Source organism: Micromonospora sp. DT46 (assembly GCF_049841735.1).
Classification (GTDB): Bacteria; Actinomycetota; Actinomycetes; order Mycobacteriales; family Micromonosporaceae; genus Micromonospora; species Micromonospora reichwaldensis.
In genome coordinates, this window is record NZ_JBNCKW010000006.1 from 1 (window position 1) to 115343 (window position 115343).

103 protein-coding genes, 1 pseudogene and 1 riboswitch (1 of these 105 running past the window's edge) are annotated in these 115343 nt (G+C 72.1%); of the genes and pseudogenes, 45 read left to right on the plus strand and 59 right to left on the minus strand.

The window, feature by feature from the left end; translation table 11 throughout:
* The coding region (locus tag ACLQ20_RS17100) for a hypothetical protein (protein ID WP_425856451.1) at positions 1–432 on the plus strand (432 nt) is incomplete at its 5' end.
* Between the two features lie 120 nt (positions 433–552).
* On the opposite strand, the gene ACLQ20_RS17105 is transcribed toward ACLQ20_RS17100, so the two are convergent.
* Positions 553–963: a hypothetical protein gene (locus ACLQ20_RS17105; RefSeq protein ID WP_425856454.1), complete on the minus strand. Its 411-nt coding sequence runs from the start codon at positions 961–963 to the stop codon at positions 553–555.
* Between the two features lie 346 nt (positions 964–1309).
* On the opposite strand from ACLQ20_RS17105, the gene ACLQ20_RS17110 reads away from it, so the two are divergent.
* On the plus strand, positions 1310–1561 hold the full coding sequence (locus ACLQ20_RS17110) for a DUF7660 family protein (RefSeq protein WP_425856456.1): 252 nt from the start codon (positions 1310–1312) through the stop codon (positions 1559–1561).
* A gap of 143 nt (positions 1562–1704) precedes the next feature.
* Here the strand turns inward: ACLQ20_RS17110 and ACLQ20_RS17115 are convergent, their stop codons facing one another.
* The 4 genes from ACLQ20_RS17115 to ACLQ20_RS17130 form a co-directional block, all read right to left on the minus strand.
* On the minus strand, positions 1705–4194 hold the full coding sequence (locus tag ACLQ20_RS17115) for a DEAD/DEAH box helicase (RefSeq protein WP_425856459.1): 2490 nt from the start codon (positions 4192–4194) through the stop codon (positions 1705–1707).
* A 1-nt stretch (position 4195) separates the two neighbouring features.
* Positions 4196–5932, minus strand: a complete 1737-nt coding sequence (locus ACLQ20_RS17120) for a site-specific DNA-methyltransferase (RefSeq protein WP_425856462.1) — start codon at positions 5930–5932, stop codon at positions 4196–4198.
* Positions 5933–6687: 755 nt separating this feature from the next.
* Entirely contained in the window at positions 6688–7155 is a 468-nt protein-coding gene (locus tag ACLQ20_RS17125; RefSeq protein ID WP_425856464.1) for an NUDIX domain-containing protein, read from the minus strand.
* Between the two features lie 24 nt (positions 7156–7179).
* Complete coding sequence (locus ACLQ20_RS17130; protein WP_425856466.1) at positions 7180–8394, minus strand: helix-turn-helix domain-containing protein; 1215 nt, start codon at positions 8392–8394, stop codon at positions 7180–7182.
* 392 nt (positions 8395–8786) lie between these two features.
* On the opposite strand from ACLQ20_RS17130, the gene ACLQ20_RS17135 reads away from it, so the two are divergent.
* The 3 genes from ACLQ20_RS17135 (at position 8787) to ACLQ20_RS17145 (ending at position 10353) form a co-directional block, all read left to right on the plus strand.
* Entirely contained in the window at positions 8787–9044 is a 258-nt protein-coding gene (locus ACLQ20_RS17135; protein WP_425856468.1) for a hypothetical protein, read from the plus strand.
* Positions 9037–9279 (plus strand): hypothetical protein, encoded by a 243-nt coding sequence (locus ACLQ20_RS17140; protein WP_425856471.1) that lies wholly within the window; start codon positions 9037–9039, stop codon positions 9277–9279. The genes ACLQ20_RS17135 and ACLQ20_RS17140 overlap by 8 nt, the downstream gene beginning before the upstream one ends.
* A 348-nt stretch (positions 9280–9627) precedes the next feature.
* On the plus strand, positions 9628–10353 hold the full coding sequence (locus ACLQ20_RS17145) for a GntR family transcriptional regulator (RefSeq protein ID WP_425856473.1): 726 nt from the start codon (positions 9628–9630) through the stop codon (positions 10351–10353).
* Between the two features lie 27 nt (positions 10354–10380).
* Here ACLQ20_RS17145 and ACLQ20_RS17150 read toward each other — a convergent pair whose 3' ends face one another.
* Positions 10381–10566, minus strand: coding sequence for a hypothetical protein (locus tag ACLQ20_RS17150; protein WP_425856475.1), 186 nt, complete (start codon positions 10564–10566; stop codon positions 10381–10383).
* Between the two features lie 166 nt (positions 10567–10732).
* On the opposite strand from ACLQ20_RS17150, the gene ACLQ20_RS17155 reads away from it, so the two are divergent.
* The 8 genes from ACLQ20_RS17155 to ACLQ20_RS17190 all read left to right on the plus strand — a co-directional run bounded on the left by ACLQ20_RS17155 (position 10733) and on the right by ACLQ20_RS17190 (position 18177).
* Positions 10733–11161 (plus strand): hypothetical protein, encoded by a 429-nt coding sequence (locus ACLQ20_RS17155; RefSeq protein ID WP_425856477.1) that lies wholly within the window; start codon positions 10733–10735, stop codon positions 11159–11161.
* 164 nt (positions 11162–11325) lie between these two features.
* Positions 11326–11553 (plus strand): hypothetical protein, encoded by a 228-nt coding sequence (locus ACLQ20_RS17160; RefSeq protein ID WP_425856480.1) that lies wholly within the window; start codon positions 11326–11328, stop codon positions 11551–11553.
* A complete protein-coding gene (locus tag ACLQ20_RS17165; RefSeq protein ID WP_425856483.1) occupies positions 11544–12977 on the plus strand; it encodes an FtsK/SpoIIIE domain-containing protein in 1434 nt (477 codons plus the stop codon). Before ACLQ20_RS17160 ends, ACLQ20_RS17165 begins: the two co-directional genes overlap by 10 nt.
* Positions 12974–13678: a DUF2637 domain-containing protein gene (locus ACLQ20_RS17170; RefSeq protein WP_425856485.1), complete on the plus strand. Its 705-nt coding sequence runs from the start codon at positions 12974–12976 to the stop codon at positions 13676–13678. Before ACLQ20_RS17165 ends, ACLQ20_RS17170 begins: the two co-directional genes overlap by 4 nt.
* Entirely contained in the window at positions 13675–15456 is a 1782-nt protein-coding gene (locus ACLQ20_RS17175) for a replication initiator (protein ID WP_425856488.1), read from the plus strand. Before ACLQ20_RS17170 ends, ACLQ20_RS17175 begins: the two co-directional genes overlap by 4 nt.
* A 17-nt stretch (positions 15457–15473) precedes the next feature.
* Positions 15474–15767, plus strand: a complete 294-nt coding sequence (locus ACLQ20_RS17180; RefSeq protein WP_425856491.1) for a helix-turn-helix domain-containing protein — start codon at positions 15474–15476, stop codon at positions 15765–15767.
* 11 nt (positions 15768–15778) lie between these two features.
* Entirely contained in the window at positions 15779–17197 is a 1419-nt protein-coding gene (locus ACLQ20_RS17185; RefSeq protein WP_425856494.1) for a tyrosine-type recombinase/integrase, read from the plus strand.
* Positions 17198–17370: 173 nt separating this feature from the next.
* Positions 17371–18177, plus strand: coding sequence for an HAD family hydrolase (locus ACLQ20_RS17190; RefSeq protein WP_151454927.1), 807 nt, complete (start codon positions 17371–17373; stop codon positions 18175–18177).
* Between the two features lie 116 nt (positions 18178–18293).
* Here the strand turns inward: ACLQ20_RS17190 and ACLQ20_RS17195 are convergent, their stop codons facing one another.
* A complete protein-coding gene (locus ACLQ20_RS17195; RefSeq protein WP_327030285.1) occupies positions 18294–19040 on the minus strand; it encodes an oxidoreductase in 747 nt (248 codons plus the stop codon).
* Between the two features lie 254 nt (positions 19041–19294).
* Here ACLQ20_RS17195 and acs point away from each other — a divergent pair, with 254 nt between their 5' ends.
* The 4 genes from acs to ACLQ20_RS17215 all read left to right on the plus strand — a co-directional run bounded on the left by acs (position 19295) and on the right by ACLQ20_RS17215 (position 28275).
* A complete protein-coding gene (acs, locus tag ACLQ20_RS17200) occupies positions 19295–21259 on the plus strand; it encodes an acetate--CoA ligase (protein ID WP_425856497.1) in 1965 nt (654 codons plus the stop codon).
* Positions 21260–21525: 266 nt separating this feature from the next.
* The gene (locus tag ACLQ20_RS17205) at positions 21526–24315 is read left to right on the plus strand and encodes an immune inhibitor A domain-containing protein (RefSeq protein WP_425856500.1); all 2790 of its coding nucleotides are present in this window, start codon (positions 21526–21528) and stop codon (positions 24313–24315) included.
* Positions 24316–24738: 423 nt separating this feature from the next.
* A complete protein-coding gene (locus ACLQ20_RS17210) occupies positions 24739–27135 on the plus strand; it encodes an immune inhibitor A domain-containing protein (RefSeq protein WP_425857202.1) in 2397 nt (798 codons plus the stop codon).
* A gap of 207 nt (positions 27136–27342) precedes the next feature.
* Entirely contained in the window at positions 27343–28275 is a 933-nt protein-coding gene (locus ACLQ20_RS17215) for an alpha/beta fold hydrolase (RefSeq protein ID WP_132232074.1), read from the plus strand.
* Between the two features lies 1 nt (position 28276).
* Here the strand turns inward: ACLQ20_RS17215 and ACLQ20_RS17220 are convergent, their stop codons facing one another.
* Together ACLQ20_RS17220 and ACLQ20_RS17225 are read right to left on the minus strand one after the other, a co-directional pair.
* Positions 28277–28642 carry a hypothetical protein gene (locus tag ACLQ20_RS17220; RefSeq protein WP_101413782.1) on the minus strand — a complete coding sequence of 122 codons (366 nt, stop codon included), beginning with the start codon at positions 28640–28642 and terminating at the stop codon, positions 28277–28279.
* A complete protein-coding gene (locus ACLQ20_RS17225) occupies positions 28639–31959 on the minus strand; it encodes an SseB family protein (protein ID WP_425856504.1) in 3321 nt (1106 codons plus the stop codon). Before ACLQ20_RS17225 ends, ACLQ20_RS17220 begins: the two co-directional genes overlap by 4 nt.
* 152 nt (positions 31960–32111) lie before the next feature.
* Here ACLQ20_RS17225 and mycP point away from each other — a divergent pair, with 152 nt between their 5' ends.
* On the plus strand, positions 32112–33389 hold the full coding sequence (gene mycP, locus ACLQ20_RS17230) for a type VII secretion-associated serine protease mycosin (protein WP_425856507.1): 1278 nt from the start codon (positions 32112–32114) through the stop codon (positions 33387–33389).
* Positions 33390–33543: 154 nt separating this feature from the next.
* On the opposite strand, the gene ACLQ20_RS17235 is transcribed toward mycP, so the two are convergent.
* Both ACLQ20_RS17235 and ACLQ20_RS17240 read right to left on the minus strand, forming a co-directional pair.
* Positions 33544–33834 (minus strand): WXG100 family type VII secretion target, encoded by a 291-nt coding sequence (locus ACLQ20_RS17235; protein WP_132232078.1) that lies wholly within the window; start codon positions 33832–33834, stop codon positions 33544–33546.
* Between the two features lie 26 nt (positions 33835–33860).
* A complete protein-coding gene (locus tag ACLQ20_RS17240) occupies positions 33861–34181 on the minus strand; it encodes a WXG100 family type VII secretion target (protein WP_132232452.1) in 321 nt (106 codons plus the stop codon).
* A gap of 369 nt (positions 34182–34550) precedes the next feature.
* Here ACLQ20_RS17240 and eccE point away from each other — a divergent pair, with 369 nt between their 5' ends.
* From eccE to rarD, 4 genes are all read left to right on the plus strand, one after another.
* Positions 34551–36467: a type VII secretion protein EccE gene (gene eccE, locus ACLQ20_RS17245; protein ID WP_425857204.1), complete on the plus strand. Its 1917-nt coding sequence runs from the start codon at positions 34551–34553 to the stop codon at positions 36465–36467.
* A 54-nt stretch (positions 36468–36521) separates the two neighbouring features.
* Positions 36522–36908, plus strand: coding sequence for a phage holin family protein (locus tag ACLQ20_RS17250; protein ID WP_151457240.1), 387 nt, complete (start codon positions 36522–36524; stop codon positions 36906–36908).
* 85 nt (positions 36909–36993) lie between these two features.
* Entirely contained in the window at positions 36994–37494 is a 501-nt protein-coding gene (locus tag ACLQ20_RS17255) for a GNAT family N-acetyltransferase (protein WP_425856512.1), read from the plus strand.
* Entirely contained in the window at positions 37491–38420 is a 930-nt protein-coding gene (rarD, locus tag ACLQ20_RS17260; RefSeq protein ID WP_425856515.1) for an EamA family transporter RarD, read from the plus strand. Before ACLQ20_RS17255 ends, rarD begins: the two co-directional genes overlap by 4 nt.
* 10 nt (positions 38421–38430) lie before the next feature.
* On the opposite strand, the gene ACLQ20_RS17265 is transcribed toward rarD, so the two are convergent.
* Both ACLQ20_RS17265 and ACLQ20_RS17270 read right to left on the minus strand, forming a co-directional pair.
* Positions 38431–39123, minus strand: a complete 693-nt coding sequence (locus ACLQ20_RS17265) for a zf-HC2 domain-containing protein (RefSeq protein ID WP_327030277.1) — start codon at positions 39121–39123, stop codon at positions 38431–38433.
* Positions 39120–39614, minus strand: a complete 495-nt coding sequence (locus tag ACLQ20_RS17270) for a sigma-70 family RNA polymerase sigma factor (RefSeq protein ID WP_255474788.1) — start codon at positions 39612–39614, stop codon at positions 39120–39122. Before ACLQ20_RS17270 ends, ACLQ20_RS17265 begins: the two co-directional genes overlap by 4 nt.
* Positions 39615–39864: 250 nt before the next feature.
* Between ACLQ20_RS17270 and ACLQ20_RS17275 the strand changes: the two genes are divergently transcribed.
* Positions 39865–41976 carry a PhoX family protein gene (locus ACLQ20_RS17275; RefSeq protein WP_425856518.1) on the plus strand — a complete coding sequence of 704 codons (2112 nt, stop codon included), beginning with the start codon at positions 39865–39867 and terminating at the stop codon, positions 41974–41976.
* Positions 41977–42104: 128 nt separating this feature from the next.
* Here the strand turns inward: ACLQ20_RS17275 and ACLQ20_RS17280 are convergent, their stop codons facing one another.
* Positions 42105–42887 (minus strand): IclR family transcriptional regulator, encoded by a 783-nt coding sequence (locus ACLQ20_RS17280; protein WP_151454895.1) that lies wholly within the window; start codon positions 42885–42887, stop codon positions 42105–42107.
* Between the two features lie 154 nt (positions 42888–43041).
* Between ACLQ20_RS17280 and ACLQ20_RS17285 the strand changes: the two genes are divergently transcribed.
* Positions 43042–44223, plus strand: coding sequence for an MFS transporter (locus ACLQ20_RS17285; protein ID WP_358114531.1), 1182 nt, complete (start codon positions 43042–43044; stop codon positions 44221–44223).
* 11 nt (positions 44224–44234) lie between these two features.
* On the opposite strand, the gene ACLQ20_RS17290 is transcribed toward ACLQ20_RS17285, so the two are convergent.
* From ACLQ20_RS17290 to ACLQ20_RS17395, 22 genes are all read right to left on the minus strand, one after another.
* Positions 44235–45320, minus strand: a complete 1086-nt coding sequence (locus ACLQ20_RS17290) for a polyprenyl synthetase family protein (RefSeq protein WP_132232098.1) — start codon at positions 45318–45320, stop codon at positions 44235–44237.
* A gap of 90 nt (positions 45321–45410) precedes the next feature.
* On the minus strand, positions 45411–46964 hold the full coding sequence (gene nuoN / locus ACLQ20_RS17295; protein ID WP_151454893.1) for an NADH-quinone oxidoreductase subunit NuoN: 1554 nt from the start codon (positions 46962–46964) through the stop codon (positions 45411–45413).
* 118 nt (positions 46965–47082) lie between these two features.
* Positions 47083–48618 (minus strand): NADH-quinone oxidoreductase subunit M, encoded by a 1536-nt coding sequence (locus ACLQ20_RS17300; protein WP_132232102.1) that lies wholly within the window; start codon positions 48616–48618, stop codon positions 47083–47085.
* Between the two features lie 64 nt (positions 48619–48682).
* A complete protein-coding gene (gene nuoL / locus ACLQ20_RS17305; protein WP_192581415.1) occupies positions 48683–50641 on the minus strand; it encodes an NADH-quinone oxidoreductase subunit L in 1959 nt (652 codons plus the stop codon).
* An 11-nt stretch (positions 50642–50652) separates the two neighbouring features.
* Positions 50653–50952, minus strand: coding sequence for an NADH-quinone oxidoreductase subunit NuoK (gene nuoK, locus ACLQ20_RS17310; RefSeq protein ID WP_132232104.1), 300 nt, complete (start codon positions 50950–50952; stop codon positions 50653–50655).
* Complete coding sequence (locus ACLQ20_RS17315; protein ID WP_151454892.1) at positions 50949–51719, minus strand: NADH-quinone oxidoreductase subunit J; 771 nt, start codon at positions 51717–51719, stop codon at positions 50949–50951. Before ACLQ20_RS17315 ends, nuoK begins: the two co-directional genes overlap by 4 nt.
* A complete protein-coding gene (nuoI, locus tag ACLQ20_RS17320; protein WP_089002426.1) occupies positions 51716–52357 on the minus strand; it encodes an NADH-quinone oxidoreductase subunit NuoI in 642 nt (213 codons plus the stop codon). Before nuoI ends, ACLQ20_RS17315 begins: the two co-directional genes overlap by 4 nt.
* A 1-nt stretch (position 52358) precedes the next feature.
* Positions 52359–53714: an NADH-quinone oxidoreductase subunit NuoH gene (nuoH, locus tag ACLQ20_RS17325; protein ID WP_132232110.1), complete on the minus strand. Its 1356-nt coding sequence runs from the start codon at positions 53712–53714 to the stop codon at positions 52359–52361.
* Positions 53711–56227 (minus strand): NADH-quinone oxidoreductase subunit G, encoded by a 2517-nt coding sequence (locus ACLQ20_RS17330; protein WP_425856527.1) that lies wholly within the window; start codon positions 56225–56227, stop codon positions 53711–53713. Before ACLQ20_RS17330 ends, nuoH begins: the two co-directional genes overlap by 4 nt.
* On the minus strand, positions 56227–57543 hold the full coding sequence (nuoF, locus tag ACLQ20_RS17335) for an NADH-quinone oxidoreductase subunit NuoF (RefSeq protein ID WP_132232114.1): 1317 nt from the start codon (positions 57541–57543) through the stop codon (positions 56227–56229). The genes ACLQ20_RS17330 and nuoF overlap by 1 nt, the downstream gene beginning before the upstream one ends.
* On the minus strand, positions 57540–58697 hold the full coding sequence (gene nuoE, locus ACLQ20_RS17340; protein WP_425856531.1) for an NADH-quinone oxidoreductase subunit NuoE: 1158 nt from the start codon (positions 58695–58697) through the stop codon (positions 57540–57542). Before nuoE ends, nuoF begins: the two co-directional genes overlap by 4 nt.
* Positions 58694–60019, minus strand: a complete 1326-nt coding sequence (locus ACLQ20_RS17345; RefSeq protein ID WP_151454890.1) for an NADH-quinone oxidoreductase subunit D — start codon at positions 60017–60019, stop codon at positions 58694–58696. The genes nuoE and ACLQ20_RS17345 overlap by 4 nt, the downstream gene beginning before the upstream one ends.
* 52 nt (positions 60020–60071) lie before the next feature.
* Entirely contained in the window at positions 60072–60809 is a 738-nt protein-coding gene (locus ACLQ20_RS17350) for an NADH-quinone oxidoreductase subunit C (protein ID WP_151454889.1), read from the minus strand.
* Positions 60806–61483 (minus strand): NuoB/complex I 20 kDa subunit family protein, encoded by a 678-nt coding sequence (locus ACLQ20_RS17355; RefSeq protein WP_132232122.1) that lies wholly within the window; start codon positions 61481–61483, stop codon positions 60806–60808. The genes ACLQ20_RS17350 and ACLQ20_RS17355 overlap by 4 nt, the downstream gene beginning before the upstream one ends.
* Positions 61484–61497: 14 nt before the next feature.
* Positions 61498–61863 (minus strand): NADH-quinone oxidoreductase subunit A, encoded by a 366-nt coding sequence (locus tag ACLQ20_RS17360; protein ID WP_111134310.1) that lies wholly within the window; start codon positions 61861–61863, stop codon positions 61498–61500.
* Positions 61864–62055: 192 nt separating this feature from the next.
* A complete protein-coding gene (locus tag ACLQ20_RS17365; protein ID WP_132232124.1) occupies positions 62056–63333 on the minus strand; it encodes a geranylgeranyl reductase family protein in 1278 nt (425 codons plus the stop codon).
* Between the two features lie 148 nt (positions 63334–63481).
* A complete protein-coding gene (locus tag ACLQ20_RS17370) occupies positions 63482–63712 on the minus strand; it encodes a hypothetical protein (protein WP_121397089.1) in 231 nt (76 codons plus the stop codon).
* Between the two features lie 65 nt (positions 63713–63777).
* The gene (locus tag ACLQ20_RS17375; RefSeq protein WP_151454888.1) at positions 63778–64488 is read right to left on the minus strand and encodes a demethylmenaquinone methyltransferase; all 711 of its coding nucleotides are present in this window, start codon (positions 64486–64488) and stop codon (positions 63778–63780) included.
* A 115-nt stretch (positions 64489–64603) separates the two neighbouring features.
* On the minus strand, positions 64604–65857 hold the full coding sequence (locus ACLQ20_RS17380) for a cell wall anchor protein (protein ID WP_425856537.1): 1254 nt from the start codon (positions 65855–65857) through the stop codon (positions 64604–64606).
* Between the two features lie 223 nt (positions 65858–66080).
* Complete coding sequence (locus ACLQ20_RS17385; RefSeq protein ID WP_358114509.1) at positions 66081–67286, minus strand: LPXTG cell wall anchor domain-containing protein; 1206 nt, start codon at positions 67284–67286, stop codon at positions 66081–66083.
* A gap of 351 nt (positions 67287–67637) precedes the next feature.
* Positions 67638–68828 carry a cyclic dehypoxanthinyl futalosine synthase gene (gene mqnC, locus ACLQ20_RS17390; RefSeq protein ID WP_327030269.1) on the minus strand — a complete coding sequence of 397 codons (1191 nt, stop codon included), beginning with the start codon at positions 68826–68828 and terminating at the stop codon, positions 67638–67640.
* Positions 68829–68972: 144 nt separating this feature from the next.
* Positions 68973–70820 (minus strand): FG-GAP-like repeat-containing protein, encoded by a 1848-nt coding sequence (locus ACLQ20_RS17395; protein WP_358114506.1) that lies wholly within the window; start codon positions 70818–70820, stop codon positions 68973–68975.
* Positions 70821–71097: 277 nt separating this feature from the next.
* Between ACLQ20_RS17395 and ACLQ20_RS17400 the strand changes: the two genes are divergently transcribed.
* Positions 71098–71862, plus strand: a complete 765-nt coding sequence (locus ACLQ20_RS17400; RefSeq protein WP_327030267.1) for a peptidoglycan recognition protein family protein — start codon at positions 71098–71100, stop codon at positions 71860–71862.
* 86 nt (positions 71863–71948) lie between these two features.
* On the opposite strand, the gene paaE is transcribed toward ACLQ20_RS17400, so the two are convergent.
* The 5 genes from paaE to paaA all read right to left on the minus strand — a co-directional run bounded on the left by paaE (position 71949) and on the right by paaA (position 75761).
* Positions 71949–73058, minus strand: coding sequence for a 1,2-phenylacetyl-CoA epoxidase subunit PaaE (gene paaE, locus ACLQ20_RS17405; protein ID WP_425856540.1), 1110 nt, complete (start codon positions 73056–73058; stop codon positions 71949–71951).
* On the minus strand, positions 73055–73531 hold the full coding sequence (paaD, locus tag ACLQ20_RS17410; protein ID WP_425857206.1) for a 1,2-phenylacetyl-CoA epoxidase subunit PaaD: 477 nt from the start codon (positions 73529–73531) through the stop codon (positions 73055–73057). Before paaD ends, paaE begins: the two co-directional genes overlap by 4 nt.
* Positions 73532–73583: 52 nt before the next feature.
* Positions 73584–74309 (minus strand): 1,2-phenylacetyl-CoA epoxidase subunit PaaC, encoded by a 726-nt coding sequence (gene paaC, locus ACLQ20_RS17415; RefSeq protein ID WP_425856542.1) that lies wholly within the window; start codon positions 74307–74309, stop codon positions 73584–73586.
* Positions 74310–74376: 67 nt separating this feature from the next.
* Complete coding sequence (paaB, locus tag ACLQ20_RS17420) at positions 74377–74697, minus strand: 1,2-phenylacetyl-CoA epoxidase subunit PaaB (RefSeq protein ID WP_425856544.1); 321 nt, start codon at positions 74695–74697, stop codon at positions 74377–74379.
* A complete protein-coding gene (gene paaA / locus ACLQ20_RS17425) occupies positions 74694–75761 on the minus strand; it encodes a 1,2-phenylacetyl-CoA epoxidase subunit PaaA (protein ID WP_425856546.1) in 1068 nt (355 codons plus the stop codon). Before paaA ends, paaB begins: the two co-directional genes overlap by 4 nt.
* Positions 75762–76121: 360 nt before the next feature.
* Here paaA and ACLQ20_RS17430 point away from each other — a divergent pair, with 360 nt between their 5' ends.
* Together ACLQ20_RS17430 and ACLQ20_RS17435 are read left to right on the plus strand one after the other, a co-directional pair.
* Complete coding sequence (locus ACLQ20_RS17430; protein ID WP_327030265.1) at positions 76122–77078, plus strand: hypothetical protein; 957 nt, start codon at positions 76122–76124, stop codon at positions 77076–77078.
* Positions 77078–78025, plus strand: a complete 948-nt coding sequence (locus ACLQ20_RS17435) for a hypothetical protein (protein ID WP_327030264.1) — start codon at positions 77078–77080, stop codon at positions 78023–78025. Before ACLQ20_RS17430 ends, ACLQ20_RS17435 begins: the two co-directional genes overlap by 1 nt.
* A gap of 31 nt (positions 78026–78056) precedes the next feature.
* Here ACLQ20_RS17435 and ACLQ20_RS17440 read toward each other — a convergent pair whose 3' ends face one another.
* The 3 genes from ACLQ20_RS17440 to ACLQ20_RS17450 are packed head-to-tail and all read right to left on the minus strand — an operon-like array spanning position 78057 to position 80896.
* Positions 78057–78908, minus strand: a complete 852-nt coding sequence (locus tag ACLQ20_RS17440) for a menaquinone biosynthetic enzyme MqnA/MqnD family protein (RefSeq protein WP_425856548.1) — start codon at positions 78906–78908, stop codon at positions 78057–78059.
* 33 nt (positions 78909–78941) lie between these two features.
* Positions 78942–80270: an MFS transporter gene (locus tag ACLQ20_RS17445; RefSeq protein ID WP_425856550.1), complete on the minus strand. Its 1329-nt coding sequence runs from the start codon at positions 80268–80270 to the stop codon at positions 78942–78944.
* Positions 80271–80311: 41 nt separating this feature from the next.
* A complete protein-coding gene (locus ACLQ20_RS17450; protein ID WP_327030262.1) occupies positions 80312–80896 on the minus strand; it encodes a helix-turn-helix domain-containing protein in 585 nt (194 codons plus the stop codon).
* A gap of 232 nt (positions 80897–81128) precedes the next feature.
* On the opposite strand from ACLQ20_RS17450, the gene ACLQ20_RS17455 reads away from it, so the two are divergent.
* From ACLQ20_RS17455 to ACLQ20_RS17470, 4 genes are all read left to right on the plus strand, one after another.
* Positions 81129–83375 carry a HelD family protein gene (locus ACLQ20_RS17455; RefSeq protein ID WP_425856553.1) on the plus strand — a complete coding sequence of 749 codons (2247 nt, stop codon included), beginning with the start codon at positions 81129–81131 and terminating at the stop codon, positions 83373–83375.
* Between the two features lie 116 nt (positions 83376–83491).
* Positions 83492–84409: an ABC transporter ATP-binding protein gene (locus ACLQ20_RS17460; protein ID WP_358114485.1), complete on the plus strand. Its 918-nt coding sequence runs from the start codon at positions 83492–83494 to the stop codon at positions 84407–84409.
* 15 nt (positions 84410–84424) lie between these two features.
* Complete coding sequence (locus tag ACLQ20_RS17465) at positions 84425–85162, plus strand: ABC transporter permease (protein ID WP_132232160.1); 738 nt, start codon at positions 84425–84427, stop codon at positions 85160–85162.
* Between the two features lie 97 nt (positions 85163–85259).
* Positions 85260–86021, plus strand: a complete 762-nt coding sequence (locus ACLQ20_RS17470) for a VOC family protein (protein ID WP_327030259.1) — start codon at positions 85260–85262, stop codon at positions 86019–86021.
* Between the two features lie 74 nt (positions 86022–86095).
* On the opposite strand, the gene ACLQ20_RS17475 is transcribed toward ACLQ20_RS17470, so the two are convergent.
* The 4 genes from ACLQ20_RS17475 to ACLQ20_RS17490 all read right to left on the minus strand — a co-directional run bounded on the left by ACLQ20_RS17475 (position 86096) and on the right by ACLQ20_RS17490 (position 91247).
* Positions 86096–86911: an ABC transporter ATP-binding protein gene (locus tag ACLQ20_RS17475; RefSeq protein ID WP_425856556.1), complete on the minus strand. Its 816-nt coding sequence runs from the start codon at positions 86909–86911 to the stop codon at positions 86096–86098.
* A gap of 44 nt (positions 86912–86955) precedes the next feature.
* Positions 86956–88059: a FecCD family ABC transporter permease gene (locus tag ACLQ20_RS17480; RefSeq protein WP_425856557.1), complete on the minus strand. Its 1104-nt coding sequence runs from the start codon at positions 88057–88059 to the stop codon at positions 86956–86958.
* Between the two features lie 13 nt (positions 88060–88072).
* Complete coding sequence (locus tag ACLQ20_RS17485) at positions 88073–89011, minus strand: ABC transporter substrate-binding protein (RefSeq protein WP_425856559.1); 939 nt, start codon at positions 89009–89011, stop codon at positions 88073–88075.
* A 111-nt stretch (positions 89012–89122) separates the two neighbouring features.
* Positions 89123–89202, minus strand: a riboswitch (cobalamin riboswitch).
* Positions 89203–89369: 167 nt separating this feature from the next.
* Positions 89370–91247: a M14 family zinc carboxypeptidase gene (locus ACLQ20_RS17490; protein ID WP_425856562.1), complete on the minus strand. Its 1878-nt coding sequence runs from the start codon at positions 91245–91247 to the stop codon at positions 89370–89372.
* 212 nt (positions 91248–91459) lie between these two features.
* On the opposite strand from ACLQ20_RS17490, the gene ACLQ20_RS17495 reads away from it, so the two are divergent.
* The 4 genes from ACLQ20_RS17495 to ACLQ20_RS17510 all read left to right on the plus strand — a co-directional run bounded on the left by ACLQ20_RS17495 (position 91460) and on the right by ACLQ20_RS17510 (position 95572).
* Positions 91460–92818 carry a C39 family peptidase gene (locus tag ACLQ20_RS17495; RefSeq protein ID WP_327030254.1) on the plus strand — a complete coding sequence of 453 codons (1359 nt, stop codon included), beginning with the start codon at positions 91460–91462 and terminating at the stop codon, positions 92816–92818.
* A 143-nt stretch (positions 92819–92961) separates the two neighbouring features.
* Positions 92962–93468 carry a SigE family RNA polymerase sigma factor gene (locus ACLQ20_RS17500; protein WP_327030253.1) on the plus strand — a complete coding sequence of 169 codons (507 nt, stop codon included), beginning with the start codon at positions 92962–92964 and terminating at the stop codon, positions 93466–93468.
* Positions 93468–94502 (plus strand): hypothetical protein, encoded by a 1035-nt coding sequence (locus ACLQ20_RS17505; RefSeq protein ID WP_425856566.1) that lies wholly within the window; start codon positions 93468–93470, stop codon positions 94500–94502. The genes ACLQ20_RS17500 and ACLQ20_RS17505 overlap by 1 nt, the downstream gene beginning before the upstream one ends.
* A gap of 551 nt (positions 94503–95053) precedes the next feature.
* Entirely contained in the window at positions 95054–95572 is a 519-nt protein-coding gene (locus ACLQ20_RS17510) for a hypothetical protein (protein ID WP_425856569.1), read from the plus strand.
* A gap of 2 nt (positions 95573–95574) precedes the next feature.
* Here the strand turns inward: ACLQ20_RS17510 and ACLQ20_RS17515 are convergent.
* From ACLQ20_RS17515 to mqnE, 4 genes and pseudogenes are all read right to left on the minus strand, one after another.
* A pseudogene (locus ACLQ20_RS17515) lies at positions 95575–95670 on the minus strand (IS5/IS1182 family transposase); the annotation flags it as partial.
* Positions 95671–95753: 83 nt separating this feature from the next.
* Positions 95754–96023 (minus strand): DUF4229 domain-containing protein, encoded by a 270-nt coding sequence (locus ACLQ20_RS17520; protein WP_425856572.1) that lies wholly within the window; start codon positions 96021–96023, stop codon positions 95754–95756.
* 43 nt (positions 96024–96066) lie between these two features.
* Positions 96067–96489: a hypothetical protein gene (locus tag ACLQ20_RS17525; RefSeq protein ID WP_121397114.1), complete on the minus strand. Its 423-nt coding sequence runs from the start codon at positions 96487–96489 to the stop codon at positions 96067–96069.
* Positions 96490–96512: 23 nt separating this feature from the next.
* The gene (mqnE, locus tag ACLQ20_RS17530) at positions 96513–97682 is read right to left on the minus strand and encodes an aminofutalosine synthase MqnE (RefSeq protein WP_132232180.1); all 1170 of its coding nucleotides are present in this window, start codon (positions 97680–97682) and stop codon (positions 96513–96515) included.
* Positions 97683–97923: 241 nt separating this feature from the next.
* Between mqnE and ACLQ20_RS17535 the strand changes: the two genes are divergently transcribed.
* The 4 genes from ACLQ20_RS17535 to ACLQ20_RS17550 all read left to right on the plus strand — a co-directional run bounded on the left by ACLQ20_RS17535 (position 97924) and on the right by ACLQ20_RS17550 (position 103949).
* Complete coding sequence (locus ACLQ20_RS17535; RefSeq protein ID WP_425856575.1) at positions 97924–99519, plus strand: C40 family peptidase; 1596 nt, start codon at positions 97924–97926, stop codon at positions 99517–99519.
* Between the two features lie 1197 nt (positions 99520–100716).
* The gene (locus tag ACLQ20_RS17540; RefSeq protein ID WP_425856577.1) at positions 100717–101208 is read left to right on the plus strand and encodes a hypothetical protein; all 492 of its coding nucleotides are present in this window, start codon (positions 100717–100719) and stop codon (positions 101206–101208) included.
* Positions 101209–101404: 196 nt separating this feature from the next.
* Entirely contained in the window at positions 101405–103219 is a 1815-nt protein-coding gene (locus ACLQ20_RS17545; RefSeq protein WP_425856580.1) for a DEAD/DEAH box helicase, read from the plus strand.
* Between the two features lie 109 nt (positions 103220–103328).
* Positions 103329–103949, plus strand: a complete 621-nt coding sequence (locus ACLQ20_RS17550) for a putative glycolipid-binding domain-containing protein (protein ID WP_425857207.1) — start codon at positions 103329–103331, stop codon at positions 103947–103949.
* A 98-nt stretch (positions 103950–104047) separates the two neighbouring features.
* Here the strand turns inward: ACLQ20_RS17550 and ACLQ20_RS17555 are convergent, their stop codons facing one another.
* The 3 genes from ACLQ20_RS17555 to ACLQ20_RS17565 form a co-directional block, all read right to left on the minus strand.
* Complete coding sequence (locus tag ACLQ20_RS17555) at positions 104048–105139, minus strand: PLP-dependent cysteine synthase family protein (protein ID WP_151457415.1); 1092 nt, start codon at positions 105137–105139, stop codon at positions 104048–104050.
* A 22-nt stretch (positions 105140–105161) separates the two neighbouring features.
* Positions 105162–105989, minus strand: coding sequence for an SDR family NAD(P)-dependent oxidoreductase (locus ACLQ20_RS17560; RefSeq protein WP_151457416.1), 828 nt, complete (start codon positions 105987–105989; stop codon positions 105162–105164).
* Between the two features lie 114 nt (positions 105990–106103).
* Entirely contained in the window at positions 106104–106562 is a 459-nt protein-coding gene (locus ACLQ20_RS17565; protein WP_358114451.1) for an Lrp/AsnC family transcriptional regulator, read from the minus strand.
* A 268-nt stretch (positions 106563–106830) separates the two neighbouring features.
* On the opposite strand from ACLQ20_RS17565, the gene ACLQ20_RS17570 reads away from it, so the two are divergent.
* Entirely contained in the window at positions 106831–107097 is a 267-nt protein-coding gene (locus ACLQ20_RS17570; RefSeq protein ID WP_132232190.1) for a BldC family transcriptional regulator, read from the plus strand.
* A 66-nt stretch (positions 107098–107163) separates the two neighbouring features.
* Here ACLQ20_RS17570 and ACLQ20_RS17575 read toward each other — a convergent pair whose 3' ends face one another.
* Positions 107164–107793: a UbiX family flavin prenyltransferase gene (locus ACLQ20_RS17575; protein WP_151454998.1), complete on the minus strand. Its 630-nt coding sequence runs from the start codon at positions 107791–107793 to the stop codon at positions 107164–107166.
* A 195-nt stretch (positions 107794–107988) separates the two neighbouring features.
* On the opposite strand from ACLQ20_RS17575, the gene ACLQ20_RS17580 reads away from it, so the two are divergent.
* Entirely contained in the window at positions 107989–108993 is a 1005-nt protein-coding gene (locus ACLQ20_RS17580) for a terpene synthase family protein (protein WP_425856585.1), read from the plus strand.
* Between the two features lie 4 nt (positions 108994–108997).
* On the opposite strand, the gene mqnP is transcribed toward ACLQ20_RS17580, so the two are convergent.
* Together mqnP and ACLQ20_RS17590 are read right to left on the minus strand one after the other, a co-directional pair.
* Complete coding sequence (mqnP, locus tag ACLQ20_RS17585; protein ID WP_151455000.1) at positions 108998–109909, minus strand: menaquinone biosynthesis prenyltransferase MqnP; 912 nt, start codon at positions 109907–109909, stop codon at positions 108998–109000.
* Positions 109909–111369 (minus strand): menaquinone biosynthesis decarboxylase, encoded by a 1461-nt coding sequence (locus tag ACLQ20_RS17590; protein ID WP_327030241.1) that lies wholly within the window; start codon positions 111367–111369, stop codon positions 109909–109911. Before ACLQ20_RS17590 ends, mqnP begins: the two co-directional genes overlap by 1 nt.
* A 247-nt stretch (positions 111370–111616) precedes the next feature.
* Between ACLQ20_RS17590 and ACLQ20_RS17595 the strand changes: the two genes are divergently transcribed.
* Complete coding sequence (locus ACLQ20_RS17595) at positions 111617–112966, plus strand: hypothetical protein (RefSeq protein ID WP_425856588.1); 1350 nt, start codon at positions 111617–111619, stop codon at positions 112964–112966.
* Between the two features lie 85 nt (positions 112967–113051).
* Here the strand turns inward: ACLQ20_RS17595 and ACLQ20_RS17600 are convergent, their stop codons facing one another.
* The gene (locus tag ACLQ20_RS17600; RefSeq protein ID WP_425856591.1) at positions 113052–113609 is read right to left on the minus strand and encodes a carboxymuconolactone decarboxylase family protein; all 558 of its coding nucleotides are present in this window, start codon (positions 113607–113609) and stop codon (positions 113052–113054) included.
* A 115-nt stretch (positions 113610–113724) separates the two neighbouring features.
* On the opposite strand from ACLQ20_RS17600, the gene ACLQ20_RS17605 reads away from it, so the two are divergent.
* The 3 genes from ACLQ20_RS17605 to ACLQ20_RS17615 all read left to right on the plus strand — a co-directional run.
* Positions 113725–114201, plus strand: a complete 477-nt coding sequence (locus ACLQ20_RS17605) for a MarR family winged helix-turn-helix transcriptional regulator (protein WP_151455004.1) — start codon at positions 113725–113727, stop codon at positions 114199–114201.
* 441 nt (positions 114202–114642) lie between these two features.
* The gene (locus ACLQ20_RS17610; protein ID WP_425856594.1) at positions 114643–115014 is read left to right on the plus strand and encodes a hypothetical protein; all 372 of its coding nucleotides are present in this window, start codon (positions 114643–114645) and stop codon (positions 115012–115014) included.
* A protein-coding gene (locus ACLQ20_RS17615; protein ID WP_327030238.1) for a hypothetical protein crosses the window boundary here: on the plus strand, positions 115014–115343 show its start. The gene runs 999 nt beyond the window's last position; the window shows 330 of its 1329 coding nt (coding positions 1–330); it begins with the start codon at positions 115014–115016; the stop codon falls past the right edge of the window. The genes ACLQ20_RS17610 and ACLQ20_RS17615 overlap by 1 nt, the downstream gene beginning before the upstream one ends.

Here is a 115343-nt window from a genome sequence, read left to right on the forward strand (position 1 = left end):
AGCACCTCCCGATGCTTCCGGAAGGGGTCAAAATTCAGCCGGAACCACGGGGTCAGTTTTCAGGCGGAGCCGACAGCGCCCCCGATAGTGACGTTTGCGTGCGCTGCTGGGGTCGCCGCCGGCGTGTGGCGCGATGCTGACCTACCTGTGCCCGGCCAGGACATCAGCGTCGAGCTGGACATTCCCGATGCGCTGCACTGGGGCGAATCCGCTGCGCCCGCTACTGAAGCGGCCGACTTCGTTGGTGTCCGCGGTGACGCCGTAGTAATGCGCGGGTGGATCGAACCGCCGGCGGAAGGGGATGAGGTCGTAACGGTCAGGGTCAGCGGCGGCCTCTTGCTGGTGGAGATCGTCGGAGTGCCACCTGGTGCCGCCGGGTGCTGGGTTGAGCTTCGCAGCGTGAGATTAGAGCTGTACCCGACCCGCATCTGATCCCCTGGTGCTCCGAGCGCCCCGTAGGAATGTTGGGTAGCGCCTCTCGGCAAGCGGTTTAGGAAGGCGACTGCGTCGGGTTAGTGAGCATGTCCTTGACCTGGACGTCCGCGTCGGTCATCAGCCGGACGAGTCAAGATCGTTGCACGTACTCTGCACGGCCCCCGGTCCGGTGTCTTCGACTGCTGCGTCCGCCCGACGAGGTGCATCCGAGTCCGTGAGCCAGCGGTGGTCGTAGCCAAGATGATCCCAGCGAGAACGCATCCAGCGCTGCTTCCGGGCAGAGGAGGTACGCCACAGGTACCTCAAGTTGTCGCCCAGCAGATGCCGTCGCTCCGGGGCGACACAACCGGGTAGCCCATGGCAGAGGTCGGCGAGTTCGTTGATCTGCTTACGCCGCTTTGGCAAGGTCTCCAGCGACTGATCGTCGTCTACCGGAGCCGTGTAAAACCGGATCTCCAGGAAGGCCAAGTGCAGGAGCTGCAAGACGGCCTGCTCTGTAACTACCTGCGGCGGCTCGACGATCGTCACCGACGATTCTCTCCCGGGCCGCTGACCGGTCAACATGCGTGCATTCGTCTTTCGGCAGACCGTCTGGGACACCGGCTACTGGCTTGTAGCTGGCACGGCTGCATGGGCGCGTGGTCGTCCGGCGGCGTACGGCTCACCGCCCCCGGCCTTCGGGCCGGGGGCGGCTTGCCGTGTCGCCGGCTTTCCGCGCGCCTGGACCCGGGCACCCAGTGGCAAGCCGCGAAGCGGCGCGGCAGCGATCGCCCCACCCTCGGCGGTGCTCGGGGATCCGGCGATCGTCACGGCCTTGCGAGAGGGCCTTGGAGGGCCACTGCGGGCCCTTTGACAGGTAAGCGATCATCCGCTGATGGATCTCAACGACACTGGCGCGGTGAAGAGCCGCGAGGATCTGGCGGCCTACGTTCGGGCGCTCGCAGAGGCGTCGGCTACGCCTCCGGACTACTGGGAGAACGTCGACCTGCCCCGGTACCTCGAAGCCGCATCCCGCTGGATCGGCAGCATGGACAGCTGGGCACGTAACCAAGGCCGCGAGCTGCCTGAGCAGCCGACCTGGTCGCTGGTAGCAGACATCCTTCGGGCTGCCTGCGTCTACGAGTAGTCGAGTCCCGAGAACGACCTGTGCCGCAGCCGGCCGCGCTGGCCGATGCCGGCCGGAGGCCGCCAGCAGGCGGGCGCGGCCGGCTGCGGTGCGCCGCGCTTGCGCGGCGCCTTGATCCTAAAGAGACGGTTTCGGCAAAGCCGTCATTCTGGGTTCGTAGCAACGAGCAGCCCATTCCAAGATCCTGCTGCCCTTCTAATGTCAGCCTCCCTAGCAAACACATAGCGCCAGGTTCCGAACTCCCCGTCGTCTCGGACCGACCGTGTCCACTGCTCGGCGGCTTCCTTTTTCCGCAGCACATCGGGATCATTCGCGGTCTTGTCGGCCTTGCCCTCGATGAGCCAGTAGATGCCCCCCTTGTCGAGGGCGATGAAATCCGGAAAGTAGTTACCGTCGATTGTCGGGACGAAAGCAGGGCCCCCTACATAGACCCGCAACCACCAAAGAATTTCGTCGTCACGGTCTAGCAGAGTAGCCAACTCCCATTCGGTTGTGCCTGCGTCGAAGGACGCGATGGGCATGATGTTCCTCTGCCAGCCCGAAAACTGCGTGTGCTTGACGAACTTGTCGTTGTACGCGTCTTTGGGGCTCGGATCCATCATTACTGGTTCAACGGGAAGTGCCACGGGGACCAGTTGGTACCTCACCTCCGTCCGGCGCTTGGAGATCGCCGAGCGGATGAGGGTGCGCATGCCCTCCACGGCCTGCTCACGGCGCCTCTGCCCCCACTCCGCGGAGGCCTCCTCGGAAGTAACGCCGGCGCCCCGGAGAAACGCCCTTACGAGACGCCTGGCTGCACCCTTACTTGCCTTATCCTTAGGCACCTCGTCCTGGTTCAGGATGGCGCTCGTCAGCTCATCTCGCACCACATCAAGCCCAGCCAGCACCTGTTGCGCCTCCTGGTTCGCCTGAGGGATAACACTAATTGCGACGTCTTTGCCCCAGCGAGTGGCTTCAAGCGCATCCCGGTAGATGAAGGTTGGAACCTCCTTGATAAAGCGGGCACCGGCTGCCTGGGCATCGCCATCCGGTATATCCGAGAGGGAAAACGGCGCGTACACCAAGCGGGACTCGCGGCGCGGGAAGATGATCTGAGGCGCTCCCTCGACCCGCCCGCGCGGCTCGGGCTGCGGTGCATTGAGGCGATCGTCCGTATGGTCAAAGGCTAGAAGCCCGTCCGCAGCCTCTTCGTCTTGCCACGGCGAGTAGCCGTCGCCCAGCCCGCCAAAAAGGCCATCTTGGGAAGCAGATGGACCGGTCGGACCCTCGCTACCTACATCGCCATCGTTGGACCCGGTACGGGCCTCCTCGGACTCTGGCTCTTCGCGGGCTGGGGTTGCCGTTCTGGCTGCGCCCTGCTCGTCAACGTCCATTTCCGATGCCGGCAATTGCAGGCGCTCCCGCAGGACGTCCTTTTGCGCCAGCAGCTCCTTGTAAGAGTCATGTGCCACGAGATCGACTTGATCGACCGAAGGCGAGTCAGTCCGTCGGCCGAAGGGAAGCCGTAGGCCTCGACCGAGAATCTGTTCGGTCAGCGTCTGAGACGCTAACTTGCGTAGTGCAACGATGACTGCGATATTCTTGACATCCCAGCCCTCCCGCAGCATATTGACGCTCACGATGGCCCGGATTGGCGACTCTGGGCCCTCGACATCTGTCAACGCCTGGAGCGCCTCGTCTGATGACTGGGACGTAACCTCAAGCACTGCACCGGGATCGCCGATGAAACCGGGCTGAGCGAGCAATTGGCCGACCTGAGCGGAGTGTTCGATCGACTGGCAGACGACAAAAAGAACCGGCTTTACCGGCGGGACGTCCGGGGTCAGTGCTCGGTACTGGGCATATGCCCTCTCCTTATGCCCGAGCAGTTGGCATGCGTCGCGCAGCTGCGTACGTTCGTCCTTGGTGCCGTCCTTCCGATAGACGATCACCGGCACCTTGACGTGTCCATCCGCAATGGCCTCGCCAAGGGTGTACTGGAAGACCAACTTGCCGTAGTCGGCACGGTCCGGCGTGGCCGTCAAGCCCACGAGCGCAATGGGATTTAGCTCGCGGATTGCACTGGAGAAGGACCTCGCCCTCTCGTGGTAGATATGATGCTCGTCCGCAATAATGAACAGGTCACTGGCCTGCTTTAGGTAGGAGTAGAGGGCATTCCCAATATTCTCGTCTGGGTCCCGAACCTTACGGCTCGCTTTATCCGTGGGGCGGATCAGCTGCTGCACATTGAATACGAATACCTTTAGGCGATTCGGATCACGTAAAGCCGTACCGACGGAGGCCATCTGAAAGTTTTCCGGAGTGATGACCGCCGGAGCAATGTCGGCCCCGGGTACGTACTTTGAACTTGCTGCATCGAAGTTCGCTAAAGTCTTACGCTGAATCGTGCTCCCAGGCGTTACGACGAGGACGTGCCGGGCACCTTGTTGAGCAAGATACTCAATCAGGGCGGACATGAGGAAAGTCTTGCCGACTCCTGTCGCCAAGTCTGCGACCATTTCCGTCATCTTGCCGTTGGCCTTCGCAATGGCTTTAACGACCTTTTGCAGCGCAAAGCGATTCGGGTCGCGTAGGTCGAATCTCGCCGCGATCTCGAAGATCAGATCCTCGTCGTATGCGATCTCCACGCCCATCTCACTTCACCGTCGCCTTCGGAAATAGGTCATCGGGGGCCTTCTTTATCCGCGATCCTGGTGATAGGCGGCTAAGAAGTTCTTGGGCCTGGGGCAATACAGCCTTCGCCACAATAACCGCCCGCTCTTTGTCGCCCAGGTGCTCGACCACAGTACGGACGACGGTCTCGTCAACTACTCCATCGATCACGGCCAGGCGCTGCCGCTGTCGGCTCCCGCAAAACACCGGGTGGTCGGGAGCGAGTTTGAACCTCAGTTGCCCGGCCACCGCCTTAGACCAGGCACCGTTCGTCGCCGCCTCGGAAAGGTAGACCTCGCCATCCTCGTCGTCTACCTCGTACATCGAGGGGCCAACCCGGGCAATCGTGAAGCCACCACCGCCCTTCCATCGGACAGTGGTTTCGTCTCTGGTTCGAGTTGCCACACGTAGTGCTCTTAAGGTTTGCTCATCTAGTCCCTCGACCGACTTGGCGACCCTTCCTAACAGGGTCGTGAACTTCTGAGCCTCCTCGGGCGTCATTCCGTCTGGGAGTTCATCCACTGGGACTCGCTCCGTTGTTACGCTGATGCCGACAGAGTCAGTTCCCTCCACCACCCTAGTTAGGCGGGGCTTGATGAACGTCTCCACGTTCCGGTCCTGCAACTCCACGACAAGCCAGCGGCGCCCCATCTTGTGGGCTGCTGCGGCGGTAGTTCCGGAGCCGGCAAAACAGTCAAGCACTAAATCGCCAGGTGCAGTGGCGATGTGGATGATCCTCTCCAAGAGTCGTTCGGGCTTCGGAGTGTCGAAGACGCACTCCTCCCCAAACAACGCGGTACTTTCCCGCTTGGCCCCAGCGTTGTCGTCCACGTCTGAGGATAGCCAGAGTGTGAAGGGTACGAGACCGTCGTCCTTCGAGGAAAACTTCTTAAGCCGCGGCTTTCCGTTCCCGTTGCGAGGCCAGTAGATCAGGCCCTGCTTCCGGAACTCTTGGAAACGCGACTCGGTATATGTCCATGCGCGGTTCGGAGGCGGTGGATGCACGACACCAGTCGGCGTTCTGACGTTCCAGAACTGGGACGCAGTGGCACGGCCAGCCTGCACTGACATCGGCACACTTCTCCACGGCCCTCGCGGATCGTTGTCGGGATTCGAGAAACGCCCAAGGTCAGGCAGAAGATTTCTGGTTTGTTTCCACTTTTGAGGGCCGCTAGGCGCATAAACCAGGATGTAGTCCTGGCTGGGGCTGAAGGCGGCTCGATTATCGCGGGACGTGCGCTTCTGCCAAACGATTGCAGCAACGAAGCTGTCCGGACCAAACTCCTCATCGAGCAGCACTCGCATTCGGTGCATTTCCGCATCGTCGAGGTGTACCCAGATTGAGGCATCGTCGGCCAGGAGCGGTTTGATGTCCCTTATGCGGTCCCGCATCATCGTTAACCAGATGGAGTGCTCCAACTGGTCGGCGTAGTGTTCGAAGGTCTGCTCGGTGTTGAACGGTGGGTCGATGTAGACCAGCTTGACCTTGCCTGCATACCGCTCACGCAGCTCCGGGATGGCTGACAGAGAACGCAGAGCATCGCCGGAGTCGCCCGCGATCACCATGTTCTCCTGTGCCCCGGTCGGTCCCTCCATCTCTCCCAGTTGCTCTGTGACGTCAATGCTCTTGACCTCGCGAGCACGGGGGTCTGTCGGAGACACCCAGGCATAGTCGTACTTCCCGTGCTCTGACGGGATGAGGGCCAGCTCCTTGCCCATCCACGTCAGCTCGAGGCGTCCCTTGGGTGACTTCATTGACCTGCCTTGCTGCGACGTGGCGGCTTCATCCTGCAAGATTGTAGGGGTGGCTGAGGCTAGCCTGAAGCTGGCCGGAGCTAGCTGTGGGGAAGCCGGTGGAAGGCGCAGAAGCGGCGCCCAACCCCATAAGCGACGAATACCGATCAACCACAGTTCACGCAGCCCGGCACTCCCACCGAACAGGCAGCCAAATCCGTCCAGCCATCCCGTTCGCCGTCGACCCGCCCTCCGGGAGTCGGGCCGCCGCCCGGCCCGGCACGACGCACGGACCGTGACGGCTTGTGCGGACGCTGGTGGGCCGGGCGGTGGGCTGCTCGGCTCGCCCAGGCCGTCGGCGGGCGGGATGGCCTACCGCCTCCACCCACGGGCCGTGACCCGCCGACGGAGCCCCGGCCATCCTGGAGCCGGAGCGCCCCCGCCGGAGGCGCACTAACCGCAACCCCGCGACCGCCGCCAGCTCGCCGACGCGGCCGGCGTGCGCTCCCCTACGCCGCGCGGGCTCGTGGCCGCGCGGCCCGGCCGGCTGCCGGCCCACCCTTCTCCGATCAACGACCTGTCGTCCTGCGGTGGCCCTCCGGGCTTCCCCGCTGTCCGCGCCAGCCGCCGGGCATCCGGCGTGACGGCCGCAGAGCGACAGCGGCAGTGGCCAACGCGCGCCCAGGCGGCGGCACGTGCAGCCCGTTCAGGACCGCCTTGAACCCGTGTCGAACTTCGGTCTAGACGGCGTTGCCGTGCTCCGCATAAGCGGCATTGCCCCTGTTGCGCGCAGCGATCGCTGTGCGGAGTCTCCGCGTGAGTCGAGGCGGTCCGTGATTATCTAGGTCTTCTGCTGTCACGTAGCGCCATTCGGTGAGTTCACCGTCCGCGAAGTGGATGGCCTGCTCTTGCTCTGTAGTAAGAGAACCAGCATCAAAGATGAAGAGGAGCTTGTCTCCTTCATGCTCGGCTGGCGCCCAGTCGACGACGAGCATGGGGCCGACGGCGGTAATAAGACCGAGTTCTTCCTCGATCTCGCGCATACATGCCACACGCGGTGACTCCCCGGGTTCGACGTAGCCGCCGGGGATGTCCCAGTGCTTCTTGTAACCGGGGCGTACGAGCAGCACCCTGCCTTCGTTGTCGAAGAAGAGGGCGCCAGCGGCGACGCGTGGGGTTGCCATGGGTGGCATCTCGTTGGCCGTCACCAGGGCAGCCTAGATGGGCTGGGTTCAGTCGAGCACCTTGAGCCGCCGGGCCAGTCCGACCAGTTCGGCCGAAGGCTTGCCGCGCTGCCGGCGTACCCAGGTCAGGGCGAGTTGTCGGCTGAGGAAGTGGTGGCGGACCTGCTCGGGTGCCATCTGTTCGGTGTCCAGTAGGACGGCCTGGGCGTCGTCGACGCGGTTCCACGAGCTGTAGGCGCGGGCGACTTCGATGGCGTGTCGTACCCGACGCTCCATCGGTAGGCCGGCGGTGTCGACGCGCGGGCCGAGGTCGATGGCGACCTGGAGGTCGCCCAGCTCGGCGGCGGTGGCGACGCGGTGGATAGCGACGTTGGTCGGGCCGAATGCGGTCCAAAGGTGGTTGGCGTCGGCCCCGAGCTGGCCGGCGGCGTCGTCGGCGGCGGTGAGAAAGGCGCGGGTGGTGGCGGCGTCGTTGGATCGGGCGGCGGCCATCGAGCCGGACAGGAACAGGGTTCCGTAGACAGAGAGCAGCGCTGGCGTGGCGTGCTTGAGGTGTGGCTCAAGGTAGCCGGCGGCGTCCTCGGTGAGGCGTACTGCTTCGGCGTAGCGGCCGGTGGCGTGTAGAGCGTGGCCGACGGAGCGAAACAGTGAGCCGGTGATGAGCGGGTCGCCCGTGGGGCGGACAGCGGTCAAGCCTCGGTCGGCGGCGATCCAGGCGAGGTCGCTTTCCCCGAGCTTGGTGAGCTGGGTAGCTGCGAGCTGGTACGCCAGACCGAGCAGGCGGCGGGCCTGGTCCTGGTCGTCGCCGTTGTGGTGGTCGGCGGCGGCCTGGGCGCGGTGGAGCAGGTCGGGTAGGCGGCCGGTGACGTACCCGAACCGGGAGTCCTGGTAGGCGTCCCAGAGAGCGCCGACCTCCTTCCTGAGGACAGCGACGCTCGGCGGCTCCGCGTCCATGCCGCTATCGAACGGGCCGAGGGTGCGGTAGTTCATCAGGGCGGCGCGCAGCGTGGGGACGGTTTCGGTGCCGCTGTCGCCGGTCCAGTCGAGCAGCGAGGGTTCGCCGAGTAGGTCGCCGAGGGAGACGTCCAGGACTTCGGCCAGGGATTTGATGACGGAGAGCCGGTCCAGCTCGATCCGGTTGTTCTCGATCTTGCCCAGCCAGTCGGCGGTACGGCCGATGAGCCCGGCCAAGACTTCCTGGGACAGGCCGCGCCGTCGGCGGTACCAGGCGACGCGTTCGCCGATGGTCAAGGTGTTGATCATCCCGGGCACCGGTTCACTGTCTCCCCTCGGTCGGCTGAGACCCCGGAAGGATTTTCCGGGTTGCTGAGCGGTATGTGCCACAACCTGTCTGCATGACGGGGCTGAACGTATCGAGCAACTGCCAATCCTGCTCGGGCGCGGGCTGGAAGTACACCCTCGCCCGTACCTCCATTCGGGGGGTGGGACGCGGGTCGGAGCGGACTCGTTCCCTCGCCCGGCGGTCCTGCCTGGACTGCGCGGGCTCCGGTCGTACGGCGACCTGCTGAGGCTGGCCCGGGGTGGGTGCTGGCGTGGGACCGCGACCCGAACGACGGCCCGTAAATGGCCCGCCCACCCCGGCGCCACGCAAACCAGACCCGTGCCGGCAGGGCGTTCCCATACCGGGCGACCTGGTGCTGATCGACGGTCGGGCGTCGGTGCAGTTCGGCGGCGACCGGGCGCTGTGGTTTCGGGTGACCTCGGTGTGTGACAAGCCGACGTACCACGGCTGCGTGTGGCTCACCGGCTACTCAATCGACCTGGCCACCGGCAGAGCGCTGGCGCGGCGTGAGGTCTTCGTGCAGATCGCCGGCCTTCAGATCCAGCGACGCAAGACCGAGAGCGCGCCGCCTCGCAACGCGGTGCCGGCGAAAAGGAGGCGCGGTGTTTGACGTTCGGGTACGACTCGGCGCGGTGCTGGAGATCGATGCGGCCGATCGTCTTCTGCCGTCGGACGGGCCGATTTCGTTGTGGGTGACCGGGGTTCGGCTGGTAGCTCACCGGCCTTCGGACGATGAGTGGATCTGGGTCGAGGGCATCAGACTCGGTCCGTCCGGCCGTCACGGTCGGCAGGCGCAGATCCTGGTACGCGCGAGCAAGCTCCCGCCGGATGGGGCGGTCCGGTGAGCACCTACCTGTCCAGTGCGGTGCGCGACCAACTCCGGGCAGCACAGGCGCAGCTTGACCAGCACACCCCGTCGAGCGGGGACGGGCGCTGCGCTACCTGTGGCGAGGAGGGGCCGTGCCCGCAGCGTCAGGCAGCGTTGCGGGTGTTCGGCCGGTACGGGTGCCTGCCGCGTCGGTGGCCGGGTGCGACTCGTCCGGAATCGGTGGAAGCGTCATCGTCGTGGTCGGGGTGGCTGGCCAAAGCGGTCGGGCGTGTGACGCGGGACGGCTGAGCTGACTTGTTCTGTCATGCAAACAACTCATAAGCTGCTGATATTCATGCAGCGTTCCTAGGTGGGGTGGCCCGCAATGGCGTACGAGATTCCGACGCCGAAGTACCTGCGCGTGTTGAACACGCTGCGGAAGCGCATCGAGGATGGCGACTACGCCCCTGGTGCGGCACTGCCGTCGGAGAACCAGCTCTGTACGGAGTTCGGGGTGTCCCGCCCGACGGTCCTCAAGGCGCTGGGCATCCTCAAGCAGGACGGCTGGATCGAGTCGCAGCAGGGCAAGGGCAGCTTTGTACGCGGCCGGCCAGCCTCCGGGCGCACCTCTCCCGACTACGCCCGCGACGCGGTCGAGCTGGACGAGACCGGGGAGACGGAGATCCTGCACGTCGGCCCGGTACTCGCCTCACCGCGGATCGCGGCGGAGTTGAAGATCCCGGAGGGTACGCCGGTCTACGAACGGCGCCGCCGCACCGTCTTCGAGGCGGGGCCGGTGGACCTGGTCGCCACGTTCGTGCCGGTGGATATCGCGGCTGGTACTGACATCACCAAGCCGAACCCGATCCCGGGCGGCCTGCTCGACCTCATCGCCCGCCACAAGGGCCTACGACCCGACTACGCCACCGAGCGGATGACCGCCCGCCGGGTAACCGACGTCGAGGCTGAGGCGTTGAACGTTCCGGCCGACGAGTCGGTTATGAGCGTCGTCATCACCGTCCACCAGGCATCCGGCGACCCGATCATGACGTCGGTGCTGGTGATGCCCGGCAGCCGCCACGAGATCGAGGACACCTACGCCCTTTCCTGATCTGCGTGCGTCAACCTCGCCGGCGGCTCAGCGGCACATCTCGCCGGCAGTCCGCGTAGCTCGCCCGTCTCCCCGATCGACGCACAGTTCGCTTGTCGTACGGTCGATCCAGTAGGTCTGCCCGCGCTCGATGAACACTGGCTGATCCAGGTGGAACCATCGGTCAACGGTGTCCACCAGCGTCAGGCGCTCGACTGTTTCCCGCTGCGGCATCACGTTCTCCTCCGTGCTGGTCCTGGCGACCCGGGGCCGGCCCTCCACATTGTGCAATCCATTCACCTTCAACCTTGCTTGTGCTTACAAGCTGACGTAACTTGTTAGCTCAACCGGTTGTCATGAAGACGACTGGTGAGGCTAGGAGGCTGCCGAAGTGGTTCCGATGACGTTGAAGGTGCCGGTCCCGTCCGAGTACGTCTTCCCCGCCGGGGCTCTTTGCCTTGGTGTGTCGCCGCAGATCGATTTTGAGCGGCGGGGTGAGGCGGACAACCAGGCGCGGGACAAGGAGACCGGAGAGCGGGTCTGGGTGGTGCGGGTGATGGACCTGGACCCGGAGGCCGGGAAGTTCGGTCGGTCGACTGAGGTGAAGGTCAAGGTGGTGGCGGCGCAGCAGCCGGTGCCGCCGCCGTCGACGGTGCCGGGCTACCCGCCGGCGGTCGAATTCGAGGGCCTGACCCTGACCCCGTACGTGGATTCGCAGCGCTGCAAGCCGGGCCGCTCGTCGGGTGACTGCCGTTCCCGTATGGCGTACTCGCTGCGGGCTACCGCGATCCGGCCGGCGTCGAGCATGCCGGGTTCGGTGGCGGCCTGACTGGTCGTTGTTTGGCGCGCGGGGCGGGTCGTTTCCCCGCCAAGAGTCCCGGCCCGTCCCGCGCTCTCCCATCCCTCACGTGTGAAGGAGGGCGTGATGCCCACCGTAGTTCCCCCTGCCCTGAACCGCGCTGAGGGCCGCTGCTCGTCGGGGTGGTGGTCCTGATGTCCCGTACCCGCCTGGTCGGCCTGCGCCACGCCTACCGGGAGGTGGAGGCGGCCGTCCGGTCCGTGCTGCGGTTGCCGCCGGCCTCGGCGCGGGTGTGCGCGATCCGCTGCCCACGCTGCGAGGAGTGGGTGAAGCCGCGTCGGTTCGACCTGCGGCGCATGTCGTGCCGCTCGTGCATCGCCACCCTGGCTCGTCCTGGCAGGGGTGGTGACCTGTGCCTCTGATCAACATCATTCCGGGGGAGAAGATCCCGGTGGCGCCGATGAACGTGCGCCTTCCGGCGTGGCGGGTCCCGGGCTGGTTGCTGGTGTTTTGGTGGCTGGCCCGGGGCCTGTTCCGCCTCACCGTGCTGGCGGTGCGGTACTGGTGGCTCACCACCCCGACCGTCGCCGCTCTGTGGGTGCGAGTCGAGTACGGGGGCTTGGTCCTGGCCGGCGTCGTCCTGGCGGTCGCCGTCGCCTGTGCGGCCTGGTGGCGGTGGCACCCGTCGTCGTGGCTGCGCTTCGGCTGGTACCCGCTCGTCAGCCGCGTCCGCGCCCTGGTGGTCTACCGGCGGCGGTGGGCGTCGGTGATGGCGACGTGTGGGCTGGCTACGGCGTTCGCCGGTGAACGGTACGTGCCGCAACTGCTGCGGGTGCGCTGCGACCGGTACGGCGACGAGCTGACGGTCCGGATGCTGCCGGGGCAGATCCCTGACGACTGGGGGCAGGCCGCGGAACGCCTCGCCTACGCCTTTCGCCTGCGCACCGGCCAAGCCCGCTCGATGGCCCGCCCGGATCGGGTGGTGATCCGGTTCCTGCGCCGTGACCCCTTGGCCGGCACCGTGGCGCCCCTGCCAACAACCGAGGTGCCGGACCTGGACGCGCTTGCGCTCGGTGTGCGCGAGGACGGGCAGCCCTATCGGCTGCGCCTGACCGGCTCGCATGTGCTGATCGCGGGGGCAACGGGGTCGGGCAAGGGGTCGGTGTTGTGGTCGCTAATCCGGTCCCTGGCTGGCGGCGTGCGGTCGGGGTTGGTGGAGCTGTGGGCGTTCGACCCGAAGGGCGGGATGGAGTTGGCGGCCGGGGTGCCGCTGTTCGCCCGGTTCTCCTACGACGACCCGGACAGCATGGCCGGCGTCCTGGAGGAAGCCGTAAAGCGCATGCGGCTGCGGGCGGCCCGACTGCGCGGGATCGCCCGCCAGCACACGCCGACGCCGGATGAGCCGCTGATCGTCCTGGTGGTCGACGAGCTGGCGGCGTTGACGGCGTACATCACCGATCGGAAGGTCCGTGACCGGATCAAGGAAGCCCTCGGCCTCCTCCTCAGCCAGGGTCGAGCGGTCGGCGTGCACGTGGTCGCCGCGCTCCAAGACCCGCGCAAGGACGTGCTGCCGTTCCGGGACCTGTTCCCGACCCGCATCGGGCTGCGGCTGACCGAACCCGAGCAGGTGGACATGGTCCTCGGTGACAGTGCCCGTGACCGGGGAGCGCTGTGCGACCGCATCCCCGAATCCGCCCCCGGCGTCGGGTTCGTCGTCCTCGACGGCGTCCGCGAACCCGTCCGGGTCCGCTTCGCCTACCTCGACGACGACGACATCCGCGAACTCGGCCGCGACTACCGCCGACTCTGCGACGACACCAACGACGAGCAGGAGGTGACCAAGTGAAGACCAACGCGAACGCAGACCGGGTGGAGGGCGTCGTCCTGGTCCTCATCGTCCTGACCGTGGGCGGGCTGGCGGGGGCGGCGTCGTTCACCCACGTGCACGACTGGACCATGGCCAACTCCCCGGCCGGTACGGGGGACTGGTTCGGCTGGGCCAACGCCGCCATCTCCGAACTGCTGCCCTTGGCGGCGCTGCTGACGATCCGGCGGCGCCGCCGCACCGGCGGGTCGGTCGGGTACCCGATGTTCCTGCTCGTCTGCGCCGTCGCCCTGTCCCTGTCGGCACAGCTTGCCGTGGCCAAGCCGGGCGTGTCCGGGTGGCTGCTGTCAGCCGTGCCGGCGCTGGCGTTCCTCGGCCTGTCCAAGCTCGTCTTCTCCACCACCCCCGCCACCTCGGCGGCGTCCGTCGACAAGCAGGCAGACGCCGACGGCTGGGGCGACGTCCCGCCCGGCTACAACCCGGTCGACGACCGGCCGCCCTTCGACGTCGCCGACGAGGACCAGGCGGTGAACGTCGCCGTCGTCGACGAGGGCCAGGCGGTGAACGTCGCCGTGGAGGCCACCGATGAGCAGCCTCGCCCCGGGGCTCTCCGCTCGATTCCCGTGGTGCCAGTGGAGCGGCGGCCGGGACTGGTGCCCGTACCGGCGGCGGCGTTCGCGCCTCGCAACGGCAGCGTCTTCGGCGGGGAGCGTGACCGGTGAGCCAACTCGAACTCATCCCCACGGATACCCCCGAGCAGCCCCGGCCGGGATCGCGGGCGGACCGGATGCGCAAGCCCCTCGCCAAGGACGCGCTCAAGCAACTCGCCGAACAGAACGGCGTCTGCGTCCGCCCCCTCGCCCTGCGCCGCACCGACACCGCCACCGGCCTCACCGAGGTCGTCGAAGTGCCCTGCGGGGCGACCCTCGCCGTCAAGTGCAAGCCGTGCGCGGAGCGGGGCCGGCGACTGCGCATCCAACAGATCCGCGAGGGCTGGCACCTCGCCGACGAACCCGCCGTCCGCCCCGACAACCCTGGTGAAGACGCGCTCGCCCTCGTCCGGGTCCGGGCACACCTGGAGTTCGAACGCGAAGCCGTCCACTACCAGCCGATGACCTCGGACGAGCGGGCCGCCCAACTGGCCGAGATCGACACCGCCATCGCGGAGCTGGACGAAGCGCTCGCCGAAACCAGCCTGCGCGGCCACCTCACCCCGAAGGAACGCGACGAGCGACCCCGGCGCAAACGGTCGACCAGGCGGCGGCAGGACTCCCCAGACCTACCCCGGCTGCCGGTCGACCCGCGCACCGTCGGCCGCGCCTACTCCGGAAAGGCAGGCAAGACGCACCGGCCGTCGATGCTCATCACGCTGACGCTCGGCTCGCACGGGCCGGTGCACTCCCACCTGCGACGCGGCGCCTACGTCGCCCCCTGCGAGTGCGGCCAGCGGCACGGCCCGTATGACGACGTGCTCGGCACGCCCGTCGACCCGACCAGCTACGACTACCGGCGGGCCGCCCTGGATGCGATCCACTTCGCCCGGGTCCTCGACCGGTGGTGGCAGAACGTCCGCCGCGCCGCCGGCTGGAACGTCCAGTACGCGGGCGCGGTGGAGCTACAACGGCGCCTCGCCCCACACGCGCACTTCGCCATCCGCGGCACGCTCCCGCGTCGGCTGCTCAAGCAGATCGCGGCGGCCACCTATCACCAGGTTTGGTGGCCGGCGTTCGACGAGCTGGCCTACCCCGTCGACAAGCCGCCCGTCTGGGACGTCGACCAACAGGCGTACGTCGACCCCAAGACGCGCGAGCCGCTACCCACCTGGGGCGAAGCCCTCGACGCCCTGGAAGAACCCGACAGCCGCCCCGCCTACGTCGCCCGCCTCGGCCGCATCGACGCCCGCGGCATCGAGCAGGGCACCAAGGACGCCGAACGATCCATCCGCTACGTCACCAAGTACGTCACCAAAGACCTGACCGACCAAGCCAAGCCCCGCTCCGACGCGCAGAAGGCACACTTCGACCGCCTCCACGCCGAACTCGCTGTCCTGCCGTGCTCGCCGACGTGCGCCAACTGGCTGCTCTACGGCGTCCAGCCCGACGGGGTCAAGGCCGGCTTGACCCCCGGCCGCTGCACCGGGAAGGTCCACCAACGCTCCACCCTCGGCTTCACCGGCCGCCGCGTCCTCGTCTCCCGCCAGTGGTCCGGCAAGACCCTCGCCGACCACCGCGCCGACAACCGCTCCTGGGTCCGCGCCATCCTCGCCGGCGGCATAGCCGACACCGACGAGCACGACCAGGCCGCCGACGACGCGGACGGGCCGAAGCGGTACCGGTTCGAACTCGCCCGACCCGAAGACCCCGACGTGCCGCCCCTGGAACACCGACTCCTGCGCGCGATCTCCGCCCGCATCCGCTGGCGTGCAGACCTCGACACGGCCCGGCTACGAACAGCCGCCGCCGTTTCGGCAACCGATCAACCCGCCGCGCTCGCGGCCTGAACCCTGGGGAGGAAATCTTGTCCATCGTCGTGCCGTTCGCGCCTCGGCAGGCCGGGCCTCGTGCTGGTGACGTCGCCCCCGGCGACCACCCGCCGCAACCGGTCCGGGCCGTTTACACGGTCAAGGAAGTGGCCGCGCTGTTGTCCCTGTCGGTCAGCTCGGCCTATGCGCTGGTCCGGGCCGGGCAAATCCCGGCCGAGCGGCTGGGGCGGCGCTGGGTGGTGCCGCGTAGCCGCTTCCACGCTTGGCTGGATGGTGCCTCCGGTCAGCTCTCGGCAACGGGCACTGACGCGCCGCGCGGGGGCTGGTGATCGTGGGCTTCGTGAGCAAGACGCCGGCCGGTACGTACCGCGCGAACTGGCGGGACTCGGCCGACCGGCAGAAGGCGAAGACGTTCCGCACCAAGAAGGAGGCGAACGCCTTCCTGGCCGAGGTGGAGGGCGCGATCAACCGGGGCGCTTACGTCGACCCGCACGCGGGGCGGATGCGATTCGGCGAGTTCGTGAAGCGGTGGCTCGCCGGGCGGTCGGTGGAAGCGCGGACAGCCGAGCGGACGACTTCCATGCTGCGGGCTCACCTGCTACCGCAGTGGGCGGACTGGCCTTTGGCGAAGATCGACTACCTGGCGGTACAGGAGTGGGTGACTAACCTTGGCCGGGCCCTGGCGCCGTCGACGACGGCGAAGCACCTCGGGATGCTGTCGATGATCATGCAGACGGCGATCCGGGCGCGCCTGATCGCGGTGAACCCGTGCGAGGGAGTGCGGCTGCCGCGTAACCGGGCGCGGGAGGCTCGCGCCGGCACGATCAGCCGGGAGGCGTTCTTCGGCCGGCTGCTGCCCGCCGTGCCGGCCGAACACCGGGCGATCGTCTGCGTCGCCGCCGGGGCGGGACTGCGCTGGGGTGAGTGCGCGGGCCTGCCTTGGGAGGCGGTCGACCTCGATCGGGGGTTGCTGCACGTCGCCCAGGTGGCGGTGGAGACCCACGGCGGCATCGTGCTGCGGGCGTACCCGAAGACTCGGGCCGGCGTGCGGACGGTGCCGATGCCGCCGTTCCTCGTCGACGAGCTGCGTCGGCGGCGCGGAACCGCGGTGCCGGACGGGCGGGCGTTGGTCTTCGCCGATCGGGACGGCGGGCCGCAGCGGCGGTCGAACTTCCGGCGGCGGGTGTGGCTGCCGTCGCTGGTGCGGGCCGGGCTGCTCGGGCGGGTGGCCGAGGTGGCGCCGGGCCGGTGGGTGGCGTCGTGGCCGGACCGGGACGGCCGGGAGCAGCGGGCGGAGTTCGCCGACGAGTCGGCGGCGGTGGCGCACGTGGCGGCCTCGGCGTTCGGAGGGCTGCGGTTCCACGACCTGCGGCACTCGTACATCACGTGGCTGGTGACGGACGGGGTGCCGGTCAACGTGGTGCGGCGGGTCGTGGGGCACGAGAAGGCGTCAACGACGCTCAATCGTTATACGCACACCCCGGACGACTACGCCGATCGGGTCCGGCTGACGTTCGCTGACGATTCGCTGACTTTCCGCCCGGCGCCCCGCCCGACCGACCTCGGAGAAGTGCCTCTACCAGGTCGGGAGCGCTTCCGGGAAAGGGACGACCCCCGTCGGGGGGAGACGGGGGTCGTCGAAGGTTCGGCTCCGGGGGGGTCGAGCCGAACCCACTCGGCGGTCACGGGGGGTGCAACCGCCGAGGGTCTGCCTGTCGTACGAGACGTGAACACTCGTCGCATCAGCAAGTCTGCCTGAGCGAACCTGTATACGTCGAGTGGTGCCTCCTCCACTCCGTGCGAAATAATGTTCGCAGAGTGTGACCATCATCACGATGAGCGAGGGTGGCGGAGGGCCGGCCCGCAGGTCCGAGGGGTCGCCGGGCCCCGGGCACCCGCCGACCATAGACCATCCGGCTAGACTTTCGCGCCGTGGGCCGAAGTGCCGCTTTCTTCGATCTGGACAAGACCGTCATCGCCAAGTCGAGCGCCCTGGCGTTCGGTCGGCCGTTCTACCGGGACGGCCTGATCACCCGGCGTGACGTGGTCAAGTCGGCGTACGCCCAGCTGATGTTCCGGCTGGGCGGCACCGACGCGCAGACCATGGCCAGGACCAGGGACTACCTCGCCGCGCTCTGCAAGGGCTGGCAGGTGGAACAGGTCCGCCAGATCGTCGCGGAGACGCTGCACGAACTGATCAACCCTTACGTGTACGCCGAGGCCGCCGCCCTGATCGAGCAGCACCAGGCCGCCGGCCGGGACGTCGTCCTGGTCTCCGCCTCCGGCGAGGAGATGGTCCGCCCGATCGGCGTGCTGCTCGGGATCACCGACGTGATCGCCACCCGGATGGGCGTGGTCGACGGCCGCTACAGCGGCGAGGTCGAGTTCTACGCGGCCGGCTCGAGCAAGGTCGACGCGGTCGGCGAGCTGGCCGCCGAGCGCGGCTACGACCTGGCCGACTCGTACGCCTACTCCGACTCGTACAGCGATCGGCCGCTGCTGGAGTGCGTCGGCCATCCCTCGGTGGTCAACCCGGACCGGCAGCTGCGCCGGCTCGCGGTCGAGAACTCCTGGCCGGTGCTGGAGTTCCGGCACCCGATCCCGCTGGGGCGGCGGCTGCGCGAGCGCCCGGCCGTCCCGGTCGCTGCCGCGGCGCTGGGCGTGGGTGTGGGCGTGGCCATCGGCATCGCCTGGTACGGCCGGCACCGCCGCACCCGCACCGCCCCCGCACCCGCCTGAGCCCGCCCGGCCCGGCGACCGAGCACGACCACCTGAGCCCGTCCGCCGAGCCATGAGTCCGACACCCGCCCCGACCCGACGACCGCGCGCAACCCGCAAGGCATGGACGGGCCAGCTCAGGCCGCCGCGAGGACCTCGTCGCCGATGGTGGTGAGCTGGTCGGCGCCGACCTCCACCGCCGCCATGTAGTGGCGCAGCCAGGAGCGCAGTCCGTCCGGGGTGCCGGTGGCGAAGGCGCCGGCCGAGCCGACGTACTCCGGTTCGCGCTCGTGGTGACCGACGTCCACGGCGAGCAGGCCGCGTGGGTCCAGCCCGCTGGACAGCAGCACCAGGCGGGCGGCGCCCCGGGCCACCACGCCGGACGGCCCGGCGAAGGGGCGCAGGTTCAGCAGCTCGCCGTGCACGACGGCGGCCAGCACCAGCGGCGAGACCTTCGTGCCGCCAGCGACGAGCCCCGCCAGCCCGTCCAGCCGGGCGGCGACGACCGGGTCGGCCACCGGACGGCCAAGCTCGGCCTCGTCGACGACGTCGCGGGCGGCGAGCACGTGCAGCCTGGCCAGCGCCTGCCGGGGTGCCTTCGGCCAGAGCTCGGACAGCCCCGGCAGCGCCCCGGCGACCCGCAGCGCGCCCTGCACCACCGGCTCGGTCACCGTCCCGGCGCGGACCGCCTCGCGCTCGCGGGCGTACCCCTCCAGGGCGGCGCTGGCCACCGCGGACCGGAGGCTGACCTCGGCCGCGACCTGGCCGCCGTGCCGGCGCAGCGCGCGGTGCCCCAGGGCCTGGTCGAACCGCTCGCGGGCCCGCTCCACGGCGGGGGCGACGTCGGCGAGCGCGAGCAGCGGGGCGAGCGGGTCAGCGGTCACCCCGTCACGCTATCGACTGCCCGGCGCGACCCGCCGACGAGCCGCCCGGAAGCGACCGGTGCCACCCCGTGAGCGTCCGGCCGGCGAGCTGCCCGGACAAATGGCGTCGAGGCGGCGGCCCGCGTCGCCGTCCGGCGCGCGGTGGGGGCCGCTCGGCGCGTGTCGGCCGGACCGGCGGTCGCCCGTGCCGGCCGCCCCGACTAACCTCGTGCCCTAGAGAGACGCAGGTCACCCGAGCGACGAGGGAGTACGGCATGAGCGAGGCATTGGCCAATCTGCTGAACGAGACGCGCCAGTTCCCGCCGCCAGCCGAACTCGCCGCGCACGCCAACGTCACCGCCGACGCGTACGCGGACGCGGACGCCGACCGGTTGGCGTTCTGGGAGCGGCAGGCCGGGCGGCTGACCTGGGCGAAGCAGTGGGACCAGGTGCTCGACTGGTCGAAGCCGCCGTTCGCGAGGTGGTTCGTCGGCGGGCAGCTCAACGTGGCGTACAACTGCCTGGACCGGCACGTCGAGGCCGGGCTGGGCGACAAGGTCGCGATCCACTGGGAGGGCGAGCCGGGCGACACCCGGACCATCACGTACGCCGACCTGCACCGGCTGACCTGTCAGGCGGCGAACGCGCTCACCGAGCTGGGCGTCACCGCCGGCGACCGGGTGGCGATCTACCTGCCGATGGTGCCGGAGGCGGCGGTCGCGATGCTGGCCTGCGCGCGGATCGGCGCCACGCACAGCGTGGTCTTCGGCGGCTTCTCGGCCGACGCCCTGACCAACCGGATCCAGGACGCCAGCGCGAAGGTGGTGATCACCGCCGACGGCGGCTACCGCCGGGGCAAGCCGTCGGCGCTGAAGCCGACCGTGGACGAGGCGGTGGCGAACTGCCCGTCGGTCGAGCACGTGCTGGTGGTGCGCCGCACCGGCGAGGAGGTGGCCTGGTCGGGCAGGGACCGCTGGTGGCACGAGACGGTCGAGACCGCCCCGGCCGAGCACGCCGCGCAGCCGTTCGACGCCGAGCACCCGCTGTTCATCCTCTACACCAGCGGCACCACGGCCCGCCCGAAGGGCATCCTGCACACCACCGGCGGCTACCTGACCCAGACGTCGTACACGCAGCACGCGGTCTTCGACCTGAAGCCGGAGACCGACGTCTACTGGTGCACCGCCGACATCGGCTGGGTGACGGGGCACTCCTACATCGTCTACGGCCCGCTCTCCAACGGCGCCACCCAGGTCATGTACGAGGGCACCCCGGACACCCCGCACAAGGGCCGGTTCTGGGAGATCGTCGACAAGTACAAGGTCAGCATCCTCTACACCGCCCCGACGCTCATCCGCACGATGATGAAGTGGGGCGAGGACATCCCGGCCGGTTACGACCTGTCCTCGCTGCGGCTGCTGGGCAGCGTGGGTGAGCCGATCAACCCCGAGGCGTGGATGTGGTACCGGCAGCACGTCGGCGGGGGTGAGCTGCCCATCGTGGACACCTGGTGGCAGACCGAGACCGGGGCGATCATGATCTCGCCGCTGCCGGGCGTGACGGCGACCAAGCCCGGCTCCGCGATGACGCCGCTGCCCGGGATCGTCGCCGACGTGGTCGACGACCAGGGCCAGTCGGTGCCGAACGGCGGCGGTGGCTACCTGGTGCTGCGCGAGCCGTGGCCGTCGATGCTGCGCACCATCTGGGGCGACGACGACCGGTTCATCGAGACGTACTGGTCGCGGTTCGAGGGCATGTACTTCGCCGGGGACGGGGCGAAGAAGGACGACGACGGGCACATCTGGCTGCTGGGCCGCGTCGACGACGTGATGCTGGTGTCCGGGCACAACATCTCCACCACCGAGGTGGAGTCGGCGCTGGTCTCCCACCCGTCGGTGGCCGAGGCGGCGGTGGTCGGCGCGACCGACCCGACCACCGGGCAGGCCATCGTCGCGTTCGCCATCCCGCGCGGCACCACGGACATCGCTGGCGACGCTGGCGAGAAGCTGATCGCCGAGCTGCGCAACCACGTGGCGAAGACGCTCGGCCCGATCGCCAAGCCCCGGCAGATCATGCTGGTGCCGGAGCTGCCGAAGACCCGCTCGGGCAAGATCATGCGCCGGCTGCTGCGCGACGTGGCGGAGAACCGCTCGCTCGGCGACGTCACCACGCTCCAGGATTCGTCCGTGATGGACCTGATCTCGTCCGGCATGGGCGGCGGCAAGTCCGACGAGGACTGACGCAGGCGTACGCCCCGATGGGTGACGGTCCCACGCGGACCGTCACCCATCGTCGTTTCTTACGGGTGTGCGACCGACCGGATGCGTGCTGTCACATCGGTCGGTCGGGTGAGCCGGGTGAAGCTGAACGGCCACAGGGAGACGTCGACCCCTGTCGTTCCCCTGTTTTCTGTTCTAGGTTCACGCTCGTCGGGTCGGTTCGATGGACGTCGCATCGATGAAGGCCGACCGGCTCCCTCCTCCCCATGCCCGAGAAACGGAGCGGCATGAACAGAAATCCGCAATCCGGGTCGCGTCGACGCCTGCTCGTCGCGCTGCCCGCCATCGCCCTCGCCGCCTCGTCACTGACCGTGACCGGCGGCGCGGCGGCGGCGGAACCCGGCCCCGCCCGAGCCACGATCGGGGCGGACGAGCACTACATCAACTACGCCGAGCCCGCCGTCCAACCGGACAGCAGCGGCCGCGAGGTCAAGGGCAAGGGCGGCGTCTACGCCCCGGCGGTCGAGGACGCGCGCGCCTTCGACCGCAAGTACGCCCGCGGCAATCCGGTCGCCGCCGGGCAGCTCGCGAAGCACGAGGCCAAGTCGATCATGACGGGCAAGAGCCCGCGGCAGATCAAGAAGGCCCCGAGCACCCAGACCGCCAAGCTGCTGACCCTGCTGGTGGAGTTCAACGACCAGGCCAACGACGACTTCACCGGCGTCATGGTTCCCAGGACGGTCTTCGAGGACCGGACCTGCGTCCCCGGCACCGTGCAGAACGGGCCGAAGCACAACAAGATCCCGAACCCGGCGAACCTGCCGCACGAGGACAACAACTCGATGTGGGTGCCGGACTTCTCGCCCACCCACTACGACAAGATGCTCTATTCGAAGAAGGGCATCACCGAGCGGGTCCGCAAGGACCTGAAGGGCCCCGACGGCAGGCGGGGCGTCGACCTGACCGGCCGCACGATGCACAACATGTACCTGGAGATGTCCAAGGGCGCGTACACGGTCGACGGGCAGGCCAGCCCGTGGGTCACCGTGCCGCACTCCGAGGGCTGGTACGCGGCCTCGCGCTGCTTCCAGGACGAGAACGGCAACTGGGTCCCCGGCCGCCAGCAGTCGATGAACGGCCACCCGGACAACCCGCAGGGCGCGGGCCGGCTCGCCACCGACGCGATCGGCGCCCTCGCGCAGGCGGACCCGAACTTCCCGTGGGCCGACTACGACATCGAGGACCAGGGCGACCGCGACGGCGACGGCAACCTCTTCGAGCCGGACGGCGTGATCGACCACCTGGTGCTGGTGCACGCCGGGCAGGGCAAGTCCCGCGGCGGCGGCGCCGAGGGCACGTACGCCGTCTGGGCGCACTCGTCGACGGTCACCGGCGGCTACACCATCCCCGGCACCAACCTCCAGGTCTCGAACTACATCGTGCAGCCGGAGGACGCCGGCGTCGGCGTCTTCGCCCACGAGTTCGGCCACGACCTGGGCCTGCCGGACCTCTACGACACCTCCGGCAACGCCGACTCCGACGTCGACTTCTGGGACCTGATGGCCTCGGGCTCGCACTCGGGTGAGATCTTCCAGGCGCTGCCGACGCACATGGGCCTGTGGGACAAGTGGGTGCTCGGCTGGGCCGACCCGCTGACCTTCGCGCCCGGCTCGAAGCCGCGTGCCGTCCAGCTCGGCCAGACCTCGCGGACCCCGCGCGGCACCGAGGACGGCATCAAGGTCGACCTGCCGGACAAGGTGATCACGCTGGCGACGCCGCACAGCGGCGCGAACATGTGGTACTCGGGCGCCGACCAGGACTGGGCGGACGTCAAGATCACCCGTCAGGTGGCCGTGCCGGCGGCGGCCGACGCGAAGTTCTGGATGTGGAACAACTACGTCATCGAGGCCGACTGGGACTTCGGCTTCGTCGAGCTCTCCACCGACGGCGGCGCCACCTGGACCGAGCAGAAGGTCTACGACGCGGCCGGCAACCTCGTCACCACGAACGACGGCTACGCCGACCCGAACGGCCGGATGGTGGACTTCGGCAACAAGAAGTACGGCCTGACCGGTGACACGCACGGCTGGCGGCACGACTACGTCGACCTGTCGGCGTACGCCGGGCAGACCGTGCAGGTCCGGCTCCGCTACGCCACGGACGAGGCGTTCGCGGAGCGCGGCTGGTTCGCCGACGACTTCTCGGTGACCGGCGGCGGCGCCACCACGTGGAGCGACGACGTCGAGGGCGGGGCCAACGGCTGGACGGCGACCGGCGGCAGCTTCGTCGACACCACCGGCCAGGGCTGGCACATCGACACCGGCACCTCGACCCAGGCGCACTACTACCTGGCCGAGTGGCGCAACTTCGACGGCTTCGACAAGGGCCTCAAGTACACGTACGACACGATCTACTCGCGCGACGCGTGGAAGGTCGACCGGGTCTCCTACAACGCCCCGGGCATGCTGGTCTGGTACCGGGACACGGAGCGGGGCGACGTCAACCACACCACGGCGCAGATGACCGCGCTGCCCAGCTACGGCGCCAAGGGCGGTCTGCTGATCGTCGACTCGCACTTCGACCCGTACCGCCGCAAGGGCGAGGCGGCCGTGAAGGACCCGTCGGTGCTGGACAACCTGCCCAGCCGCCCGCAGTCCGCGAACGCGGCCTTCTCGCTGAAGCCCACGTACCCCTTTAAGGAGTGCCTGGAGGCGGCGGACGAGCCGTACAGCGAGTACTGCACCAGCTTCGGTCCGCAGGCGCCCGTGAAGGGCTTCACCGACGCGAAGACCTGGTACCCGGGCATCGAGATGCGTGACGGCTCGCCGTACGCGCGGGACAACGACGCCTCCGTGGTCATCCCGTCGAAGGGCAACGCGCCGTACACGACCCGGGTCACCAACCCGGACGGTACGCCGGCGACGTCCTACTACGGGGTCAGCCTGGGCAGCGGCATCGTGCTGGGCACCGGGAACCCCGGCGACCAGGGTGTGTCCTACGGCGTCACCATCACCATCAAGCGCGCCGCCCGGGACAACTCGTACGCCACGGTGTACGTCACCCCCGCGAGGAACTGACCCCAGGGTCGGCCGAACGGAAAACGGGCGGGGCCCGTCCGGAGAGCATCCGTGCTCGCCGGGCGGGCCCCGCCGCGTGTACACGTCGCCGACGGTCGTAAAGGCCCACCGGACCACCCGTGGGACGGCCGACGGGCACGTCGCCGCCCACTTTTCCGTTACGCGATCACGCTTATCGAAAACCGTCTCTTTGTCCCCAGGTGGGGCCGTTCGCGCTGCTCACCGTGTTGGTGAACGGCCGGGATGTGACGGTGAAAAGCATTCCCAACAAAACTTTGCAACAAATCGACGCACGCATCTTCCCACCGGTCACACGAGTGTCTATGTTCACCATTGGTCCCACTAGTGGGATCGGTAGCACCGGCCCGTACCCCCGTTGGGCCGGTTCCCTCAAACCGGAGGTACCACGTGCGCAAAGTCGCAGTGGGTCTGCTCGGGCTTTCGCTGACGGCGACGGGACTGGCGTTCGGTTCGTCCGCCACCGCCGCGCCGCAGCCGAAGTTGCCGACGGCCGCTCCGTCGGTCGCCGAGCCAGCCCATGTCGACCACGACCTGCCGAACCCGCTGGAGGACAAGCGTCGCGCCCTGCGCCAGGAGGGCCTGAGCGACGTCCTCTCCGGCCGGGCCAAGCCGCAGAAGGTCAACGGCAGCACGGTCGTCAAGGTCGGCAAGACCCAGGCCGAGGGGGCTTCCGCCCGCTCGACCCGGGCCAACGCCGCCACCCAGACCGAGGACCAGTACGTCGAGCTCTCCCGGGAGAAGACGGACCGGATCTTCGTCATCCTCGCCGAGTTCGGCAACGAGCGGCACCCGAGCTACCCGGACCAGGACACCGACCCGGACACCGCGGGTCCGACCCGGTTCGACGGGCCGCTGCACAACGAGATCCCCCAGCCCAACCGGGCGGTGGACAACTCCACGGTGTGGCAGGCGGACTACAACGCCGACTACTACCGCAAGCTCTACTTCGGCACCAACCCCGGTGACGAGTCGGTGAAGCAGTACTACGAGGCCCAGTCCTCGGGTCGCTACAGCGTCGACGGCACCGTCACCGACTGGGTGAAGGTGAAGTACAACGAGGCCCGGTACGGCCGCTCCGGCGGCTACCCGTGCGCCTCGAACGTCTGCACCAACACCTGGGCGCTGGTCCGCGACGCCGCCAACCAGTGGGTCGCCGACCAGAAGGCCGCCGGCCGCACCGACGCCCAGATCGCCGCCGACCTGTCGGCGATGGACCAGTGGGACCGGTACGACCACGACGGCGACGCCAACTTCAACGAGCCGGACGGCTACATCGACCACTTCCAGATCGTCCACTCCGGTGGCGACGAGGCCGACGGTGACCCGCACCAGGGCGAGGACGCCATCTGGAGCCACCGCTGGTACGCCTTCGCGTCCGACCAGGGCTCGACCGGCCCGTCCGGCAACCCGGCCGGCGGCACCCAGATCGGCAACACCGGCATCTGGATCGGCGACTACACCATCCAGCCGGAAAACGGTGGCCGGAGCGTCTTCTACCACGAGTACGCGCACGACCTCGGTCTGCCGGACGACTACAACGTCACCAGTGGTGGGGACAACAACAACGAGCACTGGACCCTGATGGCCCAGAGCCGGCTCGGCGCCAAGACCGACGCCGGCATCGGTGACCGTGGCGGCGACCTCGGCGCGTGGAACAAGCTCCAGCTCGGCTGGCTCGACTACGAGGTGGTCGTCGCGGGGCAGAAGCGGACCATGACCCTCGGCCCGCAGGAGTACAACAGCGACGAGGCGCAGGCCGTCGTCGTGGTGCTCCCGAAGCGTGACTACACGTTCGAGCACGGCGCGCCCTTCGAGGGCAGCAAGCAGTTCTTCTCCGGCAACGCGGACGACCTCAACAGCACGATGACCCGGACCCTGGACTTCACCGGGAAGTCGTCGGCCGCACTGTCGATGAAGGGCCGCTACAACATCGAGGCCGACTACGACTACCTGTTCTTCGAGGCGTCGCTGGACGGCGGCCAGTCCTGGGTGACCCTGCCCGGCACGGCCAACGGCCAGCCGCTCAAGGAGATCTCCGCCGGTCGCTACGCGCTGGACGGCAGCAGCGGCGGCGAGTGGGTCGACGTCAACATCCCCATGGACGTGGCGGCGGGCAAGGTCGCGCAGTTCCGGCTGCGCTACCAGACCGACGGCGGCGTCTCCGAGGGTGGCTTCTACGGTGACGCGATCACCGTGACGGCCGACGGTCAGACCGTCCTCTCCGACGGCGCCGAGACCGGTGCCGCGGGCTGGACGCTCGCTGGTGGCTTCGAGACCGCCGAGAAGAGCTACACCAAGGCGTACGACAACTACTACATCGCGGGCACCCGGCAGTACATCTCGTACGACAAGTACCTGAAGACCGGCCCGTACTTCTTCGGCTACTCGAACACCCGCCCGGACTACGTGGACCACTACGCGTACCAGGAGGGTCTGCTGATCTCCTACTGGAACACCCGCTGGGCGGACAACGACACGTTCGCGCACCCGGGTGAGGGTCGCAACCTGATCATCGACGCGCACCCGCGGCCGATCTACAACCTGACCGGCCAGCCCTGGCGGTCCCGCGTCCAGGTCTACGACGCGCCGTTCAGCCTGAAGAAGGCCGACTCGTTCACGCTGCACCTCAACAGCCAGCCGCAGTACATCCGTGGCCAGGCGGCGCAGCCGCTGTTCGACGACACCCAGCAGTACTGGTTCCCGGAGCTGCCGAACCACGGCGTCAAGCTCCCGGCCACCGGCACCAAGATCAAGGTCCTGGAAAAGGACGGCAACAACACCAAGATCCGCATCTCCTGATCGCTGATCCCGCACCACCAGCACCACGCGATGCCCGGGCAGGTCACCTGCCCGGGCATCGCCCTTTCCGCCACCCACCGACCCGACGGCCAGGCGGCACGGTGGCCCCAGCGCCGCCAGCCGGGGCGGGGAGTCCCGCGAGCGATCCCGACCACGACGTGGGTCGGCGTCGGGGGTGACCGGCACCGGGGTCCTAGGCTGTCTGCCATGACCGAGCAGCGCGGCGGGCCCGTCGACGAGTCCTGCGTCCTCACCGAGGGGCCGTGGACGCACCGGTTCGTCGGCGCCAACGGCAGTCGCTTCCACGTCGTGGAGGCCGGCACCGGCCCGATGGTGCTCTTCCTGCACGGCTTCCCCGAGCACTGGTGGGCCTGGCACGAGATGCTGCCGGCCGTCGCCGACGCCGGCTTCCGGGCCGTCGCGGTCGACCTGCGCGGCTACGGCGCCAGCGACAAGCCGCCCCGTGGGTACGACGGCTACACCCTCGCGGCCGACGTCGCCGGGCTGATCCGGGCCCTCGGCGAGCGCTCCGCCACCGTGGTGGGCACCGGCGTCGGCGGCATGATCGCGTGGACGGTGGCCTCGTTCCACCCGTCGTTGGTCCGCCGGCTGGTGGTGCTCGGCGCCCCCCACCCGCTGCGGCTGCGGGCCGCGATCTTCGCCGACCCGCGCGGGCAGTTCGCCGCCGCCACGCCCACCCTGAAGTTCCAGCTGCCCCGCTACGAGCACGTGCTGACCCGCGACGACGCGGCGGCCGTCGAGGAGATGCTGCGCCGCTGGGGCGGGCCGCGCTGGGTCGAGGGGCCGGGCTTCGAGGCGTACGCCCAGCGGTGCCGGGAGGCCATGCGCATCCCGCAGGCGGCGTTCTGCGCCCTGGAGGGCTACCGCTGGGCGTTCCGCTCGGTGCTCCGCCTGCACGGCTACCGCTTCGTCCGGCTGATGCAGAAGCCGCTGATCACGCCGACCCTCCAGCTGCACGGCGCGCTCGACGAGGCTTCCCTGCCGCGTACCGCCCAGGGCTCCGGCCGGTACGTGGTCGCGCCCTACGAGTGGCGGCTCCTGGACGACATCGGGCACTTCCCGCACGTGGAGGCCGGCGACCTGGTGCTGGGCGAGGTCCTGCGCTGGGCGAAGTCCTGAGTCAGACCCGCTGCTCGCGCAGGTCGGCGACCTCGGCGGCGGGCGCCCAGCCCTGGTAGACGCCGAAGTCGAAGACCTCCAGCCCCATCGCCCGGGCCACCGGCCAGCGTCCGCCCGTGTACTCCACCCGCAGCCAGCCGTCGTGCTCGCCGAGGACGATGAACGGCTGCCCCTGCCAGGTGCAGGTGGTCCGCACGTACGCCAGGTCGTCGAGCTCGGTGGCCGGCAGCACCCGGACGTAGCGGCCGGGGCGGATCTCCTCGAAGCCCTCGCCCGGCTCCGGCTGGTAGAGCCGGACGTCGTCGCCGTCCGGGCTCGCCTGGTACTCCCGGCCCTTCCAGCGGGCCACGTAGCCGTCGCGCGTCACTGCTCACCGACCTGTCGCCACCGCAGCGCGTCCGTGTCGAGGATGGCAACCACCCGTTCGGTGCCGTCCGCGCCGATCCGCCACAGCTGCGCGCCGTGCGGCAGCCGGGCGCTGTCCACCTTGAACTCGGCCACCACGTCGCTGCTCTCGCCCGGCGCGAACCCGTTGCCCCGGAACGGCGGGCGCTCGATGACCCAGCCCTCCATGGCCCGCATGGCGGCCTCGTTCTGCCCGCCGTACGGGATGCGGTAGAGGCTCGGCCGGTGCGCGGGCCAGCGCAGCACGTAGATCTCGCCGGCGTCGCGGGCGAAGGGGGAATCCGGGTAGCCCAGGCCGAGCGCGTCGTGCAACTGGGCCGGGGTGTTGAGGTGGGCCAGCTCGCCGGCCCGGTGCACGAAGCCGGAGACCCGGTCGTAGCCCCGCTCCAGGTAGTACGCGAGCTGGCTGGGCGCGACCGCCTTCTGCATCACGATCGGCCGCGCCGGGTCGGGCGCGGGCGGGGCGTAGCGGGGGCGGCTCACCGGTTCCTCGGCGGCGGGCGGCTCGGTCTCGATGTCGTCGCCGAGTCCCACCTCCGCCGCCCAGTTGGCCAGCCCGACGATCTGCTCACCGGGCAGCTTCGCCCCGACCGGGGTGCCCGGGTTGACCGCGAACGACCAGGACTCGTCCGGCCAGCGACGGATCAACTGGACGAACTTCACCTCGATGGTCTCGACGGTCGCGTCGGTGTGGTCGGCGAGCCGCTTCGGCGAGGTGTGCACCACCACGAACGTCTCGCCGTCGAGTTCCTCCGTACGCCAGACGAAGCCGGGCTCGCCGGGCCGGCTGCCCGGCGCGGAGTCTGCCGCCACCGGCAGCAGCACGCGGGCCAGCAGCAGGGTGGACAGGAAGGTGTCGGTACTGCCGGCGCCGGCGGCGTCGAGCAGGTTCTCCTCGACCTCGTTGGCCGGCTCGAAGACGACCGGCACGGGACCGGCACCCGACGACACGTCCGCGCTCCCGGTCAGGGGAGCGGTGACCGGCTCGTCGGCGACCGGCGGACCGGGGTCCTCCGCCGGCCCGGCGTCGGGAACGCCCTCGTCGGTCGCGTCCCCCTGTCGGGGGGCGCCGTCCGTCGCCGGTGCGGGCGCGGCGACGCTGGTCGGCACCGTCGGATCCCCGGACCACGCGTCGGCGGGCGGCCCGGATCCGAGGGAAACGGTCGGGTCTCCGGGCCACGCCGCGTCGGCAGGCGGCCCCGGATCGAGGGACACGGTCGGGTCCAGAGACACGGTCGCGTCGCCCGACGACACGACCGGCTGCGTCCGGTCCAGGGACACCGTCGGGTCCAGAGACACCGTGGCATCGCCCGACGACACGACCGGCTGCGTCCGATCGAGAGACACGGTCGGATCCAGGGACACGGTCGCGTCACCCGACGACACAACTGGCTGCGTCCGGTCCAGGGACACCGTCGGATCCAGGGGAACCGTCGCATCGCCCGACGACACGACCGGCTGCGTCCGATCCAGGGACACGGTCGGATCCAGGGAAACCGTCGCGTCGCCCGACGACACGACCGGCTGCGTCCGATCCAGGGACACGGTCGGATCCAAGGAAGCGGTGGCGTCGCCGGACCACGACGGGGCGGCGGACCGCACGGTGTCGGCGGGCGACGACGGGTGGGCGGGCGCGGGCGGTGCGGGGTCGGCGGTGGCGGCGGTCACCGGTTCCCGGCGGCGCCGGACCGGCTCGAACAGCGAGACGGTCTCCTCGGCGGGTGGGGCCGACTCGGGGGCAGGAGGTCCGGTGAGGTCCCGCGACTCGATGACGGTGCCCTCGATGACGATGGGCGTGAACCCGCGACGGGGGGCGGGTGGCCCGGAGACCGGTTCCGCGTCCGCCACCGGCTCCGGCCCGACCGGCTCGGGGGTGGTCTGCCGGCGCGGCAGCGCCTGGGTGAGGTCCTCGGCCGGCTGCGGTCGGTCTGCGCCGTACGCCGGTGATGGCGGGCCGGGATCCGAGGCGGGGGCCCGGAGGTCCCGGGTGGCGTCCTCGCCGGGCCCGCGCGGCGGCAGCACCTGCGTGGCCTCGCCTTCGGGCATCGCGAAGGCCCGGGTGGGCTCCCCGCCGGGCGCCGCGAAGGCGTGGGTCGGTTCCGCGGTCGGCGACGTGAAGGCGTGGGTCGGCTCACCGGCGGGCACCGTGAACGCGTGGGTCGGTTCCGCGGTCGGCACCGCGAAGGCGCGGGTCTCTTCCGCGGTCGGCCCAGTGAAGGCGTGGGTCGGCTCGCCGGCAGGCGTCGTGAAGGCGTGCGTCGGTTCCGCTCCGGCCGGGGCGCTCGGGATCGGGTGGGTCGCCTCCCCCGGTACCGGCTCCCCGAGCGGCCGGCGGCGGGGGAACGGCTGGCTGCCGGGTGCGAGGCGGGACGGCGGAACCGCCCGCTCGCCCGAGCGCAGCGCCTCCTGCCGGTGCGCGGCCGCGCGACCGGAGGCCGGCTCGAAGAACGACCGGTTCGGCCGCTCCGGGGCCTCCCCGGCCGGGCGACCGTTGGTCGACGGCGAGGGGTGGGCGTCGGGCGTCGGCAGGCCCCTCGGGCGCTCGGTGAGCGGCGCGGGGCGCGGCGGCGGGAGCCGGTCGGGGGCCGCCACGGCGTCGAACCGGGCGGGTCCGCCGGCCGTCGGGTCGCCGCGCCGCGCATCCAGGTGGTCCGCCGGGGGCGTGGGCGGGACGAGCGGGTGGGCCGGGCCGGGTCGGGCGGGTGCGGGGATCCGGCCGGTGGCCGACGCGGCCGTGGGCTCGGGCCGGAGCGTGCCGTCGGGCCGGGCCACACCGGTGGTCGGCCCGGTCGCCGGCCCGCCCGACGTGTCCTGACCGGTGGCCTGGGCCCGCGCCCGGGCGGCCGTCTCCACGCGTTCCAGCCGGGCCCGCGCACCCATGGTGCGGCCGGGCAGCCGGACGTCGCCCCGGGAGAGCTGGGCGACGAACCAGGCCGGCAGGTAACCCTCGATGGGCAGCCCGGGATTGACCGCCAGCCACCACTCGTGGTTGGGCCAGCTGTCGGACAGATCGGCGTACGAGATGCGCCGGACGGCACCGCCGTGCTCGCCGAGACAGGCGCGCACCGCCGCACCGGAGGTGAACGCCAGCACGTGGGTACGGCCACCTGTGCTCCAGGTGCCCCAGCCCACCGGTGCCGTCCCCGCGAGCGCCTCGGCGGAGACCGGCAGCAGCAGTTCGGTCCGGGCCAGGACGCGGAAGTAGAGCTGTTGGTCGTTGGCGCGTAGCGCGTCCCGCATCGCCGCTTCGGCGTCGGTGGCCGGCTCCCACTCGGTCACGGCCACCCCTCCTCCCGCGCACAGGCCATAGGTATCGCGTACAACCTACAAGGTAGAAGCAAGATCACAATCGCTGGCCGGCGGCGGTGCGCCCGGGGCCGCCACAAGCGCTAACATCCCGTTCCGGAGTCGACACGATACGGAGGCGGTCGATGTCCCGGTCCCCCTCACGCCCGCTCCTCGCCGCCCTCACGACGGCGTTGCTGACGGCCGTCCCGGCCGCCCCCACGATCGCCGGCCGCCCGGCCGGGCCCGCCCCCGGCCCGGTGCCGGCCGGCTGGTCCGCATCCGCGCCGACCGCCGCGCGTGCGGCCCCGGGCTGCGCCTCGCCCCTCGCCCCGGTTCGGCCGGTGTCCGCGCGCCCCTGGCCCCAGCAGCGGTACGCCCCGGAGCGGCTGGCACCGCTCGCCACCGGCACCGGGGTGACGGTGGCGGTGATCGACTCGGGGGTGGACCGGCGGCACCCGCAGCTGGCCGGCCGGGTGCTCGACGGCACCGACCTGCTCGACCCGGGCGGCGACGGCCGCCGGGACTGCGCCGGCCACGGCACCGGCGTGGCGAGCATCATCGCCGCCACCCCCCGCGACGGCACGGCGTTCCGGGGGCTGGCCCCGGGCGCCCGGATCCTGCCGGTACGGGTCAGCGAGCAGCAGGTGGTCGAGGGGCGGGAGTCGGGGCGCACGGTCAGCGCCAGGGACTTCGCCCGTGCCGTCCGCTGGGCGGTCGACCACGACGCCGACGTGCTCAATCTCTCCGTCGTCCTGTACGCGGACGACCCGGCGGTGCGGGCCGCGATCGGCTACGCGGTCGACCGGGACGTGGTCGTGGTGGCCGCCGCCGGGAACCTGCACGACGCCGGTGACCCCCGGCCCTACCCGGCCGCGTACGAGGGGGTGCTCGGGGTGGGCGCGATCGGGGCGGACGGGGCACGGGCACCGTTCTCCCAGACCGGCTCGTACGTCGACCTGGTCGCGCCGGGCAGCGACGTGCTGATGGCCGCCCCGGGCGAGGGCCACCACCGGGCCGAGGGCACCAGCTACGCGGCGCCCTTCGTGGCGGCCACCGCCGCGCTGCTGCGCCAGTACCGGCCGGAGCTGACCGCGGCGCAGGTGGCGCAGCGGATCGTGGCGACCGCCGATCCTGCCCCGGGCGACGGTCAGGGCGGCGGGTACGGCGCGGGGGTGCTGAACCCGTACCGGGCGGTCACCGAGACCGGGGGTACGTCGGAGCTGGCGCGCCAGGTCAGCGCGCTCGCGGACGACCGGGCCGAACCGGCGGTGCTGGCGCAGCGGGCCCGCCGGGCGGCGGCCCGGGACCGGGCGCTGCTGGTGGCGGGGGCCAGCGGGGCGGTGGTGGCACTGGCGGCGCTGCTGGCGCTCGTCGTGCCACGCGGGACCCGCCGCCGCTGGCGGCCGGCCGACCCCGCCTGACCCGGCCGGTGGTCTACGCCCGTCGCCCCGCCTGACCCGGCCTGCGGTCTACGGCCGTCGCGTCCGGGGTCGTCCACCGTCGGCGGTCGCGCTGCCCGGAACGGCCGATGGTGGCGTCGACCGGCTCACGATCGACGCCACCACCGGGCGGGGCCTACTGGAACAGGCCGACGTTCTTCTTCTCCGTGTCGAGGTAGTCGGCGGCGGAGTCGTCCACCGCGAGCTTGATGTCGCGCAGCATGACCTGGAGGTCCTGCGAGGCCGACCGCCAGCGGCGCTGCCGCTGCTCGTAGGCCTGGAGGGCCTCGCCGGACCAGCTCGCCACGAGCGGGGCGGCGTCCCGTTCGAGCTGCCCGAGCTGCGAGTCGAGCGCGTTCAGCGCCTTCTGGATGTCCGCGCTCGCCTGTTGCAGGGCGGCGAAGTTGACGACCAGTACACCGTCCATCGGATGTCTCCTCCCCCGGGACCGGGTCAGAGCGGCAGCTGGATGCCGCCGCGGTTGGTGGTGGACACCCGGCTGGCGGCCTCGGCGTCCGAGACGTCGTAGTGCCGGCCGGCCGTGCGGACGGCGCCGGCGGTCTCCCGCAGCGCCCGCTGAAGCGCCGCCTGGTCCTGTGCCCACTGCTGCTTGACCTGCTCGAACGAGCGCCCGCCGGCACCGCGCCAGGCCTGCTGCAACACCTCCAACTCGGCCATCAGGCTGCTCAGCATGGACTGCAGGGACTGGTCGACCTGCTCGAACTTCGCGGCGGTCTGCTGCATCACCGCTGCTTCTGCCTGGGTCTGGGACACCCGGGACGTCACCTCGTCTCCTCGGTCGTGGCTGGCCGTGAGCGCACCCGCCCACCGGGCGCGCCGCTCGCGCCGCCCGGACGTCGAGCGTGGCGGGCGCGGGGTCAGCGAAACTCGTCGCTGACGGTAGCGGTACCGTCGCGGTTCTGCTACCCCGTGGCCATCCCCTGTGGACGACTGCGGCCCCCATCCCGCCGGACGCTCCCCTTACGATGGGCGGCGTCGATGTCGCGGCGAGTGACCGGTCGAGGAGGCACGGTGACGGTGACCACCGGCCCGGGCCCGCACCGGCCGGCCCCGGGCCACGATCCCGCCCCGACCGCCGCGCCCCTCGTGCCGGCACCGCCCGGGTCGGCCGGTCCGCCCGGCCTGGCTGGCCCGGCTGGCCCGATCGGCCTGGCTGGCCCGGCCGGCCCGGCTGGCTCGGCCGGCCCGGCTGGCACGTCCGGCCCGGCTGGCCCGATCGGCTCGCCTGGCCCGTCCGGCACCGTGGCCGGCGCGCCGGCACCACCGGCCGCCCTGCCGCCGTCGCGGAACCCGGCCGGCCGGCGGAGGGGCGCCGGTGTCCGGGCCGGTCAGGTCGTCGCCACGCAGGTGGCGGTGGCCGCCGTGGTCGCGGCCGCCGGCCGGGGCGTGCTGGTGACGTTGGCCGCCGTGGGGGTGGCCGCGCTGCTGCTGCCCCTGGCCTGGGTGCGGCTGCGGGGGCGGTGGCTCTTCGAGTGGCTGGCCACGGGCCTGGGCTACGCCACCCGCCGCCGCGCCCTGCCGCCGGCCGCCGGCCCGGCGGCCCTGCTGGACCTCGTCGACCCGGGCGCGGTCGTGCGTCCCGCCGAGCTGGCCGGCACGCCGGCCGCCGTGCTGGACGACGCCGCCGGCATGGTGGCCGTGCTGGAGGTCGGCGATCCGGCCGACCTGCTCGGCGACGCTCCCCGCGCGCTGCCCGTCCCGGCGTCCCTGCTGCCGGCCGCCGCGCCGGACGGCCCCCCGGTGCGGCTCCAGCTCCTCCTGACGGGCTCTCCGGCGCCGACCGTCGGCGCGGGTGGCGGCGCGGTCGCCACCTCGTACCGGCAGCTCACCGACGGGCGGCTCACCGGCCGGGAACGGGCTGTGCTCGCCGTGCGGGTGCTGCGTGCCGAGGGCTGGACGGCAGAGGAGCTGCGGCGGGCGCTCGCCGGAACGGTGCGCCGCATCGCACGCCGGGTCGGGCCCGTCACCGCCCGCCCGCTGGGCGAGCACGCGACGCTGCGGGTGCTGGCGGAGCTGGCCCACCACGACGACCGTCCCGCGCAGGAGTCCTGGCAGGCGGTCCGGGCGGGCGACCTGCTCCAGACCACGTTCCGGCTGCGCCGCTGGCCCGACCCGCGTACCGACGCCGGCCGGCGGCTCGTGACCCGGCTGCTCGCGCTGCCCGCGACGGCGACGACCGTCTCGCTCGGCGTCGGGCCGTGGGCCGGCGCCGACCCCGCGTCGGCGCCGACCGAGCTGGCCGTACGGCTGGCTGCCGCCACCCCGGCGGATCTCTCGATCGCGGCGCAGGCGCTGCGCCGGCTGGTGGCCGAGGTGGGCGGCGAGGTGCACCGGCTCGACGGCGCGCAGCTCGCCGGGTTGGCCGGCACGCTGCCGCTCGCGGCGGCGGGCGCGGCGGGTCCGGGTCCGGCGCCCGACGGCCTGGAGCTGACCCTCGGCGAGGCGGGGCTGATGGTCGGCACGAACCGGCACGGCGGCGCGGTGACCGTCCGGCTGTTCCGGCCGGAGAGCACCCGGGTGATGCTGGTCGGCGGGATACGCGCGGCGCAGCTGGTGGCGGTGCGGGCCATGGCGCTCGGGGCCCGGGTGGTGGTGCAGACCGCCCGCCCGCGCGGGTGGGAGCCGTTCGTCCGGGGCGTCGGCACCCCCGGCGCGATGATCCCGGTGGTGCCGCCGGGCCGTCCGGTGGGCGAGCCGGGGTCGCCGCTGTGCCCGCTGCTGGTGGTGGTGGACGCCGGTCCCACGCCCGCCGAGCCGGAGCAGGGGTCCCCGTGGCGGACCACGCTGCTGGTGCGCGACGAGTTGACCCCCGCCGACGCCGACGCGTTGGGCCGCGCCGACCTGGCCGTGCTGCAACCGCTCGACCCGGCCGAGGCCGCCGTGGCGGGCGCCGCGCTGGGCCTCGGCGGGTCGGCGGAGTGGCTGACCCGGATCCGGGACGACATGGTCGCGGTGGTCAACCGGCGGGCGCTGCGCTGGGCGCTGCTCTCCCCCACCCCGATCGAGTCGCAGCTGATCGGCCGCCCGTCCCGCCGCTGAGCGGGACGACGGTCGCGGCTTCCGCAGCTTGTCCGTCCGTGGCACGATCCGGCCATGGGTTTCCTCAAAGGGCTGCTGATCCGGCTGGGCAGCACGGCGCTCGCCTTCTGGCTGGCCACGCTGCTCATCCCGGGCATCACGCTGGAGTCGGCGTCCGCCGGCGAGACGGTCGTCACGCTGGTCCTCGTCGCGGTGATCTTCGGCGTGGTCAACGCGGTGCTCCAGCCGATCATCAAGACCGTCGGCTGCGGCTTCTACCTGCTGACCCTCGGGTTGATCGCGCTGGTGGTCAACGGGCTGCTGTTCCTGCTCACGAGCTGGATCGCCGACCAGGCCGGGCTGCCCTTCCACGTCGACGGCTTCTGGCCGGAGGCGGTGCTCGGCGCGCTCTTCGTCGGCATCGTCACGTGGATCCTCGGGGCCGTCCTGGACCGGGACTGACCCGAACCGACCAGCGGGCGGGCCGCGACCAGAGGGCGGGAATTGGCCGCTGATCGGGCCGGGTGGCCGGGTTAGCGTCGCGGGCATGTTCACCCTGACCCGCGACGACGGCTACCTGCTCAGCACCGACCCGGCCCGGATCGACCTGGGCCTGGTGCACCACTGGCTCTGCACCGACGCGTACTGGGCGCTCGGGCGGGACCGCGAGACGGTGGCGCGGGCGTTCGCCGGGTCGGTGCCGTTCGGCGTCTACCGCCCGGGTGACGGCCGCCAGGTCGCGGTCGCCCGGGTGGTCACCGACCACACCACCTTCGCCTGGCTCTGCGACGTCTACGTCGACCCGGGCGAGCGCGGCCGGGGACTGGGCACCTGGCTGGCCGGGGCGGTCCGCGACCACCTCGCCGAGCTGGGCGTACGCCGGATCCTGCTGGCCACCGCCGACGCCCACGCGGTGTACGCCAAGGTCGGGTTCGCCCCGATGACCGATCCGCACCGCTGGATGCAGCTCGACCAGCGGAACCAGCCGGTGAGTCCGGTCACCGGAAAGGAACCGGGCGACCTCCCGGCCCTTACGGTGGAAACGTGACGCCACTCCGCCTCGGCTACCTCTACGGCTTCGTCGCGTACCTGCTCTGGGGGTTCTTCCCGCTCTACCTGCGGCTGATGCGCCCGGCGGGGCCACTGGAGATCCTGGCCCACCGCATCGTCTGGTCGGTGGTGTTCGTCGCCCTGCTGCTGGCGGCGATGCGCAACGTCGGTTTCCTGCGGGCACTGCTGCGCCGGCCCCGGGCGCTGGCCGGCATCGGCGTCGCCGCCGCGCTGATCGCGGTGAACTGGGGCACCTACATCTACGGCGTGACCTCCGAGCGGGTGGTGGAGACCGCCCTCGGCTACTTCATCAACCCGCTGGTGGTGGTGCTGCTGGGCGTCACCGTGCTGCGCGAGCGGATGCGGCCCACGCAGTGGGTGGCGCTCGGCATCGGCGGGCTGGCCGTGGCCGTGCTGACCGTCGACTACGGCCGGCTGCCGTACCTGGCGCTGGTGCTGGCGTTCAGCTTCGCCGGATACGGCCTGGCCAAGAAGCAGCTCGGGCTGCCCGCCGCCGAGGGGCTCTTCGTCGAGTCGGCGGTGCTGGCGCTGCCCGCGCTGGCGTACGTGGGTTGGCTCGCCGCCCGCGGCGAGGGCACCTTCGGGGAGGTGTCGGTCGGGCACACCCTGCTGCTGGTGTCGGCGGGGGCGGCGACCGCGATCCCGCTGCTGCTCTTCGCCGGGGCGGCGAACCGGCTCCCGTTGACCGGTCTCGGCATGATCCAGTACCTCGCCCCCATCCTCCAGCTCGGCTGCGGGGTGCTGATCTTCCACGAGCCGATGCCGCCGGCCCGGATCGCCGGCTTCGCCCTGGTCTGGGCCGCGCTGATCGTCTTCACCGTCGACGCCGTCCGCAACTCCCGCCGTACCCGCGCCGCCACCCTCGCCGCCCGCCGGGCCGAGGCCGTCGCCGCGCCCCGCTAACCGGCGCGGGTCAGCGGACGTCGTAGACGAGGACGGGGGTGCCGTCGGCGCGCAGCAGCTCCAGCCGGACCAGCTCCGCGTCGGTGAACCGGGTCGCGCCGGTGATCCGCAGGTCGTCGCCGGGAGCGGCGAGCCAGGAACCGATCTGCTCCGTCGCGCCGTCCGGGCCGTGCGCCACCAGCCGGAAGGTGTACGCCTTGGCGTAGCCGGCCTTCGCGTCGTACCCGCAGCGCATCCGCACCTCGGTGCCCCAGTCGGTGCCGTTGAGGGCGATCTCGGCGTGCACCGGCACCGCGCCGGCGACCGGCTGCATGGCGACCATCCGCACCTCGACCGGGGTCGGGCCGACGGCCTCCCGGGGCAGCAGGGCGGCGGTGCCGACGCCGACGACCAGGGCCGCCACGGCGGCCGCGAGCGTGGTGAGGGCGTACCGGCGGCGGGTGGCCGACCGATCGCGGCGGCGGCGCTCCCGCGCGGCGGCGAGCAGTTCGGGCACCCGGGGGTTCTCCGGTGGCGGCAGGAACTGTTCCAGCCCGGCCGGGTCGAGCCGGCCGAGCAGCCCGGGCAGGACGGCGATCTCGGCGACCGCCTCCCGGCAGGCGGCGCAGCCGGCGAGGTGCCGCTCGTAGGCCACCCGGTCGGCGGGAGCCAGCGCACCCAGCACGTACGCGCCGTCGTCGTGCGCGAACTCGCACCGGGTCATTCCGTCACCCCCATCTCGGCCAGGACCAACCGTAGTGAGCGCAGGGCGTAGTGGGTCCGCGACTTGACCGTGCCGGGCGGCACGCCCAGCCGGGAGGCCGCCTCCGCCACCGACCGCCCCTGGTAGAAGCACTCGACCAGCACCTCCCGGTGGGTGGGGCTGAGCCGGTTCAGCGCCTCGGCGACGGTCCACGCCTCCACCGCGCGTTCCGCCTCGTCCACGGCCTCGGGAGGCTCGGGCAGCTCGTCGGTGTAGACCTCGCCGACCCGGGCGGAGCGGCGCCGCCAGGCGTCGATGGCCAGGTTGCGGGCGGTGGTGAAGAGCCAGGACCGGATCGAGCCGCGCGTCGGGTCGAGCGCCTCCGGGTGCCGCCAGGCCCGCAGCAGCGTCTCCTGCACCAGGTCCTCGGCCCGCTGCCGGTCGCCGTTGACCAGCCGCAGGGCGTGCGCGTACAGCGCCTCCGCGTGCTCGTCGTGCAGCGCGCGGAGCAGTTGGGCGTCGTGGTCGCTGATGGCGGTCTCCTCGCTGTCGGCGCGAGTCCGGCGGTGGCGTTCGCACGGGAATACGTGCCGCCGCCCCGAACGGTTCAGCCGCAGGTCACCGTGGCACCCCCGGCCGAGGTGTTCACGCCCGGTTCATACCGTCGCCGACGGTCGCTCACCGCGCCCTCCTAGCGTCCGGCGGGTACGCACGCCAGCGGCTGATCCGGCGTGCACCGACCCCCATCAGGAGGCTCCTTCCATGAGCGACCGTCCCCGGCTGCTCCCGTTGCTGGGCGCCACCCGCCACGGCAGCCGCGACGCCATGACCTGTCTCTACCGGTGCGGCAACGCGTGCGACCACCCGGTGCCCAACACGTCCGACAACGCGTACTTCGGGGACGTGGTGAACGCGGAGGTGTCCCGGCGCGGCGTGGTCCGGGCCGGCGCGGTCGGCGCGCTGGTCCTGGGCTTCGGCGGCGCGGTGGCCGGCGCCGCCCCCGCCGCGGCGGCCCCCGCCACCCCCGTGGTCCCCGGTGCCGCCGGCTTCGACCGCCCCGCCGGCGGCGTCGGCAGCGGCGCGCTGACCTTCAAGCCCGTCCCGCCGAACACCCTCGACAGCCTCGTCGTGCCGAACGGGTACGACCACGCGGTCGTCCTGCGCTGGGGCGACCCGGTGGTGCCGGGCGCCCCCGAGTTCGACGTGCGCGCCCAGAGCGCCGCCGCCCAGGCCCGGCAGTTCGGCTACAACAACGACTTCGTCGGGGTGCTGCCGCTGGACGGGCGCCGCCGCGCGCTGCTCGTGGTCAACCACGAGTACACAAACGAGGACCTGATGTTCCCCGGCTTCACCAGCCAGGACGCGCTGAGCGTCGAGCAGCTGCGGATCGCGATGGCGGCGCACGGCATGTCGGTGGTGGAGCTGGAGCGGGTCGACGGCACCGGGCAGTGGCGGCCGGTCACCAAGGGCCGGCGGCCGTACAACCGGCGGATCACGGCGCTGGCCACGAAGTTCGAGCTGACCGGGCCGGCCGCCGGCTCGGTCCACCTGCGGACGGCTGCCGACCCGAAGGGCCGTACGGTCGTCGGCACGCTGAACAACTGCGCCGGCGGGGTGACCCCGTGGGGCACCGTGCTCTCCGGCGAGGAGAACTTCAACCAGTACTTCGTCGGCGGCGACGCGGTGGCCGAGGAGGTCAAGCCGAAGCTGACCCGGTACGGCATCACCACCACGACCCGCCACCCGAGCGGCAGCCGCAAGTGGGAGCGCGCCGACGAGCGGTTCGACCTGGCGAAGCACCCGAACGAGGCAAACCGGCACGGCTGGATCGTCGAGATCGACCCGTACGACCCGGAGAGCCGCCCGCGCAAGCACACCGCGCTGGGCCGGTTCAAGCACGAGGGCGCGAACGTCATCGTCGCCGGGAGCGGGCACGTGGTCGCGTACATGGGCGACGACGAACGGTTCGACTACCTGTACAAGTTCGTCTCCGACAAGAAGTTCATGAAGGGCAACTCCTGGGTGGCCCGCCGGCACAACCTGACCCTGCTGGAGTCGGGCACCCTCTACGTCGCCGAGCTGAAGCAGAGCAGCGCCGGCGAGATCGACGGTTCCGGCAAGCTCCCCTCCGACGGGGCGTTCGACGGCCGGGGCCGGTGGATCAAGCTGGTCAGCGGCAACCGCTCGTACGTCGACGGGATGACGGCCGCCGACGTGCTCACCTTCACCCGGCTGGCCGGCGACAAGGTCGGCGCGACCAAGATGGACCGCCCGGAGGACGTCGAGCCGAGCCTGCTCACCGGCAAGGTGTACGTGGCGCTGACCAACAACACCGACCGGGGCAGGGCCGGCAAGCCGACCGCCGACGAGGCGAACCCGCGCAACTCGAACAAGCACGGCCAGGTGCTGGAGCTGGTCGAGGACCGTGGCGACAACGCGGGCGAGACCTTCGCCTGGTCGCTGCCGATCGTCGCCGGTGACCCGGCGGACCCGTCGACCTTCTTCGCCGGGTACGACAAGACGAAGGTCTCCCCGATCTCCTGCCCGGACAACGTGGCGTTCGACGCCACCGGGAACCTCTGGATCTCCACGGACGGCAACGCGCTGGGCAGCAACGACGGCCTCTTCGCCACGGCCGTCGAGGGGCCGGAGCGGGGCCACCTGAAGCAGTTCCTCACCGTGCCGGTGGGCGCGGAGGCCTGCGGCCCGTTCATCACCGGGGACAACCGCTCGGTCTTCGTGGCGGTGCAGCACCCGGGCGAACTCAGCGGCGCCTCGGTCGAGAAGCCGGCCTCGAACTGGCCGGACGGCGACTACGCCAAGCCGGGCGTGGTGGTCGCCTGGCGCCTGGACGGCGGGCCGATCGGCAGCTGACCACCCGTCGGGCGGTCCGCCGCCGGACCGCCACCGTGGCCCTCTCCCAGCCGGGGAGAGGGCCACGGTCGTCGCGGCCCGCGCCCGGGCGGCAGGCGGGACACGCAAGCGTGCCCCGGACGGCCGGGTCAGCTGTCGGCGGCCAGGCCGTCGGCGATCGTCCGGGCGACGGTGAGCAGCTTCGCCCGGACCACGCGGGCGGAGGTCATCATCTCGCCGGCCGGCAGCGCGCAGGCCAGCACGACCCGGCGCTCCATGTCCTTGTCGGGGCTGACCAGCACCGCGGCGCAGGCCACGCCCTGCCGGAACTGCCCCAGCTCCAGCTGCATGCCCCGCCGGTCCCCGGCGGCCAGGTCGACCTCGAACGCCTCGGAGGTGGTCAGGGTGGCGGTGGTGAAGGGACGCATGCCGTAGTCGCGCAGGTAGCGGAAGCGCTGCTCGGCGGTCATCGTGGCGAGCAGCGCCTTGCCGAGGGCGGTCGCGTGCGCTCCCTCGTCGAACCCGGGCACCAGGTCCTCCAGGTACGGCGAGCGCGGGCCCTCGGCCACGGCCGTGACCGCCACCTGGCCGCCCACGAACCGGCCGAGGTAGTGGCTGTAGCCGGTGTCCATGGCGGCCCGGCGCAGGCTCTCCCCGACCGCGGGCGGCCCCCGGAACGCCGTCACCAGCTCGCGGTAGCGGTCGGCCACCTCCAGGCCCACGATGTACGTGCCGTCCTCGCGACGGATCACGTAGCCCTCGTAGGCCAGGGTGCGGACCAGGTGGTAGGTCGTCGCCACGGTCAGCTCGCAGCGCCGGGCGATCTGTTTGACGGTGAGCCCCTTCGGGGCGCGACCGACCGACTCGAGCACTCGTAGCGCGCGGGACACGCTCCGGATGAGATCCGAAGGTTCCGCCAAGGGGTCGCGCACAACCACCTCCGCCGCCGGGGACTTACACCATATGAAAAACAGGCCCGGATCGAAATGCCCGTTCGGGTGGAGGATGCCAGATCGTCATGAACGTCGCGTTGCTCGACAGGCACGTTCTGTGACGAAAACCCCGCTCGCGTAGGTTTGCCGGACCATGACCGACATCGCGCTCCAGCCCGCCCCGGGCGTCGCCCCGCCCCGGCCCGCGCGGGCCGTGACCGGGGCCGTCGCCGTCACCATCGCCTGCGTCCTGCCGGTCTTCCTGCTCGGCGGTCTCGCCGTGCAGATGGGCGAGGACCTCGGCTTCTCGCCGGCCGGGCTGGGCCTGGCCGTGTCGGTCTACTTCGGCGTGGGGGCGCTGGCCTCGGTGCCCTCCGGCGTCCTCGCCGAGCGGCACGGGCCGACCGTGGTGGCCCGGGCCGGCATCCTGCTCTCCGCCGCCTGCCTGCTGGCCGTGGCGGGGCTGGCCCGGTCGTACCCGGTCCTGCTCGGGCTGCTCGCGCTCGCCGGCACCGCCAACGCCCTCGGTCAGCTCGCCAGCAACGCCACGCTCGCCCGGCACGTGCCGACCCGCAGGCAGGGGTTGTCGTTCGGGGTGAAGCAGGCCGCCATCCCCGTCGCCACCCTGCTGGCCGGGGCGGCGGTGCCGACCGTGGCGCTGACAGCCGGCTGGCGCTGGGCGTTCGTCGCGGCCGCCGGCGCGGCCCTGGCGGCGCTGCCGGCCGTACCCGCGCGGGAGCCGCGCCCCGCCCGGGCGGCCACCCCGACCCGCGGCGGCCGCGCCACCGCGGCCCTGGTGGTGGTCGGGGCCGCCGGAACCTTCGCCGCGGCCGCCGCGAACGCGCTCGGCACCTTCGTCGTCGACTCCTCCGCCGACCGGGGGCTGTCACCCGGGCTGGCCGGGCTGACCCTGACGCTGGGCAGCGCGGTCTGCGTGGCGGCCCGGGTCGTCGTCGGCTGGCTCGCGGACCGCCGCGCCACCGGGCACGTCGCCCTCATCGCCGGCATGCTCGTGGTCGGCGCGGCCGGGCTCGGCCTGCTCGCGACGGCCGGGCCGGTGCCGCTGGTGGCCGGCGTGCTGCTCGGCTTCGGCCTGGGCTGGGCGTGGCCGGGCCTGATGACCTTCGCGGTGGTCCGGCTGCACCCGCAGGCCCCGGCCGCCGCCACCTCGGTCACCCAGACCGGGGTGTACGCGGGCGGCTGCCTCGGCCCGCTCGGCCTCGGTGCCGTGGCCGCACACGCCGGCTACCCGGTGATGTGGCTCGTGGCCGCCGGGTCGATGCTGCTGGCCGCCGCCCTGATGCTCGCCGGCAGTCGCCTGCTCGCCCGCCACTAGCGGACCGGGCGTCAGCTGGTGCGGTCGGCGATGTAGTCGCAGAGGGATTCGAGGGCGCGGCGGGCCGGGCCCTGCGGGAGCGGCGAGAGCTGCTCCCGGGCGTCCTCGGCGTAGCTGCGGACCGTCTCCCGGGCCCGCTTGAGCGCCGGGCTCTCGCGCAGCAGACCGAGCGCCTCGGCGTGCAGGTCGTCGTCGGTCAGCGGCCCGGTGGCCAGGATCTCCCGCAGCCGCACCGAGGCGGCGTCGGCGTCGTCCGAGCCGAGCGCGTAGAGCACCGGCAGGGTCGGTACGCCCTCGCGCAGGTCGGTGCCGGGCGTCTTGCCCGACTCCACCGACTCCGAGGCGATGTCGAGCAGGTCGTCGGAGAGCTGGAAGGCCACGCCGATGGTCTCGCCGTAGCCGGCCAGCGCCTCGGTGTGCTCCGGGGCGGCACCGCCGAACATGCCGCCGAAGCGGGCCGACGTGGCGATCAGCGAACCGGTCTTGCCCGCGATCACGTCGAGGTAGTGGGCCACCGGGTCGTCGCCGGGGCGGGGACCGACGGTCTCGGCGATCTGACCGTGCACCAGCCGCGCGAAGGTGCGCGCCTGGAGGCGTACGGCCTCGATGCCCAGGTCGGCGGCGATGTCGGCGGCGCGGGCGAAGAGGTAGTCGCCGACGAGGATGGCGACCGAGTTGGTCCACCGGGAGTTGGCGCTCGGCGCGCCCCGGCGCACGGCGGCCTCGTCCATCACGTCGTCGTGGTAGAGCGTCGCCAGGTGGGTGAGCTCCATCACCACGGCGGCCGGCACGACCTGTGGCCCTGTGGGATCGCCGAACTGGGCGCCCAGCGCCACCAGCAGCGGGCGGAACCGCTTGCCGCCGGCCTCCACGAGGTGCCGGGCGGCCTCCGTCACGAACGGGTCGGCGCTGGCCACGCTCGCCCGCAGCTCGGACTCGACGCCCTCCAACAGGCCCAGCACGGACGCCTCGACGCGGGGATCGGCGAGATAGAGGCCGAGCGCGCCGAACTGACTCGTGCTCACCCTGGTCCGACGGCCGCCGGACCCGGAGGCACCTGAACGCTCGCCAGCCGGATTCACCACGCCATCAACCATGCCACACCCCTCCGACCTGCCAGGGACGGGGGATACGGCGCGGGGGCCGGCACGCCGTGGCGTACCGGCCCCCGCGGGCGTGAGCGTCGGTCATCTGACAAATTCGGCGGCGCCGGTTGCCAGGTCGAGCAGCGGCGCGGGCGCCACACCGAGCACCAGCGTGGCGAGCACGCCGATCATCAGCGCGGCCGAGGTCAGCCCGCCGGGCACGGCGACGGTCGGCGTCGACTCGCCGGGCTCGGAGAGCCACATCATCACCACGACCCGCAGGTACGGGAAGGCCAGCACCATGCTGGTCAGCACGCCGGCGATCACCAGCCACGCCTGCCCGCCCTCGAGCGCCGGGCCGAAGACCGCGAACTTGCTCGTGAAGCCGCTGGTCAGCGGGATTCCGGCGAAGGCCAGCAGGATGAAGGTGAAGATCCCCGCGTAGAACGGCGAACGCCGTCCCAGCCCGGCCCAGCGGGACAGGTGGGTGGCCTCCCCGTCGGCGTCGCGCACCAGGGTCACCACGGCGAACGCGGCGAGCACCGAGAAGCCGTACGCGACCAGGTAGAACATCGTCCCGGAGATCCCGTCGGCGCCCGGCGCCAGCACGCCGACCAGCAGGTAACCGGCGTTGGCGATGGAGGAGTACGCCAGCAGCCGCTTGATGTCGGTCTGCGTGACGGCCAGCACCGCGCCGACCAGCATGGTCAGCACCGCCACGACGCCGAGGACGGGGGTGAAGTCCCACCGGGCCCCGTCGAACGCGACGTGGAACACCCGTAGCAGGGCGCCGAACGCGGCGACCTTCGTGCAGGCGGCCATGAGACCGGTGACCGGGGTCGGCGCGCCCTGGTAGACGTCCGGGGTCCAGACGTGGAAGGGGGCCGCCGCCGCCTTGAAGAGCAGCCCGATGGCGAGCAGCGCCATGCCGGCGAAGAGCAGCACCGGGCTGGCCGGGGAGTTCTCGACCGCGGCGTCGATGGTGGCGAAGTCGACACCCGCCTGCCGACCCGGGATGCCCGCCGTGAAGCCGTAGATCAGGGCCACGCCGAACAGGAAGAAGGCCGAGGCGTACGCGCCGAGCATGAAGTACTTCAGCGCGGCCTCCTGGCTCAGCAGCCGCCGGCGGCGGGCCAGCGCGCAGAGCAGGTAGAGCGGCAGCGAGAAGACCTCGAGCGCGATGAACATGGTCAGCAGGTCGTTCGCCGCCACGAAGATCAGCATGCCGCCGATCGCGAACGTCGTCAGCGGGTAGACCTCGGTGAGTCCGTTCTTGCCCTCGGCCTGCCGCCGGTCGTCGGCCGACTCGGCGGTGACGGCGGCCTGGGCGACGAACGCCCCGCCCCGCTCCACCGAACGCTCGCCGATGAGCAGCAGCGCCATCGCGGCGAGGACCAGGATCGCGCCCTGGAGGAAGAGCGTCGGCCCGTCCACCGCGATCGCCCCGCCGATCGTGATCTTCCGCTCGTCGGCCGCCAGCACCACCATGGTCAGCGCGGCGAGCACCGCCAGCAGGGCCATCGACAGCTGGACCACGTGCCGGAGCCGGCGGGGCACGAACGCCTCGACCAGCACGCCCAGCAGAGCGGCGCCCAGCATGATCAGGGTCGGAGCGAGCGCCGCGTAGTCGATCGACGGCAACTTGAGCTCGGTCACTGCGCAAACCTTTCGTTCGCGACTGCGGGGCTCACTCGCTCCGCTCGTTCACTCCTCGCGCTCACCGCTGCAAACCTTTCGTTCGCGACTGCGGGGCTCGCAAGCTCGCTCCTCGCGCTCACTTTGCCGCCTCCTGGACGGTTCCGCCCGACGTCGGGGCGGGGTCGGTCCGGCCGACGTCCTGCATGGTCGCCTGCACGGCCGGGTTGATCACATCGGTGACCGGCTTCGGGTAGAAGCCGAGCAGCACGATCAGCGCGATCAGCGGCGCGACCACGAACTTCTCGCGCAGGTTCAGGTCACGCTTCATGCCGTCGATCTGGGTGAGCGCCGGGTTGAGCGTGCCCTGGGTGGTGCGCTGCACCATCCACAGCACGTACGCGGCGGCCAGGATGATGCCGAGCGTCGCGATCACCGCGACCGGCTTGTTCACCGTGAACGTGCCGATCAGCACCAGGAACTCGGAGACGAACGGGGCGGTGCCGGGCAGCGCGAGCGAGGCCAGACCGGCGAAGAAGAGCACCCCGGCCAGGATCGGCACCAGCTTGCCGGCGCCGCCGAAGTCGCTGATCAGCGCCGAGCCCCGCCGGGCGATGAGCATGCCCACCACCAGGAAGAGCAGGCCGGTGGCGAGCCCGTGGTTGACCATGTAGAGCACCGCGCCGGTGCCGGCCTGCGTGGTGAAGGCGAAGATGCCCACCCCGATGAAGCCGAAGTGCGCGATCGAGGTGTACGACACGAGCCGCTTCAGGTCGTTCTGGCCGACCGCCAGCAGCGCGGCGTAGATGATGCCGATCACGCCGAGCGCCAGCGCCCACGGGGCGAACCACTTGGCCGCGTCCGGGAACAGCGGCAGGCAGTAGCGCAGGATGCCGAACGTGCCGACCTTGTCGAGCACGCCGACGAGCAGCGCCGCCGCACCCGCCGGGGCCGCGCCACCGGCGTCCGGCAGCCAGGTGTGGAACGGGAAGAACGGCGCCTTGATCGCGAACGCGAGGAAGAAGCCGAGGAACAGCCAGCGCTCCGTGCCGGTGGAGATGTCCACCTGGGACAGCGCCTGCCAGTCGAAGGTCTTCCCGCCGACGACCCAGAGGCCGATCACCGCGGCGAGCATGAACAGACCGCCGACCAGCGAGTAGAGGAAGAACTTCACGGCCGCGTACTGCCGCTGGTGGCCGCCGTAGCTGCCGATGAGGAAGTACATCGGCACCAGCATGACCTCGAAGAACACGTAGAACAGGAACACGTCGGCGGCGGCGAAGACGCCGATCATCGTGCACTCGAGGACGAGCAGCAGGGCGAAGTAGACCGGCACCGACCGCTTGGACGACTCGGCGTCGTGCCAGGACGCCAGGATCACCAGCGGTACGAGCACCGCGATCAGCATCAGCATCACCAGCGCGATGCCGTCGGCGGCGAAGGTGAAGCTGACGCCCCAGTTCGGAATCCAGGTGTAGGACTCACGGAACTGGAAGCGGTCGCCACCAACCTCGAAGGTCACCCACATGACCACCGACAGCACCAGCACCAGCAGCGACCAGCCGAGCGCCACCTGCTTGGCCAACTCCGGCCGGCTGCGCGGCAGGAAGGCCACCACCAGGGCGCCGACCAGCGGTGCCACGGTGAGCACCGAGAGGAACGGGAAGTCGGACATTATGCGGCCTTACCTCCGTCGTCACTGCGCGGTCCGCCGGAGACGGCCGCCTGGAAGAGGTCGATCACGCCAGCCACCCCGCCTCGACGGCCAGGAACGCCGCCAGGACCAGCAGCGCGCCGGTCAGGATCGAGGTGGCGTACGACCGGACGAAGCCCGTCTGGAGCCGCCGGAGTCGACCCGAGCCGCCACCGATCCCCGCCGCGAGGCCGTTGACCAGCCCGTCGACGCCCCGGTTGTCGAGGTAGACCAGTGCCCGGGTGAGGAAGATGCCCGGCTTCTCGAAGATCGCCTCGTTGACCGCGTCCGTGTAGAGGTTGCGGCGGGCGGCGGTGACCAGCACCCCGGCCGGCTGCGGCGCGGTGGCCGTGCCGCTCCGGAACAGGAACCAGGCCAGCCCGGCACCGAGCACGGTGACCAGGATCGACAGGATCGTGATCACGGTGTGCGAGAGCACCGGGTGGTGCTCCCCCTCTGCCGCACCGAGTCCGGCCGTGGCGGTGAGCCAGTCCGGCACCGAGGTGGAGAGCAGCCAGCCCGCCCCCACCGAGCCGACCGCCAGCAGGATCAGCGGGATGGTCATCAGCTTCGGCGACTCGTGCGGCTGCCCGATGTCCTCGGTCCAGCGCTTCGGCCCGTGGAAGGTGAGCACGAAGAGCCGGGTCATGTAGAACGCGGTGAGCCCGGCACCGAGCAGGGCCGCGCCGCCGAAGAGCCAGGCGGTCCAGTCCTCCCGCTCGAACGCCGCCACGATGATCGGCTCCTTGGAGAAGAAGCCGGACAGCGGCGGGATGCCGATGATCGCGAGCCAGCCCGTCATGAAGGTGATCCAGGTGACCTTCATGTACTTCGACAGCCCACCGAACCGGCGGATGTCGACCTGGTCGTTCATGCCGTGCATGACCGAGCCGGCGCCGAGGAACATGTTGGCCTTGAAGAAGCCGTGCGCCAGCAGGTGCACGATCGCCAGCGCGTAGGCGCCACCGCCGAGGCCGACGCCGAGGAACATGTAGCCGATCTGGCTCACGGTCGACCAGGCCAGCACGCGCTTGATGTCGTCCTTGGCCGCGCCGATGATGCAGCCGATCAGCAGCGTCAGTGCGCCGACGCTCACCACCACCAGCTGGAGGGTGGAGTTGGCCGAGAAGATCGGGTTGGACCGGGCGATCAGGTAGACGCCGGCGGTGACCATGGTCGCGGCGTGGATGAGCGCCGACACGGGGGTCGGGCCCTCCATCGCGTCCGGCAGCCACGCCTGGAGCGGGAACTGGCCGGACTTGCCGGTCGCGCCGAGCAGCAGCAGCAGGCCGAGCACCAGCACCGTGGTCGCGGTCAGCGAGCCGACCCCGTTGAAGACCTCGTCGTACTGGGTGGTGCCGAGGCTGGCGAACATGATGAAGATGCCGATCGCCAGGCCGGCGTCGCCGACCCGGTTCATCAGGAACGCCTTCTTGCCGGCGGTGGCGGCGCTGGGCCGCTCGTACCAGAAGGAGATCAGCAGGTACGACGCCAGACCGACGCCCTCCCAGCCGAAGTAGAGCATCACGTAGTTGTTGCCGAGCACCAGCAGCAGCATGGCGGCGACGAACAGGTTGAAGTAGGCGAAGAACCGCCTACGCCCCGCGTCGTGCGACATGTACTCGACCGCGTAGAGGTGGATCAGGAAGCCCACCCCGGTGATCAGCAGCACGAAGACGGCGGCCAGCGGGTCGAAGAGCAGACCGAAGTCCACCCGCAGGTCGCCGACCGTGATGAAGTCCCACAGGCTCAGCTCGACCGACTTGTTCTCCAGGCCACGCAACTGGAGGAAGTAGGTCAGGCCCAGCACGAACGCGGCGCCGATGGCGGCCACCCCGAGCCAGTGCCCCCAGCGGTCCGCCCGCCGGCCGAGCAGCAGCAGGACCGCCGCGCTGAGCAGCGGAATCGCCACCAGCAGCCAGACGCTGCCCAGCAGCCCGTCCGCCGTCGCGTAGGCGACGGTGCCCACCGGCTCAGCCGGGGCGTTCGTCAGAATCGTTCCCACCGCAGGACCCCTCAGTACTTCAGCAGGTTGGCGTCGTCGACACTCGCGGAGCGTCGGGTCCGGAAGATCGCCATGATGATCGCGAGCCCGACCACGACCTCGGCCGCCGCCACCACCATCACGAAGAACGCCATGATCTGGCCGTTGAGGTCACCGTTGATCCGGCTGAAGGTGACCAGCGTCAGGTTGGCCGCGTTGAGCATCAGCTCGATGCACATGAAGAGCACGATCGCGTTGCGCCGGATGAGCACACCGACCGCGCCGATGGTGAAGAGCACCGCGGCCAGCACCAGGTAGTAGTCCGGCGTCACTTTTCCGTCCCCTTCAGGGTCGTCTCCCGGTCGTCCAGCTCGCGCACCGGCAGGATCTCCGGGGTGCTCCGCTCGGTCAGCCGGCCGTCCGGCAGACGGGCCGGGGTGGCCACGGAGGAGGAGGTCGCGTAGACGCCCGGGCCGGGCTTCGGGCCCGGGTAGTTGCCCGGGGCGAAGCGCGCCCGCATCGTCTTCGGCTGGTCCAGCCTGTCCTCCTTGCGCCGCTCGATGTGGGCCAGGACCATCGCGCCGATGGCGGCCGTGATGAGCAGCGCCGAGGTGAGCTCGAACGCGAAGACGTACTTGGTGAAGAGCAGCCGGGCGATGCCCTGCACGTTGCCCTCGGCGTTGGCCTGCTCCAGGCCGACCGCCGTGGTGCCCTCCAGCGCGCGCCACAGCCCGCCGCCGGCCAGGCCGGCGAAGCCGAGCCCGAGCACCACCGCCGCGACCCGTTGGCCGCGCAGCGTCTCGATCAACGAGTCCGAGGCGTCGCGACCCACCAGCATCAGCACGAACAGGAAGAGCATCATGATCGCGCCGGTGTAGACGATGATCTGCACCATGCCGATGAACGGCCCGGCCTGCAGGACGTAGAAGACGCCCAGGCAGAGCATCGTCAGCACCAGCCAGAGGGCCGAGTGCACGGCGTTGCGCGCCGCGACCATCCCGATCGCGCCGATCAGCGCCAGCGGAGCCAGGATGTAGAAGGTCACCTGCTCCCCGCTGGAGACCTCGCCCGCCGCGGCGAGCACCGTCTGCGTGGTCATGCTCCGTCTCCCTTGGCGGCTGCCGCCCGCTGGGCGTGCTGCTCGGCGCCCGGGAAGGTCACACCGGGGTGCTCCTCCACCTGGTACCGGCCCGGGTTGTTGGCCGAGTGCTCCGCGCCGGCCGAGGTGCCCGGGTTGGTCAGCGCGCCGACGTAGTAGTCCTTCTCGCTGTCGCCGAGTCGCATCGGGTGCGGCGGCTGCTCCATGCCCGGCAGCAGCGGCGCGAGCAGCTGCTCCTTCGTGAAGATCAGATCCTGCCGGTTGTCCCGGGCCAGCTCGTACTCGTTGCTCATGGTGAGCGAGCGGGTCGGGCAGGCCTCGATGCAGAGCCCGCAGAAGATGCAGCGGGCGTAGTTGATCTGGTAGATGCTGGCGTACCGCTCACCCGGCGAGAAGCGCTGCTCGTCGGTGTTGTCGCCGCCCTCGACGTAGATCGCGTCCGCCGGGCAGGCCCAGGCGCACAGCTCGCAGCCGATGCACTTCTCCAGCCCGTCCGGGTGCCGGTTGAGGATGTGCCGCCCGTGGTAGCGCGGCGCCGACACCGGCGGCTTGAACGGGTAGTCGGTGGTGATGACCTTCTTGAACATGTGCGAGAAGGTGACACCGAATCCCTTGAACGTTCCGGTGATCGCGCCCACGTCACACCTCCCTGGAGTCCGGGCCGGCGGCGATGTTGGCCGGTTCCCGCTCGGCGACCACGCGCCTCGTGCGCGGGCTCGGTGGTACCTGCAGGTCCATCGGGGGCAGCGGGAAGCTGCCGTGCGGCCGGTCGTTGACCTGCTCCTGGACCGTCGGCTTCGGCTGCTGCTTCCGGCTCGGCCAGAGCAGCGTGGCGAGCAGCAGGATGCCGGCGGGGATGCCGACGGCGATCAGCTTGCTGCGCGAGTCCCAGTCCTCGATCGAGCGCAGGCCGGCCAGGACCAGGATCCAGACCAGGTTGATCGGGAGCAGGACCTTCCAGCCGAAGCGCATGAACTGGTCGTAGCGCAGCCGGGGCAGGGTGCCCCGCAGCCAGACGAAGACGAACACCAGCATGACGACCTTGCCGAAGAACCACAGCATCGGCCACCAGCCGGAGTTGGCGCCCGCCCAGATGCTGGTGATCGGCCACGGCGCGTGCCAGCCGCCGAGGAAGAGCGTCACGGTGAAGGCCGACATGGTCACCATCGCGACGTACTCGCTGAGCATGAAGAGCGCGAACTTCAGGGAGCTGTACTCCGTCTGGAAGCCCGCCACCAGCTCCGACTCCGCCTCGGGCAGGTCGAACGGCGCCCGGTTCGTCTCACCGACGATGGCGATGAAGAACATGATGAAGCTGGGGAGCAGCAGGAGCGCGTACCAGCCGGGGGCCGGGATCTCGAAGCCCCCGATGCTCAGCCGGGTGCCGTCGCCCTGGGCGGCGACGATCCCGCTGGTCGACATGGTGCCGGCGGTCATGAAGACCGCGACGACGCTCAGGCCCATCGTGACCTCGTACGAGACCAGCTGGGCGGCGGAGCGCAGGCCGCCGAGCAGCGGGTACGTGGAGCCGCTGGCCCAGCCGCCGAGCACGATGCCGTAGACGGCCAGCGAGGAGAGTGCCAGCACCACCAGCACCGCCACCGGCACGTCGGTGACCTGTAGCGGCGTCCGGTGCCCGAAGATGCTGACCATCGGCCCGAACGGGATCACCGACAGCGCGGTGATCGCGCAGACCACCGAGATCACCGGGGCGAAGAAGAAGACGACCTTGTCGGCGGTCCGCGGGAGGAGGTCCTCCTTGAAGGCGAGCTTCAGGCCGTCGGCGAGGGTCTGCAGCAGACCGAACGGGCCGGCCTGGTTGGGGCCGGGTCGCACGGCCATGCGGCCCACGACCCGGCGCTCGAACCAGACGCCGAGCAGCGTGGCCAGCACGGCGACGACGAACGCGAAGACGATCTTGCCGAGGACCAGCCACCAGGGATCCCGGCCGAAGTCGGCCAGCGTCGGATCCTGGGCCAGGTAGACCGCGTTCACTGCTGTACACCCCCTGCGTTGAGGAGCGGGCCCGGGCGGTCCGCCGCGTCGGCGGCGACCGCGGCGGCGGAGATCCGCACGAGCGCTCCGGACGTCGCGCCGAGGCTGCGTCGCACGGTCGAGCCGGGCGAGTTGGTCGGCAGCCAGACGACGCCGTCCGGCATCTCGGTGATCGCCGCCGGCAGGGTCAGCGCCCCCCGGTCGGTGCCCACCGTCACCGGGTCGCCGTCGGCGACGCCGAGCGCCTCCGCGGTGCCCTTGCCCAGCCGGACCACCGGCGGGCGGGCGGTGCCGGCGAGGTGCTCGTCGCCGTCGGTGAGGCTGCCCAGGTCGACCAGCTGGTGCCAGGTGGCGAGCACCGCCTCACCGGCGCCGGGCTCCCGCACCGCGGCCGGCTCCACCGACGGGGTGGCGGGACGGTCGGTCCGGGTCCGCGGCAGCGCGCCCAGCTCGCGGCGGACGCTGAGCACGTCACCGGTGCCGAGCTGCACGTCGAGCTGCGCGGCGAGCGCGTCCAGCACGCGGCCGTCGGTCATCGCGGCGGTGCGCAGAACCGCCTCGAAGGTGCGCAGCCGGCCCTCCCAGTCCAGGAAGCTGCCGGCCTTCTCGACCACCGGGGCGACGGGGAAGACCACGTCGGCCCGCCGGGCCACCGCGCTCATCCGTAGCTCCAGGCTGACCAGGAACGGCACCTCGTCCAGGGCCTTCTCGGCCAGCCGCGGGTCGGCCAGGTCGGCCGGGTCGACCCCGGCCACCACCAGCGCGCCGAGCTGACCGCCGGCGGCGGCGGCGAGGATCGCGTCGGTGTCCCGGCCGGCCTGGCTCGGGATCACCCCGGCGGGGATGTCCCACGCCTCACCCAGCTCGGCCCGGGCGGCCGGCTCGTTGACCAGGCGGCCGCCGGGAAGCAGGTTGGGCAGGCAGCCCGCGTCGACCGCGCCGCGGTCACCCGCGCGCCGCGGCACCCAGGCCAGCTTCGCGCCGGTACGCCGGGCCACGTCGGCCGCCGCGGAGAGGCCGCCCGGCACGCTGGCCAGCCGCTCGCCGACGATCAGGATCGCGCCCTCGGCGCTGAGCGCCTCGGCGACCGTCGCGTGCTCGGCGAGCACGGTCGCCTCCTCGCCCGGCACCACCCGGGCCAGCTTGGCCCCGAGCTTCTCCAGGCCGCGGGTGGCGAACGGCGCGATCGCGTAGACCGTCAGCTTCTTCTTCAGGTACGCCTTGCGCAGCCGCAGGAAGAGGATCGGGCACTCCTCCTCCGGCTCCAGCCCGACCAGCACCACGGCCGGCGCCTTCTCGACGTCGGCGTACGTGACGTCGGTGACCCCGGCGACCGAGCTGGCCAGGAAGTCCGTCTCCTCGCGGGAGACCGGCCGGGCCCGGAAGTCGACGTCGTTGGTGTTCAGCGCGACCCGGGCGAACTTCGCGTACGCGTAGGCGTCCTCGACGGTCAGCCGACCGCCGGTGAGCACCGCCGTGCCCCGTCCGCCGTCCCGCGCCGCGCGCAGCCCCTCGGCGGCGACGGCCAGCGCCTCGCTCCACGCCGCCTCACGCAGCTCGCCGGTCTGCGGGTCGCGGACCAGCGGGGTGGTGAGCCGGTCGAAGGCGCGGGTGTACTGGAAGCCCCACCGCCCCTTGTCGCAGTTCCACTCCTCGTTCACCGCCGGGTCGTCGCCGGCCAGCCGGCGCAGCACCTTGCCCCGCCGCCAGTCGGTGCGCTGGGCGCACCCGGCCGAGCAGTGCTCGCAGACGCTCGGGGAGGAGACCAGGTCGAACGGCCGGGCCCGGAACCGGTACTGGGTGCCGGTCAGCGCGCCGACCGGGCAGATCTGCACCGTGTTCCCGGAGAAGTACGAGTTGAAGGGAACGTCGCCGGAGTCGGCCCCGGCGTCGGCGCCGGGGCAGCCCGCGCCCGTCTCCACGCCGTAGTCCTCGTCCCGGTAGATGTTGATCTCCTCGGCGGACGACCGGCCCATCAGGTCGATGAACTTGTCGCCGGCGATCTCCTCGGAGAACCGGGTGCAGCGCTGGCAGAGCACGCAGCGCTCGCGGTCGAGCAGCACCTGCGTGCTGATCGGCAGCGGCTTCGGGTACTCCCGCTTGTGCTCGTGGAACCGCGAGTCGGAGCGTCCGGTGGACATCGCCTGGTTCTGCAGCGGGCACTCGCCGCCCTTGTCGCACATCGGGCAGTCGAGCGGGTGGTTCAGCAGCAGCAGCTCCATGACCCCCTCCTGCGCCTTCTTGGCGACCGGAGAGGTGAGCTGGGTGCGTACCACCATGCCGTCGGCGACGGTCTGGGTGCAGGAGGCGACGGGCTTGCGCTGCCCCTCCACCTCGACCAGGCACTGCCGGCACGCGCCGGCCGGGGCCAGCAGCGGGTGGTCGCAGAACCGGGGGATCTCGGTGCCCAACTGCTCGGCGACCCGGATCAGCAGCGCCCCCTTCGGGGCGGTGACCTCGACGCCGTCGATGGTGAGCGTGACGGTCTCGGTCTGCTTCGCTACGTCGGTCATTAGTGGGCTCCCACCAGCTGCTTGTCCGACAGCTTCGGCGCGGTACGTCCCTCGATGTAGTCGAGGTAGTCCTGCTTGAAGTACTTCAGCGACGAGGTCACCGAGCTGGTCGCGCCGTCACCCAGGCCGCAGAACGAGCGGCCGAGGATGTTGTCGCAGGTGTCCAGCAGGGTGTCCAGGTCCTCGTGGGTGCCCTGACCGGCGAGGATCCGCCGGTAGACCCGGACCATCCAGTAGTTGCCCTCGCGGCACGGGGTGCACTTGCCGCACGACTCGTGGTGGTAGAACTCCAGCCACCGGTACGTCGCGTAGACCGGGCAGTCCTGGTCGGAGAAGATCTGGGTGGCCGTGGTGCCGAGGATCGAGCCGGCCGCCGCCACCCCCTCGAAGTCCAGCGGCACGTCCAGGTGCTCGGCGGTGAGCAGCGGCGTCGACGAGCCACCCGGCGTCCAGAACCTCAGGTTGTGACCGGGCTGCATGCCGCCGGCCAGCTCGATCAGCTCCCGCAGGGTGACGCCCATGCCGCACTCGAACTGGCCGGGGTTGGCGATCCGGCCGGAGAGCGAGTAGATCATCGGGCCGGACGACTTCTCCGTGCCCATGGTCTTCCACCAGTCGGCGCCGCCCAGCACGATGTAGGGGACGCTGGCGATGGTGCCGACGTTGTTGACCACCGTCGGGCTCGCGTACAGGCCGTGGGTGGCCGGGAACGGCGGGCGCAGCCGGGGCTGGCCCCGGAAGCCCTCCAGCGAGTCCAGCAGCGCGGTCTCCTCGCCGCAGATGTACGCCCCGGCGCCCGAGTGCACCACCAGCTCCAGGTCGTACCCGGAGCCGAGGATGTTCCGGCCCAGGTAGCCCTTGGCGGTCGCCTCCCGCACGGCGTTGCGCAGCCGGCGCGCGGCGTGCACCGCCTCGCCCCGGATGTAGATGTAGGCGCGGCTGGCACGGATCGCGTACGACGCGATGATCACGCCCTCGACGAGGGCGTGCGGGTCGTGCGTCATCAGCGGGAGGTCCTTGCAGGTGCCCGGCTCCCCCTCGTCGGCGTTGACGACGAGGTAGTGCGGCTTGCCGTCGCCCTGCGGGATGAACCCCCACTTGAGACCGGTCGGGAAGCCGGCGCCGCCGCGACCGCGCAGGCCGGAGTCCTTGATCAGCTGGATCAGGTCGTCCGGGTGCGCCTTGAGCGCCTTGCGCAGGGCCGCGTAGCCGTCGAGCTTCTCGTAGGTGCCGATCCGCCAGGCGTCCGGCGACAGCCAGCGCTTGGTGAGTACCGGCGTCAGCTTGGCCAGGGTCTCCGGCCGGGGAGTGGTCACTTCTGGACCCCCGTCTCGCTCGCGACGGCGGAGCCCGCGCCACCGGCGCCCGCCTCGGCTTCCTTGAGGTTGCGCTGCTGCGCACCGGCCGCGTCGCCGGCGGGCTTGCCGTCGCCGGCCGGCGCGTTGGCCGCCGCCCCGGCGGCCTCCGCCTCCTGCGCGTCGCGGGGAGCCGGCGGGGCGCCGTCCACCGGAACCTTGGTGCCCGGGGCGTCCGGCACGGCGGTCGCCGCGTCGGGCTGGCGGGTCTCGGCGGTACGCACCTCGGGCGACTTGGCGTCCGGCGCCTTGACGTCACGGGTGGTGCTGCCGGCCGCCTCGGCGGCGGGTGCGGGCTCGCCGGTGCCCGCGTTGACCGTGGCGGGCCGGGTGTCGTTGCCGCTCGGGGCCGGCGCGGCCTTGGCCGGTTCCGGCGCCGGCTTCGCGGCCTCGCTCCGGGCCTTCGCCTCGGCGGCGGCCTTGTCGGCCTCGGCCTTGCTGCGGATCGGGGTGTTCGGGTCGAAGCCCGGCACCGAGATGCCGTGCTCCTGCGCCAGCCGCAGCCCCCGCAGGGTGGGCTCTCCCGGCCCGCCGTCGGCGACCGCGCCCTCCCGCTCGTCGGCGAAGCCGGCGAGCTGCACCGCCATCTCCTTGAGGGTGCAGAGCCGGGCGCCCCGGGTCGGCATCGGCCGGCCACCGGCGCGCAGCTCGTCGACGACGCCGCGTGCGGTCTGCGGGTCCACCCCGTCGAAGAAGTCGTAGTTGACGGTCATCACCGGGCCGTAGTCGCACGCCGCCAGGCACTCGGCGTGCTCCAGGGTGATCGTCCCGTCGGCGGTGGTCTCGTCGTGCCCCACGCCGAGGTGCTCGGCGAGGGTGTCGTAGACCTCCTGGCCGCCGAGCACGTTGCACATCGTGTTGGTGCAGACGCTCACCAGGTAGTCGCCGGTCGGCCGGCGCTTGTACATGGTGTAGAAGGTGGCGACCGCCCCGACCTGGGCCTTGTTCAGGCCCAGCACCTCGGCGCAGAACGCCACGCCGGCCGGGGAGACGTAGCCCTCCTCGGACTGCACCAGGTGCAGCAGCGGCAGCAGCGCCGACCGGGACCGGTCGGCCGGATAGCGGGCGATGATCTCCCGTGCCCGTTCGCGGGTCTCGTCAGTGAACACACTCATCGGTCACAACCACCCATCACGGGGTCCAGCGATGCCCCACCGGCGATCACGTCGGCGATCAGGCCGCCCTCGGCCATCGCCGGGAGCGCCTGGAGGTTGACGAAGCTCGGCTCCCGGTAGTGCACCCGGTAGGGCCGGGTGCCACCGTCGGAGACGGCGTGCACGCCCAGCTCGCCGCGGGGCGACTCGATGCCGACGTAGACCTGGCCCGGCGGCACCCGGAAGCCCTCGGTGACGAGCTTGAAGTGGTGGATCAGCGACTCCATCGACTGACCCATGATCTTCGCGACGTGCTCCAGCGAGTTGCCCATGCCGTCGACGCCGATGGCGAGCTGCGCCGGCCAGGCGATCTTCTTGTCGGCCACCATCACCGGGCCCGGCTTGAGCCGGTCCAACGCCTGCTCGACGAGCTTGAGCGACTCCCGGATCTCGGCGAGGCGGACCAGGTAGCGGCCCCACACGTCGCCGTCGGTGTGCGTCGGCACGTCGAACTCGTACGTCTCGTAGCCGCAGTACGGCATGGTCTTGCGCAGGTCCCAGGCGAGGCCGGCCGAACGCAGCACCGGGCCGGTCACGCCGAGCGCGAGGCAGCCCGTCACGTCGAGCACCGCGACGTTCTTCGTCCGCTCGAGCCAGATGGGCTGCCCGGAGAGGAGGTTCTCGTACTCCTTGAGCCGCTTCGGCAGCAGCTTCAGGAACTCGCGGATCTTGACGATCGCCTCGTCCGGCACGTCCTGGGCCACACCGCCCGGCCGGACGTACGCGTGGTTCATCCGCAGGCCGGTGATGATCTCGAAGATCTCCAGGATGTACTCACGCTCGCGGAAGCCGTAGAGCATCATGTTGATCGCGCCCAGCTCCATGGCCGTGGTGGCCACCCAGACCAGGTGCGAGGAGATCCGGTTCAGCTCCATCATCAGGACCCGGATGGTGTTCGCCCGCTCGGTGATCTGGTCGGAGATCCCGAGCAGCTTCTCCACCGCCAGCGCGTACCCCGTCTCGTTGAAGATCGGGGCGAGGTAGTCCATCCGGGTCACGAAGGTGCTGCCCTGGACCCAGTTGCGGTATTCGAGGTTCTTCTCGATGCCGGTGTGCAGGTAGCCGACGACCGAGCGGGCCTCGCGGACCGTCTCGCCCTCCAGCTCCAGGACCAGCCGGAGCACGCCGTGCGTCGACGGGTGCTGCGGACCCATGTTGACGACGATCCGCTCGTCGTTGATCGGGTCGGTCCCCGAGACGACGCTGTCCCAGTCCCCACCGGTGACGGTGAAGACCTTCCCCTCGGTGGTGTCGCGCTCGGTGGCGTAGTTCGACGTGGTCACAGTGCCGGCCCTCCGTTCACGACTGCGGGGCTCGCAAGCTCACTCCTCGCGCTCACTGGTAGGACCTCCTCCGGTCCGGCGGCGGGATCTCAGCGCCCTTGTACTCGACGGGTACGCCGCCGAGCGGGTAGTCCTTGCGCTGCGGGTGCCCCTCCCAGTCGTCCGGCATGAGGATCCGGGTCAGGTTGGGGTGACCGTCGAAGACGATGCCGAACATGTCGTACGCCTCGCGCTCCTGCCAGTCCGCCGTCGGGTAGATCGACGTGACGCTCGGCAGGTGCGGGTCCTCGGCGGAGACCGCGGCCTCCAGCCGCACGGTGCGGCGGTAGGTCATCGAGGTGAGCTGGTAGACGACGTGCAGGCGGCGGGCGTCGGCGCCGAGGTAGTCCACCCCGGAGACCGAGGAGCAGAGCTCGAAGCGGAGCGCCATGTCGTCGCGCATCACCTGGCAGACCTCGGCGATCCGCTCGGGGCGGATGTGCAGGGTCAGCTCGCCCCGGTCGACCACGACCTTCTCGACGGCGTCGGCGAAGTCCGGGTACGCCTCCTCCAGCGCGTCGCGGACCTCGTCGAAGTAGCCCCCGTACGGCCGGGGCGCGTCCTCGATGGTCCGGCGCTGGCGGACGAGGCCGCCGAAGCCGGACACGTCGCCGGAGCCCTGGTTGCCGAACATGCCCCGGCCGGCCGGGCTGGCCGGGGGGTACTCGGCGGGTGCGGTGCTGCTGGCACCGGCCGGCGTGACCGGCACCGGCACGCCGCCGTCGTCTTGCCTGTCCTGAGGCGCGGTCACTTCTGGACACCCCCGTGCTGCAGGTGGTTCTGGGCCTTCATCCAGTTCTCGATCCGCAGCTGCTCCTCGCGACCCTCACGGACCGCCTTGGTCCACTCGGCCCGCCGGGCCTTGTCGCTGCGGTACGACGACGGCATCGAGCCGTAGGGGACGACCGGGACGTCGCCGCGGGCCTTGCGCGCCTCGAGCATCTTGCGGCCGTTCGGGCCGAGCGGCTCGTGCCCGATCTTCTCGCGCAGCTTGAGGACCGCGTCGATGAGCATCTCGGGCCGGGGCGGGCAACCGGGCAGGTACATGTCGACCGGGACGATGTGGTCGACGCCCTGCACGATGGCGTAGTTGTTGAACATGCCGCCGCTGCTGGCGCAGACGCCCATCGAGATGACCCAGCGGGGCTCCGCCATCTGGTCGTAGATCTGGCGCAGCACGGGGGCCATCTTCTGGCTCACCCGGCCGGCCACGATCATCAGGTCGGCCTGCCGGGGCGAGGCCCGGAAGACCTCCATGCCCCAGCGGCCCATGTCGTAGTGCGGACCACCGGCAGCCATCATCTCGATCGCGCAGCAGGCCAGACCGAAGGTGGCCCCCCAGACCGACGTCTTCCGCGACCAGTTGACCAGCTTCTCCACCGAGGTGAGCAGGACACCGGCGGGAAGCTTCTCCTCGATACCCATCTGAGGTTCCTCCCTCAGTCCCAGTCCAGGCCGCCACGCCGCCAGACGTAGGCGTAGGCGACGAAGACAGCGACGATGAACAGGACCATCTCCACGAAGCCGAAGATCGGCAGGGCGTCGAACGAGACCGCCCAGGGGTAGAGGAAGATGATCTCAATGTCGAAGACGATGAAGAGCATCGCCGTCAGGTAGAACTTGATCGGGAACCGGCCGCCGCCGACCGGCTGCGGGCTGGGCTCGATGCCGCACTCGTACGCCTCGAGCTTGGCCTTGTTGTAGCGCCGGGGACCGGCGAAGCGGGCAGCGGCCACGGAGAACAGCGCGAACCCCGCGGCGAGGGCGAACAGCCCGATGATCGGTGCATAAGGCGAGAGCGACATCGTTTTCTCCTGCTCGTCCTTCCCTGCCCCTGGTCCTTGTCAAAAATCACACTATTCACGTCCCTCGCGACGGTCGTCGGCGGGGGTCGATCTCCCCTGTCCGCACCTGCGGTCATCGCAGACCGTGGACGGGGCCGTCACACGGGGCTGCCTTCGTCGCGACCGCGGGCGCTCGCAGGCTCGTTCCTCGGGCTACACGGCGGGCGCCACTCTCGTCATCGTGTTGATGACGCGGTCCATCGCGTCCCCGTCGCGGGGGTCGGTCAGGTTGGCCAGCAGCTTGAGCACGAAGCGCATCAGCATCGGGTGCGGCATCCCGTGCTTCGTGGCCATCCGCATGATCTCGGGGCGGCCGATGAGCTTCACGAAGATGCCGCCGAGCCGGTAGTAGCCGCCGAAGCGGAGCTTCAGCTCCGTCGAGTACGCCGTCAGCGCACGCTCCCGGTCCGCGCCGGCCGGGCGCGCGAGCGCCTGCACGGCGACCTCCGCGGCCAACTCGCCGGACTCCATCGCGTACGCGATGCCCTCGCCGTTGAACGGGTTGACCATGCCGCCGGAGTCGCCGACCAGCATCACGCCCCGGGTGTAGTGCGGCACCCGGTTGAAGCCCATGGGGAGCGCGGCGCCGAGGATCGGCCCCTCCGCGTTCGCCTCGTCGGTCATGCCCCAGTCGGCGGGCGTGTTGGCCAGCCAGTCGGTGAGCAGCCGGCGGTAGTTGGTCTTGCCGAACGCGGACGAGGAGTTGAGCACCCCGAGGCCGACGTTGACCCGGCCGTCGCCCAGCCCGAAGATCCAGCCGTACCCGGGCAGCAGGTTGTCGCCGCTGTCCTTGCTGCGCAGCTCGAGCCAGGACTCCAGGTAGTTGTCGTCGTGCTTGGCGGGCGAGCGGTAGTAGCGCCGGACGGCGACGCCGATCGGCCGGTCCTCGCGTTTGGCCAGCCCGAGGGCGAGCGGGAAGCGGCCGGAGACCCCGTCGGCCGCGACGACCAGCGGCGCGTGGAAGGTGGCGGGCTCCTTGCCCGGGCCGACCTCCGCCTCGACGCCGGTGACCCGGCCGTCCGGGCCCAGCACCGGGCCGGTGACGTTCACGCCGGTACGCAGCTCGGCGCCGGCCTCGACGGCGCGCCGGGCGAGCAGGTCGTCGAAGTCGAGCCGGGTGCGCACCAGGCCGTAGTTGGGGAAGCTCGCCAGGTCGGGCCAGTCCAGCTCCAGCCGGACGCCGCCACCGATGACCCGCAGGCCCCGGTTGTGCAGCCAGCCCGCCTCGGGCGAGGTGTCCACGCCCATCCGGATGAGCTGCCGCACCGCGCGCGGGGTCAGCCCGTCGCCGCAGACCTTCTCCCGGGGGAACTCGGTCTTCTCCAGCAGCAGCACCCGTACGCCGTGCCGAGCCAGGTGGTATGCGGTAGCCGACCCACCGGGACCGGCGCCCACGACGATCACGTCGGCGTCATGCTCCACCGCGGCCATCCCGCGCCTCCTCCCGCATGCTCGTGAAATGCTTCACAAGCCAGACGGTGGGAGTCTATGACCGACGTCATGACCACGCCGGACCAGGGGTACCTAACTTGCCGGAGACACGTCGGCCGAGGTCGGAGGCGGGGCGCCGGGGCGGGCCTCAGTGCCGGGCGGAGGCGGCCGGATCCAGGCCGGCGTCGTGCCGGATCGTCTCCGGCAGGTGCTCGCGCAGCGCGCCGCCGGCGGCGCGGTCTAGGGCGGCCAGCACCTCTGCCACGACCTGACGGACGTCGGCGGGATCCGCGCCGGCCAGCTCCTTGAGCTGGGCGATGAGCTCGGTCGCGTCGTCGTCGGTGGCCTCCGCGCCGACCGCCTGGTGTCGTCCCGTCATGGGGGCGAGCTTACGGAACAAAGTGGAGCAAAAACGGATATTCAGGGAAAGGGTGCCGGATCGGCCTAGACGCGGACCGCGCGGTGCAGCGCCGCGATCCCGCCGGTCAGGTTGCGCCAGGCCACCCTGCCCCAGCCCGCCGCGCCGATCCGCGCGGCCAGCGCCGGCTGGTCGGGCCACGCCCGGATCGACTCCGCCAGGTAGACGTACGCGTCGGGGTTGCTGGAGACGGTGCGGGCCACGCTCGGCAGCGAACGCATCAGGTACGACAGGTAGACCGTGCGGAACGCCGGGTTCACCGGGGTGCTGAACTCGCACACCACCAGCCGGCCGCCCGGCCTGGTGACCCGGGCCAGCTCCCGCAGGGCGGCGTCGGTGTCGTTCACGTTGCGCAGCGCGAACGAGATGGTCACCGCGTCGAAGCTGGCGTCGGCGAAGGGCAGCTTCAACGCGTCCCCGGCCAGCAGCGGCACCTGGGGACGGGTGCGCTTGCCGACGCGCAGCATGCCGAGGGACAGGTCGGCGCCCACCGCGTACGCGCCCGACTGGGCCAGTTCCTCGGTGGACACGCCGGTGCCGGCGCCCACGTCGAGCACCCGCTCACCAGGCCGCAGGTCGAGCGCGGCCCGGGTGGCCCGGCGCCAGAACCGGTCCTGCCCGAAGGAGAGGACGGTGTTGGTCAGGTCGTAGCGAGCCGCCACGCCGTCGAACATCGCGGCGACCTCGTGCGGCTGCTTGTCCAGGTTGGCGCGCTGGCCCTGCGGGGTACGGCTCACCCCTCCACTCTGCCAGTCCGGCCCACGCGGGCGGCCGGTGGGTCGGCCGCCCCACCACCCCGGACACGCCGCGGGGGCGGGATGGTCGCCCACCCCGCCCCCGCGCCGCCGTACGTCAGTCGGTCGACTTCTCGTCGCCGGGCGCCACCAGGACGACCCTGCGCCGCCGGGAGAGCAGCAGCAGCGCGCCGCCGGCCAGCAGCACGGCCGCGCCGATGCCTCCGATCAGCCCGGCCTGCACGCCGGTCACCGGCAGCCCGCCGTCGCCGCCGCCACCGCCACCGCCACCGGGGGTGGTGGTCGGGGCCGCCGTGGGTACGCCGGTCGGGGTCGCCGTCGGGGTCGGCGTCGGCTCACCGGTCGGGGTCGGGGTCGGGGTCGGCTGCGCCGACAGGTCGACGAAGGCCTCGAAGAACGTGTGGTTGTCGCCCATGTCGGCCTCGGAGAAGGCCTTCCGCTGCGCCTGGCCGGCGATCCGCGGCTCCTCCTCCGGCTCGCCCTCGGCGACGTCCAGCCCGTACGCGAAGAGGTCGCCCTCCCGCAGCACCGGCTCGGTCACGTCGTCGCCGACCTTCACGGTGACGTCGGCGGTGTAGTACTGCCCCCGGCGGATCGTCGCGCCGGCGTCCTCGCAGAACGCCTGCTCCTTGCCGAGGTACACCTGCGTGACGCAGCCCTGCGGCACCGTCACGAAGCTCACACCGGCCGGGAGGGTGATGCCGTAGAAGACGCCGGTCGCGGGCCGGCTGCCGTCGTTGTAGACCGCCCAGTCCAGCGGGACGGTCTCGCCCCGGCGCACCGGCCTGAGGTCCGGCTCGTCGGCCACCGCGCCGTTGACCACGACGCCTGCCTGGACGTCCTGCGCCCAGGCGGTGAGGTCGTAGCCGGGCTTCGTCACGGTCACCGGCACGACGACCTTGTCGCGAACCTTGCCCCCGGGCGTCGCGGTGACGACGTGGACGACCAGCTTGCCGCCGTCGCCCCGGCCGCCCGTGCTGAACAGCGGGACGCCGAAGTCCTTGCTGGTGCCGGCGGGCAGGTCGCCGAGGGAGCACTGGTAGAGGTGGCTCTCGATGGCGCGGCAACCCTCGGGCACCAGGAAGCCGACGCGCTTCTCCTTGAGCTGCTGGGTGTTGACCCGCAACGAGACGTCCTCCGCCGTGGCCGTGCCGGCGTTGGTGACGGTGAACTTGAACGGCTTGCTCCGGGCCGCATCGACACCCTTCGCGAGCTGGGTGCTGATCGGGATCAGGGCGAGGTCCGGCCCGTCGGCGGCCTGGGCGGGAACGGCGACGGTGGTCAGGCCACCCGCCGCGAGGAGTGCCACGGCACCGGCGCGGGCCAGGGCCGAGCGATGGAACAGGGTCATCGGTCCCCCGGGGGGTTAGGGAAGAAACGGATGGTTGCGGAACCCGGGCGGACGCTATCGAAGGTCGAAGCGGCACGCCAGCAGGGAGATCGTGTTTCATCCGTCCGGCCGATCCGGTCGGACGGGACGGCCCGACGCACAGCGGGGGCGGGATGGTCACCCATCCCGCCCCCGCTGCCGTGCGTTATGTGAACGACCCTCGCGGGTCGATGGAGGACGACCGTCAGGCCGTCGGCTTCTCGTCGCCCGGGGTCACCAGGACGACCCGGCGCCGCCGCGCCACCATGAACATGGCCGCGCCCGCGATCAGCACCGCGCCGCCGATGCCGCCGATCAGCGTGGTCTGCGCGCCGGTGACCGGCAGGCCGCCGTCGTCGTCACCGCCGCCGCCCGCGCCGCCCTTGGCCGCGACGATCACGGCGTACGCGTCGGAGTTGTCGGTGGCGTCCACGTCGGTCGCCCGCAGGCCGGTGACGTTCTCCGGCAGGGTGACCGCAGCCGCCCGCATCCGGCTGGGCGCGGACCCGACCGGCTCGACGCTGACCAGACCACCCTTGAGGGCACCCGGCTTCACGTCCGCCGCCACGTCGAACACGTGGTAGAAGCCGTAGGCCGAGTAGAGCTTGTCCTCGGGGTTGGTGTCCTCGTCCTGCGGGATCAGGCCGAAGTTGGCGTAGGTGCAGGTGAAGGTGGACTTGTCGGCCGCGTACTCGCAGCCCGGCTCCACCTCGGTCGGGGTGACGCCCTTGGGCAGCTTGACGCTGATCTTCAGACCGGCGGCGGCCTTGTCACCCTGGTTGGTGATGAAGTACGTCAGCGCCGAGCGGCCGCCCGCGTGCAGGTCGCCGGAGTAGACCGGGTTGCCGTCGACGATCTTCACGGCCTGCTTGACGTCCTCGGCGACGACCGAGAGGTCCGGCCCGCTGGCGTCGGAGAAGTCCAGCGTGGCGGTCTTGGTGTTGTTCGCCGCGTTGGTGTCGTCCTTCGAGATGAGCTTGAAGGAGAGCGGGGCCTTGTAGGTGCCCTCGGCCTCGAACTTGAACAGGACGATCGGCAGGTCGGTGGTCTCACCCGGGCCCGGCAGGCCCTTCTCCGTCGCGTGGCAGATGAACGCGGTCGGCTTCTCCCCGACGAGCTCGATGTCGCAGCCGTCCTCGACGGCCGGCACGGCGGCGACCTTGTCGAAGTCGACCTTGGACACGTCCACCCGCACCGACAGTTCGCTCGGGGTGTTCTTGCCGGTGTTGGTCACCTTGGCGTAGGCGAACTTGCCCTGCGCGTTGGCGGCGACCCGCGTGCCGGCCACCTCGATCGCGAGGTCCGTCTCCGTGCCCGAGGCGTGAGCCGGGCTACCGAGGACGGTCAACGCGCCGGAGGCGAGCAGCGCGCCGGCGCCGATACGCGCCAGCGAACGGTTACGGAAGATCATGGAAGAGTTCCCCCCGTTGGGGTGAAGGAAAGGTACGGCCGGGGACGTTAGCGGTAAGCGATCACGCCCGCCACCCCGCAGGACGGGCGCGTTGAACAGCCTGGCTAAGAATCACTTAAGGAATGCCCGGATTGATATGTCTTGCTGCCCCGGCCACCCCGACACCGACTCCGAACGGCAATCTAATTGAGATCAACGGCCAACGGGAATTCACCCGATCGGACAGCCGAGCGACTCATTTACCGTCACTTTCCGTATTCCCATGATCCACGCAGTGGTCCACGTACGACGACACCCCACCGCCGGACGGCGGTGGGGTGTCGGTGGTGCGGGTGCCTGCGGACGCCCCGCTCAGCGGGCGTCGACCAGCGGCAGGGACTTCCCGGCGCCGCCGCCCGGCATGGCGATCGAGGAGAAGTGCGAGACGACCCGCTCGTCGGTCGGGTCGTCGGCCGGGGTGCGGTGCACGGCCAGCCGGTTGTAGAGGGTGTCGCGCTGGGCGGGGATCCGGTCCGCCGAGCGGATCATGCCGATCAGCTCGTGCAGGTTGGAGCGGTGCCGCGCGCCGGCCGAGGAGATGACGTTCTCCTCCAGCATGATCGAGCCGAGGTCGTCCACGCCCATGTGCAGGGCGAGCTGCCCGACGTCCTTGCCGGTGGTCAGCCAGGACGCCTGGAGGTGCGGCACCGTCTCGAAGAAGAGCCGGGCCACCGCGACCAGCCGCAGGTACTCCAGGGTGGTGGCCTGGGTCCGGCCCTTGAGGTGGTTGTTCTCCGGCTGGTACGTCCAGGGGATGAACGCCCGGAAGCCCTTCGTGCGGTCCTGCACGTCGCGGATCATCCGCAGGTGCTCGATCCGCTCGGCGGCGGTCTCGCCGGTGCCCATCATCATGGTGGCGGTCGACTCGACGCCCTGCCGGTGCGCCAGCTCCATGACCTCCAGCCAGCGCTCGCCCGACTCCTTCAGCGGCGCGATGGCCTTGCGCGGGCGGGCGGGCAGCATCTCCGCGCCGGCGCCGGCGATCGAGTCCAACCCGGCCGCCTTGATCCGGGCGATGGCCTCGTCGAGGCTGACGCCGGAGACCTTGGCCATGTGCAGGATCTCGCTGGGGCCGATCGAGTGGATCGCCAGCTGCGGGTACGCCTTCTTGACCGAGGAGAACAGCTCCTCGTAGTACTCCACGCCGTAGTCCGGGTGGTGCCCGCCCTGGAGCATGACCTGGGTGGCGCCCAGCTCGACCGCCTCGCCGCAGCGGCGCAGGATCTCCTCGGTCGGGTGGGTCCAGCCCTCCTTGTGCTTGGGGGCCCGGTAGAACGCGCAGAACTTGCACGCCGTCACGCAGACGTTCGTGTAGTTGATGTTGCGGTCGATCAGGTACGTGACGACGTTGTCCGGGTAGCGGCGTCGGCGCACCGCGTCGGCGGCCTCGCCCAGGGCGTGCAACGGCGCCTCGGTGTAGAGCAGCAGGGCCTCCTCGGGCGTGATCCGCCCGCTGTCCGCGCCACGCTGCAGGATGTCGTCGATCTCCCGGCTCACACTCACCCCCCGAGCCTACGTCGCCCGCTCGGGGGACCGGTCGATGGCCGCCGAACAGCCCGCCCGGCGGCGCGTCGGGTGTGACGGTGTTCACCCTCGCCGGTGGTGCGGCGCCGCCCGTCCGACGACGGACGACGCCGCACCCTCCGGTCAGAAGACGCGCGGGATGCTGCTGGGCGTCCAGCCGCTGCCCACGGCACTGGTGCTGGTGGCGTAGAGCTTGAAGTCGGCGCTCAGGTCCCCGGTCGACTGGAAGCCGAGCATGACGCCGGCGGAGTCCTGGCCGATCAGGTCGGTGCGTCCGTCGCCGGTGAGGTCCCCGACCAGGATGCGGGGCCGGTTCGTCGTGCCCCAGTTCGTGCCCACGTACGGGTAGGGCCCGGAGAACAGCAGCCCCTCGCCGGTCATCGCCCCCGACGACCGGTACGCCCGCAGCCGTCCGTCCGCGAGCTGGGCGACCAGGTCGGTGGTGCCGTCACCGTCGAAGTCGGCCGGCAGGATCCGAGGAATCGAGGAACTCCGCCAACCGGTGCCGACCACCTTCGCCACGAGAGTCGTCGGGAAGAGCCTCATGTCCATGGAAAGATTTCCGCTGGAAGGGTAGCCCTTCATGGTGCCGTCTGCGTGCTGGGCGATCAGATCGGTCCGCCCGTCGCCGTTGAAGTCGCCGGTCAGGATGCGCGGCACCTCCGTGGTGGTGAAACCCGTGCCGACGTCCCTCGTCGTCCCGGCGAACAGCTGGGCGTCGGCCGACAGGTCGCCCGTGGACGTCCAGACCCGTAGCGTGCCGTTGAGCAGCTGGCCGAGGAGGTCGGTGCGGCCGTCGCCGTTGAAGTCGCCCGGGATCAGGCGGGGGATCGAGCCGCTGGTGAAGGCGGTGCCGACGATCGCGGACGCCCCGGCGAAGAGCCGGTAGTCGGCGGAGAGGTCGCCGGTCGACTCCCAGGCGGTCAGGGTGCCGTCGCCGCTCTGCGCGATGATGTCCGTCCGGCCGTCCCCGGTGAAGTCCCCGGTGAGCGCCCGCGGCCGGTTCGCCCCGCCCCAGTTCGTCCCCACGTAGCGGTAGGGCGACGGGAAGAGCGGGGCGGTGCCCGAGAGGTCGCCGCTCGACGGGTACGCCCGCAGCCTGCCGTCGGCGAGCTGGACAAGCGCGTCGGTGCGGCAGTCGCCGGTCCAGTCGCCCAGGATCACCACACCCGCCTGGTCGGCCGGGCCGTGACTCGCGCCACCGGCACTGCAGTTGTTGGGCGTGTTCTGGCGGATCCAGCCGGCCAGGTCGTCCGTGCGGGTCTCGATGGCGTCCCGCCGGGTCTCCGTCTCGGCGAGACAGCCGCCCTGCCAGGAGGTGGCATGCACGGCAACCAGCTCGGGACGCCCGTCCACCACCCGCACCGCCGGCCCTCCGGCGTCGCCCTTGCAGGTGGTCGGCCCACCCTGTTCGTTGCTGATCGCGACCGAGGTGGCCGAGACGGCGCCGACCGTGACCGGCGCACCGTGCAGCTTGTCGGGCACCCACTCGGTGGCGGTACGACCGAAGCCGAGCGCCTGCAACGTCTCGCCCGGCACGGGTGCCCCGGTGGCGAGCGCGACCGGGGTGACGCCGACCACCGGCAGCGTGAGCCGGAGCAGCGCGAGGTTCCGATCCGGGTGCGACACCACGAGATTGGCACGCTGCACCCGGCCGTCGTTCGTGGTCAGATCCAGCCGGCCCACGGTGACCGTGGTGGGCCACGCGGGCGCGCTCGCAGTCGAGCGCGGGCCCGGGGTGGGGGGAAGGCATGAGTGGGCCGTCAACACCCACTGGGGCGCGACCAGCGCCCCGGAGCAGGCGCCCATCTCACCGAAGGTGACCTTCGCCGCGAAGGCGTACGCGCTGTCCGTGACCGGGCTGCCCCCGCTTACCGCCCGGGCCGGCGCACCTGCGACGGCCCCTGCCGTCAACGCGGCGGCGACACCGATGACGAGGGCTCTTCGCCGTCGTCGTACCTGCTGATCCATCGACTCTCCGTTCCTCGGGCACGGCGGCCGGCCACCCGCGCTCCGGCACCGGCCGGCTCGACCCGCCGGTCTGCCCGGGGCGCACGGTCGGCCGCGTCACCTGTCGGTGACGGACTGGAATATAGATGTTGGGCGGTCGCCGCACCGCCCCGCTCGACCGCCGCGATCAGGCCCTCCCGACGCACCCATCGAACCATTAACATTCGTGAATGATCGTGAAGGCGTCCTCCCCCACCCGTCCTCCCCTACGTCGCCTCGCCGACCTGATGGCAACCTGATGGCGACCATCCCCTGGCTCGCCGACGTGCTCCGCGCCGCCGGCGTCACGGTGGTGGAGCACGGCAACTGGCTCGGCCGGGTCTCCGGCAGCTCGTTCAATCCGATCGGCGTGCTCTGGCACCACACCGCCGCCACCTCCAGCGCCGGCAACCCGCACCCCGCCCTGAACATCTGCATCAACGGCCGCTCCGACCTGCCCGGCCCGCTCTGCCAGGCCCTGGTCGACCACCACGGCGTCTTCCACGTCATCTCCGGCGGGCGGGCCAACCACGCCGGCGTCAGCCGCGGCAGCGGCCCCATCCCGGCCGGCGACGGCAACACCCTGATGGTCGGCTGGGAGATCGACTACAACGGGGTCAACCAGGCCATGACCGGCGCCCAGTACAGCGCCTCGGTGCTCGCCACCGCCGCCGTGCTGCGGCGGCTCGGCCGCGACGCCAGCCACGCCCGGGGCCACCGGGAGACCAGCACCAGCGGCAAGATCGACCCGTCGTTCATCGACCTGGACTCGATGCGCGCCGACGTGGCCCGCCAGCTCGCCGGCAACCCACCCCTCGACCTCACGGAGAACGACATGAAGCTCATCCAGTCACCCGGCCGCGGCATCGCCCTCGTCGGACCCGGCTACTTCCGCCAGCTCCGCAACGACGAGGAGGTGCACGCCGCCGTCGCGCTGGCCGGCAACCCGCTGGTCGGCAACGACCGCCAGTTCGACCTGTGGCGCAGCATCGCCTACGACGGCCAGGTCAAGGCCCCGAGCTGACCGCACGCAGGGGGTCGGCGGGTGCGACGCGGTGCCTGCGCCGACCCGCCGACCCGGCTGCGCCCGCCGAGCGGCGGGCGGACCGGTCAGGCGTCGTAGTCGACGGTGAGCCGGTCGGTCGTCGGGCTGGACTGGCAGGTGAGGACGTAGCCGGCGGCCACCTCGTCCGGCTCCAGCGCGTAGTTGCGGGCCATCGTGACCGCGCCGTCGACCACCTTGGCCTTGCAGGTGGAGCAGACCCCGCCCTTGCAGGCGTAGGGCAGCTCGCCGCGCACCTTCAGCGCCGCGTCCAGCACCCGCTCGTCGCGCCGCATCGTGAAACGCGACGACCGGCCGTCGAGCAGGATGGTCACCTCGGCGCCGCCGCCCGGCTCGTCGGCCGGGCGTCGCGGTGGGGCCGGGGCCTCGGCAACGTGGAACAGCTCCGTGTGCACCGCCGACTCCGGCACGCCGCGCGCGGCGAGCACCTCCCGGGCGTCCACCACCATGTCGTACGGGCCACAGAGGAACCACTCGTCGACGGTGTCGCCGGGCACGACGGTGTCCAGCAGCCGGCCCAGCCGGTCGGCGTCGATCCGGCCGGAGAGCAGCGCCGACTCGCCCTGTTCCCGGGAGAGCACGTGCACCAGGTGCAGCCGGGTGGGCCACCGGTCCTTCAGGTCGGCCAACTCCTCGGCGAACATCACCGTGTTCGCCGTGCGGTTGCCGTACACCAGCGTGAACGTGCTGGCCGGCTCGACGGCGAGCGCCGTCGCGACCAGCGCGAGCACCGGGGTGACGCCCGAGCCGGCGACCACCGCGCCGTAGTGGCGGGCCCGGTCCGGCGCGAGGGCCGTGGTGAAGTGCCCGAGCGGCGGCAGCACCTCGATCGTGTCGCCGCCGCGCAGCGCGCCGCAGGCGAAGGCGGAGAACGCGCCGCCGGGAATCTCCCGCACGCCGATCCGCAACCGGCCGTGCCGGGCCAGGTCGTCGGGCGTGGAGCAGATGGAGTACGACCGCCGCACGTCCTCACCGGCGGCGCCGGGGCGGCGGACGGTGAGGTGCTGGCCGGCGGAGAACGCGAACGTCTCCCGCAGCTCCACCGGCACGGCGAAGGTGACCGCCACGGCGTCGTCGGTGAGCCGGTCGACGGCGGCGACGGACAGCGGGTGGAAGACCGGCCGGCGACGGACCGGGCGGGTGATGGTGACAGTCACAGCGCCTTCAGGTGGTCGAAGGGTTCACGGCAGGAACGGCAGCGCCAGAGCGCCTTGCACGCGGTCGAGCCGAAGCGGCTGACCTGCTCGGTCTCGGGCGAGCCGCAGCGCGGGCAGCGGACGGCGAGGGTCAGCGGCACCACGTTGTCGGCGCGTACGGGCGACGGCGGGGCGATGCCGGCGGCGGCGAGCTTGGCCCGGCCGGCGTCGGAGATCCAGTCGGTGCTCCACGCCGGGCTGTAGACGGTCCGCACGTCGGCCTCGGGACGCCCGGCGGCGGCCAGCGCCCGCCGGATGTCGGCGCGGATCACGTCCATCGCCGGGCAGCCGGTGTAGGTGGGGGTGATGGTCACGACCACCCGGCCGGTCGCCGGGTCCTCGTCGACCGCCCGCAGGATGCCGAGGTCGTCGATGGTGACCACCCGGATCTCCGGGTCCACCACCGCCGCCACGGCCTCCCACGGAGTCACCAGTGCCGCCTTCCGTTCGCGACTGCGGGGCTCCGCTGCGCTGCACTCCTCGCGCTCACCAGTGCGCTCCGGGGTGGGCGCGGTGCAGCACCTGCATCTCGGCGAGCAGGAAGGACAGGTGCTCGGTGTGCACGCCGTCCCGCCCGCCGCCCGGCGCCCAGCCGGACTCCGGCCGGGTCAGCGTGGCCTCGTCCAGCACGGCGCCGACGGTGGCGTCGAAGTCGGCCCGCAGGGTGGCCGGGTCGACCGGCGCCGCCGGGTCGGGGGCGAACAGCTCGTGCACGTACGGCCAGACCTGGTCGACCGCCGCCTGCATGCGCCGGTGCGACTCCTCGGTGCCGTCGCCGAGCCGCCGCACCCACGTCGAGGCGTGGTCGAGGTGGTAGGCCGACTCCTTGCGGGCCTTGGCCCCGATCGCGGCCAGCCGCTCGTCGGCGCAGCCGGCCAGCGCGGTGTAGAGCGGAAGCTGGTAGGCCGCCAGGAAGAGCAGCTTCGCCATGGTGACCGCGAAGTCGCCGTTGGGCAGCTCCACGAGCAGGCAGTTGCGGAACTCCCGGTCGTCGCGGAGGAACGCCAGCGCGTCCTCGTCCCGGCCGGCGCCCTCCACCTCGCCCGCGTACGACAGCAGGAGCCGGGCCGCGCCGAGCTGGTCGAGGGCGATGTTGGCCAGCGCGATGTCCTCCTCCATCTCCGGCGCGCGGGTGGTCCACTCGGCCAGCCGCTGCGCCGCGACGAGCGCGTCGTCGCCGAGGGCGAGGGCGAAGTCGAAGGGGCCGTTCACGCCGCCACCTCGCTCCGCTCGGCGGCGGCGCGACGCGCCCCGGTGCTGGGCCGAACGGTTCGCTCGCTCACAGGTGGGCCACTCCGTCCGGCACGTCGTAGAAGGTGGGATGCCGGTAGACCTTGTCGGCCGCCGGGTCGAAGAAGGCGTCCTTCTCGTCGGGGCTGGACGCGGTGATCGCGCCCGCCGGCACCACCCAGATGGAGACGCCCTCCTGGCGGCGGGTGTAGAGGTCCCGCGCGTTGCGCAGGGCCAGCTCGGCGTCGGGGGCGTGCAGGCTGCCGACGTGGGTGTGCGACAACCCGCGCCGCGCCCGCACGAAGACCTCCCACAAGGGCGAAGGACCGCTCGCGCCGCGCTGGTCCGTCCGCTCGCTACGCTCGCTCACGCCGCTACCTTCTCCTTCTGCTCCACCCGCTTGGCGGCGTACGCCGTGGCGGCCTCCCGCACCCACGCGCCGTCGTCGTGGGCGCGGCGCCGGTGCTCCATCCGCTCCCGGTTGCACGGGCCGTTGCCCTTGATCACCCGCATCAGCTCGTCGTAGTCGGGCTGCGTGAAGTCGTACGACTGCCGGGACTCGTTCCAGCGCAGGTCGGGATCCGGGATCGTCAGGCCGAGAATCTCCGCCTGCTGCACGCACATGTCCACGAAGCGCTGGCGCAGCTCGTCGTTGGAGAAGCGCTTGATCTTCCAGGCCATGGACTGCGCCGAGTGGGTGGAGTCGGTGTCCGGCGGGCCGAACATCGCCAGCGACGGGTACCACCAGCGGTCGAGGGCGTCCTGCGCCATCGCCTTCTGCGCCGGGGTGCCGTGCGCGAGCGTGTGCAGGATCTCGTAGCCCTGCCGCTGGTGGAACGACTCCTCCTTGCAGACCCGGATCATCGCCCGCGCGTACGGCCCGTAGGAGCAGCGGCAGAGCGGGACCTGGTTGACGATGGCGGCGCCGTCCACCAGCCAGCCGATGGCGCCCACGTCGGCCCAGGTCAGGGTGGGGTAGTTGAAGATCGAGCTGTACTTCTGCCGGCCGTTGAGCAGCAGCTCGACCAGCTCGTCCCGGCTGATCCCGAGGGTCTCGGCGGCGGCGTAGAGGTAGAGGCCGTGGCCGGCCTCGTCCTGCACCTTGGCCAGCAGGATCGCCTTGCGCTTGAGCGAGGGGGCGCGGCTGATCCAGTTGCCCTCCGGCTGCATGCCGATGATCTCGGAGTGCGCGTGCTGCGCGATCTGCCGGATCAGCGTCTTGCGGTACGCCTCGGGCATCCAGTCGCGCGGCTCGATCTTCTGGTCGGCGTCGATGACCTCGGCGAAGTACGCCTCGAGGTCCTCGTCCGCGCCGGGGGCGCCGCCCCGGCGGCCACGTGCGGCGGCCTCCCGCAGGGCCGCCTCCGCCGCCTCGACCTCGCCGAGCAGGCCACCGCCGGGTGCGTCATCGGCGGAGAAGTCGTTGCCATACATGAGGTCAAGTGTTACAGCTCGCCTCTCGGGACACCAGAGGGTGTAACAGGTTTCCGGAGACAGTTTCGGCACGGGGCGGGGACTCCGGCAGCCGGGCAAACTATGACTTGGGTCACTATGAGAAGGTGAATCCTCTCAACAGCCGCATAGCGGCTCGATATCCCGCCTACATGGCAAGTTGCCAGGTGTCGGGTCCTGGCGCGCCGCCGATCCGCACGTAGACTTCCCCCGTCACACCGATCGGCTGCCGACGATCGCCCGAGAAACACGGAGGGCGGATCCCCCCGGCCCTCGGCCAGCCGCCGATCCGTCCGACAACCAGCCGGTCCCCCCGGCCTGACATCTGGAGCTCACCCACTCATGCGATCCCGCGTGACCCTGGTGCTCGCCGTCGTGGCGGTCCTCCTCGGTGGCGGCCTGCTCGTTCCGGCCGCGTACGCCCGACTCGCCGGCGACGACGCCGCGAGCGGCGGGAGCGGCGGCGGAAGCGTCGCGGCCCCCGCGCCCACCCCGCCCCCGCCGCCGACCCTGGCCGCCGGCCCGGTCACGGTGAACTTCAAGGGCGAGTTCTTCTCGTGGGCGCTGATGGACCGGGAGACCGGCGAGATCTCCGGGTCGAAGAACCTGGCCTCGACCAGCTCCACCGAGTCGATGATCAAGGCCTGGTTCGCGGCGGACTACCTCAACCAGCTCGGCGACAAGCCGCTGCCGGCCGAGCGGAAGAAGCAGATCACCACCGCCATCCGGGACAGCAACGACGACGCCGCCAACGCCCTCTACAGCGCGGCGGGCCGGGCCGGCACGATCAGGCGGATGGTCAGCACCTGCAAGCTCACCGACACCAAGCCGGGCAACGTGCCCGGTTACGTGGGCTGGTGGAGCTTCACGCGGATGTCCCCGCGTGACGCCGTCCGGCTCGGCGACTGCATCGCCGACGGCACGGCCGCCGGCCCCAAGTGGACGAAGCTCCTGCTGGACGAGATGAGCAAGGTCAGGGGCAGCACGGCCGCCAAGGACCAGAATCCCCGCTTCGGCGGCGGCCGTTGGGGCATCATCGACGGCCTCCCCCAGTCGATCGTCAGCCAGGGCCCGGTCAGCATGAAGAACGGCTGGACCCCGCTCAACTACGACGGCAACTGGCACGTGAACTGCCTCGCGGTGACCGACAGGTGGAGCCTCGCGGTGATGCTCCGCTACCCGCAGAAGAGCGGGCTGAACTACGGCGCGCAGGTCTGCGCCTCGGTCGCCAGCCAGCTCGTGACTCCGCAGCCGGGCGCCGCCCTCAAGGTGCCTCAGCAGCCCGCCGGGAAGCTCTGATGACGCGACGGCGTCGGGCCGACGAGCCCGCCGACGCCTCCCCCCGCAGGCTCATCGCCATCGCGGTGGTCCTCATCTGCCTGGTGCTCGTCTCGCTGCGGCTGCTGCCGGGCTCGCCGTTCGAGTCCCGCGCCGCCGCCGAGTGGGGCACCCCCGCCGGCCCGGCCGACCGCGCCACGACCGCCCCCAGCGACCGCAGCTCCCGACCCTCGCCGTCGCCGAGCCCGACGCCGGAACCGGAGCCGCTGCCGTTCGAGGCCAAGGAACTCGACCTGGACATCGAGGGCTGGTACTCCTGGAGCGTCCTCGACCGCCGCACCGGGGAGATCATCGGCTCCGACAACATGGACGAGACCAGCACCACCGCGTCGCTGATCAAGGCATGGATCGTCGCCGACCACCTGCGCCGCGCCGACGAGAACGGCCAGACCCCGAGCGCCGCCAAGCTGGCCGACGCCACGAAGATCATCCGGGACAGCGACAACACCCGGACCCAGCAGTTCTACAACGCGCTGGGCGGGTCCGCCTCGATCAAGCGGCTGCTCTCCAAGTGCGAGCTGACCGACAGCAGCGTCGCCAGCGACGGCGGCTGGAGCCGGACGAAACTCTCCCCCCGGGACACCGCCCGGATGGGCGCCTGCATCGCCGACGGCCGCGCCGCGGGCCCGAAGTGGACCAAGTGGCTGATCAACGAGATGCGTCTGGTCAGGGGCGGCGGCGACTTCGGCATCCGCAAGGCGTTCCCGGCCGCCGAACGCAAGACCATCGCCATCAAGAACGGCTGGATCGACCGGACCAAGGAGCAGGAGATGCACATCAACTGCCTGGCCATCGGCGACACCTGGACGATGGGCGTGATGGTCCGCTACCCGATCGGCAAGGGCTACGAGTACGGCATGAAGAACTGCCAGAAGATCACCGAAGCCCTCCTCCGCCCCACCACCTAGCCCCGCCCACCGCCCCGGGCCGGCCAGAGGTTCAGCCCGTGAAGAAGGCCGGGCCGGAGGCGGGCAGGGGCGGGGCGGCGTCGATGGTGGCGGCGCGACGCGCGAACTCGCGCAGGCCGGCCACCTGGCGCTCGCCGAGGGAGAAGTCCAGCGCCCGGAAGTACGTCGCCAGGGTCGCCGCGTCGAACGGCTCCCAGCGCGCGGCCGCCTCGGCCACCTGGTCCAGCTCGGCCAGGCAGAGGTCCCGGGAGCGCAGGAACGCCTCATGCACCTCCTTGACCAGGCCGGGGTGGGCGGCGGCGAAGTCGCGGCGTACCGCCCAGACGGCGAAGACCATCGGCAGGCCCGTCCACTCCCGCCACGCCTGCCCGAGGTCGGTGACCTCCAGCCCACGCTTCGGCGCCTCGTAGAGGGCGCGTAGCGCCACGTCGCCGATCAGCACCCCGGCGTCGGCCTCCAGCAGCATCTGGGTCAGGTCGGGCGGGCAGCGGAAGTACTCGGGGTTCACCCCGTACCGCTCGCCGAGCAGCAACTGGGCCAGCAGCACCCCGGTCCGCGAGGTCGAGCCCAGCGCCACCTTGCCGTGGCCGAGCTCGGCCAGCGGGCGGGTGGAGACGACGTTGACCGACAGCACCGGGCCGTCGCTGCCGACCGCCAGGTCGGGCAGGAGCAGCAGCTCGTCGGCGTGCCGCAGGTACTCCACCTGGGAGATCGGACCGATGTCCAGGTCACCGGCGACCAGGGCGGCGCTGAGCCGGTCCGGGGAGTCCTTGTGCAGGTCGACGTCGATCAGGGCGCCGGAGCGCATCAGCCCCCAGTAGATCGGCAGGCAGTTCAGGAACTGGATGTGCCCGACCCGGGGGCGTGCGACGTGCTCAGCCATGCCCCGACCGTATCCCCGCCACCGTTGCGTGGCTCAGTGGGCCGGGGTGGGAGTGGCCAACCCCGCATCCGCCGGGTGGTCGCCGTCCCCCGCCTCTCCCGGCGCGCCGTCCGCACCGCCCGCCCGGGCCGCCGCCGTCGACCCGGCGCCGGCCGCCCGGACCCGTCGGACGGACCGGACGACGGCGGGCACGAACGCCACCACGACCAGCAGGCCGACCGCGCCGGCCGCCGCGATCAGGGGTCGCGGCGACAGCAGCGCCAGCAGGGCGCCCCCGATCAGGTAGCCCCCCATCGAGCCGCCCTGCACGGCCGCGCCGTAGAGGGCGTACGCCCGGCCGCGCGACGCCTCCGGCACGCGCCGGGCGGTGAGCAGGTTGGCGAAGACGTTCTCCCCGCCGTTCGCCGCGCCCGCGACCAGCCAGAGCGGGACCAGCAGCGCGGCCGTGGGCACGGCGGCGGCAACCATCACCATGAGGCAGATGCCGCCGAGCGTCGCCAGCACCCCGTACACCAGGGCGCCGTCGTCGGTGAGCCGGTGGGCCAGCCGGGCGCAGAGCCAACTGCCGGGCAGCATCCCCGCCATCCAGGCGGCACCGACCAGCCCGTACACCGTGGGCGAGCTGTCGAGGGTCTCGCGGATGAAGAAGACCTCGACCACGTTGATGCCGCCGACGGCGGTGATGACCGCGGCCGTGCTGACGACGACGGCCAGCAGCAGCGGGTCGCCGCGCAGCCGCCACGCCGGGGCCCGTTCCGTCCCGGACGCGGGTGCGGCCGTGGTCCGCCGGCCGCCCCTGCGGGTGCGCAGCAGCAGGCCCGCGGCCACCAGGGCGAGGTAGCTCCCGGCGTCGATGAGCAGGGGTACGCGCGCGCCGAACTGCCCGACCAGCAGCCCGGCGAGTACCGGGCCGCCGAGCGCGCCCAGGCTGCTGGCCGTCTGGCTGATCGCGCTCGCCCGGGGCAGGTCGGCGGGGCGCACCATCGCCGGCAGCAGCGCCGCCAGGCAGGGGTGGGTCACGGCCAGCCCGCAGGCGAGCAGCGCGACGAGCCCGATGATCAGGGCCGGGTGGGTGGCGAAGGCGAGCAGGGCGCAGACGGCGGCCTGCCCCAGGCCGGCGGCGACCAGCAGCTTCCGGCTGTCCACCCGGTCGGCGAGCCGCCCGGTGAGCGGGGCGAGCACCACCAGCGGCAGGGTGGCCGCCAACAGCAGTCCGGACACGGCGATGCCGCTGGCGCCGGCGGACTGGAGGGCGAGCGCCAGGGCCGTGGCGGCGAGGAAGTCACCGCACATCGAGGTGCCGCGCGCGGTGGCTGCGAGCCAGACGTCGGACCAGCGCGACCCGTCAGTTGCGAAGGACATACTTCGAAAATAATCCTTCACAACTGATCGAAGCAACCCCCTTACACCAGCGGCACCGCCCGGTACTGCACCGCCACCGTGCGCGCCCCGGCCGGCGGATCCGCCTGGCGGTTCCGTTGCCGGTACGGCTCGAACAACGCGCTCACCGCCTCGTTCAGCCCCGCCAGCTCGTCGGCTGTGAGCAGCAGCAGCGTGTCGCTGAACAGCGCGACGTCGTACCACTCGGCGGGCTCGTCGCCGGCGCGGCGCAGCCATTCCCGGGTCCGCTCCATGTCCCGGGCCGCGTGCGCCTCCACCAGCGCCTCCTCGGCCGCGCGCGCCTCCGGGCCGGCGGACTGTCCCGCGTCGACCATCAGGCCCCGGCCGACCGTGCGCCACAGCCGCTCGCGCGCGTCCCCCCGGCTCGGCGCCTGCTCCACCAGGCCCGACTTCGCCAGCGCCCGGAGGTGGTAGCTGGTCGCGCTCGGCGACAGCCCGGCCACCTCCGCGCACTCCGTGGCGGTCGCGCCGCCCTCCACCACGCCCAGGTGTTCCATGATCGCGATTCGGGCCGGATGGGCCAGCGCCCGCATCACCTGCGGGTCGCTGATCGTGATCCGGCGCTGTTCGGGACGCGCCTCCGTCATGTGTCCATGATTCCTGGTCGCCCGCCCACCGCGGGTCGCCGGTCGACCGGCACCGGAGGTACAGCGGCGGGCGGCGGCGCCACGGTCGAAATCCGGTGGAGCGTCACGCGCCCGGCGCGTAGGCTGTCAGGTCGCTTGACGGCCAGGGTGAGGTGACCACCGCATCGGACGTCCCGCGCCGGGGGCCGGCCCATCCGCCCGCCGGACACGCGAGCGACCGGCAGATGACCCGATGGGATCCACCGTGACCGCAATCGACCCCGACCTCGACGCCGACCTCGCCGCCGAACGCGAGCACCTCGCCACCTCCCGGGCCGCCCTGACCCAGATGCGGGAACGCGCCCAGGCCCTCTTCTCCACCGGCGACCAGGTGGCCGGCGACGCGTACGCGGCCGAGACCCTCGGACGCACCCTGGCCCGCCGGGTCGCCGAACTCGCCGACGACCCGACCACGCCGCTCTTCTTCGGCCGCCTCGACTTCGGTTCGGCGACCGGGGCCCCGCCCGCCGACGCCCCGCCCGGCGACCCCGGCGACGGGCCGGACGGGTGGCACGCGGACCACGCCGGGCGGCGCTACCACGTCGGCCGGCGGCACGTCACCGACGACCGGGGCGAGCCGCTGGTGCTGGACTGGCGGGCCCCGGTGTCCCGGTCGTTCTACCGGGCGAGCGCGCGCGACCCGCAGGGCGTGGCGGTACGGCGCCGCTTCGGCTTCAGCAACGGGGTGCTGACCAGCTTCGAGGACGAGCGCCTCGACCGGGGCGAGGAACTGGGCACGACCAGCCGGATCCTGACCGCCGAGATCGAACGGCCGCGCGTCGGGCCGATGCGCGACATCGTCGCCACCATCCAGCCCGAGCAGGACGAACTGGTCCGGGCCGACCTCGCCGACTCGATCTGCGTGCAGGGCGCCCCGGGCACCGGCAAGACGGCCGTCGGCCTGCACCGGGCCGCGTACCTGCTCTACCTACACCGGGAGCGGCTGCGCCGCTCCGGCGTGCTGATCGTGGGACCGAACCGGGCCTTCCTGTCGTACATCGCGGCGGTGCTCCCGGCGCTCGGCGAGGTCGAGGTCGAGCAGGCCACCGTGGAGGACCTGGTCGCCCGGGTGCCGGTGCGGGCCGTCGAGGACCCGGCGGTGGCCGCGGTCAAGCACGACGCCCGGATGGCCGAGGTGCTGCGCCGGGCCGTCGACGCGCACATCGGCGAGCCGATCGAGCCGATCATGGTCTCGGACGGCTCGTTCCGCTGGCGGATCGGTCTGGACCCGCTGCACCGGGTGGTCCAGGAGACCCGCCGGGAGCGGCTGCCGTACGCCACGGGGCGCGAGCGCGTCCGGGCCCGGGTGGTGGCGCTGCTGCAACGGCAGGCCGAGGCGCGGCGCGCCGAGTCGCCGAGCGACGCCTGGCTGCGCCGGATGGGCAAGGCCACCCCGGTCACCGCCTTCCTCGACGCGGTCTGGCCGGCGCTCACCCCGGAAGGGCTGGTGCACGCCCTGCTCGGCGACCCGCAGCGGCTCGCCGCGGCGGCGGACGGGCTGCTCGACGCCGAGGAGCAGGCGCGGCTGTGCGGGCTCGCCGCCCCGACCCTCGCTGCCGACCCGACTGCGGCGGCCGGCACCCCGGACCCGGCGGCCGGCCCGACCACGGCAGCCGAGGCCCCGGCTCTGACGGCCGGCACCACGCGGGCCCCGGCGCGACGTCCCGCCCCGGCCGGCACGAAGCTCGGGCGTACGCCGAAGGCCACGAAGTGGACGGCGGCCGACGCCGTGCTGATCGACGAGGCGGCCGGGCTGATCGAGCGGCCGGGCGGCTTCGGGCACGTCGTCGTCGACGAGGCGCAGGACCTCTCCCCGATGCAGTGCCGGGTGATCGCCCGGCGCAGCGAGCACGGGTCCATCACCCTCCTCGGCGACCTGGCCCAGGGCACCGCCCCGTGGGCCGCCGCCGACTGGCGGGAGTCCCTGCGACACCTCGGCAAGCCGGACGCCGTCGTGGTGCCGCTGACGGTCGGCTTCCGGGTGCCCGCCGCCGTGGTGGCGTTCGCCAACCGGCTGCTGCCGGCGCTCGCCGTCGACGTCCCCCCGGCCGAGTCGCTGCGCCGCGACGGCGCGCTCGACGTGCGTACCGTCGACGACCTGGTCGCCGCGACGGTGGCCGAGGTGCGCGCGGCGCTGGCGTTCGACGGCTCGGTGGCGGTGATCGCCGCCGACGACGCGGTCGGCGGGCTGCGGGCGGCCCTGGAGGCCGCCGGCGTCGACACCGCGACCGTCGACGAGCCGGCCGCCGCGGCGCGCGTCACGGTGGTGCCCGCGACCCTGGTCAAGGGCCTGGAGTACGACCACGTCATCGTCGTCGAGCCGGCGGCGATCGCGGCCGCCGAACCGCGCGGCCTGCACCGGCTCTACGTGGTGCTCACCCGGGCGGTGTCCCGACTCGCCGTGCTGCACGCCCGCCCGCTGCCCGCGCCGCTGGGCTGACCGGCGACATGACTACGACGCCGACCGTGACCTGCACGACAGACGCTTCGCTCGGACGACGCGTCGCTTGCGCCGGGGCGATAGACAGGGTCCGTGACACCCACGACGAGTCTCCCGTGATCCTCGCCCGCGCCGAGGCGGTCAGCCGCCGCTACGGCGACGTGCTCGCCCTCGACCGGGTCGACCTGGAGGTCTCCGCCGGCGAGCTGGTCGGCCTGCTCGGCCCGAACGGGGCCGGCAAGAGCACCCTGCTGAACCTGCTCGTCGGGCTGCGCCGGCCCACCGCCGGCCGGGTCGAGCTGTTCGGCGGCGACCCGCGCGACCCGGCGAGCCGGCGGCAGATCGGAGTCACCCCGCAGGAGACGGGCCTGCCCGGCACACTGCGGGTCGGCGAGGTGGTGGACTTCGTCGCCGCCCACCACCCCGACCCGGTCCCCCGGGGCGAGTTGCTCGACCGCTTCGGCCTGGGCGAGCTGGCCCGGCGGCAGACCGGGGGCCTCTCCGGCGGGCAGCGCCGCCGGCTCGCGGTGGCGCTCGCCTTCGTCGGCCGGCCCCGGCTGGTGCTGCTCGACGAGCCGACCACCGGCCTGGACGTCGCGGCGCGGCACACCCTGTGGGAGGCGATCCGGGCGTTCCACGACGACGGCGGCACCGTGCTGCTGAGCAGCCACTACCTGGAGGAGGTCGAGGCGCTGGCCCGGCGGGTGGTGGTCATCGGGCAGGGCCGGGTGCTGGCCGACGACACGGTCGACGCGATCCGGGGCATCGTCGGCGTACGCCGGGTCAGCCTGGTCGCCGACGCGCTGCCCGCGCTGCCCGGCGTCGTCCGCACCGAGCGGATCGACGGCCGCACGCACCTGCTCACCACCGACGCCGACGAGCTGGTGCGGGCCCTGGTCACCGCCGGGGTGGCGTTCGCCGACCTGGAGGTCCGCCCCACCTCGCTGGAGGAGGCGTTCCTCGCCATCACCGCGCCCGGCTCCGGAGCCGACCGTCCGACGACCGCCGTGGCCGGCCCGCCGGCCACCGCCTGAGGGGACGGATCTCCCATGCGCCTCGCCCTGGTCCACGCCCGCTACCAGCTCCTGGAGACGGTCCGCATCCCGGTCGCCGTCGTCGGCAGCGCCTTCTTCCCGGCCGTCGCGATGCTCTTCTTCGTGGTGCCGTTCGCCGGGAAGGACCCGGTCGGCGCCACCTACGCCACCGCCGCCATGGTCACCTTCTCGGTGATGAGCGCGAACATCTTCCAGTACGGCGTCGGGGTCGCCGAGGACCGCGACCAGCCCTGGAACCCGTACACCCGGACCCTGCCGGCCGGGCCGGCGCCGCGCTTCGCCGGGCGGGTGCTGGCCGGGCTGGCACTCACCTACCTCTCCCTGGTGCCGGTGGTGGCGATCGGGGCGGCGCTCACCGAGGCGCGGGTCAGCGCACCGGCGTTCCTGCTGGCCCTGGCGATCGTCACGGTGATCTCGGTGCCGTTCACGCTGCTGGGTCTCGCCATCGGCTACTCGATGCCCAGCAAGGCGGCGATCGTGGTGGCGCAGGTCGTCTTCTTCCCGCTCGCCTTCGGGGGCGGGCTGCTCTCCGCACCGGACCAGGCGCCCGGCTTCGTCGAGGCCGTCGCGCCGTTCCTGCCGACCCGGGGCGCGGTGGAGCTGATGTGGGCGGCGGTCGGCGACTACCCGGTCAACCCGCTGTCGATGGTCATGCTCGGGGTCTGGGTGGTGCTGCTGGCGCTGCTGGCCGGGTGGGCGTACCGGCGCGACGAGGGTCGACGGTTCAGCTGACGTTTCGGCCGATCCGCCACGTGGCGCGGCGGGTCGGTGCCACGATTCCGGCAGGGGCGTGCCGGCGTGGCCGTCCCCCGCCGAGAGGGGGGTCGACGTGAGCATCGTCCCGCCGGGCACACCCTGCTGGGTCGACCTCGCCACCCCGGGCCTCGCCGAGGCGCGACGGTTCTACCCCGAGCTGTTCGGTTGGACCGGCCGGATCGACCCGGAGCCCGAGGCGGGCGGCTACACGGTCTTCCTGCTCGGCGGGCGGGCGGTGGCGGGCGCGGGTCCGCCGGCCATCCCCGACCAGGTGCCGATCTGGTCGACGTACCTGGCGACCGACGACGCGGACCTGGTGGCCGGCCGGGTCGAGCGGGCCGGCGGGCAGGTCGTGGTGCCCCCGTTCGAGGTCTTCGACCAGGGACGGATGGCGGTCTTCGCCGACCCCGCCGGGGCGTCGTTCAGCGTCTGGCAGCCGATGTCGATGCCCGGGGCCGAGGTCTTCGACGTCCCGGGGGCGCTGACCTGGACCGAACTGGTGACCCCCGATCCGGAGGGCGCGAAGGTCTTCTACGAGCTGGTCTTCGGCTGGCAACCGGACGACCAGCAGGCGGGCCCGGTCACGTACACCGGCTGGCGGCTCGGCACCCGGATCGTGGCCGGCATGGTGCCACCGCTCGGCGACGGATTTCCCGCGGACACGCCCGCGTACTGGTCGGTGTACTTCGCCGTGACCGACGCCGACGCGGCCGCCGCCCGCGCCGCCGAACTCGGCGGCACCATCCTCGTCCCGCCCCAGACCACCCCGGCGGGCCGCTACGCCGCCCTCCGCGACCCCCACGGCGCCCTCTTCAACATCCTCACCCGCCCCTGACCCCCGCCCCCACACCCCGTTGATCATGAAGTTGTTGCGGCGACACGCCGAGCGGAGCGGCAACAACTTCATGATCAACGGGAGGAGCTCGGTGGGCGGGGGCGGATGGGGACCACCAGGGGGCCTTGGGCGCCGGGGATAACGCGGACCGTGGCGCGGTACCAGGTGGCCAGGAGTTGCTCGGTGAGCACCTCGCGGGGGGTGCCGGCGGCGACCACCCGGCCGTCGGCCAGCAGCACCATGCGGTCGGCGTACTCGCCGGCGATGGAGAGGTCGTGCATGGTGGCGAGCACGGTCAGGCCGTGCTCGCGGCGCAGCCGGTCGACCAGCTCCAGCACCTCCTGCTGGTGGCCGATGTCCAGGGCGCTGGTCGGCTCGTCCAGCAGCAGCAGGGTCGCGCCCTGGGCCAGCGCCCGGGCCAGGAAGACCCGCTGCCGCTCGCCGCCGGAGAGGGTGGCCAGCTCCCGGTCGTGGAACCCGGCCAGGTCCAGCCCGTCGAGCACCTCGTGGGCGGCGGCCAGGTCGGCGGCCGACTCCCGGCCCAGCGTCGGGATGTAGGGGGTGCGTCCCAGCAGCACGTAGTCGAGCACCGTCATGCCGGCCGGCACGACCGGGGACTGGGCGACCGTGGCGACCACCCGGGCGCGGTCGCGGCGGCGCAGCGCCTCGCTCGGCGTACCGAAGAGGGAGACGGCGCCCGGCGCGGGCAGCAGGCCGCCGACGGCGCGCAGCAGGGTCGACTTCCCGGCGCCGTTCGGGCCGATCACGGTGACCCACTCGCCGGCGGCGACGGTCAGGTCGACGCCGGCCAGGACCGGCGTGCCGTCCAGGCGCACGTGCAGGTCGCGCACCTCGACGGCGGGCACGGCGGCCACGTCGGGGGCCCGCACGGCCCCACCGTCCGCCGGCCGCGCGGCCCGCCCGCGCCGCGCGCTCACCCGAGCATCCGGCGGGAGGTACGCAGCACCAGCACGAAGAACGGGCCGCCGAGCAGTGCGGTGACCACGCCGATCGGGATCTCCGACGGGGCGGCGGCGGTACGGGCCACCACGTCGGTCAGGGCCAGGAAGGCCCCGCCGAAGAGCAGCGAGAGCGGCAGAATCACCCGGTAGCTCGACCCGGCGAGCAGCCGGACGGTGTGCGGCACGATGATCCCGACGAAGCCGATCAGGCCGGACGCGGAGACGGCGGCGGCGGTGCCGAGCGAGGCGGCGGCGATGAGCAGGTAGCGGGACCGCTGCGGGTGCAGCCCGAGGCTCGTGGCCTCGTCGTCGCCGACGGAGAGCACGTCGAGCTCCCGCCGGTGCAGCAGCACCACGAACGCGGTGAGCAGGAAGTACGGCAGCACCAGCCGCACGTCGTGCCAGCCGGCGGTGGCGAGCCGCCCGAGCAGCCAGGAGTAGACCTGCTGGATGCTGTCGGAGTTGCGTTGCAGCAGGTAGGTCTGCCCGGCCGAGAGGAACGCGGAGACGGCCACGCCGGCGAGGATCAGCGTGGCGGTGGAGCGGCCGCGCCCGCCGGAGACGCCCAGCAGGTAGGTCATCGCCACCGCGCCGATCGAGCCGACGAACGCGGCCAGCGGGATGGTGAGCGGCAGCCCGGTCAGCGCGCCGCCCACCCCGGCGCCGAGGGTGATGACCGCCGTGACCGCGAGCCCGGCCCCGGCCGCCACCCCGAGCAGGTACGGGTCGGCCAGCGGGTTGCGGAACACGCCCTGGTAGCAGCCGCCGGCCAGGGCCAGCAGCCCGCCGACCAGCAGCCCGAGCACCACCCGGGGCAGCCGCAGCTCGGTGACGATGGCGATCTCGCGCTCGGAGAGCCCGCTGTCGAGGCGTACCCCCGGGATGAGGTTCAGCAGCTCGGCCGCGACGCTGCCCGGCGGCAGGCTGACCGGGCCGAGGGAGACCCCGGCGACCAGGGCGACGAGCACCGCGGCGACCCCGGCGACGAGCCAGCGGGGCCGCAGCCCGGCGGGCCGGGACGCGGGGAGCGTCCCGGCCCGCCGGGCGGGTGGCGCCTGCGCGGGCGAACCGGTCATCGACGGGTGCGGGTCACGCGGGGACCTTGGCGGTGGCGTCGACGATCACGCGGAGCAGGTCCACCACGCGGGGTCCCCAGCGGGAGGCGACGTCGTCGTCGAGGCCGACGACCTGGTTGTTCTTGACCGCCGTGACGCCCGACCAGCCGGCGCGCGCCTTGACCGTCTCCGCGCTCTGCTTGCAGCACTTGGTGGCGGCGAGGAAGACGAAGTCCGGGTCGGCCTTGACGATGACCTCCTGGGAGAGCTGCGGGTAGCCGCCCTGCTTGCCGTCGGCGTCGGACGCGTCGGCGATGTTCTCCAGGCCCACCATGGTGTAGAGCGAGCCGATGAAGGTCTTGCTGGTGGCCGTGTAGAGCTCCGGGCCCAGCTCGTGGTAGTAGGTGAGCTTCTCGGCGCGCTTCGGCAGGTCGGCGACCAGCTTGGTGATGTCGTCCTTCATCCGCTTGGTCACGTCGGCGGCCTCGTCCGCGTGGCCGGTGAGGGCGCCCAGCTCGGTGATCTGCCGGTAGCTGTCGTCGAGCGTGGTCGCGGCCGGGGTCTGGTAGACCGGGATCTTCAGCGCGGTGAGCTGATCGACGATCTTGTTGCGGTCGTCGGAGAGGACCACCAGGTCGGGGCTCTTGCCGGCGATCGCCTCGGCGTTCGGGGTGAAGCCCGAGAGGTCGCTCTTCGGCGCGTCGGCCGGGAAGTTCGACTGGTCGTCGACGGCGGTGACCTGCTTGCCGGCGCCGATGGCGAAGAGCATCTCGGTGGCCGACGGGGAGAGCGAGACGATCTTCTCGGGCCGCTTCTCCAGCGTCACCGTGCCCACGGTCACGGGGAAGGCGGCGCCGGCCGAGCTGGCGCCGGCGGCGGGGGTGTCGTCGGAGCTCTTCTCGGCGCAGGCGCCGAGGGCGAGCGCGGCCACCGCGAGGGTCGCGGCGAAGAGCCGGGGGGTACGTCTGAGCACGGGTCCTCCTGTCGGTCGAGGAGCGTGGTGCTTCGCCGACAGGGAGCGGTGGCGCCCGTCCGCGAGGCGCCCTTCCTCGAGAGCGCGTGTCGCGACCACGGACGCAGGCGACCTGGCTCGTCCCCGCCACGCCCGGGTGCGGCCGGTGGCGGGTCATCACAGTTGCGGGACAGCGCCGGTTTCGCACCGGCTTCGCTGCGCGTGGTCGGTAGAACCGTAGCGCACGCCCCGGACGTGCCTCGACGATCCAGGGCGCATCGGCGCTCATTGATCACCAACGGCGGCGACACGCCCTGGATCGACGTCTGCGGAACGGGGTGGTGGGGCCCCGCCGAGGGCGGAACGGGGCCCCACCGGGTCAGGAACTGGTGATGGTGACGTTGTCCACAGCCGCCTCGACCAGGCTCGCGCCCGAGGCGTCCGCCGCCTCGACGAGGATCCGCACCGACTGACCGGCGTACGGGGTGAGGTTGGCGTTGGCCACCGCCCAGGCGCCGTTGCGGTTGGTGGCCGCCCCGGACTGGGTGAACAGGGCCGTGGTGCCGCCGTTGTGCACCACGCTCACCCGGAGGTAGTCGGCCGACGAGGCGTTCGAGCCGTGGGCCAGGTACCAGGCGAGGGAGAGCGTCAGCGTGCCGCTCGACGGCAGGGTCACCGCCGGCGACCGGGCGCTGGTCACGCCGCCGTCGAGGTCGTAGTCACCGGCCGCCGTGCCGGCCAGCCGGCCGGTGACGAGGTCGTTGGCGCCGGCGTACGGGGCGAGCTGCTTCGCCCCGCTGGAGTTGGTCGCCTGGGCGGCGCCCCGCTCAAACGCCCCGGCGGTCGCGGTGTCGGTGCCGTTCGGGTTGATGGTCCAGCCGGTGGCCGTCTCGAAGGTGTCCGACCAGACCGTGGTGCCGCCGCCACCGCCGCAGTACTGGTCCTGCTTGCCGATGGCCCGGTACGGGCAGTCGGCGTACTCGCTGATCAGGAGAACCGCCTCCCGGTTGCGCGAGGTCTGGGCGGGGATCACCTCGTCGGGCGGGTAGAAGCCGCCACCGCCGGCCGAGCCGGGGTACATCTCGAAGGTGTACGCCCAGATGCCGTGCTGGCCCCACATCCAGTCGATGCTGTCCCCGTCGGTGATGTAGAGGTCGCTGGACTGCTGCGGGGTGTAGCCGTTGGTGTTGGCCATCTGCTGGCCCAGCGTGGCGAAGGTGTTGTACTGGTCCGTCGACATCCCGGGAGCGGTGTTGTTGTACGTGTAGCCGAACGGCCAGAGCACCAGCTCCGAGTACGTGTGGAAGTCGATGTTCGCCTTGATCTGCTGGGTGCCGCCGACGACCCGGCTGTTCACGAAGTTCCGCAGCGCCTGCGTCTCCGGCGCGGAGAACGCCGACGGGCCCCGGTAGGTCTCCGACGAGGTCGTACCGGACGAGCCGCCGCAGCAGCCCCACTGGTAGGACCAGTTCCGGTTCAGGTCGGTGCCGACGGCCGTCGAGCCGCTGTTCGGCTGCCGGTTCTTGCGCCAGGAGCGGTAGGAGCCGGTGGCGATGTCGTACTCGCTGCCGTCCGGGTTGACCGTCGGCACGATCCAGATCTCCCGGCTGTTCACGATGCTGGTGATCCGGGAGTCGCTGCCGTAGCTGTCGGTGAAGAGGTTGAGCAGGTAGACCGCCATCTCGACGGTCAGGTGCTCGCGGGCGTGCTGCTGGGAGTTGAACAGGATCTCCGGCTCGTTCTCGTCGGTGGCGACGTTGTCGGAGATCTTCACCGCCATCAGGTCCCGGCCCTCGTACGAGGAGCCGATGCTGATCTTCCGGGCGATCGAGGGGTGGTCCGCGACCACCTTGTTCACCAGGGCGGTCAGCTCGGCGTAGTCGTGGAAGTTGGAGTCGGCGGGCGGGAAGGCGGCCGTGCCGACGTCCCCCTCGGCGTGGTCGTGCCCGTCGGCCGACGGGGCGGGGACCGCCTCCAGCCGGAAGCCGAGCCGGGTGATGGCCGCCGCCTCGGCGGGCGTGGCCGAGACGTTCAGCACGCCGTGCTCGACGAAGTCGATGGCGGCGCCGGTGCCGGCGACGGCGGTGCGGTCGTCGACCGTACGCGGGCCGAGCACCCGGTACGACGCCGCCGCGGAGTCGGCCCGGTCCGGGGCCGGCCGGGCTGTGGCCGGCGCGGCGGCGACCGTGAGCAGGGCGAACCCGGCTGCTACGGCGACCGCCAGGCGACGGCGGAGAGTGGTGTTGCGGAAGGCCATGGACAACCTCCTCGGGGGGCGGGAGGAGATCCCGCTCGGTGGAGGACACTTCACCACCGCTCACATGGTCATATCAACATCCATCGTTGCCCACTTTGCATGTCATCCTGATCCTCACATCGGCAATGATTTTCCAACTGTCGACCTCTGGCGAAAGTTCCTTCCGAGCGGGACACTGACCCGCAACGATCGTCCGTCCCTGCGGAGGACCCATGGCCAGAACACGCCTGCGTACGGCCGCCCTCGCGGCCGCCACCGCACTCTCCCTTCTCGGCACCGCGGCACCCGCCGTCGCTGCCGCACCCGTCGCGGCCCCGTCGACCAAACGACCGGTGGTCCACGACGAACAGATCACCTTCCAGGACTGGTCCCGCTACCCCGACTGGCGTCGCGGCACCCACGCCGGCACCAAGGCCGTCCCCGGCCTCCGGCCGGGCGTGACGCTGGCCCGGCCGCTCGGCACCACCGACTACACCGACCCGCACACCGGCGTCACCAAGAGCTGGGAGTACGCGACCTGGACCTCCCCGGTCACCCAGGTCGGGTTCGACGCCACCGAGCTGATCGCCTCGTGGAACGCGAAGACCCCGGCCGGCACCTGGATCCAGGTGGAGATGCAGGGCACGTACAACACCGGCGTCCAGACCAAGTGGTACGTGATGGGCCGGTGGGCCTCCGGTGACGCCGACATCAAGCGCACCAGCGTCAACCGGCAGGGCGACCCCTGGTCGACCATCTGGACCGACACCTTCAGCATCGACGACGCCTCCGTCGGGGTGCTGCTGCGGGGGTACCAGCTGCGGCTGACCCTCTACCGGGCGCCGGGCCAGCAGGCCGCGCCGGTGGTCCACACCCTGGGGGCGATGAGCTCGAACGTCCCCGACCGGTTCACCGTCGAGCCGAGCAAGGGCGGCATCGCCTGGGGCAAGGAACTCCGCGTCCCCCGCTACTCGCAGAACGTCCACGCCGGCCACTACCCCGAGTACGACGGCGGCGGCCAGGCCTGGTGCTCCCCCACGTCCACCACGATGGTGATCGAGTACTGGGGCCGCAAGGCGTCCGAGGAGGAGACCTCCTGGGTCGACCCGACCTACCCGGACCCGACGGTCAACCACGCCGCCCGGATGGTCTACGACTACCAGTACGACGGCGCCGGCAACTGGCCCTTCAACACCGCGTACGCCGCCAGCTTCCCCGGCCTGGAGGGACGGGTCACCCGGCTGCACTCGCTGGACGAGGTGGAGCGCTTCATCGCCGCCGGTATCCCGGTCGTGACCAGCCAGTCCTTCCTCGCCAGCGAGCTGGACGGGGCGAACTACGGCACCTCGGGACACCTGTTCGTCATCGTCGGCTTCACCGCCGAGGGCGACGTGATCGTCAACGACCCGGCCTCGTCGAGCAACGACGTGGTGCGCAACGTCTACAAGCGTGAGCAGTTCGAGCAGATCTGGCTGCGGACCAAGCGGATCAACGCCAGCGGCGGGGTGTCCGGCGGCCCCGGCGGCGTCGTCTACCTGATCAAGCCCACGACGAAGCCGTGGCCGAAGGTGGCCGGCTCCACCAACTGGTGACCTGACACCGACCCAATCGAGGGGTCCGCGTCGCCCGGCTCAGGCCGGCGACCGGGCCCCTCGGCCGTTCCGGACGAGTCCCGTCCTTCGAGAGATGCTGGCCGGATGTCTACGGGTTGGCCGACTTGCGACGTTGATAGGGCGTGACGTTCGAGGAGTACGCGTTCGCCCGCACTTCGGCGCTGGTGCGGCTCGCCCGGTTGCTGACCGGTGACGAGCATCGGGCCGAGGACCTGGTTCAGGATGTCCTCGCCAGGGCGTACGCCCGCTGGGCGCGCATCTCCCGGACGGATCGGCCCGATGCGTACGTCCGACGGATGCTCGTCAACGCCCACCACTCGTGGTGGCGCCGGCGCAGCAGCCAGGAGATCTCCGTCGCCGACGTGCACGATCGGCCGGGCGCCACGGACGAGGCCGCCGGTGTCGCCGAACGCGACGCGCTGTGGCGGCTCGTCCGCACCCTGCCGGCGCGTCAACGCACCGTGATCGTCCTGCGCTACTACGAGGATCTCGACGACGCGTCGATCGCCGAGATCATGGACTGCTCCACCGGCACAGTCCGTACCCACGCGAAGCGGGCCCTGACGGCACTCCGCGAGCGGCAGGAAGCAACCGCATCCGCCTCCGCCCGGACAGGAGGAGAGTTCTGATGTCCAGCAACCTCGATCAGCAGCTCGCCACGACGCTCAAGCACCACGCGGGCGGCGACATCGACCCTGCGCCGATCGTGGCACACGCCCGGCGTCGCGGCCACCGCCTCCGACTGCGCCGCCGCTGGTTGACCGCCGGGGGGACGGCAGCGGCGTGCGTCGTCCTGGCCGCGGCGGTCATGGTGATTCCGTCCGGTCGGGCACCCGATGGCGGGACCATGTCGGCCACGGCACTCGTGCTGCCGGACGCACCGGGCCAGCCCGGCGCCATCGCACGGCCCGAGGTCGTGGGGGCCGATCCCGGCGTGGTGCACTTCACGACCGACAGCCTGGTCAGCGGCGCCTCGTCCGCGACCTGGAGCGCCGGCCGTGGGGTCGAGAGCGTCGAGTTCCGGGGCCCGACCGGGCAGGCCCGGTTCGCGTTGGCGCGCAGCGTCGCGACGCTCGACGGGCTACAGCAGACGCTGTCGTCGGCGGGGCGACCGCAGCCGCCGACCGATGTGCGAGTCGGAGGCCGCCCGGGGGTCGCTTGGCTCGATACGAAGCTGTGGTTCGTCCGTTGGCAACCCGTTGACGGGCTCTGGGCTCAGCTCGACATCTACGCGACCGGCCGCGACGAGGCGACGGACGCGGCGAGTCGCGTCCGGTTCGACGGCGCCCACCGCTGCGTGGTGCCGTTCCGCCTGCGGTCACTGCCGCCGGGTGGGCGGCTGCTCGGATGCTCGGTCACGCTTTCCCGGTCGGAGCACGGCTCCTTCGATGAGGCCTCGCTGACGGTAGGGGACGATTCCGGGCGCTGGCTGACGGTTCGGGCGCAACCCGTGCCGGGGCGCGACGCCAGGGAAGCCGACCTCGTCGCAGGGCCCTACCGGGCTCGCCGGCAGGGCAGCGACGTGCTGGAGATGTTCGTCGAGCCGTGCGTCGTCGAGGCGTTCCTCAAGGGTTGGGGGAACGGCTACACCGAGCCGGAAGGCCTGACGATTCTTAGCGGGTACCAGCCGGTCCGCGACCTCGACCATCCCGACACCTGGTGACACCGCCCCCGGCGTCGATGGAGGCGTTGGAGGATCCAACCGTTCGCTCATCTGCGAGGGGCATGCGGGAGTCGGACAGGACACCGGCAGAGTCGTCGGCGGACTACACTCGGCGACCCATCGAGGGAGGCGAATGTGGCTGACTGCTCGAAGTGTGGCCGGTCAAAGAACTACTCAGGCGAATGCATGTACTGCTGGGGGCGGGAGGCAGGAGATGACATAAACGCAGGGGAACCCATTCGCCTGCCGAACTCCGACTCGAGGCGCGACATACATACCGGGCAGACCTACCACCCGAAGAGTTCCGGTTGCCTCGTGCTCGCCGTACTCACACTGTCGCTGTCCGGGCTGATCCCCGGCGCCCTGCTGATGTGGCGTCTGGCAATCTGACCGAGGCGATGCCCGGCACCTGCCCGACAGCAACTGCGTTCGCAGACGCGGGGTACCACCGCAAATCGCTGAGATCACCTCACTCGACCCGGATGAGCGCGAGGTTGTCAGCGTGGTGGTGCGGTGGGCAGCAGCGTGCCTCGTCCGAATAGGCTTCGGCGGTGGATCAGGTACGACGCGCTGTCGTTTTCGCCGATCATGCCCAGTTTTACATCCAGGATGTCGATGGGCAGGTCGCGGCCGAGGAAGACGAGGACTACGACTGGCCGGAGGCGTGGTCGGACGAGGCCGTCGAGGTATGGCGCATCGGCCTGGACGGCCCATGTTCGATCGCGATCGGCACGGCCCGCAGCGACCACGTCGAGACGGCTCTGCAGGTGCACCATTCCTGCCCGCCGTTGCTGGCTGATGCCGAGCACGTCGTGGAGGCGGATCTCACCGTGCCGAGTGGCGTCGTACACGTCTTCGGATGCATGGAGCTTCCTGGGCCGCAGCACCGTGTCGAGATCCCGGTTGGGCAGTACCGGATCCGAGTCTCGCACCTGCCGTCGGGCCCGCCGGCAACGCCGACACTGGCGTATTCGATCGAACCAGGTCCGCACTTCGACTACCACCTGGACCTGTGGCCGTGCGCTGAAGCGACCGACGTCGCAGTCATCCGGCGCGGAAGACCTGCGTAACTGGCGCGGATCTTCGCGTACGCCCGGTTCACGGCCTTCTGCCGGCGTGAAAGCTTCGGCCGATAACGGCGCCGTCTGAACGGGGTCCGCACGCCGCCGCGGGGGGCTGGTCTCAGCGAGCGGCGGTGAACGCCTGGGCGACGGTGGCCACGGCGACGTGCGGGCTCGTCGACGTCGAGCGCTAGCTGGCGGGCGTCTCCCGGTCCTCGTCCTCGCCGGCGAGGGCGGAGCGGAGCCGCTCCTTCTCGGCGCGACGACGCTCGGCGGCGGTGGCCATCTCCTCGGCCATCTCGTCCCGCCAGCCCTTCAGCAGGAAGAACGACAGGGCGGCCGAGAAGGCCAGCGCCACCATCAGCTTGATGAAGATGTTCATCTCGACCAGCCAGAGGGCCGCCAGCACGGCGACGAACAGGCCGAGCCGGCCCAGCGTGTACTTGACCGCCGCGCTCACGTTCCGCACTCCGTTCTCCGCCGCCGGGGTTCCGGCGGCAGGTTCAGCCCGTCCGGCGGGCCAGCCAGTGGACGCCGTGGAACCAGACCACCGCGTACCCGAGGGTGAAGGTCGCCGCCCCCAGCCCACCGGAGAGCAGCGGCGGGAGACCGGCGGCGAGGCCGGCCACCACCAGCCCGGCGACCACGCCCACGGCGGCGGCCGCCAGCGCCGACACCACCCGGGCCGCGCCGAACTCCCAGGCGCGGAAGTCGTCCCAGAACAGCCAGGCCGGCAGGATGATCGCCAGCCAGCCGTTCGACCGCCCGAATTCGCCGCTGCCGATGAGCGCGAACGCCCAGTCGAACAGCACCACCGCCAGCACGCCGATGACCAGGCCGGCCAGGCTCACCCCGAGCAGGTCGCCCAGGGTGAGGATGCGCCCCTCGGCGTCCCGCCGGGGGAATCCGCTCCGCTGCTCGGTCATGGTCTGGAAGGGTACGTGCCGGCTCAGGCCCAGACCTGCTGCGGCTCGGCGCGGCGCTCGGCCAGGGACGCGGGGGCGTCGTACTCGCGGACCACCTCGTAGCGGGTGTTCCGCTCGACGGGGCGGAAGCCGGCGTCCCAGATCAGGTGCAGCAGGTCGTCCCGGTGCATCGTGTTCGGGGTGCCGTACGAGTCGGCGTCGTGGGTGATCTTGTATTCGACGACCGAGCCGTCCAGGTCGTCGACGCCGAAGTTGAGCGAGAGTTGGGCGACCGACAGCCCATGCATGACCCAGAAGCACTTCACGTGCGGGACGTTGTCGAAGAGCAGCCGGGAGACCGCGAAGGTCTTCAGCGACTCGGCCGGCGACGCCATCGTCGTCCGGGCCTGGATCCGGTTACGGATCTTGCCGTCCGCCGAGTCGACGAAGTCGTGCTGGTAGCGCAGCGGGATGAAGACCGCGAAGCCGCCGGTCTCGTCCTGGAGCTCGCGCAGCCGCAGCACGTGGTCCACCCGGTGCCGGGGCTCCTCGATGTGACCGTAGAGCATCGTCGCCGGGGTCTTCATGCCCTTGCTGTGCGCCAGGGCGTGGATCCGCGACCAGTCCTCCCAGTGGCAGGCGTGGTCGACGATGTGCTGGCGGACCTCCCAGTCGAAGATCTCCGCGCCGCCGCCGGTCAGCGACTCCAGGCCGGCGTCCATCAGCTCGTCGAGGATCTCGTCGGCGCTCAGCCCGCTGATCTTCTCGAACCACTGCACCTCGGTCGCGGTGAAGCACTTGAGCTTCACGTTCGGCAGCGCCGCCTTCAGCTCGCGCAGCACCTTCGGGTAGTAGCGCCAGGGCAGGGTCGGGTGCAGGCCGTTGACGATGTGCAGCTCGGTGAGCTGCTCGTCCTCCATCTCCTTGGCCTTGCGGACCGCCTCGTCGATGCGCATCGTGTAGGCGTCCTTCTCGCCCGGCTTGCGCTGGAACGAGCAGTACGCGCACGAGGCGGAGCAGACGTTGGTCAGGTTGAGGTGCCGGTTGACGTTGAACATCACCCGGTCGCCGTTGAGCTCGGTGCGCCGGTGGTGCGCCAGCCGGCCGAGCCACGCGAGGTCGTCGCTGTCGTAGAGGGCGATCCCGTCCTCACGGGTCAGCCGCTCGCCGGCGTACACCTTCGCTTCGAGCTCACGCTTGAGTCCGGCGTCCATCGAAAGCCACGTCCCTTCCACCTGCGGTAGGAATCGAGCGTACGTCGGCCCGCCGACGCCGCCGCAGCATGGTCGGCCCCCGTGCGCCGGTTCACCGAACTCTCAGGCTCCTGTTACCTGCCGACGCATCGACATCGTTGCCTGGGTGCGGTAAGACAGGGTGGGACGTTCGCCACACACTGGTAGCGTCCCGACGGCCGCGCCCACCCGGCGCGGCGACGCAGGCCGGACGGGGAGCGGAATGGGCGACAGCAGGCACGGGCGACGGCAGCGACGGCGGAGTCCGGTGATCTCGCCGGTCCTGCGCCCGGCGCTCTGGTCCGCCCTGCTCGGCGCCGTCGCCGCCACGGTCCTCGCCAACCCGGTCCAGGCCGACCCGTCGCTGCCCACCAGCGTCCCCGACACCGGGTCCCGGCCGTCCTACAGCGGCCAGCTCCAGCTCCCCGGCGGCACGCCGGTCCCGGGGTTGCCGGGCACGGTCCCGGGGTTGCCGGGCACGGTCCCCGGGCTGCCGGGCACGGTCCCCGGCGTGCCGGCCGGCAACGTCGGCAGCGGCCCGCTCGCCGCCCAGATCTACGCCGCCGAGGCCCAGGTCGGGCAGCTCCGTGACCAGCTGCTCCTGCTCCAGCAGAAGCGCACCGAGGCCGAGACGCAGCGTGCCACCGCCGAGCGCAACCTCGCCCTCGCCCGGGACGCGGTGGCGCGCGCCCAGGAGGGCGCCGACGCCGCCGCCGCGGGCGCCTTCAAGGCCGCCGCCGCCCTCCCGCCGGGCGAGTTCGCCAACGACCTGCACGAACTGAGCCGGCTCTCCCGGATCATCCGGGGCGAGAAGGCCGAGGGCGGCACCACCGCCGCCCAGGGCGAGGTGTCCCGGGCCCGCACCGGCGAGCAGGCCGCCAGCCAGGCGATGGTCTCGGCCGACTCCCGCCTCACGGGCGCCAGGACGGAATACTCCGCCGGCGAGAAGGCCCTGCGCGCGGCCGAGAAGAAGCTGGACAAGCTGAAGCGGGACAACGCCGCCCAGCTCGTCGAGATCGAACGCCAGCAGGAGGCCGCCGAGCAGCGCCTCGGCGCCGGCTACCTCGGCAACGAGACCGCCAACGGACTGGCCGCCCACCCGACGGCGCTGAAGGCCCTGGCGTACGCCAAGGCGCAGCTCGGCGACCCCTACCTGTGGGCCGCCGAGGGGCCGGACCGGTTCGACTGCTCCGGCCTCATCTACGCCGCCTACCGGTCGGCGGGCTACTACGGGCTGCCCCGGGTCTCCCGGGACCAGTACTACGCCACCCGGTCCCGCACCGTGTCCCGCACCGCGCTGCTCCCCGGTGACCTGCTCTTCTTCGCCTCCGGCACCAGCTGGACGACGATCCACCACATGGGCATGTACGTCGGCGGCGGCAAGATGATCCACGCGCCGACCACCGGCGACGTGGTGAAGATCTCCACCGTGCGCTGGTCGCGCCTCTACGCCGCCACCCGCGTCATCGGGGCGGTGCCCGCACCGGTCAGCACCCCATCGCCGACGCCGACGCCGAGCAAGCCGCCCGCGACGAAGCCGCCGACCAGCCCGAAGCCGACCTCGCCGACCTCGCCGTCGCCGAGCCCGTCGACGTCACCGTCGACCTCGCCGTCCCCGACGCCGACCGGCACCCCCTCGCCCACGCCCACGCCCGACACGTCGACCTCGCCGTCGCCGTCCCCGAGCAGCTCGGACGCCTCGTCGCCGAGCCCCTCGGGGGGCAGTGTGGCGCCGACCACGGCGCAGAGCAGTTCCGATCCGGAGGCCAGCACCTCGGCCAGCACGTCGGCCACCGCCTCGGCGAGCTCCGGCAGCTGACCACGGTCCCCGGGCCGACCGACGGGATCGGCCCGACATCGCCCCCGGAACACGCTCCGGCTGTGCCGTCGGGCCGGAATGTGGCACGGTGACAGACAGGCACGCCCGGTCCGATGTCGCGGATCCGGGCGCGAGCGTGCGCGGAGGGCGAGCATGGCCGAGCAAGAGGTTCCGGCGGAGCCGGTCGACCACGGATCCGCGCCCGACCGGAGCGGTGCCGGGGCACCGCATCCCCTGACGTCCGTCGGCGCACCGACGCCGGCCACAGCCGACGGCGCGGCGGGGCCGTCCGGGTCGTCGACCGAGCCGCCCTCCGACGACGTACGCCGACAGCCCGACGCGCCGGCCCGGGGCCGGGTGTCCGTGGCCACCGCCGCCGCGCCCGGCGGGAGCGAGGCGGTGCCGCCGACCGGCCCGAGCGCCGGCACCACCTACCGGGCCGCCGGGACGGGTGCCCCGGCGGCCACCCCGGTCCCCGGTCAGCGGGGCACGGCGGGGGCGCGGGCCAGCGCCGCCGTACCGGGCATGCGGCGGATCTCGGCGGACGAGGCCGGGGCCATCCGTTCCCGGACGGGCGAGGCCCGGATCTACCGGGCGGCGCCGGTCAACCCGGAGCCGCCGGAGCCCGCCCAGCCGCCGGAGCCAGCGCAGCCGCCGACCCCGCCCGTCCCGGAGCCCGAGCCGGCGCCGGCCCCCACTCCGCCGGTACCTGGTCCGAACCCGCCGTCGCCGGCCCCTCCCGTCCCGGCCCCGACGCCGCCGGTCCCCGGTCCCTACCCGCCCGGCCCGGTGCCCCCGGGACCGGGGCCCAGGCCGCCGGCACCGGTACCGCCCGTGCCGGCTCCGCCCACGCCGCCACCCGGGCCGCCGCCCCCGCCCGGCCCGACGCCGGCGCCACCGTTCCCGCCGCCGCCCCTCACGGCCGCCGCGAGCGCCGGACCGGCACCGGGCCCCGTCGCGGGCGCGCCGCCGTTCTCCGCGCCGCCGGTGGTCACGCCGTCGTTCTCCGCATCTCCGGCATCCGCGCCGCCGTTCTCCGCGCCCCCGGCGGTAGCGCCGTCGTTCTCCGCACCGCCGGCATCCGCGCCGCCGTTCTCCGCGCCCCCGGCGGTAGCGCCCTCGTTCTCCGCACCGCCGGCATCCGCGCCGCCGTTCTCCGCACCTCCGGCGGTCGCGCCGCCGTTCTCCGCACCTCCGGTGTCCGGGCCGCCGGTGGTGCCCGCTCCCGCACTGCCGGGCTGGCCGCCGCCCACCAACCCGGGTGACCGCCGGCCCGGTGGTGCCGAGCCGGCCGCCGCGCCCCGGGAGGCACGCCGGCTGAGCGGTCGCGTCGACGGCGGCGGCTCGGCCACGCGCGTCGGGCAGGCCGGGGGCGCCCCCGCGGGCCGCTACGACGGCGGACCCGACCTGGGCACCATCTACGGCGCGGGCGCCGGAGCCGGCACCGAGGGCCCGGGCTTCAGCACCGTGTCGTTCCCGAACAACCCGGTGGAGAACTCCGGCTCGTTGACCGGGCACATCCTGGCCCAGGGCTGGACGGAGACCCCCACCGAGCAGCGCTCCAGCACCGCCAAGGTGGTGGTCGTCCTGGCCGCCTCGCTGGGCCTGCTCGTGGCGATCAGCGTGCTGGTCGTGCTGCTCGCCAACGACACGGTGGGTGGGCTGGTGGGCGGCGTCCTGAACAAGTGAGCCGCGTACGACGTCGATGGTGAGCCCGCCCACTACCCGTCCGTGGTCGGGTGGCGGGTTCGCCCTGTCGCCGTACACTGGTGGGGATCACTGACCCGGCGCGCCCTGCGCGCCCATGGGCGATCTTGCGGGCGATTCGGCGGCGTTCAGCTGCGGCAGGCCATCGCGAAGATGCGCCCCGCTCGAAAGGCATTTCTTGACGACCTTTGCTGAACCCAGCACGTTCCTGCCCGCCCTCGACACCGCCGACGCGCAGACCGCCGTCGAGCGGGACGGCACCGTCCAGGACCCGGCCGCCCCGGTGACGCCCGAGGCCACCGACTTCGCCGCGCTGGGGCTGCCCCAGCCGCTGGTCCAGGCGCTCGCCCGGCAGGGCATCACCACCCCGTTCGAGATCCAGCGCGCCACCATGCCCGACGCGCTCGCCGGCCGCGACGTCCTCGGCCGTGGCCAGACCGGCTCCGGCAAGACCCTGGCCTTCGGCCTGCCCCTGCTGGCCCTGGTGGCCGACCGCAACCGGGCCCGGCCGTTGCGCCCCCGGGCCCTGGTCCTGGTGCCGACCCGGGAACTCGCGATGCAGGTCAACGACGCGCTGATGCCGCTCGGCAAGGCCGTCGGCGTGTTCCTGAAGACCGCCGTCGGCGGCGTGCCGTACGACCGGCAGATCGACGCGCTGCGGCGCGGGGTGGAGATCATCGTGGCCACCCCGGGCCGGCTGGGCGACCTGATCGCCCGGGGCGTCTGCCACCTGGACGACATCGAGGTCACGGTCCTCGACGAGGCCGACCAGATGGCCGACATGGGCTTCCTGCCCGAGGTCACCGAACTGCTGGCGAAGACGCCGGCCGGCACCCAGCGGCTGCTCTTCTCGGCCACCCTGGACGGCGACGTCGACGCGCTGGTCAAGCGGTTCATGACCGACCCGGTGACGCACTCCACCGCCCCGTCCACCGCCTCGGTGTCCACCATGGACCACCACATGCTGCTGATCCCGCCGCACGACAAGTTCCCGGTCGCCGCGTCCATCGCGGCCCGGGACGGTCGGACGATGGTCTTCGCCCGCACCCAGCTCGGCGTCGACCGGCTGGTCGAGCAGCTGGCCGCCGTCGGCGTACGGGCGGGCGGGCTGCACGGCGGCAAGACCCAGCGGATGCGTACCCGCACGCTGGCCGAGTTCCGTGAGGGACGGGTGAACGTCCTGGTCGCCACGGACGTGGCCGCCCGGGGCATCCACGTCGACGGTGTCTCGCTGGTGCTGCACGTCGACCCGCCGAAGGACCCGAAGGACTACCTGCACCGCGCGGGGCGTACCGCCCGGGCCGGCGAGTCCGGCGCGGTGGCCACGCTGGTGCTGCCGAAGCAGCGGCGGACCACGCTCGCCATGCTGGAGAAGGCCGGCGTGGCACCGGCCGAGACCCGGGTGCGGGTCGGCGACCCGGCGCTCGCCGAGCTGACCGGCGCCCGTGAGCCGAGCGGCGTCCCGGTGCGCATCGAGGCCGAGGAGCCGCGCCGGCACGGCGACCGGCCGGGCGGCCCGCGCCGCTACGGCGACCGTGACACCCGGGGCGAGCGCCGCTACGGCGACCGGCCCCAGGGCGAGCGGCGCTACGGCGACCGCCCGACCGACGGCCGTGGCTACGGCGACCGCCCGCAGGGCGAGCGCCGCTACTCCGACCGGCCCGCCGACAGCCGTGGCTACGGTGACCGGCCCCAGGGCGAACGCCGCTACTCCGACCGGCCCGCCGACAGCCGCGGCTACGGCGACCGCCCCCAGGGCGAGCGCCGCTACGGCGACCGGCCGACCGACAGCCGTGGCTACTCCGACCGCCCGACCGACAGCCGTGGCTACGGGGACCGGTCCACGGACAGCCGTGGCTACGGTGACCGGCCGCAGGGCGAGCGGCGCTTCGGCGACCGGGGCGGCTTCCGGCCCGAGGGCCGGGGGCGCGACGACCGGCCGCGCGACGATCGGCGGGGCTTCGGCGGGCGTCCGCCGGCGCGTACCCACTGACCGACAGCGTCATCCACGAACGCCGTCGCGGGGCCCAGGCTCCGCGGCGGCGTTCGCGCATCCGCTGCCGGTGCCGCCCGGGTCGCGTAACGTCCGGCTCATGCCGACCATGCCGAAGTCGCTCTTCTGGACCCGGACGGACACCGCCGGCGCGGAGCACGCGCTGTTCGACGACGGCCGTGGACTGACGGCGCGGGGCACGCTCACGGCCGTCGACCCGATCCCCTACACCTGCCGCTACCAGCTCGCCACCGACCCCGAGTGGGCTGCCCTCCGCGTCGAGGTCGAGGCGGAGGGCACCGGGTGGCTGCGGAGCGTACGCCTGGAGCGGGCGACCGACGGGTGGCGGGTGACCACCGCCGAGCAGGGTGACCTGGACGCGGCGCTGCGGGCGGCCGGCCACCCGCCGGTCGGGCTTCCCGGCACCGACGACCCGGACCGGCTGGCCGGGGCGGTGGACGTCGACCTCGGCGGGGCGGCGCTGTTCAACGCGCTACCGGTGCGCCGGCTCGGGCTGCCCCGCGCCGCGGCCGACACCCCGCACCGGATCGACGTCGCCTGGGTGCTGGTGCCCAGTCTGCTGGTGGTGCCCGCCGAGCAGGTCTACACCCCGCTCGGCCCCGGCCGGGTCCGCTTCACCAGCGACACCTTCACCGCCGACATCGACCTCGACGGCGACGGCTACGTGGTGCGCTACCCCGGGCTGGCCGAGCGCGTCGACCCGCGCTGACCGGGTTGCGGGCGCCTCCCCCGACGGCCCGGGCCGGCCAGGCTGGCTCGGCCGCCCCGCGGCTCAGCCAGGCAGGCGGCGCAGGTCAGCGAGGCGGCTCAGGCCGGCCAGGTGCCCGTGCTGAGGAAGCGCTCGACGGTCGCCAGGTGCGGGGTGAGGTCCAGTCCCTGGGCGGCCAGCCAGTCGTCGGAGTAGTAGGTGTCGGCGTAGCGGTCGCCGGCGTCGCAGATCAGGGTGACCACCGAGCCGGTGCGGCCCTCGGCGAGCAGTTCCGCGATCAGCCCGAAGGCGCCCCACAGGTTGGTGCCGGTCGAGCCGCCCACCCGGCGGCCGAGCACGGCCGAGCCGGCGCGCATGGCGGCCAGCGAGGCGGCGTCGGGGACCTGGACCATCCGGTCCACCACCGACGGCACGAACGACGCCTCGACGGTCGGCCGGCCGATGCCCTCGATGCGGGAGCCCCGCCCGGTGCGCACCGACCAGTCGGCGGCCTGCCAGGCGGGATAGAACGCGGAGTTCTCCGGGTCGACCACGCACAACTTGGTGGGCAGCCGCTGGTAGCGGGCGTACCGGCCGATGGTGGCGCTGGTGCCGCCCGTGCCGGCGCCCACCACGACCCACGCCGGCACCGGGTGCCGTTCCAGGGCGAGCTGCGCGTAGATCGACTCGGCGATGTTGTTGTTGCCCCGCCAGTCGGTGGCGCGCTCGGCGTAGGTGAACTGGTCCATGAAGTGCCCGCCGGAGTCCTCCGCCAGCCAGCGGGCCTCCACGACCACCTTGGCCGGGTCGTCGACGAGGTGGCAGCGGCCACCCTGGAACTCGATCTGGACGATCTTCTCCGGCGAGGTGGAGGCGGGCATCACCGCGATGAACGGCAGCCCCAGCATCCGCGCGAAGTACGCCTCGGAGACCGCCGTCGAGCCGGAGGACGCCTCCACGATCGTGGTCTCCGGGCCGATCCAGCCGTTGCACAGCCCGTAGAGGAAGAGCGAACGGGCCAGCCGGTGCTTCAGCGAGCCGGTCGGGTGCACCGACTCGTCCTTGAGGTAGAGGTCGATCCCCCACGACCGGGGCAGCGGGAACGGCAGCAGGTGGGTGTCGGCGGAGCGGTTGGCGTCCGCCTCCACGGCGGCGATCGCCTCGGTCACCCAGCGCCGGCTGGCCTCGTCGCACCGGTCGATGTGAGTCACGTTCGAAACTTAGCAAGCCCGCTCACTGCGGACCGGCCCCGATCCGCCGGCGCTGGCGGCGCTGCCCGGCCCTGCCGGCCGCGAGGATCAGCGGGGCGAGGCGCACGGCGACGCCGGGCAGCGCGTCGAGGAGCCGGACCTGCGCGCCGCGCCAGCGGGGGACGCTGACCACCGGGCGGGGCCGCCGGGCCAGCCGCGCGGCCCGCCGGGCCACCCGCTCGGGGGTCAGCAGCGTCCCGGTGAAGGAGGCTGCGGCGCCCGGGTCGTCGAGCCGGTCGTGCAGCATCGGCGTCCAGATCCCGTCCGGGCACAGGCACGACACGTGTACGCCCCGGTGCCCGGCCAGCCGCAGGTCGGCGAGGGTGCCGATGCTGAACGCGACGAGGGCGTGCTTGCTGGCCGCGTAGACGGTCTCGCCGGGCGCGGCCACCAGGCCGGCCAGCGACACGACGTTGACCACGTGCCCGTGCCCCTGCCCCCGCATGACGGCCAGCGCGGCGAGGGTGCCGTTCATCGCGCCGAGGGCGTTGACCTCGACCACCCGGCGACGGGTCGCCGCGTCGTGCTCCCACGAGGGGCCGGTGACGAGGATCCCCGCGTTGTTCACCCAGAGGCCGAGCCCGCCCCGGCCGGCGGCCTCGGCGGCGACGGCGGCACAGGCGTCGGAGTCGCGTACGTCCAGCCGGCGCGACCAGCCGCCCAGCGGGGCGGCGGCACGGGCCACCGCCTGGTCGTCGTGGTCGGTGAGGAGCACCGGCCAGCCGTCGGCGTGCAGCGCGGCGGCGATGGCGCGGCCGAGGCCGCCGGCCGCGCCGGTGACCACCGCCGTCCCGGGGGCTGGCTTCGTCATCGGCGCACGCTATCGCCGCCCGGCGACCGCGCGCCAGAGTCGGCCTCCGGACGCGGCCGTCCGGAGGCCGACGGCCGGGGGTCGCGGGACGCGGCCGTCGGGAGGGACGGGGGGTCAGGCGGCGGGAGGCACCGGGGCCTGTGGCCGGTTCTCCCACTTCGTGGAGAGGGCGATGCCGGTCCGGGTGGAGGCGACGCCCGGGGTCCGGTTCAGCCGCACGATGAGCCGCTCCAGCTCGGCGATGGTGCCGACCCTGGCCTTGAGCAGGAACGACTCGACGCCGGCCATGAAGTAGCAGGACTCGATCTCGGGCATCTGCCGGAAGGCCTCCAGCACGTCGTCGGTGTCGCCGCCGGAGTCCTCGACGATCCCGATGAGCGCGGTGACGGCGAAGCCGATCGCCTCGGGCTCCACCTCCGCCCGGTAGGCCCGGATCACGCCGCTGGACTCCAGCTTGCCGACCCGCTCGTGCACGGCGGGCGCGGAGAGGCCGACCTGCCGGGCCAGCTCGGCGTAGGACAGGCGGGCGTTGCCGCGTAGCAGCTCCACGAGGCTCAGGTCGATGGCGTCCACGGACTGTGACCCTAGCGGTCCGGGCGTAACGTCGGGCATCCGGCGCGCGTTGGACATGACAGGGTGTAGTCGCTCGCAAACTGACAGTCAAGGGAGCCGCACGCAGGTAATATTTCCTAACTTCCCACTCAGTGCGTTTTTCGCGTTTGGCGGACAGGCCAGGTCGCTGGTGCTGTAATTGCCATACGTCCCTCATGACGGCTCTGGGCTCGCACCGGCCGGGGGCAGTGTGTTCAGCCGGGGGCTTCGTCGACGCGAGGAGGGGGCTGTGGACACTGGAGATCGCCTGCTGACACCGGGTGAAGTTGCCGCGCTGTTTCGGGTTGACCCGAAGACTGTGACGCGATGGGCAGCGGCGGGCCGGATAGGCAGCATCCGGACTCCAGGCGGGCATCGCCGGTTTCGGGAATCCGAGGTGCGGGCCCTGCTTGAGGGGGAGGGCATGTTGGACGAGGCGGAAGACGTCGGCAAGCCGCGTAACGCGGGGCCGGCCACCTCGACCGGGCCGGGCCCGGCCAACGCCGGCATGTACTGAATGGTGCGGATCATCACGCGGGCCGGACGAGAGCTCCGGTCCGCGTCGCGGTGAGCCGGGCCCGGGTCACTCCCGCGCCGCGCCCAGCTCACCCGACCAGCGACGGAACAGCGTGTGCGGTACGCCGAGGGCGTCCAGCACCTTGCCGGCCACGAAGTCGACGAGCTGCGGGGCGGAGGCCGCCGCCCCGGCGCCGTAGAAGCCGGGGCTGGCCGGCAGCACCACCGCTCCGGCGTCGTGCAGCGCGATCAGATGCTCCAGGTGGCTGCGGGTCACCGGCGTCTCCCGGGGCACCACCACCACCGGCCGGCGCTCCTTGAGGTTGACCTCGGCGGCCCGCTGCAACAGGTCCTTGGAGAGCCCGATCGCGATGCCGGCGCAGGCCGCCGTGCTCGCCGGGACCACCGCCATCCCGCGTACCCGGTAGGAGCCGCTGCTCGGGCCGGCGGCCAGGTCGCCGGCGGGCCAGTGCCGCACGTCGGCTCCCGCGAGGTCGCGGCCCAGCCAGGCGGCGAGGTCGTCGGCCCAGTGTGCGTCCCGGAACGGGCGTCCGGTCTCGTCGAGGACGGTCAGCCGGGCGGCCCGGGAGACGATCAGGTCCACCGGCTCGCCGGCGTCGAGCAGCGCCCGCACGACGGCCGCCGCGTACGGCGTGCCGGACGCCCCGGAGACTCCGACCACCCATGGTTCGCGCATGCCCTCCAGCCTGCCTGGTCGTCCCCTCCCGATGCCGGGCACCCCCGTCCGGAGCGTCCGTGATGTCCCGCTCAGGTGTCGGTTGTGCGCCGACGGGCGCGATGTCGGGTCGGGAGCGCGACCATCCCGCCCGCCTGACATGCTGCCGGTGGCGATTCCCACGCGAAGCGGGATCGCACCGGGGAGGAATCGGTGATGACCGGCGAGGTCCTCTGGTCGCTACGGTCGGAGTGCCCCATCCCGCCCCGGCTCTCGCCGCACGCCGACCGGGTGCAGGAGTGGCTGGTCGGCGACCTGCTGCCGGGCCTCGGCCTGGCGACTGACGACGCGGCGCCGCAACGGCTGGCGCACGCCGGCGTCGCCCGGTACGCCGGCCGGCTCTACCCCGGCGCCACCGAGGCCGACCTGCGGGCGCTGACGGCCCTGTTCACCTGGTTCTTCCTGGTCGACGACGCGTGCGACCGGCCGGGCCGGCTCGACGCCGACCAGATCCGGGCGCTGCGCGCCGGCGCGCTCACCCTGCTGCACTCCGGACCCCGGCTCCGGCACGCCGGCCTGACCGGGCCGCTGAGGCGGCTGCTGGTGCACGCGTGGCGGGAGCCGCGCCGTCGGATGCCGGCCCGCTGGCGGCTGCGCTTCACCGAGGCCGTCGCCGACCATCTCGACGGCACGTGGCGGGAGGCGGCGAACAAGGCGGCCGGCCGTCGCCCCGGCGTCGCCGAGTACGTCGCGCTGCGGCGCGCCACCTCCGCCGCGTACGTGTCGTATCCGCTGGTGGAGTTCGTCACCGGCCGCCCGCTGCCCGACCCGGTCCACCACCACCCGCTGCTGCGGGAGATCGCCGACACCGGCAACGACCTGCTCTCCTGGTACAACGACCTCGCCTCGTTGGAGCGCGACGAGGCCACCTCCGGCGGGCACAACCTGGTGCTCGCGACGGCGGCCGAGCAGCGGGTGCCGGTGGAGACCGCGGTCGGCCTGACGGCCGAGCGCTGGCGGGCGTCGATGCGGCGCTTCGTCGAGCTGCGCGCCGGGGTGCCGTCGTTCGGCCCGACGCTGGACCGGGCGGTCGCCGACCACCTCGACGGGGTGGCGAACGCCGTCCGGGCCACCGTCGACTGGACCCTGGAGAGCACCCGCTACGGCGGCGGAGGAGGCCGCCTCGTCGACGCTGCCGCCGGCGGAGGGGCCCCTTTCTGACCGGTCAGGCGCGCAGGCCGAGGCGGACGACCAGGTCGAGCAGGGCGAAGACGAACAGCGCGATGCCGACGAAGCCGTTGGCGGTGAAGAAGGCCCGGTTGACCTTGCTCAGGTCGGTCGGGCTGACCACCAGGTGCTGGTAGCCGAAGGCGACGGCGGTCAGCGCCAGACCCACCCACCAGAGCCAGCCGAAGCCGACCAGCGCCCCGAACCAGACGAACAGCGCGAACGTCACCACGTGCGCGACGGTGGAGGCGTGCAGCGCGAACCGCAGCCCGTAGCGGGCCGGCACGCTGTGCACGCCGATCTGCCGGTCCACCTCGGCGTCCTGGCAGGCGTAGATCAGGTCGAACCCGCCGATCCAGAGGCCGACGGCCACGCCCAGCAGCCACGCCGGCCAGGAGCCGTCGAGGGTGCCGGTGACGCCCAGCCAGGCGCCGACCGGGCCGACGGCCTGGGCGACGGCCAGGATGGCGTGCGGCCAGTTGGTGAACCGCTTGCCGTACGGGTAGACGACCAGCGGCACCACGGCGAGCGGCGCGAGCACCAGGCAGAGCGGGTTGAGCAGGGCGGCGGCGGCGAGGAAGACCACGAGCGCGACCGCCGCGCCGGTCCAGGCCGTCCGCACGCTGACCGCCCCGGTGACCAGCTCCCGGGAGGCGGTACGCGGGTTCCGCGCGTCGATCCGCCGGTCCAGGATCCGGTTGGCGGCCATCGCGAACGTCCGCGCGCCGACCATCGCCACGGTGATCAGCAGCAGGTCCAGCCACCGGACCCGCCCGCCGTCGACCTGCATGGCGGTGAGCGCCGACAGGTACGCGAACGGCAGCGCGAACACGGAGTGCTCGATCGCCACCAGCTTGAGGAAGGACTTCACCCGGCCCGGTCGCTGCACCGGTTCGACGGCGGTGGCCATCAGATGCCGTACTCCTTCCAGCGCTTGTCGACCAGGGAGACGACCTCGGGGGCCATCCGCATCTCCTCCGGCCAGCCCCGGGTGTAGCCCTCCGCGGGCAGCTTGCGGGTCGCGTCGACGCCCGCCTTGCCGCCCCAGAACTGCTGGTACGACGCGTGGTCGAGGTGGTCCACCGGGCCCTCGGTAAGCAGCAGGTCCCGGGCGTAGTCGACGTTGCCGAAGGCGCGGAAGGCGACCTCGTTGTAGTCGTGCACGTCGCAGTCCTCGTCGACGATCACGATCAGCTTGGTCAGCGACATCATGTGCGCGCCCCAGATCGCGTTCATGACCTTCTGAGCGTGCTTCGGGTAGCGCTTGCGGATCGACACGATCGCGCAGTTGTGGAAGACCCCGGCGGCGGGCAGGTCGTAGTCGACGATGTCCGGGATCAGGAAGCGCAGCAGCGGCGCGAAGATCCGCTCGGTGGCCTTGCCGAGGCCGTGGTCCTCCTGGGGCGGCTGCGACGTGACGATCGTGTGGTAGACCGGGTCGCGCTGCGTGGTCATGCACTCGATGTGCATCACCGGGAAGGGCTCCACCGGGGTGTAGAAGCCGGTGTGGTCGCCGAACGGACCCTCCGGGAGCCGCTCACCCGGCTCGATGTAGCCCTCCAGGACGATCTGCGCGTGCGCCGGCACCTGCAACGGGACGGTCAGGCAGTCCACCATCTCGACCCGCTCGCCGCGCAGGTACCCGGCGAACAGGTATTCGTCGATGTCGGCGGGGAGCGGCGCGCTGGCCGAGTACGCCACCGCCGGGTCGGTGCCGATGGCGATCGCCACCGGCAGGCGCTGGCCGAGCCGCTCGGCGACCGCGTGGTGCGCCGTGGAGTTCTTGTGGATCTGCCAGTGCATGCCGATGCTGTTCCGCGAGTGCTGCTGCAACCGGTACAGCCCCAGGTTGCGCTTGCCGGTCTCCGGGTGCTTCGTGTGGGTCAGCCCGAAGTTGTGGAAGATCCCGCCGTCACCCGGCCAGACCTGCAACCCCGGCAGCCGGTCCAGGTCGACGTCGTCGCCCCGGTAGACCACCTGCTGGCAGGGGGCGGTCCTGACCTTCTTCGGCGGCATCGACGTGAGCTGCCTGACCTTGCCCAGGCCGTCCATCATCCCGGAGAGGCCCACCGGCAGCTCCGGCTTGAGCATGTTGCCGATCCGCTCGCCGACCTCGTCCAGCGACTCGACGCCGAGCGCCATCGCCATCCGCTTCTCGGTGCCGAAGAGGTTGATCACCACCGGCATCTCGCCCCGGGTGGGCCGCTCGAAGAGCAGCGCCGGCCCGTCCGCGCGGACCGTCCGGGTGACGATCTCGCTGATCTCCAGGGTGGGATCGACCGGCGCGCTCACCCGCCGCAGCTCGCCCGCGCGCTCCAGCGCCGCGAGGAAGTCCTTGAGATCGGTGTACGGGAAGCCACGAGCCGCCATGCCTGCCAGTCTCCCGCACCGACCTGGGCGGCGACCACGCCGGGTGGTGTGACACCGACGATCCACCCGTGAGGAAGCGCGGAAACTGCCGGGCCGCTTCTGCCGGCGGAGCCCGCGCCATCGAACGTTGTCGCTCCGGCGGGCCGGATCGGGCGGCTGGCGCTCACTAGGATCAGGTCCGCCGACCGGGCCGGCGGTGACGCCCCGCCGCGGCTCCGCGGACCGGCCCACCCCACGAAGGAGATCGATGACAACTGTGCGCTTCCCGCGCCGCAGCGTGCTGCGCGCCCTTACGGTGCTGGCCGTGGTCACGGCGGGCGCCGGCACGGTGGCCGGCCCGGCCGCCGCGCAAACCGACCCCGGTTGGGTCAGCGGCTGGCTCAACGACCTCACCGTCGGCGCGGCCGGCGCGCCCGGCCGGTCGGCACCGCTGGACCTGAGCAGCAGCGGCGCGACCGCCCCCCGGGTCACCGTCGACCTGAGCGGTCTCGCCGGTGTCGCCACGGCCAGCTTCCCCAGCTGGTGCGTCACCGAGGGCACCTCGGTGACCTGCCCGATGCCGCCGGAGGCGACCCCGGACGAGTACGGCACCGTCAACGGCACGGTGCCGGTGGTGTTCCGCGCCGCCCCGGGCGCCGTCGGCGGCGCGACCGGCACGCTGGACTACACGGTGCGGGCCGACGGGCTGGAGCCGTACACCCAGCAGGCGACCGTCAGCGTGCGCTCCGGTGCCGACGTTCTCGACCTGGTCGACGAGTACGTCTCGGGCGCCGAGGTCGGTGACGTCCACGCCGTGCCCGTGGCCGTGGTCAACGCCGGTGACCAGCCGGCCGAGGATCTGCGGGTGACTTTCCGCTTTCCGGTCGGCCTGCACCCGGCCAGCTACCGGAACTGCCGGTACGGCACCGATCCCGTGCTCGCCACGGTGGTGGTCTGCACAGTGCGGGGCACGTTCGCGCCCGGGATCCGGCACGAACTGCGCAACGGCTTCGCCACCACGGTCGGCCCGGCCGCCCTCGGCGACAAGCGCATCACCCAGTTCGTGGAGCCGCTGGCCACCGCGGGGCCGCTGCCCGGCAACGTGCGGCTGACCCGCCGGGAGGCCGACCGCGCGCTCCGGCTGCGGCCGGTCGGTGGGACGCTCGATCCGGTCACCGCCACCGGCCCCGGCGGCGGGACCTACCTGCGCGACATCCACGGCGCCTTCGACGTCGTCGCCGTGGGCGCCACCGTCACCGGTGCCGTCGGTGCCACCGTGCGGGTGAGCGTGGGAATCCGCAACGACGGTCCGGGTGTGCCGGACGGCACCGTCTCCGGTGGCAACGCCGGCGGGTTCCTCTTCACCCCACCGGCCGGCGTGACCGTGCTGGCCACCCCGCCCGGCTGCTCGCCGACCGGCGACGACGAGGGCGGCGCTCCGACGTCCTGGGTCTGCTGGCTGGGGGCCGTGTTCCCCGCCGGGCAGAGCTTCACGGTCCCGTTCGACCTGCGGATCGACGGGCCCGCCGGCACCCCCGGCGAAGTCAGGTCGTACTACGACTACCCGCGTCCGGACGACGATCCGGCCGACAACACCGCCCCGGTCACCCTCGGCTGACCGGACGACCGCGCCTTCGACGGAGGTGGGCCGGCCTCGGGCAAGCCGTGGCCGGCCTACCCCCGCCCTCGGCTGCCCAGGTGCGTCAGCGGGCGGCCGGCTTCCAGGCGTACGCGGCCAGGGGCTCGTCGAGCGGGGCGCTGGTGAGCCGGTTGGCGAGAGTGGAGATGGTGTACGTGCCGACGCCGAGCACCACGTCCAGGGCGTGCCGGGGCTGGTAGCCGGCGGCCAGGAAGGCGGCGGTCCCGTCCTCGGGCACCGCGCCCCGGTGGTCGAGCACGGCGAGGGTGAAGCACCGCAGCGCCTCCAGCCGGTCGTCGGGCAGCGGCATGCCGGCGCGCAGCGCGTCGACCAGCTCGGGCGTCGCGCCGTGCCGGGTGAGGGCGGCGGTGTGCATGGCGACGCAGAGGTGGCACTCGTTGCGGGTGGCGACCGTCATGACGACGACCTCCCGCTCGACCGGGTCGAGGGCGCACTTCTCGAAGATGCCGTTGACGGTGAGGAAGCCGGTGAGCAGCTCCGGGGACTCGGCCATCAGGCCGACGGCGGCGGGCAGGTGCCCGAGCCTGCGGCGTACGCCCTCGATGGTCGGCCGGGCGGCGGCGGGTGCGGTGTCGGCGGTGTGCGCGGTGAACGGGGGCACGGGAGACCTGCTCTCGGGGGTTCGGGGGCGGCCGGCGCGGCCCGATCGGCGACGCGCCGCGCGTGACGTAGGATCGTCAACGTGGTTGTCGAAATAGTAAACGAGGTTGTCGAACGTGGCAACGGCTGACCCCGACCGGCCCGGCTTCCTGCTGCCCCTGCTGCTGCTGGCCGGCTTCCGTACGCTCATCGACGACCTGCACGCGGAGCTGGCCCGGCAGGGGCACCCGGAGCTGCGACCGCTGCACGGCTTCGTCCTCCAGGCCGTCGGCGCCGACGGCACCACCGCCACCGAGCTGGGCCAGCGGCTCGGCGTCTCCAAGCAGGCGGCCGGCAAGACGGTGGACCGGCTCGTCGCCCTCGGCTACCTGGAGCGCGCCGACGACCCGCGCGACGCCCGGCGCAAGCTGGTCCGGGCGACCCCGCACGGCCTGGACGGCCTGCGCCGCTCGGCGGCCGTCTTCGACCAGCTCCGGCAGCGGTGGGCCGCCACGCTCGGCCCCGACCGGGTCGCCGCCCTGGAGGACGACCTGCGCGCGGTCACCCCGGCCAACCCGTTCCGCCTCGACGTGCCCGGCTGGTTCGGCGGCTGACCCCGTCCCCTGGCGTTCGCGGCCGGGGCGGGGCTCCACCGACCCGTTCCCGGGTAGCACCCGCCCGGAGCCGGGAGCGGGCAGGCGTCGGGTGGGGCCGGCAGCAGCACGGCCGCCCGCCGTCAAGACCCCCGGTCGCCGTCGCCCGAACGGTCGAAGCCCGAACGGTGCGCCCCCGCGGCCCCGCGGACCGACCCGGCCCACCCGCCGACAGGCGCCTTTCCCGGGACGCCCGAGCCGGTCATAGGCCTTTCGGCCACCCGCTAACACACCGCGTGCGAACGCGGCCAGCACCGTCCATGCGGAATTGCCCGCCGTTCAGTCGGGCTCCGCCGGATCCGCCCGGCAGCGTAAATCTTCCGACATTGCCCGCAGACAATTCCAATGGTTCCGTCACCACCATCCGAAACATTTTCCATCGGAGCAAGATCGGGGTGACGGTTGGCGATGGCCACCTTCAATCAGCAGAACCAGCGCGTGGATCAGCAGTTCAACGCCGAAACCATCGATCTGCGGGACAGCACCTTCGAACGCCTGCCCGACAACGCCGGCCAGACGGAGCTCGTCCCTCGACTGGAGGCCGTCCTGAGGGCGGTGGAGCAGGCCACGGCCAGCGGCGCCCTCGACCCGCAGGTCGGCCGCACCGTCGTCGACGACCTGCACGGCGCCCGCCGGAGCCTGACCCGCGACGACCAACGCGAGGCCTCGCGACGGCTGCGGCGGGCCATCGAGGTGTTGCAGGCGGCGGCACCGCTGGCGGTGATCGGCGGGGCGATGGCGACCATCTGGAACTCGTTGGGCGGGGCTTCCTGATGACCACCTTCGACCAGCACGGCCAGCGCGTCTTCGGCGCCCAGATCAACGCCGACAACGTGCACATCAACAAGTCCGACGGGCCGCAGCAGCTGATGGCCTACGGGCGGCGGGCCGTCGCCGAACGGCTGTACAAGAGGGCGGCCGAATACTTCACCGAGGCGATCGCCAAGGGGGCGAAGGGCGCCGACCCGCACTACTACCTGGCCCTCGCGCTCCTCGGCGGCAGACGGCCCAGCCGGATGGGTCGCGAGGCGCAGCAGGTGATGGCCCGGGTGGAGGAGCACCTGGGCAGGGCACTCCAGATCGACCCCGCCGCGGCGCACGTC

Bases quoted from the DNA above. Each gene is read 5' to 3' on its own strand.
- ACLQ20_RS17110 (WP_425856456.1), top strand. From the start codon at position 1,310: ATGGATCTCAACGACACTGGCGCGGTGAAGAGCCGCGAGGATCTGGCG.
- ACLQ20_RS17115 (WP_425856459.1), bottom strand. From the start codon at position 4,194: ATGGGCGTGGAGATCGCATACGACGAGGATCTGATCTTCGAGATCGCG.
- ACLQ20_RS17120 (WP_425856462.1), bottom strand. From the start codon at position 5,932: ATGGGCAAGGAGCTGGCCCTCATCCCGTCAGAGCACGGGAAGTACGAC.
- ACLQ20_RS17130 (WP_425856466.1), bottom strand. From the start codon at position 8,394: ATGATCAACACCTTGACCATCGGCGAACGCGTCGCCTGGTACCGCCGA.
- ACLQ20_RS17145 (WP_425856473.1), top strand. From the start codon at position 9,628: ATGGCGTACGAGATTCCGACGCCGAAGTACCTGCGCGTGTTGAACACG.
- ACLQ20_RS17150 (WP_425856475.1), bottom strand. From the start codon at position 10,566: ATGCCGCAGCGGGAAACAGTCGAGCGCCTGACGCTGGTGGACACCGTT.
- ACLQ20_RS17155 (WP_425856477.1), top strand. From the start codon at position 10,733: ATGACGTTGAAGGTGCCGGTCCCGTCCGAGTACGTCTTCCCCGCCGGG.
- ACLQ20_RS17160 (WP_425856480.1), top strand. From the start codon at position 11,326: ATGTCCCGTACCCGCCTGGTCGGCCTGCGCCACGCCTACCGGGAGGTG.
- acs (WP_425856497.1), top strand. From the start codon at position 19,295: ATGAGCGAGGCATTGGCCAATCTGCTGAACGAGACGCGCCAGTTCCCG.
- ACLQ20_RS17205 (WP_425856500.1), top strand. From the start codon at position 21,526: ATGAACAGAAATCCGCAATCCGGGTCGCGTCGACGCCTGCTCGTCGCG.
- ACLQ20_RS17215 (WP_132232074.1), top strand. From the start codon at position 27,343: ATGACCGAGCAGCGCGGCGGGCCCGTCGACGAGTCCTGCGTCCTCACC.
- mycP (WP_425856507.1), top strand. From the start codon at position 32,112: ATGTCCCGGTCCCCCTCACGCCCGCTCCTCGCCGCCCTCACGACGGCG.
- ACLQ20_RS17235 (WP_132232078.1), bottom strand. From the start codon at position 33,834: ATGGACGGTGTACTGGTCGTCAACTTCGCCGCCCTGCAACAGGCGAGC.
- ACLQ20_RS17250 (WP_151457240.1), top strand. From the start codon at position 36,522: ATGGGTTTCCTCAAAGGGCTGCTGATCCGGCTGGGCAGCACGGCGCTC.
- ACLQ20_RS17255 (WP_425856512.1), top strand. From the start codon at position 36,994: ATGTTCACCCTGACCCGCGACGACGGCTACCTGCTCAGCACCGACCCG.
- ACLQ20_RS17265 (WP_327030277.1), bottom strand. From the start codon at position 39,123: ATGACCCGGTGCGAGTTCGCGCACGACGACGGCGCGTACGTGCTGGGT.
- ACLQ20_RS17275 (WP_425856518.1), top strand. From the start codon at position 39,865: ATGAGCGACCGTCCCCGGCTGCTCCCGTTGCTGGGCGCCACCCGCCAC.
- ACLQ20_RS17285 (WP_358114531.1), top strand. From the start codon at position 43,042: ATGACCGACATCGCGCTCCAGCCCGCCCCGGGCGTCGCCCCGCCCCGG.
- ACLQ20_RS17290 (WP_132232098.1), bottom strand. From the start codon at position 45,320: ATGGTTGATGGCGTGGTGAATCCGGCTGGCGAGCGTTCAGGTGCCTCC.
- ACLQ20_RS17300 (WP_132232102.1), bottom strand. From the start codon at position 48,618: ATGTCCGACTTCCCGTTCCTCTCGGTGCTCACCGTGGCACCGCTGGTC.
- ACLQ20_RS17315 (WP_151454892.1), bottom strand. From the start codon at position 51,719: ATGACCACGCAGACGGTGCTCGCCGCGGCGGGCGAGGTCTCCAGCGGG.
- ACLQ20_RS17330 (WP_425856527.1), bottom strand. From the start codon at position 56,227: ATGACCGACGTAGCGAAGCAGACCGAGACCGTCACGCTCACCATCGAC.
- nuoE (WP_425856531.1), bottom strand. From the start codon at position 58,697: ATGAGTGTGTTCACTGACGAGACCCGCGAACGGGCACGGGAGATCATC.
- ACLQ20_RS17355 (WP_132232122.1), bottom strand. From the start codon at position 61,483: ATGGGTATCGAGGAGAAGCTTCCCGCCGGTGTCCTGCTCACCTCGGTG.
- ACLQ20_RS17360 (WP_111134310.1), bottom strand. From the start codon at position 61,863: ATGTCGCTCTCGCCTTATGCACCGATCATCGGGCTGTTCGCCCTCGCC.
- ACLQ20_RS17365 (WP_132232124.1), bottom strand. From the start codon at position 63,333: ATGGCCGCGGTGGAGCATGACGCCGACGTGATCGTCGTGGGCGCCGGT.
- ACLQ20_RS17370 (WP_121397089.1), bottom strand. From the start codon at position 63,712: ATGACGGGACGACACCAGGCGGTCGGCGCGGAGGCCACCGACGACGAC.
- ACLQ20_RS17380 (WP_425856537.1), bottom strand. From the start codon at position 65,857: ATGACCCTGTTCCATCGCTCGGCCCTGGCCCGCGCCGGTGCCGTGGCA.
- ACLQ20_RS17385 (WP_358114509.1), bottom strand. From the start codon at position 67,286: ATGATCTTCCGTAACCGTTCGCTGGCGCGTATCGGCGCCGGCGCGCTG.
- ACLQ20_RS17395 (WP_358114506.1), bottom strand. From the start codon at position 70,820: ATGGATCAGCAGGTACGACGACGGCGAAGAGCCCTCGTCATCGGTGTC.
- ACLQ20_RS17400 (WP_327030267.1), top strand. From the start codon at position 71,098: ATGGCGACCATCCCCTGGCTCGCCGACGTGCTCCGCGCCGCCGGCGTC.
- paaA (WP_425856546.1), bottom strand. From the start codon at position 75,761: ATGTATGGCAACGACTTCTCCGCCGATGACGCACCCGGCGGTGGCCTG.
- ACLQ20_RS17430 (WP_327030265.1), top strand. From the start codon at position 76,122: ATGCGATCCCGCGTGACCCTGGTGCTCGCCGTCGTGGCGGTCCTCCTC.
- ACLQ20_RS17435 (WP_327030264.1), top strand. From the start codon at position 77,078: ATGACGCGACGGCGTCGGGCCGACGAGCCCGCCGACGCCTCCCCCCGC.
- ACLQ20_RS17440 (WP_425856548.1), bottom strand. From the start codon at position 78,908: ATGGCTGAGCACGTCGCACGCCCCCGGGTCGGGCACATCCAGTTCCTG.
- ACLQ20_RS17445 (WP_425856550.1), bottom strand. From the start codon at position 80,270: ATGTCCTTCGCAACTGACGGGTCGCGCTGGTCCGACGTCTGGCTCGCA.
- ACLQ20_RS17450 (WP_327030262.1), bottom strand. From the start codon at position 80,896: ATGACGGAGGCGCGTCCCGAACAGCGCCGGATCACGATCAGCGACCCG.
- ACLQ20_RS17455 (WP_425856553.1), top strand. From the start codon at position 81,129: ATGGGATCCACCGTGACCGCAATCGACCCCGACCTCGACGCCGACCTC.
- ACLQ20_RS17465 (WP_132232160.1), top strand. From the start codon at position 84,425: ATGCGCCTCGCCCTGGTCCACGCCCGCTACCAGCTCCTGGAGACGGTC.
- ACLQ20_RS17480 (WP_425856557.1), bottom strand. From the start codon at position 88,059: ATGACCGGTTCGCCCGCGCAGGCGCCACCCGCCCGGCGGGCCGGGACG.
- ACLQ20_RS17490 (WP_425856562.1), bottom strand. From the start codon at position 91,247: ATGGCCTTCCGCAACACCACTCTCCGCCGTCGCCTGGCGGTCGCCGTA.
- ACLQ20_RS17495 (WP_327030254.1), top strand. From the start codon at position 91,460: ATGGCCAGAACACGCCTGCGTACGGCCGCCCTCGCGGCCGCCACCGCA.
- ACLQ20_RS17505 (WP_425856566.1), top strand. From the start codon at position 93,468: ATGTCCAGCAACCTCGATCAGCAGCTCGCCACGACGCTCAAGCACCAC.
- ACLQ20_RS17525 (WP_121397114.1), bottom strand. From the start codon at position 96,489: ATGACCGAGCAGCGGAGCGGATTCCCCCGGCGGGACGCCGAGGGGCGC.
- mqnE (WP_132232180.1), bottom strand. From the start codon at position 97,682: ATGGACGCCGGACTCAAGCGTGAGCTCGAAGCGAAGGTGTACGCCGGC.
- ACLQ20_RS17535 (WP_425856575.1), top strand. From the start codon at position 97,924: ATGGGCGACAGCAGGCACGGGCGACGGCAGCGACGGCGGAGTCCGGTG.
- ACLQ20_RS17550 (WP_425857207.1), top strand. From the start codon at position 103,329: ATGCCGAAGTCGCTCTTCTGGACCCGGACGGACACCGCCGGCGCGGAG.
- ACLQ20_RS17560 (WP_151457416.1), bottom strand. From the start codon at position 105,989: ATGACGAAGCCAGCCCCCGGGACGGCGGTGGTCACCGGCGCGGCCGGC.
- ACLQ20_RS17575 (WP_151454998.1), bottom strand. From the start codon at position 107,793: ATGCGCGAACCATGGGTGGTCGGAGTCTCCGGGGCGTCCGGCACGCCG.
- ACLQ20_RS17580 (WP_425856585.1), top strand. From the start codon at position 107,989: ATGACCGGCGAGGTCCTCTGGTCGCTACGGTCGGAGTGCCCCATCCCG.
- mqnP (WP_151455000.1), bottom strand. From the start codon at position 109,909: ATGGCCACCGCCGTCGAACCGGTGCAGCGACCGGGCCGGGTGAAGTCC.
- ACLQ20_RS17590 (WP_327030241.1), bottom strand. From the start codon at position 111,369: ATGGCGGCTCGTGGCTTCCCGTACACCGATCTCAAGGACTTCCTCGCG.
- ACLQ20_RS17595 (WP_425856588.1), top strand. From the start codon at position 111,617: ATGACAACTGTGCGCTTCCCGCGCCGCAGCGTGCTGCGCGCCCTTACG.